The organism is Cyanobacterium sp. (assembly GCF_054166785.1).
In genome coordinates, this window is the sequence record NZ_JBSZCP010000059.1 from 1 (window position 1) to 115343 (window position 115343).

The window sequence follows — 115343 nt, forward strand, 5'->3', positions numbered from 1 at the left end:
AGCAGTTAAACTCTCTTGGCATGGATTCAAGATATGTAGGAGAAGAGGCAGAAAAAATAGGTTTTGACTTTTTATCTTCTGTGGGTAATACCCCCGCTACCCTCAATCAGATAAATAATGTTATTAACAGTTTACCTGTTTGATATGCCTAGGTAACTGCTAATTTGTCACTTTGGGGGTTGAATATTGTTCAATCCCTATTAATTATTAAAAAGACTCTCTTGGTACGAAATAGCTTGATGTAAAAACTTTTCATTAACTAAAACTCGAAAAGTATTTAAATTTTCTTGCCAAGAATTAATTTTTGTTGTGAGCATTTTCAATCTATCTTCTGTACCTTGAATAGCATCAAATTTATAGGTAAAGTTTCCTGCAAAAAGAATGGCTGGGGTTACTATATTATTTGATTGCTGAAGTCTTGCTGGGTTAATATTTACAGCTAAACTACATCCCTGTAAATTATAAAAGAGATTTAATGCTGATTGGGGTTCTACACCTTCAAATTCTGACCAATTACCGGATTTTAAAAATTCTTTATTAATAAGTTTTTTTCCCGCATTCTCCTCTCCAGAAAAAGGTACGATAATTTTGGGACAAATACTTAAGCCTTGGTACTGAGCATTGGACAATTTTTCAATGTATTTAATGGCGACGTTGGCAACATTTAAGTCTTTCATATCCTTATTACCCAAACCCTCAATAAAGTTAATTATTCCAGGTTGAGCAACAATCTTTAAACCATTTTGATATATTATCTGAGTACCACTGGGGCTAATAATGGGCGTTTGGGTTACTTCCCAGTCAGAGGGAATCACACCTCCCATCTGCAAAAATTCAGCACTTACCATCGTGGGATTAAAATTTTTGATGGGGATTCCGAGAGTTAATTCTTCAATGTGTTGAAGCATTGTCACTGATAAGGGATTATTAAATTGACCTTGTATATTCATATAATTTAATGATTATTTTTTCACTTCTTGACTATCTTAAGGTTAGCTATAAAAAATACTTTTTAACGGTCTTGAAGATTTTTTTTAAGATAAGTATATTATAATAGTTTTCACACCTCCCTAGGATGAACTATAATGTCTCAGCGATACTGTTATAAAAAATGTATATAAAATGACAAAAATCGCATGGGTATTTCCCGGGCAAGGCTCACAGGCTCAGGGCATGGGTTTATCTTTACAGGATACAGAAATAGGGAAACAAAAGTTTACGGAAGCTCAAAAAATTCTTGGCTGGTCAGTGTTAGAAGTGTGTGAAGCAGGGGATGAAAGGCTTTCTCAAACTATTTATACTCAGCCTTGTTTATATACGGTGGAGTGTATTTTGGTTGATTTGCAAAAACAAGAGGGTAAACAACCTGACTTAGTGGCCGGCCATAGTTTAGGAGAATATGTGGCTCTCTATGCCGCAGGGGTGTATGATTTTGCGGAAGGATTAAAGTTGGTAAAACGTCGGGCTGAGTTGATGAGTACCGCAGAGGGAGGGAAGATGGTAGCATTGATGAAGTTCGATCGTGATATATTAGAAAGTGCGATCGCCTCTAGCCATGATGTGGTCATTGCCAACGATAATAGTGAAGGACAGGTAGTAATTTCTGGTAAACCCCAAGCCATTGACGAGGTTTTGGACAAAGTACAGGCAAAAAAAGCCGTTGAGTTAAACGTTTCGGGAGCATTTCATTCCCCTTTCATGGCACAAGCCGCCACGGAATTTACCAAAGTATTAGATACCATCACTTTCAAGGATGCCACCACCCCCATTATGTCCAATGTGGATCCAATTCCTAGTACATCTGCATCACAAATAAAACAAAGATTAATTGAGCAAATGACGGGGGGAGTGCGCTGGCGGGAAATAATGTTAAATTTTCCTAACCATGGAATCACCGAAGTAGTAGAAGTAGGACCAGGAAAAGTTCTCTCAGGATTAATTAAACGTACCAACAAGGAACTTCATCTAAGTAATATCTCAGGATAAATTTCTGTTCTCGATATTTTACCCCCCGATAAATTGGGGGGATTACCACCATTAGACTAAATACCACCCCAAAATCAAATTAATCTATTCCCAAATTGATTATTAATCATTAATCAGGCTAGTATATTATAGGTAGGATATTATAACTATCAGTCAGCTTACCCCATAAAACCCCTTGTCCTCTCGACTATATATCTGTATTTTTGCCCCAGATTCTGCCGTTAGTGAGTCCATCGTTGCATGGCTCAAAGATGAAGGTGCCACGGAATCGGGCGATCGCCATTACCTCCACATCATAGAATCAGACACCGAATTTCAACACTTTGTAATCGAAAATAAAGAACAAATAGATTGCTTAGTAATAATTTACAACAACCTTAGTCAAAAAATTATCATCAACCTTTACGAAGAAGGTCTGATTTTACCCGCCGTCATCATCGAATCTCCCGAATATCCCATCATAGAAGAAGGAGAATATCAAACCGACCTAACCCAAGAAATTCCCTCTAAACAGAATCAATCTATCATTTACCATGTCGGGGAAATAAAAATTAAACCCCAACAAATCAAACAGATTACTAACCATGTAGATAAAGCCATTACCCAATTTCTTTATCTTGCCCCTAGTTGCACCATCACAGAAAAAGAAACCACTCCCCCCCCAAAAAGCGAAGAAAGACAAAACTTTTTACTACTACAACAAAGAAGATTAGCCTCAAAACTAAAAGAAAGACTAGGATATTTAGGAGTATATTACAATAGAAATTCAGACTACTTTTATCGTAATTTATCCTCCCAAGAACGCCAAGAATATCTTCAGCAACTCGCAGCACAATATCGGGAAATTATCATCCTCTATTTTGGAGAAGAAAACGAAGTAAATCAACTCATAGACCAGTTTGTTAATCAATGTTTTTTTGCAGATTTATCCGTCTCACAAATCCTAGAAATTCATATGGAATTAATGGATGAATTTGCCCAACAATTGAAGCTAGAAGGACGTAATGAAGAAATACTTTTAGATTATCGTTTAGCCCTAATTGATATAATTGCACACCTTTGCGAAATGTATCGGCGTTCAATTCCTAGGGAAGATATACCCTTTGAAGTATTGTTACCAGTTGAGTAAAATAGTAAAAATCAGTTAAAAGCTAGTCAAATATAATTATATGAGTCCCCTAAGAAAAACCTATGTCCTTAAACTATATGTAGCAGGAAACACTCCTAACTCAGTCAGAGCCTTAAAGACTTTAAAGACCATTTTAGAAGAAGAATTTAAAGGGGTATATGCCCTAAAAGTGATTGATGTACTAAAAAATCCTCAACTAGCAGAAGAAGATAAAATCCTAGCTACTCCCACCCTTTCCAAGGTATTACCACCCCCAGTACGAAAAATTATCGGCGATTTATCAGATAGAGAAAAGGTTTTAATCGGTTTAGATTTACTCTACGAAGAAATCAAAGATCGAGAATAGATAATGATTTTTGATCATCCCATAAATACTAACTTTAAATAACAATTTTTTTTAATTTACCAAATATCAACAATGTCTAAAGATTTTATTACTAAAGAAAGAAAAGAAGAATTAAGGGCAAAGGGTGTTAAAAAAAGGCGCACCATGATTGAAGGTTTTGATGAAATTAGCCATGGTGGCTTACCCATCGCCCGAACAACTTTAGTAAGTGGTACATCCGGCACAGGAAAAACTCTTTTAGCAGTTCAATTTCTTTACAACGGTATCAAACATTTTGACTGCCCCGGTTTATTTGTAACTTTTGAAGAATCCCCCAATGACATTATCCTAAATGCCTATAGTTTTGGTTGGGATTTACAAAGCCTGATTGATCAAGGAAAATTATTTATATTAGACGCTTCCCCAGATCCCGAAGGGCAAGAAGTGGTAGGAAATTTTGATTTATCAGCGCTCATTGAAAGAATCCAATATGCGGTTAATAAGTATAAAGCTAAATTGGTATCCATTGACTCTGTTACCGCTGTTTTTCAACAATATGATGCCGCTTCGGTAGTACGCAGGGAAATTTTTCGCCTCGTAGCCAGACTAAAACACCTTGAGGTTACATCCATTATGACCACGGAAAGGATCGAGGAATATGGTCCTGTGGCACGGTTTGGGGTGGAAGAATTTGTGTCTGACAACGTGGTAATTGTGCGTAATGTTTTGGAAGGAGAAAGAAGAAGGCGCACGGTGGAAATTTTGAAGTTACGGGGTACTACCCACATGAAAGGGGAATATCCTTTTACCATTACAGGGGATGGGATTAATATCTTTCCTCTGGGGGCTATGCAACTTACCCAACGCTCTTCTAATGCCCGTAGTTCTTCTGGTATTAAAACCCTTGATGAGATGTGCGGAGGTGGTTTCTTTAAAGATTCGATCATCCTTGCCACGGGGGCAACAGGTACTGGTAAAACTATGTTGGTGAGTAAGTTTTTGGAAGAGGCTTGTCGTCAAGGGGAAAAAGCGATTTTATTTGCCTATGAGGAGTCGAGGGCGCAGTTATCCCGAAATGCTTCTTCTTGGGGTATTGACTTTGAGGAGATGGAGAGCAAGGGTTTACTAAAGTTAATTTGTTCTTATCCTGAGTCCACTGGTTTGGAAGATCATTTACAGATGATCAAATCAGAGATTGCCGAGTTTAAACCTAGTCGCATTGCCATCGATTCTTTGTCGGCTTTGGCTAGGGGGGTTAGTAATAATGCTTTCCGTCAATTTGTGATTGGGGTGACGGGGTACGCTAAACAGGAGGAAATTACTGGTTTCTTTACCAATACTACGGATCAGTTTATGGGGGCGCACTCTATTACTGAATCTCATATTTCTACCATTACGGATACTATTTTAATGTTGCAGTATGTGGAAATTAGAGGGGAAATGTCGAGGGCGATTAATGTATTTAAGATGCGTGGTTCTTGGCATGATAAGGGTATTAGGGAATATAGCATCAGTAAGGATGGTCCAGAGATTAAGGGTTCTTTCCGTAATTATGAAAGGATTATCAGTGGTTCTCCTAGTCGCATTAGTGTGGATGAAAAAAGTGAGCTATCTCGGATTGTTAAGGGGGTAAGGGATAAGACGCAGGAGTAAATAAAAAGTAAAAAGTAGTTGTTAATTGTCCATGGTTCGTCGCTAATTTCCTAATAATTAAGTTTTGTTACAAAAATTTAAGCTATCATGGGGGGTGATGAGTCTTTACCGTGAAATTTAAGGAATGGAAGAAAAACTGCCCACCCACAGAATGGAGATTACTGACGATCTCGATAAACTTTTACACATTTTACCGTTAAATATCCAAAGTGCGATCGCCTCTCATCCCCAGAAAAAAAATCTCATTGAAATAGTTTTAGACTTAGGCAGAAAACCAGAAGCAAGATTTGTCGATCATACCTGCTACCTAAGCGAAGATGTAGTGACCAGGGAAGACTTAGAGCATTGTATTCCTCGGGTTGGACACTTTAGCGCCGACAACAGGGCAGGTATAGAAGGAACATTGCATCGTATCAGTGCCATTCGTAACCGCCAAGACAAAATTATTGGTTTAACTTGTCGTATTGGTAGGGCCGTATTTGGCACCATCTTAATGATTAAAGAATTGGTGGAAAGTGGGCAATCCATTCTTTTACTAGGTCGTCCGGGGGTGGGTAAAACCACCGCTTTAAGGGAAATCGCTAGGGTATTGGCCGATGAACTAGAAAAAAGGGTAGTCATTATCGACACTTCCAACGAAATTGCAGGGGATGGGGATATACCTCACCCCGCCATCGGTAGGGCTAGAAGAATGCAGGTAGCTCGTCCTGAGTTACAACATCAGGTAATGATTGAAGCGGTGGAAAACCATATGCCAGAGGTCATTATCATTGATGAGATCGGTACAGAATTAGAAGCCCTGGCCGCCCGTACCATCGCCGAGAGGGGGGTTCAACTGGTGGGCACCGCCCACGGTAATTACCTAGAAAATTTAATTAAAAACCCCACCCTTTCTGACCTAATCGGTGGTATTCAATCCGTTACCCTTGGGGATGATGAAGCCCGTCGCCGTGGTTCTCAAAAAACTGTCCTAGAAAGAAAAGCCCCTCCCACCTTCGAGATTGCTGTGGAAATGTGGGAACGTCAAAAGTGGGTAGTCCATGAAGAAGTGGCTCAGACGGTGGATAATATTTTGCGCGGTAGGCAGATTATTCCTCAGTTACGCCAAGTAGATGATGCTGGGCAAGTATCCATTACCAGAGATCCTAATTTAGCCCCCAGTAATAGTGAGATTTCCAAGGTATCTGAACCCCAGTGGGAAACCATGATGAATGCCCCCGCCAAGCCTACGGGGTTGAGGGCATCGGGTAAGATGTATCCTCTGAAAACGGAAACCCCTGCTCAGGTGGAATTTAACCAACTTCTGGACAACTCTTGGTATCAAGCCGATGAGGTGAATAAAGTTCGCACTCCTGGCCCCAATGGGGAGGATTGGCCCGTATATCTCTATCCTTACGGTGTAGGGCGATCGCAGTTAGAACAGGTCATTAACGTATTAAAAATGCCCATTTCCCTCACCAAAGACCTCGATTCTGCCGATGCAGTGTTAGCGTTGCGATCGCAAGTTAAACACCATGGGAAACTACTTCAGTTAGCAAAAAATAGTGAAGTACCCATCTATAGCATCAAATCCAACAGCATCCCCCAAATTACCAGAGCCCTGCGCAAACTGGTGAACATGGACAACCCAGACAACCCAGAATCAGCGGATTTACGCCTATTTACCAAAGCAGGTAGTGACGACGAAATAGAAGCCCTAGAAGAAGCTAGACTCGCCGTAGAGCAAATAGTTATTCCCCAAGGGCAACCCGTGGAATTATTACCCCGCAATGCCAAAGTGCGTAAAATGCAACATGAACTGATCGAACATTACCGTCTGCGCTCCGATAGTTTTGGCAATGAGCCGAATCGTCGCCTGAGAATTTACCCAGCCTAGGTGTAAAAAAGGGGGCTATACCCCCTCACATCTATGTCCGTAAACCCTTTTAATTCTGCCTATAACGTCTAAGAATTGAGCTGACGGCGTAACTCTTCCAAATCATCATCCACAGCACTGCCAGAAGCCACATGGCTATCTTGGGGTGAACCTTCAGGAAGTGCCGCCGTAGGTTCTGAACCGCCAGACATTTGTAACTTGAGAGAAGCTAACTCATCATCCACATCAGAGCCACCCTCCAGGGCTGCCCAGCGGGATTCTTCTCCTACCCCTGCCAACTCCCCTGCAGACTCGGAAACCGCTTCCATTTGTAATACCTTGTCTTCCATGCGCTCAAATGCCGCACTAGCCGAGCTAGTATTAATATTGCTAATGGTGCTTTGCAGTTGCTGATTAGCCTTAGCCGCACTGTAACGAGCCTTGAGCATATCTTTTTTGGTTTTTGCCTCAGAAATTTTACTTTCTAAAGTAACCAAATTTCTTCTTAAACCATCTACCTGAGTGCTTTGAGAATCCAATTGAGTTTTGAGACTCGTTGCCACATCCGCAAAGGATTTTTTCCGCACAAGGGCTTCCCTTGCTAAACCTTCATCCCCTTTACTGAGAGCTAATTGAGCGCGTTGTTGCCATTTATTTGCCTCAGCTTGATTTTTTTGATACTGTTGTTCTGTCCTTTTCTGAGATGCGATCGCCTGTGCCACTGCCTGACGCATTTTGATCAAGTCTTCACTCATCTCCCGAATACTTTGCTCTAAAACTTTTTCAGGATCTTCTGCCTTATCGATGAGATCGTTGACATTGGCTTTTACAACTCTTCCAAGGCGCTCAAATATTCCCATAATCTCTGTGACCTTCTACTATATTGGTGAACTTTTGAATAACTGTAATTTAATCTATCTTATCCTTAATAATATAGTAGCCTTAACTCAGCCGTACCAACAAAGTAAAAGAACATTAATATCATATAATAATTAAATGGGTTCATAACCCTTAACTGAATTTTATGGGAAAAATAAAAACCTCTCCGATTTCCACGGTAAAAGCTCCTGAGAAATCTTAAAATTCGAGAATGCAATAACGGAAAATGCCGAATGATTGTAAGCTATTGTGTAAACCCTTCCTGTTCTGAACCCGAAAATCATCCCAACCTCAGACAGTGTCAGGCTTGTGGGAGTGATTTAATCTTACATAATCGTTATCGAGCCTTAAGGAAAATTGGTAAGGGTGGCTTTGGTTCTACTTTTTTAGGTATGGATTTACGGCTACCGGGTAACCCCTACTGTGTCATTAAACAATTACGACCTAATGCTGAGGACCCCGATACTTTTAGTATGGCATTAGATTTATTTGAAAGGGAAGCAAAAACTCTTGGAAAAATAGATCATCCTCAAATTCCTCGCCTCCTTGACTATTTTGAGGATCAAAAAAAATTTTATCTCGTTCAAACCCTCGCCAAAGGTATTACCCTACAAAAAGAAGTACAAAAATATGGAGTATTGAGCGAAAATGCCACTAAGCGTTTTTTAGTGGAGATGTTGCCCATCTTAAAATACATCCACTCCATAAAAATGATTCACCGAGACATAAAACCTGCTAACATCATCCGTAGGGAACAGGATAAAAAGTTAGTTCTCATTGACTTTGGAGCCGTAAAAGACCAAGTTAACACCCAATTGGCAGCTAGTAACTATGGTCAAACAGCCTTTACTCAATTTGCTGTGGGTACCATGGGTTTTGCCCCCCCCGAACAATTAGCCATGCGTCCTGTCTATTCTAGTGATATTTATGCTTTGGGCTCCACTTGTTTATATTTACTAACGGGTAAAGCCCCCAAAGATTTATTGTGTGACGAGGTGACGGGGGAGTTATTGTGGGAGGAGGAAGTGAAGGTAAGCCCTAATTTTGCGAAGATTTTGGGCAAAATGTTGGAGGTAGATTTACGTCATCGTTATCGAAAAGTGGACGAAGTCATCAATGATTTGGATATGATGCCCTATGATATTGAGTTGCAACAGGGTTTAATTTCTAGCCCTAAAAAAGTTGAGCCTCAGCCCAAAGAAGAGCCAGAATCCCAAGAGTATGGGGATGGAGAAAATCGTTCTACCAGTGCTTCTCGCCTAGCACAGGCTATCAGAGCAAGAAAAGCTCGTCAGGGTAAATCGAAGTCTGTGTTACCCACGAAGATAACCCCCGAAACCCTCTTAAGTTCCTATGCCATGGGGCGTAATGATTTTAGTAATCAGTGTTTTAATGGTTTTAATTTGAGTGGTGCTAGTTTACCAAAGGTAAATTTTAACCATACTAAGTTTATCAAGACAAATTTAGAGGAGGCTAATTTGGAGAGTGCTAATTTTTATCATGCTGATTTTAGTCGGGCAAGGTTAGCTGGGGCGAATTTAAGGAAGGCTCATTTACTTAAAACTGAGTTGCAGTATGCGGATTTACGTAATGCTAATTTGACTAAGGCAAATTTGGAAGGGGCTAATCTTTATAAGGCTAATTTGTGCGGTGCTAATCTAACGGATGCCTCGGTGGATGATATTCAGTTGCAGGAGGCGCAGACTAATTGGGCAACGGTGTTTCCTGATGGCAAGAAACGGTTATGGTAAGTTAAATTATGTTTTTTTTTGATGGTCAGTTAATGGACGGGGATTCTATTTGTTTGCCTGTGAATGACCCCGGATTTTTATATGGAGCAACAATTTTTACTACTTTAAGGGTTTATAATCAGTCTTTGGAGCATCCTTTGACTAATTGGACGGCTCATTGCGATCGCACTTATAACAGTATTAAAACTTTTGATTGGGTGATGCCTGATTGGCAAAGAATTAAACAGGAAGCTCAATATTTAATAAATTATTATCCTGTACTAAGAGTTACTATTTTTCCTGATGGGAAGGAATTAATTTTAGGTCGAGCATTACCTCTTAATTTAGAGGAAAAACAAAAACAAGGAATCAAGGGTAAGGTAATTCTAAATACCAAAAATATCCGCCCTTTACCACTGCATAAAACAGGAAATTATTTAGCTCCTTTCTTATGTTTAAATCAAGCAAAAAAAGATGATTTTCAAGAAGCTATTTTAACAGACAAAAACAGTAATTGGTTAGAAACTAGCACAGGTAATCTGTGGGCATATGTAGATAAATGCTGGTTTACTCCCCTTTTATCCGAGGGATTATTACCCGGAATCGCTAGAAAAGTAATAATAAAAAATGCTAATTTTCCCATAAAAGAAAATATTTGGACTCCCAACTTTGTTGAACAAATAGAGGCGATCGCCCATAGTAATAGCGTCATCGAAATTATTCCTTTCCACACTATTAGTTTAAATGAAAAAACAATAAAATATGATCCTACTCATCCAGCCATTAACCAATTAAAAGATATTTTTACCAAACTAAAAAAATAAGAATTAAGGTGCGCTGAATAACCAAAATCTCCTGCCTATTTGCTATTTTCCTTTTTAACTTGATTCATTTTATAACCAACAAACTCCCGAAACTTGAGTAAATTAAAAGAATGTCCCAACTTCAGAGGCAATAAAGAAACACCCTCTAAGCTAGACTGCACCCAACCATCACCCCAACACCACTCCTGATAACCATCAATGCCCCCACTCAGAATAAAACGAATACAATTATTTTCGATACACTGCACCTCATGATTAACCTCCACCAAGCCGATGTAGGCTTTAAACTTCGCCCCCGTAGTCAATGGAGAAGATAACGTTTTATCTAACCGAAAAGGAAAAAACCACTTACTGATGTTATCAACCTCTAAAATTGACTGACGAAGAATATCTTCCCCCGCCTCAATCTCAATGCGTAATTGACTACTCTGGAAATTACCTAACATAAAACTACTAAATTAGAAAAACAAGGTCACTCCCTATGATTACATATTTTTTAGGTTACGCCTTAGCTCATACCAAATCCAATTTAGGTAATATACCTATGGGTTAACTTAAAATATAGATGATTAGTCTATCAATCTACAACTGTAAACCTTGAAAAACTGTTCCCCCTTCCCCATTCCCTATTCCCCGTCCTAATTAGTATATTATTACCAAAAAATCTGACCTTTAGGCACCCTAAAATAAAAAACCTTAAAAAAAATTAAAATTCACCTTGACAAAATATAGGTTAGATTCGCTATAATTGTTTATGTGACAAACGATGGGATGTCGCCAAGCGGTAAGGCAGCGGGTTTTGGTCTCGCCATTCCTAGGTTCGAATCCTAGCATCCCAGCTTCATAACTAAGCAAGGCTGATTTTCAGGCCTTGTTTTTTTTTGCCCCTATGATAAATAGTTTTCTTGATTCCCTCGAAAATATTATTCCTCCTGAATTATTAGATACAGAGGATAAGGTTACTTATTGGTATGAAGGATATTGTCCAAAAACTAATCAGCTTCTCCGACTACCGCGCACTACCCTAGCCGAAAAACTAGCTTATGAGTTGATGAATTATCTTAAGCAGGATAATAGTTTTAGTGAGGAGGGAAAAATGTATGGGGTATTATTATGTGAGGATAGACAGGGGCAGTTAAAGGTTATCAAGGCTTTTTCTGGGTTATGGAAGGGAAAGGATAATATATCAGGGTGGGTAAATCAAATTCCCGGACGTAAAAAGTTTGCTCTTGCGGAAAAAATGACTCTTGCGGAGTTGGATAGGATAAAGGGAGAAATTATCGAGTTAGAAAGTTTGTCTGTGAGGGAAGAATATAGTCTTCTACTGGATAAACATAATAAAGATTATCAAAAGTTACGAATAATTCATGGGGAAAGGAAAAAGAAAAGGAATGAAAGAAGAATAAGTTATCAGGATAATTTAGAGGGGGATTTATTAAAACAAGAGTTAGATAATTTAGCCCAAGAAAGTAGAAAAGATGACTGGGAGAGAAGAAACTTTAAAAAAAAGTGGCACGATAAATTATCAGCTTTTAAAAGTCAAGTAGATTTAGCCGATAAAAAAATTCAAGAGTTAAAAAAAGAAAGAAAAAATCTCTCTCGTCAATTACAAAGTCAAATGCAGGGTGCTTACTCTCTGACTAATTTTGCAGGGGAAACTTTAAGTTTATCGGAGTTGGTTAATAAATCTTTTATTCCTACGGGTACAGGAGATTGTTGCGCCCCAAAGTTACTACATTATGCAGCGGTTAATAGTCTTAAACCTTTAGCAATGGCTGAGTTTTGGTGGGGAATGTCTTCCCCCAATGGAGAAAGGGTATCAGGAAATTTTTACCCTGCTTGTGTGGAACGTTGTCAGCCTATTATGGGCTTTTTGTTGTCAGGTTTAGAAAGTAATGCGACTAAAAATAGTGAGTATAAAATTGAGATTATCTATGAGGATGATTATTTTTTAGTGGTGAATAAGCCTAGTGGTTTATTGTCTGTACCGGGGAGAGGGGGTGATAAGTTTGATAGTGTAGAATCTCGTTTAAAAATGAGAGAAAGTGGGGACATTTTTTTAAGGGCTGTTCATCGTTTGGATCAAGATACTTCTGGTATATTAGTTATGGCTAAAAGTCTTGATTGTTATAAAGATTTATCTCAACAATTTGCCACTAGAAAGGTTAACAAAGTATATGAGGCGGTGTTATGGGGCGTTATAACGGTGGATGAAGGGGAGATTGATTTGCCTTTGTGGGGAAATCCTGATATTCGTCCTCGACAGGAGGTTAACTATAGTCTGGGTAAGGAGGCTTTGACTCGGTTTCGGGTAATGGGCTGTGATGGTGTTACTACTCGGGTGGAGTTTTTTCCTGTGACGGGGCGCACCCATCAGTTACGGGTACATTCTTTGATGGGGTTAGGTTTTCCTATTAAGGGCGATCGCCTTTATGGCTTTATGGGAGATAATAAACATAGACTCCATCTCCATAACCGTGAAATTAGCTTTTATCATCCCCATGGTGGAGAGAAAGTATATTTTAAAATTCCTTGTCCTTTTTAGCAAAAATAGCCTCAATTCAAGACAAAATAATTAATTTTCCATTGCCTATTCTCCCCCATGAAATTTTTACCCTATAGAATTAGTAAAGAAAAAAAGCCCCTATTTATCTACCTGCCGGGTATGGATGGCAGTGGTAAGTTATTGGAAACCCAAAAGGATTTATACCAAAATTTTGAAGTCCGTTGTCTTGATTTTACCCACGATAGGGCATCGGATTGGCGAGGATTTTTAACGCCTTTAATATCTCTTTTGGAGAGGGAAATTAATAAAAGTAATTATTCTCAGATATATCTTTGTGGGGAATCTTTTGGGGCTTGTATGGCGTTAAAACTTTTGGAGGTGATTCCTCATCTTTTCGATAAGGTAATTTTGATTAATTCTGCTTCTAGTTTTTATCGTCGTAGTTGGTTAAATGTTGGTACTTTTATCACCTCTGTTATTCCTGAAAATATCTACCATGGAACTACATTTATTTTATTTCCTTTTTTGGTTAAAATAAGTGCGATCGCACCTAAACAACGCATAAACCTTATAAATACCCTCCAATCCATACATCCCCTCACCGTATCCAATCGCATTCAACTACTCAACCAATTCCATCTAAATCTCAGAAAAATTCGACAATTTTCCTCCCCAGTATTAATCATCGCTTCAGGGGAAGATAGTCTTTTACCCTCCGTCGAAGAAGCCCCACGATTAAAACAATTTTTCACCCAAAGCTTTATACACATTCTTCCCCATAGTGGTCATTGTTGCCTATTAGAAAAAAAGGTTAATTTACATACAATTATGTATAAATACTCATTTTAGAATTGATAAGAATAGATGTAAAGTTTTGTAAAACCTAATAGCATTGAAGGAAAAAGGTTGTTATATTATATATATGGAAGAAAAAAGTTCTTCCCTCCGTTAGACCAGACAACGATAGAAACCCATTGAAAAAGTGAGGTAACTTAACTGAATAAGATACGTTGTGTTATCAGTCTTTCGAGTTCCGAAACAGCTTTTCGTTTTCTGTTTCATTTTTCCTAAAGTGCTACAACTGAGAGCAAGGGAACTGGGTTAGTTCATTGAGGAACTGATTTTCAGTGCAACTCTATTAAATATCAACGTAGAGAAGGAAAACTATTAAAAATCAAATAGTGAAGATAAGGAGGTTAAACAAGCTGTTTACGGTTAGTTTCATTTTCAAAAGTCAACAAAAAGTAACAGTGGTTATTACTACCGCTCTGATTTCCTAAAATATACCGCCGCAGGAAGCAAGGGAACTATTGAGATATAATTGATTCAGTAGTGCAACTTTAAGCAGTATCAACAAGCATAGGAAGTGATTGAGCGAGTAAAATTCGGACCACTGTTATTTTTTTGAATATTATGATGATTAAAGTCTCAGGAAAAGTTGAATACCGAGCCATTGCGGTTGGTGCTTGGGCTTTGGTAACAAAAGGGGGTAAAACTTACGAATTATATAACCCTCCAGAAGATTTGAAGCAGGATGGTATCACCATCGAAGTAGAAGGAGTTATTCGAGATGATGTGATGAGTATTTCTATGATCGGTAAAATACTAGAGGTAGGGTCATATATCATTAAGTCTTAAACTTTTCTTTCATATACCCAGAGTAACCTTGGGAAGACAGACAGAGTTTCAAAAGTAGTTTTTTGATAACAAAGATTTAAATTCTGTTATAAGCTATAAGGGTGTAATAAAATCATAAACCATTAAACTATGAGCAATATACAAGATAAAATTCAAGAAGAATTACAACAAGCTAGGGAAGTATGTAGCACTGAAGGAGCTACTTCTGGGGATTGTGCAGCGGCTTGGGATGCAGTAGAAGAGCTACAAGCAGAGGCTTCCCACCAACAACAAGGAGAAAAGAAAAAAAATTCTTTAGAGCAATATTGTGAAGATAATCCTGATGCGGCTGAATGTCGTATCTATGACGACTAATTGGTCAATTTGTTGTTTAATAATAGCTAGGGGTGGGGTATCCCACCTCTTTTTGTGGTGAATATTAAAATTTTTTATTATGGAAGATACGTTATTACGGGCTTTAGTCTGGACTAATTACAAGTTATTTTTAGTTTTCTGTTTATTTTTTCCCCTTTGTCTATCTATTTGGGGTTTATTTTCTAATATTGCTTCTATTCAACGGTTATTATTAATTTTTTGGCGGGTGGCTAGTCTATTGGCGATCGCCATTTATTTATTTATTCCCGTGTGGCAAGTGGGTTACATAGCTTGGTTTGTGGGACATATTTTAATTGTAATTAGTCTTTGGTTTTGGGTTGACATTAACGATGAAATTCGGGATTTACCAAGAAGCCCCCTACGTTTACTGCTCACCTCATGGCGTTGGGCTACTTCTATTTATGGTATCCTAGGGGCGATCGCCTTTGCTCCTTTTTTACGATGTACATTTTCTGAAGAAGCAGCGGTGGAAAAGGTTTGTCGGGCATGGTTAGAAGCCCCATGGCATTATAAAAGCTGGTTTCATCCCAACGCTACCACAGGTTTTTTAGGCTTTTTGGGAATGTCGGGTTTAATTATTTATAGCATTTATTTACTTTATTTCCTTGCCTTCCGTTTAATCAAACAAGGTAGAATCGCCATTGAACAATAGAAACAATGAATAATGGATAATTTACTCTTGAAAATTGAAGAATATAGTAAAGAAAACCCCCAGTTTGTGGTCATAGTCAGAGCCGAGGATAATGGAGAAAACGTTGAAATTATGACCTTTAGGGGCTTTTCTAGCTGTTTAACAGGAGCCACGGAATATGACCCAGATTTACCTGTGTTGTCATCTTCTGGGCTGATTTTATCTATTGATATAGTTCAAGCTCCTTACAATCCCACAAACCCTCAATACATTGAACAAAATTTGACCCCTGCACAATTTGAAGCAAACTTTTTGTCCTAAAAATTGACCATGACAGAGACTATTCCATCCATAAATGATTTGATTGAAGCCGTAGAAAAAGCTGATTCCGCCCCCTCCTTATTTTTAGCTGTTAGTAATTTGGCTAAAGTGCGATCGCCCCTAGCCATCCCCACCCTCATCGAAGTATTAGGATTTAATAACCCCGGTGCCGCCGTAGCCGCCACAGAAGGACTAATAGCCCTAGGGGAAACCGCCGTAACCGCCCTGCTCAAAAACGTTGACGACTATAACTATGGGGCAAGGGCATGGGCTATCAGAGTCTTTGCAGGAATAGGGGACCCCCGCGCCCTAGAATTACTATTAAAAGCCGCCCGCAGTGACTTTTCCCTCAGCGTTAGGAGAGCCGCCACCAAAGGTTTAGGTACTATCATCTGGGAAAACATTCCCCCCCAAACATTAGCCCAAGCTCAACAACAAGTATTAGATACCCTCCTGATTACCGCCAAAGATGGAGAATGGGTAGTACGTTATGCCACCGTGGTTTCCCTCGCCAATCTTCATCAAGTCATTGATAATCAAGAAATGAAAAATATCATCAAAAAAACCCTAATTAATCTTCAGCATGAGGATGAAGAAATAGCCATTCAAACTCGCTCAAAATTGGCTTTGAATAAAATTTAAATAATAAATCACCCCTGAATCAATCAAGGGTGAAAAAAATAATTTTTTAGATTGAGTATTGATTAAGCTGCTACAGCAGAAACAGCAGTAAATCTGACTACCGCATCATTAAAGTCAAAATCACTAACCCCTAAATTGCCAGGTAAATCTTCAAACCCAAAGACATTATTACCTAAGTTACGAACATGGGCCGAATTATCAGGGTTGGCACCAAGGAAACTAAAGTAAGCCACAGCATGACTATCAAAGTTTTCGATAGTTGCACCAACATTATCAGGATTAACTCCGAGGAAAGCATCAAAGGCATCTTGAACATTTCCACCGTTAGGAATTAGATTACCACCATTGGCAATAATGAAAGGTGCATAAATTTTTCCACCTTCTAACAAAACATCACCGAAATCATTGGCTGTTGTATTTTTAGTAGGATCTCCGTTTGCCCCTAGTTCAATATTAAAGTTATTAACAGCTCCAGAAATTGCAGTAAACGCATAACCTTGATCTCCGGGGTTTAATAAATCTGTGGTAGAGCCATTATTATTTAGATCGAAAATGTCAACTACTGCCCCACTGAAATTTTGTACTTGATACAAACCAATAATGTTATGGAAAGCTGCATCCGTGAGATTTAAAGTATCATCATCGAGACGAACGGCCACATCTTCAGGGTTTTGGGATAAATCAAGAAGAATACCCGTAACACTGGTGACATCCTCTACGATGAAGGGAGGAGTGGGTACAGGTTGAATTAGCGAATCTTCACGGAAAGTTAAGTTTTGGATGCGAGTATCTCCAGCCACAGGAGTATCAGCAAAATCAAACGGTGTTTCACGGAAATTGTCAAATAGAAATTCTGCTAAAGCATCTTGCTCACTACCATCAGGGGCAAAGGTTGCATTACCAGTGCGAGAAGAATCATCTCCCACTAAATCTACTCGATCAGTTTGAGGGATAGGAAAACCATCACCACCATTAGCAAGGAAATCTAATGTCACCATACGGAAGCTACGAGTTGCATTCCCTTGTAGTTCGCCATTTTGTACTATTACATCAAGAATTCCGCCATTTTGATCATTAATAACGAGGGATTGAATGCGATTGCCTGGTGCTTGTTCTATGTCAAAGCTAAAACTCATACCTCCTACTTGAGGAAAACGACCGGGGGTATTACTACCAGTGCTTTCTTCTAGGGCGTGTTCTAAAATATCTAATAATTCTTGAGCGGTGACAGTTACTAAACTTAAACCGTTATTGAAACTCAAAGCATTTATAATATCGTTTTCAGAGATACCGCCTTGGGGCTTAACTTCGTTTCCATCACCATCGAAAACTGCTTCGGTGGGTAAAAATTGAATTTCTCCAACACTACCTGTAGGTACAATTTCACGACCAATACTATTACGAATACCACCACCATTTTTAATGGAAATAATAACATTAGGATCAAATTGTTGAGCATACAGAAGATTAGCATCAGCAGTTAAGTTACCTAAGTTAGTTTCTTCAGTACGAACACTATTGCGATCGCCATTTAGGAAAACATTACTAATACCGAAAATATTACTTTCTCGACCAACTACCACATCTCGAAGTTGATTAACAATATTCTGGATTTCAGGATTAATTAAATCTTCTGCATTTAAATCTGCAACTCCTTGAGCATCCGTGGCAAAAGCACCGCTAATGTTAGGGTCATAACTTTCAGGAATGATAATACCATTCTCATCAAAATCCACCACCAAACGACCAACATATTTGTAGTTTCCGTCAGTATTAACGATCACCACGGGATTTCCGTCCGCATCAGTGGTAAAAATGGGATATTCTCCCTGTACAGAATCCCCCGCACGGGGACGGTCGTTTTCATCAAAAAGACGGGTATTCGAGCCACCAGCCACAATAATATCAACGTGTCTTAACCGAGTTGCCAACTCTCGTTCGATGGAAAGTTGTTGCATATGAGACAACAAAATAACTTTATTTAAACCGGGATTGGCTTCGATAAGGGCATCCACATCGGCTTGAATCTCGGCGGCCAGAGCATCTAATTGTTCAGGGGTTGGTACACCATCAAAAGGAGTTGGTAAAACAGTAACATCTCCAGGACTAGAAATAGTCACGTTAGTATTACGAATCGTGGGAGTTGTCGCACCTACAACCCCAACCTGTTCGCCATTTACATCAAAAACTACACTGGCAGCAATGCTATTAGGTAAAGGGGCTTGACCATTGGGTACAACTAAATCAGCCAAATTAGCATCCGTACTAAAATCAAGGTTAGAACTGAGGTAAGGGAAATTTGTACCAGAGAAAGTTTCATCCCCAAGAATCAAATCTCTGACTAAAGCTGTACCGAGGTCAAATTCATGGTTTCCAAAGGCGATCGCCTGTATTCCTAACTCATTTTGAATTAAAATATCCCCCCGTCCTGCACCACCAAAAGCCTGTTGAGAAGCACCAAAGAATAGACCAGGGATATAGGCATCACCGGAAGAAAGAGTTAAAGTATTAGCAAAACCAAGAATACCATCATTATCAAGATCTTGATTACGAAGAGCATTTAACACTGCTGAAAATCGAGGAATATCTTCAAAAGCAGCAGTACCAGCCTCCTGATCCGCAACGTGGAACAATTGAAGGGTAAAAGGTTCTGGGGTAGGTAGTTCCACCTCAAATACCGTTGTCGTTCCACTTACTTCATTAGCTACCACTAACAAAGGTTTCCCATTGGGGCTATCTTCTGCACTGATAAAAATTAAACCTTCTGCACCCAAATCTCCCACTTCAGGATTAGTAGAGCCGTCAGGTAGTTGAGTCTCTACGCTAAAGTCTCGATTATTGATATATTGAATAAATTGAGGAGCATTAGGGTTACTGATGTTGTAAACCATTACCCCACCAATTCTTTCTAAACCGATGAAGGCATAGGGAACTCCGTTAATTTCACCGATGGCAATACCTTCTGGTTCAGGTCCTTTATTATCAGAACGGGTATCAAAGCTATCATTACTGGTATGGTTTGCATTAAAGGCTTTAAAAGGCAAAATACCACTTTCTATTTGCTCGGCGATAATTTGCTCGAATTGATCTCCAGAATCAAAAATTAAATTAATATCTTGATCATAAATAGAAAAAGATCGACTTCCGTAAGCATAAATTTCACTGTAAGCGATTTCTCCCATGAGTTGACCACGAATTTCTCCCCCTGCATTGCGTTCAGTATGGATGTTGAAATAGAAAGGTGCGTCTTCTCCTTGGAGAGTTTTGGGGATGGTATTTTCTTGCCAAATACTGGTGATAATAGCGGTACCATCATCAGAAATGACAATCTCGGTATCTGGATCCTCAAAAATATCCCATACTACTCCACCATTAGTACCTCTGATTCCTTCATGAATATGAATTAAGGTTACATCATCCCCAGTATCCTCTGTGAGAGGAGCAAAACCAAATAAAGGACCAAAATCGAGCCCTCCAACCGTTAATCTAATGTTTAAAAAGCTGTCGTCATCAACCCACAAAAGAGCTTCTCCTTCTGCATCGGTGGTCACAGGATCAACCTCTTGCTCACCATTTAATTCAGACACAAAAATAGCTCTATCACTTATCCCAAGGGTATTGGTAACAGTTAAACGTCCTAGTTGATCATTTCTTTGTAACTCAGCCGCATTGGGGAAAACCACAGGATCGAGTAATAAACTATTTACCCTTACTTCTTCACTAAAGCCACGATAATCTCTGGCATCTCCTTCATTGGCAGTGACAATAAAAGTTTGCCCATTAACTTCATAGGAGGTAATAGTATCAGGTTGAGGAATACCAAATACTGGCCAGTTGGCAATGTTAATCACACCATCCCTATCACTGGCATCTATGCCATTACCCGGTAAATTATGGTCTCTGAATCCCAAAGGTCTGATGTCAGTAATGATTCCTTTTTCAATGTCAAGAATGGCGATCGCATTGTTTTCCTGTAAAGAGACATAGGCCGTTTTAGAATCGCTACTGACGGTAATCCATTCTGGCTCTAAGTCTTGGGATACCGATGCCCCCGGACCAAAAATTCTCACTCCAGATGCTCTTAATTCCTCGATGCGATCGTCAAAAGCATTAAAATTAACCTGAGTAACGGTAGCATTAGCAATACCATTAGTAACATCAATAATAGTTACAGAACCTTCTGGATCTATGGTGTAGTCTTCATTTGGTTCGCCCTCATTAGAAACCAAAATTTTATTGCCATCAGGGGTAAAAGTAATGGCATCGGGTAATGCCCCAGCGGGTAAAATTCTTTCAGGTTCTATGAAAGAGCTAAAATCACCATCAGAGCTAAACAAAATTACACTACCCGGATCAGTTTTAATATTAGCTTCAACAGCCACAGCAACGATACCATTTTTCACTGTCACACTGTTAACAATACCGCCGACATTCTCCCCTACAATTTCTCCAATTTTTATTGGGCTTGTGGGATCACTCATATCTAGCACATCAACAGAAGCTGACTGAGCATTAACCACGAATAATCTTTGGGTTATGGGATCATAAGCAGGAATTTCTGCCGCACTCTGTTGAAAAATACCTGTGCGATAAGTGCCAATGAGATTCAGATTGATAGTCATTATACTCTATGTATTAATTGTAGTCTTGAAATAACGGCCAAGTATTACTTACACCGCCTAACAGAGTACCTTTATTGGTTTAAAGACTAATTAACCTTAGAGTAAGAAATGGTTAAGATCAAAACTATTAACCGTTGAATTAAGAGGATTTTGCTTGTTTTGTTCACGTTCACTTTATATCTTCATCCTTTTATCTCCCCAATTAACCATTGTGCGATGACAGATTTTAGTTAATAATTGGTTGAGTCACCATTGCAAAAGTAAATCCATGTTAACGATCGCACTTCCTAAAGGGGCATTATTAAAAGATAGTATCGAATTATGCAAAAAAGCAGGACTAGATTTTAGTTTGTTTCTATCCTCTAGTAACCGTCAACTACAAATAGAAGATCCCACTGGGGTAGCCAAAGCGTTGTTAGTCAGAGCGCAAGATGTACCCGTTTATGTGGAATATGGTCAAGCCCACCTCGGTATTGCAGGTTATGATGTCCTGAAGGAAAAAAAAGCTAACATTGCCCATTTAGCTGACTTAGGATTTGGCTATTGTCGGATGTCGGTGGCAGTACCCAAAGATAGCCCCTATCGTAAATCTGTTGATTTACCTGCCCATGGTATCGTCGCTTCAAAATTTGTTAACTGTGCCAAGGAACATTTTAGAGCTTTAGATTTACCTGTGGAAATTGTACCCCTTTATGGTTCGGTAGAATTGGGTCCCATCACTGGAATGTCTGAAGCCATTGTTGATTTAGTTTCTACGGGTAAAACCTTACGGGAAAATGGATTGATAGAAATCGATGTCCTTTTTGAAAGTAGTGCTTACTTGGTGGCGAATCCCCTTCTTTACCGTCTCAACCGTGACAATATTGCTGAGTTTGTTCAACAAATGACGGAAAGCAATAAACAATTGACAATTAATAGTTGATAATTGAGAATTAAATTTCATTTACCCTAACCCCAACCCAGAAGGCGAGGGGAGACTTCCCATGGTACAGATTTGTCCGAAATTAATATAAGAATATTATCACTATTCCCTATTCCTCGCCGACCCTAGAAATTATCTCCAAAATCAGCAACGCTAATTTTAATGAAAAATTTATCCCTCCAAGAAAAAATAGGACAATTAATAGTCGTGCGCACCACGGGCTATTTATTTGATCATCAAATTCGTTATCCTGCATGGGAAGCCAATAATCAACAATTGCAGACATGGTTATCGGAATATAACATAGGGGGGGTAATTCTTTTAGGGGGTAGTTGTGCCGAAATTGCTGAAAGGACAAAACAGCTAAATCAATGGGCAAAAACTCCGTTATTGATAGCGGCGGATATTGAGGAAGGAGTAGGGCAAAGATTTACGGGGGCTTCTTGGTTTCCTCCTCCCATGGCGTTAGGAGAAATTGCGAAACAGGATTTATGTTTAGCCCAGAAGTATGCAGAAGACATGGGCAAAATTACTGCCCAAGAGGCTTTGAGCATCGGTGTTAATTGGATTTTGGCGCCTGTGGTGGATGTTAATAATAATCCAGATAACCCTGTTATTAATGTTCGGGCTTTTGGCGATAATCCAGAAGTGGTGAGGGAGTTAAGTTCGGCTTTTATTAGGGGTACTCAATGTTATCCTATCCTCAACGGTGCAAAACATTTTCCCGGTCATGGGGATACTTCCATAGATTCCCATTTGGATTTACCTATAATCAATCATTCCTCTGCAAGATTAGAAGAGATAGAGTTAGTACCGTTTCAAGGGGCGATCGCCCTCGGGATTGATGCTATTATGAGCGCACATCTGTTGGTTAGTGCCTATGATAAAGAAAATCCTGCTACCCTTTCCCACACCATTTTGACTCAACAACTAAGGGAAAATATGGGCTTTGATGGTCTCATTGTCACCGATGCCCTCATCATGGGCGGAGTGGCTAAATATGCCCCCCCCGAAAAAATTGCCGTCAAAGCGCTACAGGCAGGGGCAGATATTTTACTCATGCCAGAAAATCCCCTAGTAGCTATTAATTCTATTGTTGAGGCGGTAGAAAAAGGAGAAATAAGCGAAAGTCGTATTGATGAAAGTTTCGCAAGGGTACAAAAAGCCAAAGAAAAATTATTTAATGGTCAAGTTTCACAACCTTCACTGGATGGCATGGGTAGTTTTGCCTCGCAACAGGTAATAAACGAAATTTTAGTCAAAAGTAATCAAATAAACCTGTCAAGAAGCGTTAAACAGGTCAATCAGGGCATAAATATAGTAGTAGTGGATGACCTTTTAAATTGTGATTTTCTGGATCGACAAACTCCCGCCATCTCCATCCCCGCAACCTTCGGTTATCAAGCCCAAGTATTTGATCAACGTAACCTCTATATGTGGGAAAATCAACCAATTACTGAGCCTTTTATTCTCCAAGTCTTCATCAGAGGTAATCCTTTTCGTGGAAGTGCTGGACTAAGTGCGATCGCCCTTAAAACCTACACAAAATTATTACAAAACCCTCATCTACAGGGATTAATGATTTATGGAAGCCCCTATATGATGGATTGGTTTAAAAATCAAATTCCCACAGACTTACCATGGGGTTTCTCCTATGGACAAATGGCGATCGCCCAAAAGAGCCTTTGTAAACAAATATTTCAAATATCAACAAACCCTGACATCATCAAAGGAAATTTTTTGTAACATAAATGACAAAAACCTATACATATATAGAGATCCATAGAGAATCTTAAAAAAGTGTAATAAATTATACAGAAGACCTTTATTTATGATTTTCATGAGTTACACTATAGTGGAAGATAGATAAACTCAATCAACGAGGAAAAAGCAGATGAAAACCCTAGAAAAAACTGCAACCAGATATTCCATCGATATGATCCAAGACGAAGTAAGACAATTGGTAGAAAAAGGCACCGTAAGTCGCCATCAACCTATTTATGTTCTTTGTCAGTACATTCCTGCCAGAGAGTGGGTGTGTGTGGAATGTGAACTCGAAAAATGCGACTATTTATTAAGAGATCAAATTGGTGACTTAATCTCTTCCGAACAGTGGGAAAATGACTAGAGTAAATTAGATTGATTTTAAAAAACTTTAAACTTACCCATTTATAACCCATTTAACAACTCCTCGATCTGAAAGTGTAAGCATTCTTAAGTTAGATAACCCTCTAAAGAAAGACTTAACTATTTCATCCTTTTCATTGACAAAGACTCTAATAAGAACCCTTATAGATACGTTCAGCTTGTTCAGCAGAAAGACGATTAGAGCGAGGATGGTTATCTCCAAAGGCAGGACTAGAGACTTTATTTGTCTCCTGTAACTTTTCCCCTATCTCCGAGGAGTTGAGATTATTTTGGTTGGTACGGGCATCATTAATAGTTTTATTAACTGGACTAGCAGGTACTGTACGATAGTAGTTTGTTGGTTTCAAGTCATAGATAAACTCAGGGGGAGCATTCCTAGTCTCTAAATCTACAAAATCGTGACTTACTGGATCGTAAGCTAGCACATCCCCTGATTCAATGTTATATACCCAAGCATGGAGAGCCAATTTTCCTTGATATAGTTTACTTCTAATAACGGGGTAAGTGGCAAGATTTTCGAGTTGAGTAAGGACATTTTCGGCGATCGCAATGGGTAAAACTTCTTCATCGGAAAGGTGTCCATAATTATCCTTAAGAAGGCGACGGGTAGCTTCCGCCTGTTTCAACCAATCATAAACAAGGGGCATTTGTTCTTCTAACTTAGACATTTTAAATAAACCCTTCATCGCCCCACAATGGGAATGTCCGCAAACAATAATATGTTCAATGCCAAGGGCCGTAATGGCATACTCAATGGAAGCCCCTTCACCTCCATTAGTAGCTCCATAGGGGGGTACAATATTACCAGCATTACGAATCACAAATAAATCACCCACATTGGCTTGAGTGATAAGATTAGGGTCAATGCGAGAATCAGAACAAGTAATAAAGAGAATACGGGGATGTTGCCCTTGGGAAAGTTTTTCAAATAATTCTTTGTGGCTTTCAAAATAACCAGCATGAAAGCGATGTAATCCTTCTATTAGCTTTTTCATGATTTCTCTTTAACTATGCTCTCGTGTCTTTATGTCTAGTTCTCACGACCGAGTCTGATTATACCTTACCAAGGTTCTTTGAACAATTTACTTCTCCTTGAGGGAGTCATCAACATTACTTATCAATCCGATTTATAAACCGTGCTTTTATTTATTGCTTATGGGCAATGGGCCTAAGCCCACTATTCACTCTACTTGTTTACTCTCTTGAACCTCCCCGACCTAAAAGGACAGGGTTTCAAACCCAGTTTTTTGATAACTACAATCACATACTAACCTAAATTAATATATTTCATGTGGTAAAAAGATAGTTCACACATAAAATTTGTAAGTAATATTGCCTTCATCATTAACTGAAAAGTCAGCATTTAATTCTCGAGCTTTACTATCTAAATATTCTTGAGCATTTGCTAAGGGTAATTTACTTTCTAGTGCAAATTTCAAAGCTGTTATTTCTCCATTATTGCTTGCTAATAGTTCTAAAAATATTTGTTCTTTATTAGTTTGCTTTTGGTTAGTATTATTTTTCTGACTAGACTTTAAATCAAATATCAAATAAGTAGCGATACCTGTGGGGGGTAAACCAAAAAGAAATAATGCTGCGATCGCACCGTCTCTGTCTTCTTTGGTGGCGGTAGTATCAAACAGCGAAAAGATCATTAATAGGCTTAGGGGTACGCCAAGAATGAGAAAAAAGCCAATTAGAAATTTTTTAATTGCATTCATCATAAACACCTTTTTAGCATTATTATAAAAATTTAATAAAGGTAAAACACTTTATCAACCCTTACACTTAATTAAACTTAAAAATAGTAAATAAACCATTACTTGTTTCCCATTACCTGCTCTAAGATATTACACTTTACTTTGATAAAATTATTTTTTTTTGTTAATATAGCTCAGAAAACATATAAATAGAGTTTGATTATATGAGCAGTAATTCATCTACTCCCCTTTGGATTCAGGATAGAGAGGCGGTATTGGAGCAAGATAAGGATACTCAGTGGCGAGACGGTAAGCCCGATTACTCTGAAACGAATAAATATCAAATGAAAGAACGTATTACCAATCATGCTGAAGGTTCTTTAAATGCGATCGCCCATAACCTAGTTAAAACCTTTGAAATGGAGGCTACCCATAAGGTTAACCCTTCTCAATGGATGTCTGTGGTAAAAGATAAATTTACCATGTCCACCAATGGAGGAAAAGAATATACAGCCGAGGATATTATCGAAGAAGGCACTTATAATTTATTCCTGAAAGATAGTGAACATTATCAATCCTCCAAAGAAGATTTTGACTCATCCTATCAACTATTTCATAATGCTTTTCCAGAGGGATTTCACTGGGAATTATTAGAAGTTGTTGCCCCCCCTCCTAATGTAGTTTTTAAATGGAGACATTGGGGTAATTTTAAGGGTAATTATAAAGACTTTTCCCCCACGGGTAAAATGATCGAAATTATTGGTTTAAGTGTTGCTACTTTAGATGAGAATCTAAAAATTGAAAAAGTAGAGCATTACTTTGATACGGGGGAATTTTTGCAAGCCCTTACTAGCCACCAATAATCCTAGCTCAAAAAACATAAATAATAACCAGTTAACTTTGTAATTGCTTCTCTAGTTACTGATAGTCAACTTTACCAACTTGACAAAATTTATTTCTCAAAAAAAGGTGCAACCATGTTGCACCCAAATAACCAATTGAAGTTTAAAGAATATTTAACGGATAACACTAAAAGCAATAACAAAACCCAATACCGCACCAAAAACGATCAAAGCGTAAAATTGCGCCCGCCCATTTTCTAGGTATTTTAAGCCCTCGCCCGTAACAATGGTGAATAAACCCGTTAAGTTAACAGCACCATCTACAACTTTGTAGTCAACTTCCATGATGCCCCTAGCGATACGACGACATCCTTTCACAAAGACACTGTCATAAATTTCGTCAAAATACCATTTGTTAAGGGAGAATTGATATAAAGTAGGGATTTTAGAGGCGATCGCACTGGGGTCAATTTTCTTGGTACGATACATCAAAGAAGCCACAGTAATACCAATTAAAGCAATACCCACAGAATTACCCGCCATCACCAAAAATTCAGTCAAATCAAAATGGTGAGCAACTTCCGTGACAACCTCATTGGGAGACGCAATAAATTCCTCAAAACGATTATTCCAAGGCATTCCCAAAAGACCAACAAAAATAGAAGGAATCGCCAACATCATCAAAGGAAAAGTCATGGTTAAAGGAGACTCATGGGGTTTCTCGCCGTGATGTCCTTCATCACTAGGAATAATATTCGCCGCCGCTAACAACTCTTCTTGAATTTTATGATCCTTCCCTCTAAAGTCTCCCTCAAAGGTCATGAAATACATTCGGAACATATAAAAAGCAGTCAAACCAGCCGTCAACCAACCGATTAACCACAAAGCAGGATTCGCCTCAAAAGCTAAACCTAAAATTTCATCCTTCGACCAAAATCCAGCAAAAGGAGGAATACCACAAATCGCCAAAGTACCGATCAAAAAACAACTGGAGGTAATGGGCATATATTTGCGTAAATTACCCATCAAACGCATATCCTGTGCCAACACAGGCTCATGCCCTACCACTTCCTCCATACCATGGATTACCGAACCAGAACAGAGGAACAACATAGCTTTAAAATAAGCGTGGGTCATCAGGTGGAATAAACCAGCACTATAAGCACCGATACCCATAGCCATTACCATATATCCTAACTGGGAAATGGTGGAATATGCCAAACCCTTTTTAATGTCATTTTGAGTCAAAGCAATGGTTGCACCCAAGAGGGCAGTAAAACAACCCACCCAAGAAACTAAATCCATAGCCACAGGAATAGGCTCAAACACAGGATACATTCTAGCGATCAAAAATACCCCAGCGGCGACCATGGTAGCAGCGTGAATAAGAGCAGAGATGGGGGTAGGACCTTCCATCGCATCAGGGAGCCATACATGGAGCGGGAACTGGGCTGATTTTGCCACAGGACCTAAAAAGACCAAAACTGCGAGGAGTGCCGCTAACCAACCAGCTACCTGTCCAGAGAGGACTAATTCATGGAGCCTAGTACCCATTTCCCCAAAGTCGAAACTACCCGTAGCCCAATATAAACCGAGCATTCCGAGTAATAAGCCAAAATCCCCCACACGGTTGGTTACAAAAGCCTTTTGACAAGCATCGGCGGCCGCTTTGCGATCGTACCAAAAGCCGATAAGTAGGTAAGAACACATCCCCACCAATTCCCAAAAGATATATACTTGCACAAGGTTGGGGCTAACTACTAAACCCAACATCGAAGCACTAAAAATGCTGAGGTAGGCATAAAAACGTACATAACCTTCATCATGCGCCATATAGCCATCGGTGTAAATCATCACCAATAGTGCCACGGTGGTAACGATGACAAGCATTAGTGAACTAAGGTGATCAATGGTATAACCCATACTCAGAGAAAAGTCTCCTGCAGAAGCCCACTCAATCATTTTAGTATAAGGCTCTGCCCCTTGCCACTGACTCCAAAATAAAGCCACGGAAAGGGCTAAACACGCCCCTAGGGTGGAAATAATGAAAATGGAGTTAACTTGTCTTAATTTATTGGTAGCTTGGTTAAAAGAGATCAAACCAATACCCACTACCATTGCGGAGATGAGGGGTAAGGTTGGCACTAGCCAAGCGTATTCATATAATTTTAAACTGTCCATGCAGATTATTTATTCTATTTATCCATAACGCTATCATTGTGACATATCATTACTGTCAATGATCAATTAAGATTTTATTTCCCCTTTGACGATGGCTCAATTTTTTCCATGCAATTATCCATTACTAACTGTAATCTTGGCTTGACCTTAAATTCTGTGGGAGCGACGGATTCCATCTTTCCTGCCTCAATGCGCCAACAATAGTCGGCAATGGAGATTAAATCACTGGCATCATGGGTAACTATCAATAATGTCCAATGTTGTTTTAATTTTGCTAAAAGGTTAACCAGTTGATCTCGCATTAACCAATCTAATCCTGCGGTGGGTTCATCCAATAATAAAATATTTGGTTGTCGTATCAGTTGCACGGCAAGGGATAAACGCCTTTGTTGTCCACCACTGAGGACATGGGGGGAAGTCTCATAACTCAGATGTCCTAGTCCTACTTCTGTGAGGGCTTCTTTTACTTTGATGGCACTTAATTCGGGGTGTCCTAATCGTAGCTCTTCTAATACATTGGAGCCACAAAAATGTCTTTCGGGAAATTGAAATACGAGTCCGCTTAGTTGTTGGAGTTCGACGGAGGTGATTTCTTCTTCTTCCCAGAAAATTTTTCCGCTAGTGTTTTGTGCTAGTCCTGCCAAAATTTCGAGGAGGGTTGTTTTGCCTGAGCCACTTTTACCAACGATTAATCCTAGTTTTTGGGGTTCTAGGTTAAGGCTAATATTTTCTATAATGGGAGTAGGAGTAGCGGCGGGGTGATAACCAACGTTTTTTAAGGAAAGCATAGTTTAGGCTACAATCGTAAGCATTGTTTACCTTTTATGATAGTTGCTAAAGGTATTGTTAACATTTTTCCTTCAAGAGGCAGTAATTTGATCATGCAAAATAAGAAGTTTTTTTCTCTTTTTCGAGTTCGTCGTCAGGGGGCTTTTATTTTTTCAACCATTGCCCTTTCGATGTTGTCTTGGGGATTTTCTATGGGGGCTAGTTTGGCAGCAGATCCTTTTAGAACTAATAATCCCCGTGATATTGGAGATAAAACTGAGCAGGCCTTTCGAGCTCTTTTTGAGGAGGGAAATTATCCTCGAGCCAGAAGGTTGTTGGATGAGGCGAAACAGTCGGAGGCTAATGATCCTTTAGTTCCTGCTTTACGGGCTTCTTTGGCTTATACGGAGGAGGATTGGAATGGAATGAAAACCTATGCCGATGAGACTGTACGGGTGGCAAGGGCGATCGCCCTTCAAGATCCTTTGCGCAGTAATCTTTATTTAGCGGTGGGTAATTTTTTACAGGGTGCTTACCGATTCCAAACCAGCGGGCCCATGGCAGCCATTGGTCAACTACAATCGGTTTTTCGCTACTTTGAACAGGCGGAAAGAATTGATCGTAATGATCCTGAGTTGAGTTTAATTAAGGGTTATTTTAATTTGATTTTGGCGGTTAATCTTCCTTTTTCTAGCCCTAATCAAGCCATTAGTCAATTACAGCAGTTTGCTAGTCCCCAATATTTGGTACATCGGGGCATTGCGATCGCCTATAGGGATTTAAAGGATTTTGATCAAGCCCTTACTTTCGCTAATAAAGCCGTGGCAAGTACCCCCAACAACCCTGAAATCCATTACCTCCGTGGTCAGATACTACGGGAAAAGGGGATGCGGGATAATAATGTGGAAGCACTCGAAGAAGCTCTCAAGAGTTTTGATATTGCCATCGCCAAGATTGACCAAACCCCCGTCAGCGCTACCCAAGAACCCCTAAGGCGCGATCGCACTAGCACCATCGAAGCCCTCGCTAGATTTCGAGGATTTACTGAATAATTCATGGGTGGTGTGACAGTTGAGGAAGTGTCACAGGGGAAAGATCTATTGTTTCCAAATATATTTTAATTATAGATAAGTGAGGAGTTAAATATGAAGAACCTTCGGAGTCGAAACATGGAAAGACGCCCGGGGGTTTTTCTTTTGACATTTTTTTTTAAGTTCAACCCTAAACACGCAACAATTTTATTAATTACCTCTCCCTTAATCAGATCATAACCTGAAGAATTATTGATCAAGATATGATGAGTAGATACTATAACAAACTATAGACAAAGTTACTACGCCCGTAACCTATAAAAATATATAGAAACTACTATGACAGAAACCATGAGAGAAGCAAAAATCGATCTTAGAGATAGTAAATACTACTTTAATCGAGAACTAAGTTGGCTAGAATTTAACCGCCGAGTACTACATGAAGCCCTAGACGAAAGAACATTATTACTAGAAAGATTAAAATTCACCGCTATTTTTAGTTCCAACTTAGATGAATTTTTCATGGTTAGGGTTGCCGCTATCAAACGACAAATCGAAGCAGAAGTAACCAAAAAAACCTTTGATGGTTCAACCCCCATACAACAAATGGAGAATATCCAAAAATATTTACGTCCTGTGGTGCAACAACACGTTGAAAACTTTGAATACAATTTAAAAAAAGAATTAGTCCATCATGGCATCCATTTAGTAAACTTTGTCGATTTAAATCAAGAACAAAGAAAATATCTACACGACTACTACGAAAGTAACATTTTTCCAGTCCTTACGCCCCTTGCCGTGGATCCTAGTCACCCCTTTCCCCACATCTCTAACCTGAGTTTAAATTTAGCCGTCCTAGTAAAAAACCCAGACACAGGAGCAGAATTATTTGCTAGGGTCAAAGTGCCTAAATCCCTGCCCCGTTTTGTAGCCTTTCCCGAACATCTTAGGCAAGTAGGGGGCGAAAATTATGATAATTTACTTTGGGTAGGAGTACCCCTAGAACAAGTCATTGCCCATAATTTAGAGTCTCTTTTCCCCGGAATGGACGTGCAGGAATGCCACAATTTCCGTCTTACCCGTGATGCTGATTTGGGAGTCCAGGAAGATGAGGCGGACGATTTACTATTGGCGATTCAACAGGAATTGAGAAAAAGAAGATTTGCTGGTTCTCCCGTAAGATTGGAAGTCCATGCCTCCATGCCCAGTAATATCAAAAAAATGCTTATGCAAGGGTTAAATTTACAGCCCATGGATGTTTATGAAATAGAAGGCTTATTGGGTTTAGGTGATTTATTTGCCCTCACAGGCTTTCCCCTACCTGAATTAAAGGATAATCCTTGGAGTGCCGTTGTTCCCCCACCTTTTGATCATTTCCAAGAGTTACTTTTAGAGCAGGATGATGGAGATGATCACATCAGCCCCGAATTTTTTGCCATGATTCGTAAATCTGATTTGATGGTACATCACCCCTATCATTCTTTTTCGGCGACCGTGCAAGAGTTTATCACCCAGTCTGCCCATGATCCAGATGTAATGGCAATTAAGATGACTCTTTATCGTACTTCGGGGGATTCTCCCATCATTAAAGCACTCATTGAGGCGGCGGAAAATGGTAAGCAAGTGGTGGCTTTGGTGGAATTAAAAGCTCGTTTTGATGAGGAAAATAATATCCTGTGGGCAAGGAAGTTAGAAAAGGCTGGAGTCCATGTAGTTTATGGTTTGGTGGGCTTAAAAACTCATACAAAAGTTGTTCTGGTAGTGCGCAAGGATGAGGATAAGATTCGCCGCTATGTTCACATTGGCACGGGAAATTATAACCCTAAAACCGCAAAACTTTATACTGATATTGGTTTGTTTAGTTGTCGGGAAGATTTGGGGGCAGATTTGACCGATTTATTTAATTATTTGACGGGTTATTCTAAACAAAAGGCTTTTCGTAAGTTGTTGGTTGCCCCTGTTACTATGCGCGATCGCATGATTGCCATGATCGAAAGGGAAGCAGAACATTGCCGTAATGGTGGCACGGGTAGAATCGTAGCTAAAATGAATTCTTTGGTAGATGTACCTGTTATCGAGGCGCTTTATCGTGCCTCCCAGGCAGGGATAAAAATAGACTTAATCCTTCGGGGAATTTGTTGTTTACGCCCGGGAGTTGAAGGGGTGAGCGAAAACATTAAAGTAGTGAGCATTATCGGTAGATTTTTAGAACATTCCCGAATTTTTTATTTTCACAATAATGGTGAGGAAGAAATTTATATTGGTAGTGCCGATTGGATGACCCGAAATTTATCTCGTAGGGTAGAAGCCATCACCCCCGTAGAAGAACCAAAATTAGTGAAGCAACTAGAAGAGTTATTGGGTATTATGCTTTCTGATAATCGGCAATGTTGGGAATTACAACCCGATGGCAGTTATGTTCAACGTCGCCCCAAGGAAGGAGAAATTGAGCATAGCACCCATAATATTTTGATGACCATGGCACAAAATAAATAGACTTTAGGTGTTAGGCATTAGGTGAAAAATTTATAACAAATTATAAATAATTGATTTTAGGAATATTGATTTAATTAGTGAATCAAATTTAATCAACAAAATAACCCAAAAACAAGACCCTAAAGCCTAAAACCTATCTATAACAGAATTTTTTTTGATTACAGCCTTGGTTTAGTAAACCCCAGGATTATAACGCTCGTCACCTTCGTTCAAAATGTATGAAGGAGGAGTAACACTAAATCTATCGATATTCGCTTGTAATCTTTCTTTTTGTCTTTCACTCAAGCCGGGGATGCTTAAAACATCCTCTACTTCTTCGTAGGGGGCATTCTGAATGATCATACTTGCTAGTTTGGGATAAAATCCTCTTAGCTCACGGAAATCACGAATATCACTATTGTTAACGTCAATGGTGTCGCTGGGAATATCACTGGCTACATCAGACATATCACCCTCTACCGCTACAATACGGGGGCTTAATTGACTAATGCCATTGAAATCTAATGCTTGAGCGGGTTGAGCAAATAACAAGGCACAACCAACAACAAGGATACTAAAATATGCAGTGATACGTTGCCATAATAATTTCATGAAAAATGAACCTCCAAATTTAAGATAGTTTTTTAATATTTACTTGAGATTTTTTTATTTTATTCAGTCTAGGGTCATGGCCTTGACAACTTAATTGATGAACAATTTTGCCATCCTATGGTGGTTTTTATTGCCCATTGGTTTGTTAATCTCTAATCCCTAGCATTGATGATAATGCTTTAGTTTGGGGAAGATTGCTATGAGTTAGTTTTGATTTTATCAGTGAAACAGCCCTGATACTTAAAGGTTTCGTAAAGATTTGTAAAGAAGAATAAAATAATCTTTCGGTAGTCTCAAGAATAATTGTAAAATATGAGACAGTTTCAATTTTACCCTTTGCGTGGGAAATCTTAAATCTATAGTTCGTTTTAGTTTATAGGAAAAATTTTATATGGCATTACAATTAGGGGATACTGTTCCTAACTTTACTCAAGCCTCTAGTGAGGGGGAGATTAATTTTTATGATTGGGCTGGAGATAGTTGGGTAGTTCTTTTTTCTCACCCTGCAGATTATACTCCCGTATGTACCACTGAATTGGGTACTGTGGCTAGTTTACAGTCCGAGTTCAAAAAACGCAATGTTAAAACTATCGCTTTGAGTGTAGATGATGTCGAATCCCATAAGGGTTGGATTTGTGATATTAACGAAACTCAAAATACTACCGTTAATTATCCTATTTTGGCTGATGGCGATCGCACCGTAGCTGATTTATACGGTATGGTTCATCCTAAGTCTTTAAATAACCTTACCGTTAGAAGTGTATTCATCATCGACCCTAACAAAAAGTTAAGATTAACCATCACCTACCCTGCTAGTACAGGACGTAATTTTGATGAAATCTTAAGGGTTATCGACTCTTTACAACTAACTGATTATCACCAAGTTGCAACCCCTGCTAACTGGCAAGATGGAGATGATTGCGTAGTGGTGCCTTCCATTCCCACCGAAGAAGCGAAACAGAAGTTTCCTAAAGGTGTGACTGAAATCAAGCCTTATTTGCGCATGACTCCCCAACCCAATAAGTAAATAGTTGGTATTTTCACGACTAAGGAAGGGATGTAATTATGTATTACGTCCCTTTTCTGTGATTGGCAGATGATTATACTTTTTCTCAAAATAAAATAGCAAAACCCCTCTCCCGTAAGGTAAGAGAAGGGCTAATTTATTAAAGGAAATAATCCTGAAGAGCTTTAACCTGTAAAGGTTCGGACTGTAGAGAACGTATGGCTTCTACCGTGGCTCTTGCTCCCGCAATGGTAGTAATGATAGGTAGTCGATAATCTAGGGCGCTACGACGAATTTTACGACCATCATAGAGGGATTCTTCCTCTGCACTGGGGGTATTGATAATAAATTGAATCTGATTGTTTTTGATGCAATCAATGACGTGGGGACGACCTTCATGGAGTTTTAAAACCAATTCCACATCTTCCACCCCATTCTCCAAGAGAGCTTTACGAGTACCTGAAGTGGCTACCAGTTTAAAGCCCAGGGCAACTAAATCCTTAGCCACGGGAACGATCGCCCCTTTATCCCGATCACTCATGGAAATGAACACAGTCCCAGAAGTATGGATAGTAACCCCTGCACCGATTTCCGCTTTTGCAAACGCTTTCCCAAAGTCGCTATCGATACCCATTACTTCCCCTGTACTACGCATTTCAGGTCCTAGGAGAGTATCAGCACCAACGAACTTATTAAAAGGTAATACCGCCTCTTTCACCGCTACATGACGGGGAATAATTTCCTCGGTGGCGTTTAATTCTTTTAGGGTTTTACCAGACATCACCAAAGATGCAACCTTTGCCAATGGTCTTCCTGTGGCTTTAGAAACATAAGGCACGGTGCGCGAAGCCCGGGGATTCGCTTCGAGAATGTAAGCGGTTTCCCCCTGTACAGCATATTGAATGTTCATTAAGCCCACCACTTTTAAAGATTGAGCTAATTTTACCGTCCAATCTCGGAGGACATCAACAACTTCATCGCTGAGGGTAGTATAAGGAATAGAACAAGCTGAGTCTCCAGAGTGTACCCCCGCTTCTTCGATATGCTCCATAATACCGCCAATAACCACTTGCCCCGTATGGTCACAAATGGCATCCACATCCACCTCAATGGCATTTTGGAGGAATTTATCAATTAAGATAGGATGTTCAGGTTCAATGTGTACCGCATATTTCATATACTGTTCTAGCTCAGTCACATTATAAACCACGCGCATACCACGACCCCCAAGGACGTAGGAAGGACGTACCACCACAGGATAGGTGATTTTCTCGGCAATGATCAAGGCTTCTTCAAAACTTCTGGCGATACCATTGGGGGGTTGTTTGATACCTAAATCATCAAGAATGGCTTCAAATTTTTCCCTGTCTTCAGCGGTATCGATGGAGTCGGGGGATGTACCCCAAATTTTGGTTTTGACGGGGCAATGGGCATCCCCAAGGTAGTTTTTCAGAGGTACGGCTAGTTTGAGGGGAGTTTGTCCACCAAATTGAATAATTACCCCATCAGGATTTTCCGATTCGATGATATTTAAAACATCTTCTTTGGTGAGGGGTTCAAAGTAAAGGCGATCGCTCGTATCGTAGTCGGTGGAGACGGTTTCGGGGTTAGAGTTAACCATGATAGTCTCAAAACCTGCATCCTGGAGAGAAAAAGAAGCATGACAACAACAGTAGTCAAATTCGATACCTTGTCCGATGCGGTTCGGCCCTCCTCCCAAAATCATCACTTTTTTATTATCGGTGACGTTATTTTCACTGGCTCCCGATTCATAGGTAGAGTAATAGTAGGGGGTAAAGGCTTCAAATTCGGCGGCGCAGGTATCTACTAATTTATAAACTGGTAATACCCCTAATGATTTACGATAAGCCCTGACTTCATCTTCTTTGGTTTTAGTGGCAAAGCCAATTTGATGATCGCTAAAACCTTGTTTTTTAATCTCTAACATCTCCTCCTTACTAATTTGCTTAAGGGGAGTACGCTTCATGAATTTTTCGATCTCTACAATCTCTTGCATTTTATCTAAAAACCAAGGATCGATCGCACTCAGGCCGTAAATTTCCTCCACACTCATTCCCAATTTCAGGGCATGGTAAACACTAAAAATGCGCTCAGGTTTAGGAGTACGCAATTGAGAACTAATTTGAGATAGGGTAGGTAAGGTTTCATTGCGATCGCACCCAAAGCCAAAACGACCAATTTCGAGGGATCTCAAAGCCTTTTGGAAAGATTCATTAAAAGTACGTCCAATGGCCATGGCTTCTCCCACCGACTTCATCTGAGTAGTGAGGGTAGAAGAAGAACCGGGGAACTTCTCAAAAGCAAAACGGGGAATTTTTGTCACCACATAATCAATGGTAGGCTCAAAAGAAGCAGGGGTTTTCTTGGTAATATCATTAGAAATCTCATCCAAGGAATAACCCACCGCCAATTTCGCCGCAAATTTTGCAATGGGGAAACCCGTCGCCTTAGAAGCCAAAGCCGAAGAGCGAGAAACCCGAGGATTCATCTCAATTACAATCACCTCCCCATTGACAGGATTAGTGGAAAATTGAATATTAGAACCCCCCGTTTCTACCCCAATCTCTCGGATAATAGCCTTGGAATAGTCCCTTAAACGCTGATATTCCTTATCCGTCAAAGTTTGAGCAGGGGCAACGGTAATAGAATCCCCCGTATGTACCCCCATGGGATCAATATTTTCGATAGAACAGATAATAACCACATTATCCGCCATATCCCTCATCACTTCCAACTCATATTCCTTCCAACCAATCAAAGACTTTTCAATCAAAATCTGGGACATAGGAGAAGCATCAATCCCAAACTTCGCCATCTCCTCAAATTCCTCTTGGTTGTAGGCAATACCGCCCCCAGTACCTCCCATGGTAAAAGCAGGACGAATAATTAGAGGGTAAGAACCAATTTCATCGGCCACAGCCTTAGCCTCTTCCCAGTTACTAGCGATGCCCGAAGGACATACCGGCACCCCAATCCTTGCCATGGCTTCCTTAAATAATTCCCTATCCTCCGCCATTTTTATAGCAGGTAGTTTCGCCCCAATCAATTCCACACCGTATTTATTTAAAACCCCAGACTCTGCCAAAGAAACCGCAGTATTCAGAGCCGTTTGCCCCCCCATGGTGGGCAGTAAAGCATCGGGGCGCTCCTTAGCGATTACCTTTTCAACAATTTCTGGGGTAATAGGTTCAATATAAGTCCGTTCCGCCGTATCAGGATCCGTCATAATCGTAGCTGGGTTAGAATTGACCAAAACTACCTCATAACCCTCTTCTCTTAGGGCTTTACAGGCTTGGGTTCCTGAATAGTCGAACTCACAGGCTTGTCCAATTATGATAGGACCAGAACCTAAAATAAGAATTTTGTTTATATCTTCACGACGTGGCATATGTCTTTACCGCCTTAACTCTCTAATTTATATTAGTCTCACATATTTTAATGCCTATCGCTGTTTATTGTTCTTTTAGTTTGTTTCTATTTAATGACAATATGTTAAATTCTGACTAACGAGGGAGGGTGGTATAGACGTAGGGTGCTACGTCTTTTAGAAACTCAGGCTTTTACTCTATTTTCAGGTTTACAAAACTTGAGCCCTTAACCATGCCACGGGTAAATAAAGCATTTTGTTGGGAGCGGGTACAAAGGCACGGCGGTTAAAAACATCATAATCATTTTTCTCAATCACATCGAGAATTCCTTGATACAACATTAAGGCAGTCCACACCGGCCAATGACCATCAGGATTTAGAGAGCGGATACCCCTTTCGGCATCTACATAGTATTTTCTAGCCCGTTGGATTTCAAACTTCATTAAACTGCACCAACGGTCATCTATTACTTTGTTAAATAAATCTTTTTCGGTGTAGTCAAACATTGCCAAATCTTCGAGGGGTAGGTAAATACGATTACGCTCAATATCTTCTCCCACATCCCGAAGAATGTTCGTTAATTGATTGGCAATACCAAGGGCGATCGCCTCCTGTTCTGGTACAATGATCGATTGACGATTCCAAGGAGTGCTTAAATTGCGATCGTCAACCCCCAGCACCGCCGAAGACATCAAGCCCACCGTACCAGCCACACGGTAACAATATAAATCTAATTCCTCAAAAGTATCATAGCGGTTGCGATACAAATCCATTCTTTGACCAGCTATCATATCCCGAAAGGGTTGAATATCCATGGGGAAATGGGCAAGGGTATCCACCAGAGCCACATCAGGATCATCAATGGGTTGTCCATCAAATACCGACTCCAATTGAGTCTCCCACAAGTCAAGGGTTTCAGGGGTGGTAAATTTAGCTTGAGGGCCATCTACTAATTCATCAGTACGACGACACCAGACATAGATAGCCCAGATTGCCTTTCTTTTTTGTTTCGGCATCAACAAAGTACCAAGATAAAAGGTCTTGGAATACTTCGCCGTTACCTGACGACAATATTCATAGGACTCCTCAACGGAAGCTAGGGGGTGTTTTGGTTTTAATTTTTTAGGCAGTTGCAGCATTCATCCCTGCTGAAATAATTACTAGATTAAGTTTAAAAATGAAAATAATGACAATTTTCTAGTATTGTCTCACCTTCTGACAAATTTTAACTATTTATTTCCCATAGAGTCTAACAAAATTATTGGAGGTCAACAAGAATTAAACCCTTGTGAGAAATAAATAATATGGTGTGATTAACCTACAAATGTAGGCTCACCTTTTGCCATACTTGGTTTTCTAACGGGTACTTTTTTATTGGCGATCGCCTGGGCGGTCAATTTTCCAGATAATACAGCCCCTTCCATACTTCCCAGATATTCCTGCATAGTATAACTACCCGAGAGGAAGAAATTAGAAATGGGGGTAGCCTGACTAGGGCGGTAAGCCTGACGACCGGGAATCGCTTTATAAACTGAACGGGGGGTTTTTAATACCTTCGCCTTGCGCACCTTAGCAACGTTAGGAATTTGGTCGGGAAATAGTTTTGCCAATTCTTCCATGGTCGCCTCAATAATCGCCTCATCAGATTTACCAATCCAATCCTCGGCGGGGGCAAGAACTAACTCCAACATGGAGCGTTCGGGATCATAATATTCCTTAGTAGTAACACTCATGTCCGCATAGACACTGAGTAAAGGAGAGCGGGAGAATAAAAGTTGATCCACATCGGTTAATTTGCGATCAAACCATATTTGAACGTTAATAACAGGTACCCCCTCAAGCCCGTCCAACTGTTGGAAAAAAGGCTCTTCCTTCCAAGGCTCAGGCATCAATAATTTCATGGCATCTACCGACATCGCCGACACATAGGCATCCGCTTCGATTACCTCATCTTCCGCTCCATTCAAACCCCTAATCAAGAGATGTTTAACCGAGCCATCTTCATTTAAAACAATTTTCTTTAAAGGAGAGCTAGTGCGTACTTCCCCGCCTCTTTCGGTGACATAATCCACAATGGGTGCGCATAAACGCTCTGGGGGCGCTCCATCCAAGAAAGCAATCTTTGAGCCGTAACGCTCCTGCAAGAACTTATTTAACGCTGTGAGAATAATGGTAGCGGATACCTCATCAGGATTAATAAAAGTAAGGGCTTTGGAGGCGGCAATAAAAATATCAGTATTTACCTTTTCATCGATACCCTGGATTCTCAACCATTCGATGAGGCTATATTTATCCATGTCCTCTACATATTTTTGACCACGGATAATGGCAGGAAATAGACCAATGGCAAAGCGAATCTTCTGGCTCCATGTCAACATATCATTGTTGCGCAGAATAGAAGTAATGACATTGAAAGGAGAGGGAATATCCGGTACATCGAAACGGGAAAGAGTACCGGGTTTTTCGGGTTGGTTAAAAATGAGGGTGTGTTGTTTCCACTGTAAACGGTCTAAAATTCCTAACTCGCCCATGAGTTGTAACATATTGGGATAAGCTCCAAAAAAGGCGTGTAAACCTGTTTCTAACCAGTCTCCATCCTCGTCTTTCCAAGCGGCTACTAAACCCCCTAATACATCTCTACTTTCTAATAAAATAGGTTGATGTCCTAAATCGGTTAAATATTTGGCGCAGGATAATCCTGCTAACCCTCCTCCTGCAATTGCTACTCGCATCTCTTTTTTTTGTTACTACTACTATTTCTCTATCCTATTTTAGTAGTATTTCTTGACATTTCGTAATATTTTTTTAACATTATCCTCATATCTGGTCAAAAAAAAGGTCATAAATTTTCCAATTGTGGATAATATTTAAGTTGTAATGGCTGTTGCTCAAGGATTTTCCTCGGGTAAGGATTTTTTCTATTTTTAATTCAATGCTCCATTTATTTTTTTCATAATTGTTAAATAAGTTTATGGTTAGTCGCTTTTTACTGGGATTTTTGTGGATTTTTTATTTGGTCGGCTGTAATGATACCCATAAAGCTATGGTTGAGGTGGTTTCTGACACGGCCATCACTGATACTAATATGGGTCACAATGACACTATGGAGGGGATGTTTGCTCCCCTTCCTGAGCCTACAACCCCTGTGGTAGCTGTAAATATTCAGAGTAAGCCTAATCAAACTAATTTTTATGACACCCTAGGGGCGATCGCCCTTGACTATGAACAGGCAGAGGATTTTATCGATATTCGGGGGGTAGGAGATGCAGGAATGGCTCACACCCATCGGCAACCCATGACGTTAACCGATGCCGTCTTTCCTGGGGTACAAGCAAACTTTGGAAAGTTATTAGATGCTTTTGATGGTACGGGAAAATCCTATCGGGCAGATTTATCTTTTATGAATTGGGAAAGCACCTTGGGCTTATCATGTCAACAGTTTTGGGCGCCCTTGGGCCCTCGCTCTTTTGCGTTTGTATCCCATCCTGACAACATGAAGGGCATCTATGAAAGGGGTTTTAATTTAATTGGTTTGGCGAATAACCATACCCGTGATTGCGATCGCGCGGAGGAGGGGGTTGACGGAGTATTTGCCACCGCTAGGCACATGGAAAGGTTAACCTCAAAATTAAATGCTAGTTGGCTATGGCATGGGGTAGGGGAAAACAAGGAAGCGGTGGTTAAAACCATAATCATTAAAGATAAACCCGTTAAAGTGGCTTTTGCTAGTCTTTACCTTGCCTACGGAGATTGTACCTATACCGCCTGTTTGAAAGATGAACTAACTATATTGCGATCGCTCCGTGACTCCCAAGCCGATATTCGCATCCTTTCTATTCATAGTTGGACGGCGGAAACCCAAAAACAGTTGGTGGATGTGGGAGTGAATTTTATTCGTCATTTCGAGGGGGATATTGTATTTGGTCACGGGCCCCATCGCCTTGAGCCAGTGAGGGTTGTAGAGTCTCCTAGGGGCAAGAGAGGGGTTATTTTTGAGAGCTTGGGAAATTTTATTCATCCTGTTCTTTTACCTATTCCTGAGAACATTATTGGTCGAGTTTTGTTTGACAAGGAAACCTTGGAATTACGACAAATTCAGGTGATTCCCATTTCCACAGACAGGGTTTATGCTTCTTTTAATAACAATTTTGACCCCACAAAGGTAATTGGTAATGTTTCATGGCAACCTATCAACGATGATAACTGGCGTAGTGGTGTAAATTCTAATGCCCGTGGTGCTTATACTAATATTTTACAATCTCAAAAATGATTCTTCGGTACAAAAAACTTTTAAGGTAATGGTTTGGGCTTCTTGACTATCTCCTTTATTCAGGGCATAGGCAGGAAAAGCACTACCACTAATACTAAGACGGAGGGCTGTATTTTTTTTAAGGGCGATCGCACTGGGTTGGAGATTAAATATAATGGGCTTATTCCCTTGATGCTCTTGTACTGTGATATGACCTTGACTAAAATTATAGACCCTCCCATCAGGATAAACCTGAGAAAGTACCGCACTTATATCAAAAGTAGAATGATTACAAGCAACTTTTAACTGTAAAAAAATATCGCCAATTATAGTTAACTTTTCTGTCAAAAAATCTGAAGTATAAGTAATAATATCTGCCCTTTGATCCAACTCTCCCCTCTCAAAACTTCCAGCCCTAACGCTATTGTGTCCGCCCAAACTAGGGGTGGGTCGCCAAAAGTCAGTTACTAATATATCCTCTGATATTTTTTTGTTTTTGCTTAATAAATTACCATTATCGTCTCTAACATTAGCTAATCCTGTACTGTTTAGATAGAATTTAGTGTATTTTTCTTTGTCTAAAGTTTTCTTTTTTATCCACTTATTTTCTCCCATAAGAAATAAATTTATATTTCTTTTAGGAATTTTATTATTTTTAACACCTTTTAAATAATAATCAAACCAACTGATTTGAGCCTCATTAATATTATTATTTGCCGTAACAGAGTAAGTGCGGTTGCCCTTCGTATTACCCCAAGGAATATGACACCAAGGCCCCATAATTAACGACTGTCGCCACTCACTTTTAGCCCTCATTTGCTGATAAAAATTCCAAGTCCCCCGTAAATAACCATCAAACCAGCCCCCAATATGAAGCATAGGTAAATCAATCCTATCAAGATAACTTTGAGGAGATAATTTTCGCCAATAATCATCATCAGGAGGGGTATTCAACCAGCGATAATAAAAAGGAGCATACTTTCTCAAAGCCTCCTCCACAGCAGAAGGAATGCCCCACACAGGTAAATTACGAGAAGCCGAAAAAAGTAAATTATAAGCAGAAAAATCCCCTTTCAATCTTGCCGTTTGCGCCCCCAACTGTATCGCCCAAGCCAAATTTAACTCATAACAAAAAGCCCCATTTTCATAGGCCCAATCACCATATAAATCCGAAGCAATCATCGCCGGGCAAATGGTTTTCAAGGCAGGATGTTGACTAATAGCACCATATATCTGAGTCATACCCTGATAGGAAAAACCATACATTCCCACCTCCCCTGTACTACCTTCTAGGGTACTAAGCCAGTTTAAAGTATCCTCCCCATCATCAATTTCTGACTCAAATAAATGAAACTCCCCCCCCGAATTACCCCTACCCCTCACATCTTGGATAACCACCATATATCCATGGGAAGCATACCAGCGAGGATGGGCATATACCACCGTAGAAGCAATTTCCCTGCCATAGGGTTGACGCATCAACAGAATAGGTAACTTTTCCTCGGTTTTAGGACGATAAATATCAGCCACCAACATCACCCCATCACGGGTTTTCATGGTAACAACTTCTTTACTAACTTGATACATCAATAATTAAATAACTTGACGAAATGCTTTTAGTTGGTTATTGTAACGAAACACAATAGATTTTCCTAAATGTAATTGCTCCACTGCATCAATCAGAATATCAGCTTGTTCTTTTACTATTTCTAGTTGATAAGGACAAAGGGTAAAATCGAGACAAACTATAGTAGATGAGTCCCAAGGTTCACGAAATATCTTACACTCAGAAGGCAAAAGTTGAACAATACTACGAAATCTAGTTAAAATTTCTTCTTCTAAATCTCTGGCACAAAAGCTGACTGTCGAACCATATTCATACATGGATTCAACTCCATTAACTGATTTTATCTATAACTCTACGTTAACACTGTTTTTTTATTCCCAAAGATCATTTGTAGCAAAAGTTTGCATTCTTGAGAATTAAAAAGAAATATACGTACAATTTACTTTGATAATATTAATTGTTCATTGTTTACCCATTACCCACTTTTAAATGAATCCAACATACTCACCCCGTCAACTAGCTTTTTTTGCCCTGCAGGATATATACGGAAATAAAGCCTACACAGACATTGCTTTAGAAAGGGTTTTAAATAAAAATCAAGGATTAAAATCCATGGATAAGGGGCTAGTGTCGGAGTTAGTATATGGAATCGTGAGAAGAAAAAGAACCCTTGATAGTTTAGTAAATCAATTAGGTACCAAAAAAGCCAGTCAACAACCCCTACCATTAAGAATCATTTTACACTTAGGTTTATATCAGCTTAGGTATCTCGATAAAATTCCCCCATCAGCAGCGGTAAACACAAGCGTAGAGTTAGCCAAACAAAATGGGTTAAGTAAATTGTCAGGGGTGGTTAATGGTATCTTAAGATCTTATCTTAGGAAAGCTGAAATAGAAGATCCCTTAATTTTGCCATCAGAGTTAGTACCTAAATTAGGGGTGAAGTATAGTTTTCCTGATTGGATTGTGGAGGTTTTTCTAAAGCAGTTAAACCTTAAGGAAACTAAAAAATTATTGGAGTGGTACAACCAATCTCCTTCTTTAGATATAAGAATAAATAGTTTAAAAACTACAACCCAAGAAATACAAAACTCCTTGGAAGCTGATGGCATTGAGTCTGAATTGATTCCCCATTTACCCCAAGGATTAAGACTATCATCCGTGGGTAATGTACGCCATTTAAAAGGATTTTCTGAGGGTTTATTTTCCGTACAAGATAGTAGCGCTCAATTAGTAGGTCATTTTTTAGAGCCTAGGGCTGGAGAAACTGTATTTGATGCCTGTGCAGCCCCGGGAGGTAAAACTACCCACATCGCTGAGTTAATGGGAGACAAGGGGGTTATAATTGCCTGTGATAATATTGCTTCTCGGTTAGATAAAATTCGGGAAAATGTGGAGCGTTTGGGTTTAAAATCTGTTGAAATTATAGAGGGAGATAGTAGTAGTTTTGATGTTTTCGCCCGATTAAAGATTGATAGTGAGATGGTATCATCTAAGATGCGCATTTTAATTGATGCCCCTTGCTCTGGATTAGGTACATTACATAAACGTCCTGATATTCGTTGGCAACAAAAACCCGAGAAAATAAAGGAATTAGCAAAAAAACAACTAGCAATCCTTACTAATATGGCAAAGGGAGTAAAAGATAACGGTTGTCTAGTTTATGCCACTTGCACCCTCAACCCCACAGAAAATGAAGAAGTCATCGACGCTTTTTTAACTTCCCATCCCCATTGGCATATTGTTACAGAAAGAAATAATATAACCACAAATTTTCCGATAACATCGAAGGGGGCAATAAAAATTTTCCCTCACCGTCATAATATGGATGGTTTTTTTATGATCAAGTTAGTTAAGGGAGAAAGCCAGTGAATCAAGCCAATAAAACAAAGTTATTGATGAAAATTGTTATCGGTGCTGCTTGGATAGATGGCATCATTCATCAAGAAGAAAGAGACTATTTGAAAAAAATGGTTAAAGAAACCGAGTTGACGGATGATCCAGAAATTAAAAGTTTATTGTCGGAAATTAAGTCTATTTCCATTAATCAATGTTATGAATGGTTAGAGCTTTATTTAGGAAAAAATCCTAGTAAGGAAGATTATCAAAAATTATTAGAGTCTATTAGTGGTTTGGTTTATAGTGATGGGGATATTGACGTGGAAGAAGCAAAACTATTAAACTATCTACAAGATTTAGATCCTGAAAAGCAGACTTCTCAATCTATTTTTAAAAGTCTTTTAGTTTCAGTTAAAAAAATGTATAGTCAAGCGATTAATAATTAGGATGGCACTCTTACCTAGAGTTATGAAAATAACCTTGTTTTGGTAGAATAGGGGCTTATGGCCCTTGCCATGATTTTATTGTTAATTCTTATGGTGATTTTTGACTAAATAATGCGAACTACTAAAAATCAAACACTTATTCTAGGTTTACTAAAAAAGATAAAAGGAGAAATTAGCGCCCAACAAATACATTTTAAATTGCGGGAGGAAGGCTCTAGTACAGGACTAGCAACGGTTTACCGTAGTCTTAAAGCACTGCACCAAGAAGGATTAGTTCAAGAGCGAGTATCCCCCAGCGGTGAGTCTCTCTATAGCGTTATTAAGCATGAGCATCATCCCCACCATCTCAACTGTGTATGTTGCGGTGATTCTATTCCTTTAAATGATTGCCCTATTGACGATCAATTACATCAATGGTGTAAGTCAAAAAGGTTTACTGTTTATTACCATACCCTCGAATTTTTTGGTCTTTGCGATCATTGTCAACAACAATATGATGAAAAATAAAATTATTGTTAATTTTTTTGTAAATAATCCATGAATACTTGTTCAGGTGTTAGTATATTAATATAAATCAATTTCTAAGTTTACGAGGAAAAAAATATGACTACTGTTACTCAAATGAAGTGTGCTTGTCCTTCTTGTTTATGTATTGTTAATCTTAGTGATGCAATTCAAAAGAGTGATCAATATTACTGTTGTCAGGCTTGTGCTGATGGACATCCTAATGGTAGCGGTTGCGGCCATACTGGGTGTGGATGTAATAAATAATTAAGAATGGATAATTGAGAATTAAAAATTGTTTGTAATCTTCTCAATATCCTTAACTTTTATCCAAAAACGACTGTTTTGTTGCCATATACGAGTACCCTTTGTTGGAGATGTAGTCGGACGGCACGGGAAAGGACTATTTTTTCAAGGTCTTTTCCTTTTCTAATTAAGTCGGCTACGGTATCACGGTGACTAATTCTCACGACATCTTGCTCAATAATTGGTCCTGCGTCTAAGTCTTGGGTGACGTAATGCCCCGTTGCTCCGATAATTTTTACGCCCCTAGAGTAGGCTTGATGGTAGGGTTTGGCTCCTACAAATGCAGGTAGAAAAGAATGATGGATGTTAATGATGTTGGGAATTTGCTGGATAAATTGGGGGCTTAACACTTGCATATATTTAGCTAATATCACTAGGTCGATATGGGCTTTTTTTAATAATTCTATTTCTTTGGCTTCTTGTTCTACTTTATTTTCTTTGGTGATGGGGATATAATGATATTCGATGTCGAATTGTTGCGCTACGGAGGCTAAGTCTTGGTGATTACTTATAATTAAGCTGACTTCGGCTTTTAGTTCTTTGGCACGAATGCGCCATAATAGATCGTACAGACAGTGATCTTGTTTACTTACCCAGATGGCAAGGCGAGGAATACTGTTGGAAAAGTGGAGTTGCCATGTGGCTTTGAGGGGAAGGGCGATCGCACCGAAAGCCTTATCAATCAAATCTTTAGGTAAATTAAAACCGTCTAACTGCCACTCAATGCGAGAGAGAAATAAACCTGCTTCGGAGTCGGTGTGATGGTCAGCGTGAATGATGTTGCCACCATTAGAATAGATAAAGTTAGCTATTTTTGCTACTAAACCCTGTTGATCTGGGCATGATACCAGTAAGGTTGCGGTTTCTTGGCTCTGAGACTTCCCCATAGTAAATAGTTTCTTATCAATTTATTAAGTATTGAGATGGTAATTGTTAAACAAGTTTATAAGTCTTTACATTAAAAACGTGATTATGTCAAGATATTTAATCTTATTTTAAGATTCTTGTCAAATTAGTGAAATTTACGGTTGAAGGACGTAACCTAAAAATAGTAATTTAAATAGCAACAATTTTACTATTGTAAATTATCCATTAACCATTCACCGACTCCATCAGGAGTAATAAAATATGAATATGTGGTTATCTTTCTTTTTCTCTTTACTTCTAACAAGTTTAGTCAGTTTTGCCACCCCCATCATCATCAGCGTTTTAATTTTAGTTTCTTTTTATCTAATGGCTTATATTCCTGCCCTTGGATTTTTAGCAGAAAAAGGTTATGAGCATACTTGGAACTTTTTCACCGTTTTTGGTGATGGCTCTGGTAGTATGGGCATTCTTACCATTGGGGCAACCTGTGCCGTGGTAGGATTTTTATTTGAAGCCCTCAATTTTTATCGTTATCAAACCTTAGTACATCAACCTCTCCCTTCATGGTTATTACCCCAAAATATTCCCGATTTTCTTTCCCATAAAGGTATCAAGGGAAAACGTTAAGATTTTTTGAGCAATTTTTAGTTTAAAGACCCTTTTTTGTCAAAATTGCAGGTTAGCAAAGTTGAGAGTCAAGAGAATAGTTATAACAGTGAGGGGAAAGCCGAAGCGCAAATGCTCTGTAAATGAGAGGTGATACCCCTCGGATTTAGCAGATTCTACCATAATTAAGTTTGCCACGGAGCCGAATAGACTGAGATTTCCTGCGAGGGTGGAGCTTGAAGCAAGTAAAATCCAATTTTGAGGATTATCTGCCATAAAGTCTTTGATCAGTAAAACCGCTGGCACATTGGAGATGAGATTAGAAAGAATGGCGGTGACGGTAACGAGTCCCCAAGGATGGTCAATATAGGGAACAAATATATCTAGTAAGTTTAAATTTTGGACACTACGGGTAAGGATAAATAGCCCAGAAAACATCAGTAATAGTGACCAGTTGATTTGTTGTAATACTTTTTGAGCTTTGAGGCGACGGGTAATTAATAGTAAGGCAGCGGCGATAAATGCAGTTTCAGCCAGAGGCATTCCTACCACAAAACCGATGAGCATGATGGCGGTAATCACTAAGGTTTTAATTAGTAGGGGTAAATGGGTTTTTACTGGGGGTAGGGGGGTAATGGTAAGGGGCTGGTGCGATGGTATAACGGCACTTCGTGATCGCACATTAGGATATAAAAGATATAGTAAAGCAATTTGAATAAATAAACTAACCACCGCTATGGGGCTAAGGGTTTGTAAAAAATCGAGATAACCTATACCAGAAAAAGAAGCTACTAAGATATTTTGGGGATTACCGTTGAGGGTAGGTAACGAGCCTAAATTAGTGGCAGAAGCGATGGCAAGAAGATAAGGAATAGGGTTTAAACCCAAATTAATGGTTAGTTTTAACACCAAAGGAGTCATAACTAACACGAGGGTATCATTTAAAAATAAAGCCGATAAAAATGCAGTGGAAAAGGTAAGAATGACCATCAACCCAAAAGCACTAAGGGAAAACTGCAACAGGCGTTGAATAACAAGATTAAAAAATCCCCCATAGGAAAGATAACTGTTAATGATCATCATACTCAGCAAAAAAACGATGGTATTGACATCAATCGCCCCCCAACCTTCCTCCAGAGTTACTACCCCCAAACCAACCATAAAAGCTGAACCAACAAAGGCAATGGTAGCTCGATTCATCCTCAAGTAAGGAAAAAATCCCATGCCTAAGCCTAAATAACTGAGAGCTAAACAAATAATTCTAACTATAACCACAAAATAAAGTTCCTCAACCCTTTATTAACCACAAAAAAGGGTGAGCTTTTAACCCACCCAAAAATTAAACTTTTTGACACAAGATGAAAAAATGATTCAACCTAACTACCAGCTTTGGCAAGTAATGGAGTTGTATTTTCTTCAGCTTTAATAATTACCTTACCTTCTTCATTCACATCCACAAGGGCTGTATCTCCTTCCTTGAGACGTTTGGATAAGATTTCTTCCGCCAAAACATCTTCTAATAGACGCATGATGGCACGACGTAATGGACGAGCACCATAGGCAGGATTATATCCTTCTTCAATTAAACGCTCTTTGAATTTGTCAGTTACCTGTAGAGTAATTTCTTTCTCGGTAAGACGGGCAAATACTTCCTTGAGTAAGAGTTCGGAAATTTCCTTGACTTCCTCTTTGTTGAGTTGACGGAATACGATGATTTCATCAAGACGGTTGAGGAATTCGGGACGGAAGTAGTTTTTCAACTCTTCGTTAACAAGGGAGCGGATACGGTTGTACTGAGACTCGGTTTGATCGCTTTCTAGCTCAAAGCCTAATCCACCGCCACCTTTTTCAATGACTTTTGAACCAATGTTGGAAGTCATGATGAGGAGGGTATTTTTGAAGTCCACGGTGCGCCCTTTGGCATCGGTTAAACGTCCATCTTCCAAAATTTGTAGGAGGAGGTTAAATACATCGGGGTGTGCTTTTTCGATTTCGTCAAATAATACTACGGTGTAAGGACGACGACGGACGGCTTCGGTGAGTTGTCCTCCTTCGCTATAACCCACATATCCTGGAGGTGAACCAATTAATTTGGATACGGTGTGACGTTCCATATACTCAGACATATCCAAGCGAATCATGGAATCTTCTGAGCCAAAGAAGTAGGTAGCCAATGCTTTGGTAAGTTCGGTTTTTCCTACCCCCGTAGGTCCTGAGAATATAAAGGACGCAATGGGACGATTAGGATTTTTCAAACCAACTCTGGCACGACGGATGGCGCGCGAAATTGCTTTAACGGCATCTTCTTGACCGATAATTCTCTGGTGGAGGGTATCTTCCATTTGCAGAAGTTTTTCGGACTCAGATTCGGTGAGTTTTTGTACGGGTACACCAGTCCAAGATGCTACGATTTGAGCGATTTCTTCTTCCCCAACAACGGGGCTGTCGCTCACATTGGGGTTTGCTTTTTTCTGATCTGCTAAACCACGGATTTCGGTTTTAATTTCCATTTCCCGATCGCGCAGTTCCCCAGCTTTATCAAAGTCTTGGGATCTTACCGCTTCATCTTTTTCTTTTAAGACTTCCCGTAATTCTTTGTCCAATTCCTTGGCTTCGGCGGGTAGTTGGGAGTTGAGTAAACGAACTCTCGATCCTGCTTCGTCAACGAGGTCAATGGCTTTATCGGGTAAGAAGCGATCGCTGATATAACGATCTGATAGTTGGGCAGCGGCTTCAAGCGCCTCGTCACTAATTTTTAATTTGTGGTGTTGTTCATAACGTTCCCGTAAACCAAAGAGAATTTCGATGGTTTCATCTACGCTAGGCTCACCCACCATCACAGGTTGGAAACGACGGGCAAGGGCTGCATCCCTTTCGATGTGTTTGCGGTATTCATCTAGGGTGGTAGCACCAATACACTGGAGTTCACCACGGGCAAGGGCTGGTTTGAGGATGTTGGCCGCATCGATCGCACCTTCAGCCGCCCCTGCACCAATGAGGGTATGAACTTCATCAATCACAAGGATTACATTCCCTGCCTGACGAATTTCTTCCATAATTTTTTTGAGTCGTTCTTCAAATTCCCCACGATATTTGGTACCAGCTACCAATAAACCTACATCGAGGGTGACAACTCTTTTATCTTCTAATAAATCTGGGATGTCTTTGTTACCAATTCTTTGGGCTAAACCCTCGGCGATCGCAGTTTTACCAACCCCGGGCTCACCAATTAATACAGGGTTATTTTTGGTACGACGACCCAAAATTTGGATAACTCTTTCAATTTCCTTTTGTCTGCCCACCACAGGATCTAATTTTCCTTCAGCAGCAAGATTAGTTAAATTAGAGCCAAATTCATCAAGGGTAGGTGTTTTATTAGAACGGTTGCCCCCACCAGCACCCACAGGAGCCGATTCGGTTTCCCCTAACATCCTGATAACTTGGGTTCTTACCTTACCCAAATCAACCCCAAGATTTTCTAAAACCCTAGCGGCGACTCCTTCCCCTTCTCTAATCAACCCTAAAAGTAAATGTTCTGTGCCAATGTAGTTATGACCTAATTGACGAGCTTCTTCTAAGGATAATTCCAGCACTCTTTTTGCTCTGGGAGTAAAAGGAATTTCGACAGCGACGAATCCTGAGCCACGACCGATGATTTTTTCTACCTCAATACGGGCATCTTTTAAATTTACACCCATGGGTTTGAGGACTTTTGCGGCGACACCAGTGCCTTCTCCGATTAGACCAAGCAAAATTTGCTCAGTACCTACGAAGTTATGACCCAAGCGACGAGCTTCTTCTTGAGCCAACATGATCACCTTGATCGCCTTTTCTGTGAAGCGTTCAAACATAATATACCTTAATTCACCTTATGCCTTGTTTATTGTTGATTTTAGCATAGGAATATGGTCAGTCTGTGCTAACTGACACACTATGGGGTACGGAAATCAGCATCTTCTCTTATTTTACATTTTTTATTAAGTTCCCAAAATAGCCCTATATATACTATTTCGGGGTTTTTAAATTATTTTTTGCAAGGTAAAGAAAAGATTAATTTTTTTTCTGGGGTAACGGCGGTACTAAGCTCTAAAAATATTCATTAACTATCCATTCTTTTTTATACCTTCAATCAAGGCTGAATAGTCCCCATCTTGATAGCCTTTTTCCATGGCACTTTCCACCACCCCTTGAATCCCTTTGAGGGCGATATTATTAATATTTTTTCCTTCCGTGGCATCTAAAAATAAGTTAATGTCCTTGAGTAAATGCTTAGTGGGAAAATTCGGATTATCAAAATTATTTTCCACCATTCTGGTTAGTTTTTTGTCAAAGGTGGGAGCATACAATGCACTATCGCGCAAAATATCCATGAAAATATCCAAGGATACCCCTTGTTGTTGTAGAAAGCTCAAACTGAGGGCAAAAGTGCTAGTCAATCCTGCAATCATCTGATTTAAAGCCAATTTTAAAGCCGCTGCCTGTCCTACTTCCCCGATTAGATTAGGCTCAGGGCTATAAATTTTAAATAAATATTGCCATTGCTCAAACTGTTGGGGTGTAGCACCTACCATGAGTAATAATTGCCCCTGCTTAACCTGAGGAATGCTACCCAATACGGGGGCTTCTAAATATTCTCCTCCCTTTGCATTGATTTCTTTTAATAATTGTTTACTTTCATCGGGGGCAATGGTACCCATTTGAATAATGGTTTTTTGGGTAAAGGAACTGTTAGAGGATAAAATAACTTTTTGAATGGCGGAAAAGTCCGAGAGCATTAAAATTAAACAGTCCGCAAAGGCGATCGCCTCTTGGGCATTAGTTGTTACAGGAACATTTTGCTCTTTTAAGGGTTCTAATTTTTGAGCAGAGCGATTGTAACCCATCACACTCAGATGTGCCTCTGCTAATTTTTGGGTCATGGGTAATCCCATTAAGCCCGTACCAAAAACAGCTATCTTAGTCATAATTTGAAATATAAAAAAATGGTTTTAAATAATATAAATAAACAATTAAAAAATCAAAACAAAGTATTTTTTCGTTTAAATTTAACAAAATCTATAGCTAATTTATCAAAAGTAAGTTTACTAAATCTTAGTTTAGGACTATTTTTTACCCCGTCTTCATTTGCTCAAAATGTACCCTTGAAACCTGTGGATAGTTTACCGATGCAGGTGTTGGATCAACAAATTTTAAGTCGGGATAGACAATCATTAATTCGAGCCGTTGACCATAGCTTACGATACCTTAACACCGAAAGTGCCAGAAGAGCCTATGAAAATTATTCTGTACCGGGTTTTACCCGTGAGCGAGTAATTGCTTCTTTACGCCGTTTCCGTGAATTGGTGGCAACTTCCCATTCTTCTGCTCAACTGCAACAGGCCATTGAGAGGGAATTTCGTTTTTATCGTTCGGTGGGTCATGATGGGGAAGGTACGGTACATTTTACGGGTTATTTTCAACCAATATATCGTGCTAGTCGTCAAAGAACCGAGGAATTTCGTTATCCCCTTTATCGCAGACCGAGTAATTTTGATTCGTGGACAAAACCCCATCCCACTAGGGCGCAACTAGAAGGAGTGGATGGACAGGGTACTGATAGTGTTATTAAGGATAATGAATTGGTGTGGCTGGGCGATCGCCTTGAAGCCTATTTAGTACAGGTACAAGGTTCCGCAGAACTAAGATTAACCGATGGGCAAACCATGACTATCGGCTTTAATGGAGCAACGGATTTTCCTTACGTCAGCTTGGGGAGGGAATTAATTAACGATGGAAAAGTACCCGCCGAGGAAATGAGTTTACCCCGATTGATGGAATTTTTAGAAAATAACCCCGATCAATTAAGCGTATATTTACCCCGCAACAACCGCTTCATCTTTTTTAAAGAAACAGGAGGACAACCCCCCATGGGTAGTTTGAATGTACCCGTCACCGATGAACGCTCTATTGCCACCGATAAATCTATTATGCCCCCCGGAGCATTAGCATTGATTCATACCCGCATTCCTCAGCTTAATAGGGATGGGCAGATGATTACCCCCGTTGCCAGTCGTTATGTCCTAGACCAAGATACAGGTAGTGCTATAAGGGGCGCTGGGAGGGTAGATATTTTCTTTGGTACAGGAGATATTCCCAAAGCCCAAGCAGGTTTAGTAGATTGGGATGGAGATTTATTTTATTTATTGCTTAAGTAGTGAGTGGATAGTGGGAAGTGGGCAGTAAATTCCTATTACTCATTACTCATTACTCATTACTCATTACTCATTACTCATTACTCCTCATTAGTCAGGCTAGAAAAATTAAAGAATTGTTAAGTTAGGTAAAGGAAAAAATGGTAAAGTAAAGAAAGAATCAGAAACCCAAAATAATAACTATTGCAATGAAATGTATTGTCAATCGCCGAGCTAAATTCAGCGCTAGTCATCGTTACTGGTTGCCCGAATTGTCAGAGCAAGAAAATCAAGAGCGTTTTGGCCTTAATAGTCGTTTTCCTGGTCATGGACATAATTATGTATTATTTGTGTCTTTGATTGGGGAATTAGATCAATATGGCATGGTACAAAATCTCTCCAATGTAAAAAAGGTTATTAAAAATGAAGTGACCAGTCAGTTAGACTATGGTTATCTTAATGATGTATGGGAGGAATTCCAAGAAACTTTACCGACCACCGAAAACATTGCAAGGGTAATTTGGCAAAGGTTAAATCCCCATTTACCATTAACTGACATTTTGTTATACGAACATCCTCAACTTTGGGTTAATTATCAAGGAAAAGACATGGAAGCAACTTTAACTATTCAAACTCACTTTAGCGCCGCCCACCGTTTAGCCTCTAATAAATTAAGCTATGAAGAAAATTTAGAAATATATGGTAAGTGCGCTCGTCCTAATGGTCATGGGCATAATTATCATTTAGAAGTCTCTGTCACAGGGCAGATGGATACTCGTACGGGAATGATTGTGGATTTAGGGGCGTTGCAAAATGTCATTGATGAGTATGTGGTAGAGCCTTTTGACCATACTTTTCTAAACAAAGACATACCCCATTTTGTTAATACTGTGCCCACTGCGGAAAATATTGCCTTTTACATTGCCACTTTATTAAAAGAGCCTGTAAGTAAGTTAGGAGTAGAATTAGAAAAAATTAAACTAATTGAAAGTCCTAATAATTCTTGTGAAATTTTCTGTCGTAATCAGAGTTTTGATGGTGTAGGAGCGGAAGATTCTCAGAAAGTTCCTGCTTTGGCTTAATTTTTGTTGGGGTTGGGGAACACGCCTTGCCCCGTTAAATAACTTTTCAGAAAAGCAAATAAGAGATTTTCTCAGGGTGAGAAACGGCAAAAAGTTTTATACTATTTATCATAGAAAGAATTTTTCTTTTCGATAAAATCAAAACCTACTGACGATTGCCATGTCTTCTAACCAAGAATCATCCACCCGTTACAAAAGTAGATTACTTAACTTTTTTAATCGTCAGTATCTAAAAATTAATTCATCCCTAGGAATATCCGTAAGACAATTTACTCAAACGGTTAATACAGGCATTGCCACCATACTTTATCCTTTTTATGTGCTTTTTAATAAAACTAAAAAATTAGGTAATGTTTTCAGCGGTACATCGGACAATTCAGCTACACAATCATTAAATTCAACTCCCGCAAAACTATCTTCAGACTATATTTTAGAAGAAGTATCTGAGCAAATAATTAATATTCCTGAAATACCTAAGCTAAAAAGAAAGTCAGTCAAAGGTTTAGCAAGTTTAATTGATAATAAAAAGATAATTATAGCTAAGCCAAAAAATCAAGTAAAAATAGTTTTTCCTCCCCGTCACCAAGAAGATATTAAAACTATTATTAATTCAGTGGTTACTGAATATAAAAAGAATCAAGAACTACTGTTAACACCAACACTAAAAGATAAAAAGCAACTTAAACCATCTTTTGGTATTTTTAATCCTTTCAAATTTTTTTCCCGTAAATCCAAAATTATTCAAGATTTAGAACAGCTAAAAGATTCTGATTTAGTTTTAACTAAAACTCCGCAAAAACCTTTAGAAAAAGAAAGCATAGAACCTGACCAAAATAAAATAGTTCTTTTTATAGATAAACTGTTTTTAAAAATTGAAAAAGGAACTTTAGCTTTATTCAATAAAGAAAAAAATATTATCACACCTCAACAAGATAAAGATGAATTATTAAATAATATTGATACCCAAGAAACAACTTATTTTTTAGGTTTAATAGAGGCAGCGGTTAATTACTTTTTTGGTTCAAAAGATAGTCAATCTAAAAGTATTGATAATGTCGCTAATACTCGGCAATCTATTAACCATACCCTCAAGGAAAAATATAATTCTATTACTCAATCAAGTACGGGTAAAGAGATTAACCAAGCTATTCAGGGAATAGTAAATCAAAGTCAAGAACTTTTACCAGTTATTCAAGCTAAAACAGAAAAGCTGATGGTTAAAGGTTTAAATCAGGCTTCTGTGGTAAAGAGTAAATTTGATAATGTGATTACCCAGGATGATAACCCCCTTAATATTCAAGCATTGATTTTAGCTGCGATCGATTATTTTTTTAACGTTAAATTAGATCAAAATAAACCTCTCACATTTTCCCAAAACAGTCATGATTTATTATTAATCGATGGACAAGTAAGTGATCCTTGGTTATCTTGGGAGGACTTATATGGAGAGGAAAAGCCCCCGGCACTTCATCACAATTTAACTCAAAAAGTCGATCATCAAGTTATCATTAATTCCCCTGTAAAAGAAAATTTATCATCACACTTAGAAAAAAAATTAGAGGATCAAGAAGATTCTATAAAACCGATACCATCGGAAAAGAAAACCATTACCTTAGTCAAGGAGACACAATTTACGGATGTGGAAAAGCACCCATCGGAAGGGGATATAGAAGCCAAGGTTGTTACTATGGGTTATGAAAAACACTTCTTGGAAATTATCCTCGAAAAGTTAGATTTACTGATATTAATAATAGAAGAATGGATTTTAAAAATAGTTACTTTTTGTCGTTCATTAATTAAAAAATTATCTTAAAAAAATTCTGCTCAATTTTTTAGCCATAAAAATAAGCCATCGGGTAGGGAAAACCTACCCATCAAAAACATTAATCTGGAGACTTATCACGATTTAACTTAAGCATTAATACACCGAGGGGAGGTAAACATAAATCGAGGGAGCAAGGATAGTCATGGAAAAGCCATTCATCAGTCCATTTTCCGCCCAAATTACCCATATTACTACCGCCATAATCTTTGGAGTCACTGTTAAATATTTCACTATAGAATCCAGACTCTGGTACACCGACACGATAATGGCTATGGGGTTGGGGAGTAAAGTTGCAAACTACAAGAATAAAATCGTCAGAGTCTTTGGCACGGCGAATAAAGGAAACTACGCTATGACGACTATCGCTACAGTCAATCCATTGGAAACCTTCTTCTTCAAAATCTCTTTCATAGAGGGCTGGTTCAGATTTGTAGATGGCGTTTAGGTTGGCAAAAAAGCCTTTTAGTTGACTATGGGATTGATAATTAAGTAGATGCCATTCTAAGTCTTTCCATACATTCCATTCTGTCCATTGCCCAAATTCCATGCTCATAAACATGGTTTTTTTACCGGGGTGGGCAAACATATAGGAAAACAGACTACGGAGGTTGGCAAATTTTTGCCATTCGTCTCCTGGCACTTTACCTATCATGTTACTTTTACCATGGACGATTTCATCATGGGATAGGGCTAACATATAGTTTTCGGTGTGGTGATACCACATACTAAAGGTGACGCTATTTTGGTGGAATTGACGAAACCAAGGATCCATGGCGAAGTAGTCGAGCATGTCGTGCATCCAACCCATATTCCATTTCATGTTGAAGCCTAAACCGCCCATGTAGGGGGGGCGGGATACCATGGCCCAGGAGGTGGATTCTTCGGCAATGGAGAGAATCCCGGGGAAGTAGTTGAAGATGGTACCGTTTACTTGTCGTAAAAATTCTACGGCTTCGATGTTTTCTCTACCGCCATAGTCGTTGGCTACCCATTCTCCGTTTTCCCGGTCATAGTCAAGGTATAACATGGAGGCTACCGCATCTACTCGGATTCCGTCAATGTGGTATTTGTCGAACCAAAAGAGGGCGTTGGCTACGAGAAAGTTACGCACTTCATTACGTCCGTAGTTGAATACTAATGTACCCCAACCTTTATGTTCTCCTTTTCTGGGATCTCCGTGTTCAAATAGATGAGTACCATCGAAGAAGGCGAGTCCGTGACCGTCTTTGGGAAAATGCCCAGGTACCCAGTCAACAATTACGCCGATGCCGTGGAGGTGACATTGATCGATAAAGTACATTAAGTCTTCGGGGGAGCCATAGCGGGAGGTGGGGGCGTAGTACCCTGTTACTTGATAACCCCATGAGCCATCGAAGGGGTGTTCGGCGATGGGTAATAGTTCGATGTGGGTGTAGCCTAGCTCTTTGATGTAGGGAATTAGGCTTTCGGCGAGTTCGCAGTAGGTGAGGAAACGGGCATCGGGTTTGGCATCGGAGGCGGTGACGACTTCGGTTTGTTTACCGTAGTTTTTGGGTAGTTGTTCTTTGGAGGTGTGTAGCCATGATCCGATGTGGAGTTCATAGACGGAGATGGGTTGGGAAAGGGGGTCGGTATTACGACGTTTTTCGAGCCATTCTTGGTCGTTCCACTGGTAGGAGTCTAAGTCGGCAACGATGGAGGCGGTTTTTGGTCTTACTTCTTGGTAAAAGCCGAAGGGATCTGATTTTTCATATATATGTCCTTCCCAGTTTTTGATTTCGTATTTGTAGTGGGTGCCAAAGTCGAGTTCGGGGATGAATAGTTCCCAGACGATATTGTTTATTTTACGCATTTGGTGTTCTCTACCGTCCCAACTGTTGAAGTCTCCTAGGATGGATACGTTACGAGCGTTGGGAGCCCATACGGCAAAGTAAACTCCTTTTACGCCGTTTTGTTCCATGACGTGGGCGCCTAGTTTTTCGTAGATGCGGTGGTGGTTGCCTTCTTTGAATAGGTAGAGGTCATAGTCGGTGATGGTGCTGGATTTGAATTGGTAGGGATCATAGATTACTTTTTCTTGATCTCCTTGTTTTATTTTTAGTTGGTAGTTGTTTAGTTCTTGGGCTTCTATTTCACATTCAAAAAAGTTGGGGTGATGGTGCGATCGCATCTTATATTCTTGCCTAATTTCTGGGGCTATTACGTAGGCTTCGGAGGCTTTGGGTAAATATGCTCTAATTACATAGGTTTTTTTCTCTTCTTCTTCGGAGAGAAGGTGAATCCCCAATATTTCAAAGGGATCATGGTGTAGATTATTAACGATTTGTTCTACTTGTTGACTGGTAATATTACTAGGCATTTAATCTTACGGAGTTAAAAGGTTTTTTAATATGTTGTCATCATGATACCTAGTTTTTCTCCATTGATTCGATAAAATAAGGAAAATACCCCACAATTTACTTCCTTAAATCCATCTAAAATTACGATTTAAGCCCTAAGCTAAATGTCACGAAGGCTTCACTGGATGATAAAATATAGGGTGTACTCTCATGCTGGTTCCATGGCGATCGCAAATTCAGTTCCTCCAGAAGTCTTAGAACAAGTTGCCGAATATTTCAATATACTAAGTAATCCCATGCGTTTGCAGATACTGAACCTATTGGGAGATGGGGAAAAATGTGTGCAAGAGTTGGTGGAAATCACTAAAACCAGTCAGGCAAATGTCTCTAAACATTTAAAAATTATGCTTCAAGGGGGAATCATCAACCGTCGCCCTGAAGGTACTTCCGCTTATTATTACATCGAAGATTCTCTTATTTTTGAATTATCCCACCTTGTTTGTAATCACCTTGCGGAGAAAATGGAAAAACAAGCCCTCAAGTTTCGGAATATTACCCTCGCTCAACAAAAAAAGATTTAACTAATGGAGTATCAAATTAACTATTAAAAATCTCCCCATGGGGCATAATGGCATCGGTAAAGATGGCACCATCTAAGATAGCTCCCGTAAGGTCAGCACCCCGAAGGTTTGCCCCGATAAAAATAGCTCCCGTAAGGTCAGCATAGCTTAAATCTGCCCCCTGTAAACTAGCATTGGTGAGATCTGTAACGAGATTACTTTGATTATAATTTCTTTTGCCAAGGTGAGATCGGCACAACTTCGCTCCATCTAAATTCGCTCCGTACAAAAGGGCTTGGGATAACAAACCATAACTCAAGTCTGCATTGCTCAAATTAGCATTACTCAAATTGGTACGATAATCGGAGGATATGCGAAAATCTGCGTAGATAGCCGTCACATTACTCAAATTTGCCCGTTGAAAATTAACACCGCTAACAATAGCTTTTAGAAAGTTAGCCCCCTCTAGGTTACTTTCCATTAACTGAGCATTGCTTAAGTCTGCATCACGAAAACGAGCCTTTGTTAAATTTCCTTGATTAAAATTTGTCCCCCACAAAATAGCCTCGCTCAAATCTGCATCGCTAAAGTTGCTATGGCTAAAATCCGTTTGTCCTAGTCTCGATTGTCGTAAATCGCCACGGGAAAAGTCGCTTCCAGAAAGATTAGCTTTGATAATTTCTGCATCGATAAGATTAATGCGGGAAAAGTCTTTTTTTCCTTGACTGTATTGATCAAAAATTTTCTGTATGGTGAAGTTCATTTTCCCTTCGCTAAAAAATATTTATAAAAAAGACCTTATAATTATTTTAACGTGAATGGCAAAACAAGTTGAAGTTGTAACACTCAATTAATACTTTTCTCAAAAAAATACAAAAGTGTTCATGATGAACTATTTAATAATTACATAATCATTATCCTGAGAGATTATCCTTAAAATAAAAGACTATGAGTGGAAATCAATCAAGGGTTCAAGCCATTTATCAAATCACCAACAGAGAGATAAAACCGTTCAATAGCCCCAAAAGATTGGAAGAAATGTGGGCAAAGGATGTTTTTACCCTCAGCAAAATGCAAGAGTGCCTGCCCAAAGACGTATTTAAATCCCTACAAAAAACTATCCAAACAGGACAAACCCTCGATCTCTCCATTGCCGATGTAGTTGCCACTGCCATGAGAGATTGGGCAATTTCTAAAAAAGCTTTGTATTACGCCCACGTATTTTACCCCCTCACCAACTCCACCGCCGAAAAGCATGACGGTTTCGTATCAGTACAGGGTGATGGCTCGGTAATTTCTGAATTTGCAGGAAAAGTATTGGTAAAAGGAGAACCTGATGGCTCATCTTTCCCTAACGGTGGTATTCGTAGCACCTTTGAGGCGAGGGGATATACCGCTTGGGATGTTACCAGCCCTGCCTATGTCATGGAAACTGATAATGGTGTTACTCTTTGTATTCCTACCGTGTTTGTTTCTTGGACTGGGGAAGCCCTTGACAAAAAAACTCCTCTCCTTCGTTCCAATGCGGCTCTCAATAAATCTGCTCGTCGGGTGTTGGAATTGTTAGGACATACGGATATTTCCCCCATCAACTCCAGTTGTGGAGCGGAGCAAGAATACTTTTTAGTGGACTCTAATTTTGCTCACAGTCGCCCCGATTTACTTTTGGCTGGAAGAACTTTATTCGGTAAGCCATCGGCTAAAGGACAGGAATTTGATGACCATTATTTTGGTGCGATTCCTGAGCGGGTACAAGTATTTATGCAAGATGTAGAGGAGTCCATGTATCGTCTAGGTATTCCTGCGAAAACTCGCCATAATGAGGTAGCCCCCGGACAATTTGAATTAGCCCCCTTCTTTGAAAGTGCTAACGTGGCTACGGACCATCAACAATTGACCATGACCATTTTAAGGAAAATGGCTAAAAAGCATGGTTTTGTTTGTCTTCTCCATGAAAAACCTTTTGCGGGAATTAATGGTTCTGGAAAGCACGTAAACTGGTCTGTGGGTAATGCTACTCAAGGTAATTTATTAGATCCGGGTGATACTCCCCATAGTAATGCTCAATTCCTTCTTTTCTGTGCGGCGATTATTCGAGGTGTCCACAAGTTTGGTCCTTTGATGCGGGCGGTGGTGGCTTCGGCTAGTAATGATCATCGTTTGGGTGCTAATGAGGCTCCCCCTGCGATTATGTCTGTTTATCTTGGTTCTCAATTGGAGGATGTATTTGAGCAAATTCGTAAAGGGGAACTTAAGGGCTGTAAATTGGCTCAAACTATGAATATTGGTATTGATACTTTACCTATAATTCCTAAGGATCCGGGCGATCGCAATAGAACTTCTCCTTTTGCCTTTACGGGGAATCGTTTCGAGTTTCGTGCGGTGGGTTCTGGTCAATCGGTAGCAGGTCCTTTGGTAGCCATGAATACTATTTTGGCGGACTCTTTACAGTGGGTTGCAGAAAAGTTAGAGGCTGAGTTGAACGCAGGTACGGAGCTTAATGATGCTATCCAAAAAGTCCTCAAAGAAATCATGGAAAAACATGGAGCTGTGGTTTTTGGCGGTAATGGTTATTCTGAGGAATGGCATAAAATGGCCGTGGAGGAAAGAGGTTTGGCTAATTTACCTACTACCGCTGATGCTTTACCTAGTCTTAAATATAAGGAAGTTGAGGAGTTATTTGACCGCATGGGAGTCCTTTCCCCTGTGGAGTTGGAAAGTCGTTTTGAGGTATATGCCGAGCAGTATATTCTTTCCCTTGAGGTGGAAGCAAAATTGGTAGTCAGCATGGCGAAAACTATTATCTATCCTGCGGCTATTAATTATCTTTCTAAACTTACCAGCACTATGGCTAATCTACATAATATTGGTATAAAGTTAGATACCTGTGCGATCGAAAAAATTGCCACTTTAGTTAATCAATTAATAGCAGAGGTGGAAAAACTCAGCGAAGCCCTACATAAAGAAGACTTTGCCGATACTGAAGACCATATGAAGTATTTTGCCCAAACTATTCTTCCCATTATGAATGAGGTGCGCAAATACGCCGATGCCCTTGAGGGTGAAGTGGATGATGAATTATGGCCTTTACCTACTTATCAAGAAATGTTGTTTATTAAATAACAGCTAACAAAAAAAGGGGTGTAAATATACACCCCCAAAAAACTAAATTATTTTAGGTTATTAACCAACAAATTCTTTTACAGGGTCACAAACTCCCGCAGGAGCAGTACCTTTGAGGTAAGCTAACATGGTATCAGCATCGGACACTTCAAAAGGATCCGCAGGGCAGTTATCTTCATAACCAGGCTCTACAAAGATTTTTTCGATGGTGCAGTCATTAACAAGCATGGAATAACGCCAAGATCTTAGACCAAATCCCAAGTTAGACTTATCTACTAACATACCCATTTTGCGGGTAAATTCAGCGTTTCCATCGGGTAATAAGAATACATTTTTAGCTCCGATTTCTCTGCCCCATTTGAACATTACAAAGGCATCGTTTACGGATACACAAATTACTTCATCAACACCTTGAGCTTTAAATTCTTCGTACAACTCTTCGTAGCGAGGAAGGTGATTAGAAGAACAAGTAGGGGTGAATGCTCCGGGTAGAGAGAAAACTACTACTTTTTTGCCACCAAAAATATCTTCGGTGGTTTTGTCTTCCCAACGGTAAGGGTTAGAACCTTCTACGGATTCGTCACGGACACGGGTTTTGAATACTACACTAGGTACTTTTTCGATAACGGCCATATTTTACCTCTTCTATAAATGGTTAATAAAACTTTACGTTTTTTAAAATGACGTTTGAAGTCATTTCTGATTGCTTCTATCTCAGAATAACTCTTATTTAAGAATTTGTCAACAACAATAATTATTCATTTTTGTTAAGGTATAGTTAAGGTTAGTTGATTAATAGTTGAAAATTAATTATTAATTAGACTATAAATTTGTAGTGTAGGACTGAGATTTTTTTTTACTTTGTCATGGCAAAAAAAGCAGATGAAATCATCAATGTATTAAAAGCAAAAGGGTTGAGGGTGACACCACAACGCTATGCTGTGTATGCAAATCTGTTGAGTAGAAATGATCACCCCACGGCAGAAAATATCTTAACGGATTTGAATAAAGATGCTCCGACTTTGTCTCAGGCGACAATCTATCTTTCTTTACAAACCCTTCGAGATGTGGGACTAATTCGTGAGGTGTTGTTGCAAGAAGGGGTGTGTCGATATGATGCAAATGTATCTCCCCATCACCATTTTTATTGTAAGCATTGTGGAAAGATTGAGGATATTCCTTGGGAGACTTTTTCTAATCTAGGGATGGATAAGTTGCGCCCGGGGCTTAAGGTTGATCATTATGAGGTAATTGTGCAGGGAGAGTGTAATTCTGGCTGTGAGGGCTAAGGAAGGATAACTTGCTTTGGGGTTTGTTTTTGAGCTACGGTGGAAATGATTTTATTTTGTGGATGTGGTTAAATGAATTCTGAGGTAAGTTCCGCTTTACAAGTTTTGAAGGGTTACAGTGGTCTTAAAACCAAAATTCCGGCTTCTGAGGAGGAGAAAATTGAGTTACAAAAGTCTCTTTTGCTGGTGGTGGCTGAGGCGGACTATTTTAATTTGGGTATTTGCTCATCTAGTTATGATGAGGGTTTTTCTGGGTTAAATAGTTATTTAAGGGCTTTTGGTTATGAGTTGGATATTAGTCGAGATGAAACGGATGGTAATGCGCCAACTTATATCAAGTTTAACGGGGAAAGGTTGTCGAAGATAGTTTCCGAATACACGGGGGATTATCGTGGGGTGTTGGTGACTATTTTTTCTGATGTTAATGAGTCTATTTTAGGGACTTATGGACATTTACCTTTGTTTTTATTTGACTGATATTTGTGGAATTTTTGAAGATATTTTGTTGGGTTTTAACCCAACTTAGGTTCTATTTTTCGAGGGGAATGGCTTCTACCTCTACGGTTTCCCCTTGATTATTTTCATTTTGGATGTTATCTCTATCTAATTTTCTGTTTTTCATTGCCCCGAGGAGTAGTTGAGAGATTTCTGATAACATAATGGAAACAATTACAAAGTCGTCTATTTGCCCTGCGATGGGTATGATGTCGGGGGAGATGTCGATGGGGCTGATGAGATATACTAACGTACCGAGGATTACCCAGAGGCGGTATTGGGGGTTACGAATACCGTTGGTGTACCAAGTATAGAGGGAGCGAAGGTTAAATTTCATATTATTTTGAGAAGTATTGCCATATTTTTATTTTATTCCCATTAGGAAATTTACCTATGTAGGTTTTCCGTACTTTGGGAGGTAGTAATAAGCATTACCCATCAAAGGTTATTTTTTGTCGGCTACAAAGAAGTCCTAAAAAATAGTTGATAGACATTATCTGTTGTTTCTAAATCTCGTCCAAAAACGTCTTCCCCGTAGGAAAAAATACGACGATTCCAACTCATCCCAAAACGGGAATTATTTTGAGAGAGGGAAAGTGCTAGACCATAATTATCAATGTTTCTTTGGGGGGTGATGAAAGCTCCTAGGGTGATATTATCGGCGAGGGGGAAGTTTACACTGGCTTGAAGTTTGTTGCCCACAGAGTCGGGGAATACATCAAATAGTTGACTAATATTGAGGTTTACTTTATTCCAATTTATATTTGTCCCGATGGAGAAAAAGTTGTCGGTGGGTTGCTCTAATATATTCTCTACATCTCTATCAAAGGCATAACGAAAGGCGGTGGAAAAGCCAATCCTGAGATTAGGATTAATTTGAAATCCTTTATTTAAACTACTTTCTACTTTACTAAAATAGTCTTGGTCTGGGTTTATATAGTAAATGGAAGAAAGGTCGAAGCGCCAACCATTCATCACCCTTACATAGTCTGCCCCTAGGTAAAATTTGGGGTTGTCAGAGGCGATCGCCCCTGTATAATAACGAACAACCTGATTATTTTTAGTAATATTACCCGTGAGACTAAGATGGGGAAAATAATCTATTTGCTCAGATAATACCTGCCTCGTTACAAAGTTAATATCCCGTTCAAACAACGATAAATAAGCCTGAATATAAAAACTGGTTAAACCAGCAGAATTGATGACATTTTCATTGGCCGCCGTCACAAAACTAATATTGGTATTTGCACCCCCTTCTCCCCCAGCAATGCCTCCTCTGATTTGGTCATTAATAAAATTAATAGATGTGGTGGTATCTAAACTTCTGGTGCGGACGGGGGATAAACCTAGCCAGACTCCATTAAATGTTCCTACTGGTTTATATTCTGAGATATTTTGGATATTTTCTAAAGAAGGATGGTCAATTTTACCCACTCCCCCATGATACATAACTAGACTATCACGGGGAATACGAGCATTATTGGCAGCAAGAAATAAATTTTGGTGAACAGCTGTATTTGTACTCTGTTCTGTGCCTTGGAGAGCTGGATCTATCTCAGGTAGAAACTGAGCCAATGCCCCTACAACAGTATTTAATATAAAATTATTATCCTCAAGAATTACATTACCACCATAAATAGTACGTCCTAAAACCGCTTCATCAGCATTGGTCCTCACCACCTGCCTAGTGCGGTAAATTCCCCCCGCTAAAGTATTATTAAACTCCTCTCTCCTTTCGACAAAAGTCTCATCCCCAAGACTATTGCCCGGAAATCTGCCCACATTGGGGAACACTAAATCTAAACCAAAAGTTTCTCCATTAATACCCCTGTTTTGAAAGCCGGGTAAACTAAGAATAGCTAAATTTTCAGGAGTAATTTCTTGACCAATATTGCCCCTTTGTTCAATTCTTCTGGGCTGAAGGTCTTCATCAAAACTACTTCTATCGGTCACCAATGCGGGTAAAAAGCTACACTGGGAATTCGGATTTTGGGGTACTACTCCCACAATGGAACAGTCTCCAGAGAAAGTCTGCTGAATGCCAAAACCCACCATGGTTTGAGGTTCTGTAAAAGTAATACTTATATCTCTACCCTGATTAAGAGTTCTTACTCTTCCATAGGTAGCTCGATAATCCGATGTAAACACATTATCCCGAGTCAAACTTTGGACGGTACTACCATCTATTTTATAAACCGCATCCAAAAATAAATTACTGCTTGAGTTTTCCCCCGTTTGATAGGACGTTTCAAGATTAAAATCTAACTTATGGTTAAGGGAAAAACCATTTAAAGGAAAGGTAGTAAAAATCAATGGTACTCTGTCTTCATCCACTACCCTTGGAGTAATAATGTAGTTTATATCTCCCTGTTCTTCTTCTGGGGATATGGTTTCCTCTTCATCCCCTTCTGATGGGGCAGGATCTGGATTTTCTACGGGGTTGTCAGCAACAAAAAATGGTAGAGGTGATGTATCTTGAGCAAAAACAGACCTTTGACCACTGCAAAAGAATAGAAATCCAGTTAATATAGCTAATTTTGAAGAATGGATACTCACGGTGAAGAAGTTTAAATTGGTTTGATGGTTTTGGCGCTCGTTAATTTCTCGTGGAGGATTGAGAGAACAAGAAAAAAATGTTTATGGAGACTGGAATAGGACAAGGAGTTAAACCCCCTGCCCTGCGGTTTAGTTAGGAAATCCGTCAATAAGTTGTTAATGCGGGTTTACTATTCCTCAGACGATCACTGCCTCATTAAGTAAAGGCGGTGATGTAGATAAATACTGGTCTAAGTTCTATTACTAGAAGGGAAAGAGGAAATCTAAATCGAAATCGTTAAAACCACCAGAGAAATCTCCTTCAATTGCATTTAAATCAATAAATCCAAGACCTACGTTATTTCCTTGAGCAGTACCTAATGTGTTAGCATCTTCTTGAGTGATTGTAATAAGAGGACCGTCAATCTCTCCTCCAGTACCGATGGCAATAGCAATGGTTCCACTTTCGCCAAATAAACCAGCCGCTGCACCTGCAACTGCGGAGGATTTACCAATGGCGATCGCCGTTGATACGGAGGTTACACTAGGTGTGTCTATGTCTTGACTAACACCACCCAGTGTAAAACTTGCACTAGCAGCGATCCCACCAGAACCCACATCCAGAAATTGGGCCATGGCGGAAGGAGCATTAACTAAAACACCACCCGCGGCGAAAGCAGACAAACCCAAAGCAAGACTTAGTTTTTTCATGAATTTAACAAATAATTTAATATTTGATTTTGTGTATGGACATACTTTACCCAGTCACTTTACAAAAAGGATCACATTGTTACAAAAAAAAAACATAAAATTAATCGATTTATTTAATTATAATAACTAATGACTTTACAACACTTACTAAGCAATGATTTGGAGTTTTTTTTATGTTTATATATCTGCTCTTTTTTAATCAAAATAAGTATATACATATAATGTGATTATTAAGAACAAAATAAAGTACATTTTTATGATAGGGGTTTCTTATACTCATGGGGTCTGTCTGATATTTTCAATGAGGGAAATTGAGGGGGATCATTTTGTATTTCATAAGCATAGTAATTGCTATATTTATCCCCCCAGATAAGCCTCCAAAACCTGCTCATTGGATTGAATAAATTCGGGAGTACCATCCGCTAAGTTAGAACCCTCAGCCAATACCCACACATGATTACACAAAGACATAATCACATCCATATTATGCTCAATGATTAAAAAAGAGATTCCCTGTTTATTCCATGTGACAATGTGTTCACAAATTTGATTAATCAGGGTAGGATTTACCCCCGCCGCAGGTTCATCAAGTAAAATCAGTTTAGGATTAGTCATTAAAGTTCGAGCCATTTCTAATAACTTTCGTTGCCCCCCAGACAATGCCCCAGCATAATCATGGGCTTTTTCCAGTAACCCCACGGATTCGAGAATGGCGATCGCCCTTTCTTTATTTTCCCTTTCCTGTTGCCTAATTTTATGGGGTTGCACAAAAACCCGTAGTAAATTTTCCCCCTTTTGAGTTTGATTCGCCAATAACATATTTTCCAACACCGTCAACCGAGATAACACCCTCGCTACCTGAAAAGTACGAATAAATCCCTTCCTCGCAATGCGATGGGGAGTCATTTTATTAATAACCTGTCCATCAAAAATAATTTCTCCTTCATCCGCCACCAAAAAATTAGAGAGGAGATTAAATAAAGTGCTTTTTCCCGCACCATTAGGGCCAATCAACCCCGTAATCGCCCCCCTATCTACCCGAATACTGGCATTGTCAACAGCCTTAAGTCCACCAAAACTCTTTGATAAATTTTTTGCATCTAAAATATAATCAGATTGGCTCACCATCTGCCCTTGACTCATCAAAACATCCCCTTTGCAAATCAGTAGGTAATTATTATATAGCAAAGCATCCACCGCTAATGATGTCCTGAGAACTTTATTGACTCATTTTCAAAATCTACGGCTATCATAAAATTGACCAAAAATAGGATAGTAACAAAATTAAAAAACCATGAAAATTTTTGTTTATGGTACCCTAAAACCTAAAGGGGTGAACTATTATTTGCACTGTGCAGGAAAGACTATTGATGAACAAAAATGCTGGACATACGGAGATATATATTCCCTGTCCTTGGGTTATCCTGCCATGATTAAAAGTGACAACAAGGTACAAGGATATTTACTCACCTTTGCTGACTCATCTGTCCTCGAAGGCATTGATAAATTAGAAGGTTATCAAGAAAATAGAGAACCCCATTTCAATGATTATCAAAGAGAAAAGATAACGGTTTATGATGAAAACGATTACCCTATAGATGAAGCATGGACTTATTTCATGACCAAAGAAAAAATTGAATTTTTCCGAGGTGTTTTGATTCCATCGGGAGAATGGAAAAGCCATGCCATCAATACTCATTCATAAACTATAAAATAATGTTTTTTATCAAGCCTATTCAAACCCTTTTACCCCTGGGCATCTCAACTATGATGCTTGCATCACCAGTTATAGCACAAGAACAAATTATGAAAACTATTACTGTCACAGGGCAAGGCACGGAATCCATCGCTACCACCATCGCCACGGTGCAAATGGGGGTGGAAATAGAAGGACAAAATCCTGCCGAAATTCAACGGGAAGTAGCCCAGCGTACCACTGCTTTACTGGAAATATTACGCTCTAATAATGTTGATAAATTAAAAACCAGAGGTATCCAATTACGTCCTAATTATTCCTATGATGATAATCAACGTAGGTTGGTAAACTATACAGCTACGAACATGGTTAGTTTTGAGACAGCCATTGATAGGGTCGGTGGTATTTTAGATGATACTGTTAATGTAGGTGCTACCCGTATCGATAATGTGAGTTTTACTGCCACAGAAACCGCCATCAATCAAGCCCAAGGCAGAGCCTTGGAAAAGGCTACCAATGACGCTCAAAGACAAGCTCAAGCGGTATTGAGGGCTTTAAATTTAACTCCCCAAGAGGTAATTACTATTAATATTAATGGAGCAAATAGCCCTCGTCCTTTGATGATGGAAAGTATGAACGATCGCACTTTATACTCTAGTATGGATTCTACTCCTGTGGTGGGAGGAGAGCAAGAGGTGAGCGCCTCTGTAACTCTACAGATAAGGTATTAAGGAGATGGGGAATGTCTTAATTGTCCATTTTTCTACTTACTCTTCATCGCTTGTTTTTTCTCGGCTTTCAAATCCCGTTTGGTTACAGCTTCCATTTCTGCATCCAAAAGGGTGCGCCCCGTCGCTGCTAGGTAAACATCATCAAGGCTAGGGCGTGATTGGCTGATACTAAAGAGAGGTAAACCCATTTCTTTGAGGGTATTTTCTATCTGACTTATGGGGTTACTGTTGGGGGCAACCACCAAATTAAGGGAATTCCCTTGGGCTTGGTTAATAATGATTTCTTTGACAAAGGGCAGTTGAGTTAATTTTTCTCTACTGTCTTGGGCTTCATTGGTAGGTAAAAACTCCTTAATACGCAGGGTAATGCGATCGCCCCCTATCCTATCCTTTAAACTAGAAGGGGTACCCTCAGCTATTACCACCCCCCTATCAATAATAGCAAGGCGATCTGCCAAAGCATCAACCTCCTCCAGATAATGACTGGTGATTAATACCGTAGTACCAGCCTTTTTCAACTCTTTTAAAAATTCCCAAACAATCATCCGACTCTCAATATCCAAACCCACCGAAGGCTCATCCAAAATTAATACTTGGGGTTGGTGTAATAATCCCGAAGCCAAATCTAATCTTTTACGGATACCCCCGGAATAAGTACCGCTTTTGCGATCGCCATATTCTTGTAAATCTAACAAATCCAATAACTGCTCAATTCTTTGGGAAGCTATTTTAGAAGGAAGATGATACAGAGCCGATTGTAACTGTAACAACTCACGCCCCGTCAACATCTTATCAATAGCCACCTCCTGCGCCACATAACCCAGCTTTTGTCGTACCTGCTTAGGTTGCTTCATAGCACAAACCCCATCCACCCGAATTTCTCCCCCATCAGGTTGAGCAAGGGTAGTCAAACAACGGATAGTGGTAGTTTTTCCAGCCCCATTAGGCCCTAATAAGCCGAAAATTTCCCCACTTTGTACCGAAAAAGAAATATCCTTTACTGCTTCTATGGCACCGTAGCTTTTTTGTAATTTTTTAATTTCGACTATATTTTTCATGACACTTAATGATGGATGAAGACTTCTGCTCAAAAATCATAGATAAGGGGCTTTTTCCAAACCATGTAAGCTCACCAAAAGCCCCATCCCATGCCTATCTGTTTTTAGTTTACGACATGGGACAAATAACTAACTTTGATAATTATCATCAATTAGATCATCATCCATAATAGCCGCATCCTCAGGAGATAAAGCCCGGGCAGTTTTATCATCGATAATGACATCCTCAGAGTCAGGAATAATATAATTTTGTTCCTCATACTCCGCACTAACATCATCAATGCCAAGATAATTAGAATTACCAGCGCCTACCTCGGTATCTTCCCAGTCCATATTCTCATCATAGGCATTAAACCCTGTACCCGCAGGAATCAAACGCCCGATAATTACGTTTTCTTTCAAACCTCTTAACCAGTCAGACTTACCTTCGATAGCAGCCTCCGTTAATACCCTAGTGGTTTCTTGGAAACTAGCCGCCGAGATGAAACTATCGGTATTCAAACTAGATTTAGTAATACCCATTAATTTAGGAGTATATTCGATGGGAGCGCCCCCTGTGAGAGATAAAGTTTCATTATCTTTCTCAATATCACGCAACTCTACCAACTCACCTGGTAAACGAATACTATCACCACCATCATCAATGTGAACCTTAGAAGTCATCTGACGTACAATCACTTCGATGTGTTTATCAGAAATATCAATACCCTGAGATTGATAAACCCCTTGAATTTGATTCACCAAGAATAACTGAGCCTTCTGCATGGCACCCAAGGCCGCATCATAAGCACCCATCTGCTCTTTATAATAGTCATAAAAGACTTCTAGCAATTCATGGGGGCTAACTAAACCATCGGATAAAGAATCCCCCGTACTAACCCTTTGATCATCACCCACAATAATATTTTGGTTAGGTCCTAGGGAGTATTCCGAAATAGTACCATCATCCTCAATGACTTTAACATCAATGGCCTCATCATCCTTGTATTCCACCTGACACACCCCAGGGCGACGGGCAAGAATAGCTGGTTCTTTGGGTTTACGGGCTTCCAATAGTTCTTCAATTCTCGGTAAACCTTGGACGATGTCCCCAGTTTTTGCCCTTTCAAATACCAATAGTACGAGGTTGTCACCTCTTTGTACCAAATCACCCTGTTCAATGTGTAAAATAGCTCCCGTGGACACACGGTAAGGACGGGCATGGCGTAAACTAATTTTATTACCTTCGGTTTCCATGACATATCCCGAGTCAGGGGCTTTTACTCCCTCAGCGATTAACTCTCCTTGGGTGACGAAGTCTCCTTCTTTTTTGAGTAAGTTACCTTCCGTTTCAATCTCGACGATGTCATTTTCTCTGACTACGAGGATACGACGAATGGCTTCTACCCCTTCACGGATACCACGGATAATACCGTTTTCTTGACATAGAATCTGAGTGGTGGCAACCACATCCCCCGGCATAATTTCCTGTCCATCGGTGATGGTTACGGTGGTGACGATGTTGGGCTCGGTTTCAAGCTCACGGCGTAGCATGACGGATTCGAGAACTACGATTTGTAAGCGGAAACAATCAGCTTCGTTTTCATCTTCGATTAACTCAATGTCAGCACTCATGCCTTCGGTGGTTTCGAGGACGAGTTGGGTAGTAACTAATTGTACCCCTTCAACACTTTTAACCCTTTCACCATCTTTGAAGAAGGTACGTAGTACGGGACGAAGGTTAATTTTGCCCCCGGCACTATTTAAGGATTCTTGGGAAGGAGATTGGGTGGTGTTAATTACTTCATACTGTTTCATGGGACGTAGTAATAAACCTACCCCTTCATTGGTATCTACAAATTCAGTAATGCACTCATCTTCGGTGGTGACTCCAGGGAGAATTTCTGTACCGGGGGAAAGGATAGTACCATCTTCCATGGTTGCCATATGTTCTGGATCTAAGTCCATGTATAGCTTACCTGGTTTAATGATGATTTCCCTTAAGATGTCATTTTTTTGAATTACTTCCACAATACCACTGGATTGACAGAATACGTCTTTGACTACTTCGGTACCTGCTTCCACATACTGCCCATCTTCCACCATCAATAGGGAGATGTCTTTGTTGATTTCGTGGCTTTCTTCAGGAATCCAGATAAGGGTTCCTTCGGTGGTTACTTCATAGCCTTGTTTTTTGTTCCCACGGCCAGTTTCTAGCCCTGCATAACGCATGATCCCCCCAGTTTCGGTGGTGAAGGTGTCATCGATTAATTCGGCTACGATTTGATTGTTTTGAACTTTGGTCCCGGGGCTAACTTTCAGGGCAAAACGATCGCCCCTAGGGGTATGGATTACGTATTGTTGTTGACTGCCATGGTGTTCGAGGAATATATCGGCTTGATCGAGGGAAACCGAAGCGGTAATAATTTCGATTTCTCGACTACCTTCTTCTAGGCGACATACCCCGCCACTCTTGGTTTTTAGTTTACTCTCGGCTAACACGGAACCTTTTTTAATTTTTTCGCCGTTTTTGACCACAGGTTCAGCATTGGGAGGAAGGTTGTAAACTTCCCCAGAAAGTACCCAAATTAAGCCGTTACGGGAGGCGGTGATGGTGTTGTTACCCTGCCTGTCGGTGGTGGTGAGGGGATCTACTTCTTGGAAAATTACTTCCCCTGCCAAGTCAGAGGATACATCCTTGGTAACCCTTTCGGTGGATCGGGTTTTTTGGGGCATTACTTCGGCGAGGAGTTGTTCTTTTTCTACTTCATCTCCTTCCCTTACTGCGAGTAAACTGTTGATGGGTACAAGAACTTTTTGATCTCCAATGATTAAGTTACCGTTTACCTCGACCAATAGTTTTTGATCACCGTGGCGAGTACGATTTTCCCTAACCTTTAATTTTTTATCAAATTTAACTTTTCCTGCTACGGGGCTAGTAATCCGTTGGGCAACTTCCCCAGTAAATACCCCCCCAGTGTGGAAAGTACGCATGGTAAGCTGGGTACCGGGCTCCCCGATGGACTGAGCGGCGATAATGCCGATGGCTTCTCCCATATTTACCCATTCTCCATGGGCGAGGGACCAACCGTAACATTTTTGACACACGGAACGGGCGGTTTCACAAGTTAGAGGAGACCTTACTTTTACTTTTTCTACGGTGTTACCGATAATTTTTGCTAAGTCTTGGTCGATGGCTTGATTACGTAGGGCAATTACTTCCCCAGTAATAGGATGTACCACATCATCGGCTAATACACGACCTAATAAACGATCCCCTAAAGGAATTAAGGTGCGATCGCCATCTTTCATAGGCTCGATCCAGACCCCTTTATGGGTACCACAATCGGTTTCACGGATAATTACATCCTGAGATACATCCACCAAACGACGGGTAAGATAACCCGAGTCAGCGGTACGTAATGCCGTATCTACTAGACCTTTTCTTGCACCGTAGGAAGAAATAATGTATTCAGTAACCGTTAAACCTTCACGGAAATTAGTTTTAATGGGTAAGTCAATAATTTCCCCCTGAGGATCAGCCATCAAGCCCCGCATACCAACCAACTGACGTACTTGGCTAATGTTACCCCTTGCCCCAGAAAACGCCATCATATATACAGAGTTGAGGGGATCTGATTGACGGAAGTTACGAACCACTTCATCTTTAAGGGATTCAGAAGTATCATTCCAAGTGTCAATTACCTTCTGGAAACGTTCTACCTCAGTAATCTCCCCATTGGCATAACGATTCATAGTGGTTTTAATGGTGGTTTCTGCCTCCGCCAACATCTCTTTTTTGGCATCAGGTACCTTCAAATCTTCCACACTGATAGATACCGCTGCTTGGGTAGCATAATGGAAACCCATGGTTTTTAACTGATCACATACCGCCGCACAACGGGCAGAGCCGAATTCAGTAAAAGTTTTAGCAATTAATTTTTTTAAAGCCCCTTTATCAATAATTCTGTTGTAGAAAACTTGGGGTTTTTTGTTTTGTTCTTTATGTTGAGACATCATCTTTACTGGTTGGTAATGGGTACTGGGTCTGATTTACCTTTGACAAAGGAAAGTTTTGAAAGAGGAAGAGTCAGGGTTTAATTCTTGATGACCACTAACTTTCCCCTAAAAGTTTATACTTACTCCCGAAAGAAATTAACGGTTAGGATGGATTCTAATATTCATCATCCTCTTGACCAAGACTAGCAAGGTTTTCGTAGGTAGGACGTTTTGGTGCTCTTTGGGTAGTATCCATCAAATCAATTTCAACGTGTTCACTACCATCAATCACTTTATGAACAGAAACATCTAAACCAAGAGATTGTAACTCACGGAGTAATACCTTGAAGGATTCAGGGGTTCCGGGGTGAGGAATGGATTTACCTTTCACGATCGCATTTAGCGCCTCATTACGTCCCTGCATATCATCGGATTTAACCGTTAACAACTCCTGTAGGGTATAAGCCGCCCCATAGGCTTCCAATGCCCATACTTCCATTTCCCCAAATCTTTGCCCACCGTGTTGAGCTTTTCCGCCCAAGGGTTGTTGGGTAACAAGGGAGTAGGGACCAGTGGAACGGGCATGGATTTTGTGCTGTACTAGGTGAACCAGTTTCAACATATAGGCTTTACCGATGGTCACAGGGTTATCAAAAGGCTCTCCCGTACGTCCATCATAAACTTGGATTTTCCCGGGGTGCTTCTCATTAAAGACCCAATCTTTGTTATGTTTCTTCGCCGCATCACGGAGCAAACCATTAACGGTATTACGGGATGCCTCTTCCCCATACATTTCATCGAAGGGAGTCATCTTGAAACGGTAGCCGAGGTGTTCCCCAGCCCAACCTAAAAGACACTCAAACACCTGACCCACGTTCATCCGAGAAGGTACTCCAAGGGGGTTAAGAACGATGTCCACGGGGCTTCCGTCGGGTAGGTAGGGCATATCTTCCCGGGGGAGGATGCGGGAGACGATCCCTTTGTTACCGTGGCGCCCTGCCATTTTATCTCCCACTTGGATTTTACGTTTTTCAGCGATATACACCCTGACAATCATATTGGTGTTGGGGGGTAACTCGTCCCCTTGCTCTCGGGTAAAGACACGAACATATACTACCCTGCCCCTTTCACCGTTGGGTAAACGAAGGGAATTATCTCTTACATCTCTGGCTTTTTCACCGAAAATGGCTCGTAATAGTTTTTCTTCGGGGGGTTGGTCCGATTCTCCTTTGGGGGTAACTTTACCTACCAAAATATCCCCTGCTTCTACCCATGCACCCACACGGATGATCCCATTTTCATCGAGATTGGAGAGGGCATCTTCTCCGACGTTAGGGATTTCTCTGGTAATTTCTTCAGGCCCTAGCTTGGTTTGGCGGGATTCGATGTCGTGTTTTTCCACGTGAATGGTGGTATAAACATCTTCTTGTACCAGTCTTTCACTGATTAAAATAGCATCCTCGTAGTTGTAACCTTCCCAGGGCATATAAGCTACGGTGATATTTTGACCAAGGGCTAGTTCTCCTCCTTCGGTGGCGGAGCCATCGGCTAATACCTGACCGGGTACTACTTCTTCTCCTTCATCTACCAGGGGGCGTTGGTTTAAGCAAGTATCTTGGTTGGAGCGTTCGTACTTTTGAAGGTTATAAACAATTTCTAGTCCTTCTTTGGTAACTAATTTAATGGTTTTCGAGTCCACATAGCTGATGGTACCATGATCCCTTGAGACGATTACCATCCCAGAATCTCGGGCTGCTTGTCCTTCTAGTCCTGTACCGACTAAGGGGCGCTCGGGACGTAAAAGGGGTACGGCTTGACGTTGCATGTTAGATCCCATTAGGGCGCGGTTAGCGTCATCATGCTCGAGGAAGGGAATCATGGAGGTAGCCACGGATACGATTTGCACGGGGGATACGGCTACATAATCCACCTGATCTGGGCTGGTGGTGGAAAATTCTTGACGGTAACGAATGGGTACGCTTTCCCCTAAGATGTATCCTTCCTCGTCGGTGGAAAGATCTCCGGGGGCTACTCTTTTATCGTCTTCTTCGTCGGCGGTGAGGTATTCGGGGGTTAAGTCCCAGCGCACTTTACCGTTTTCTACTTTATAGTACGGGGTGGCAATAAAGCCATATTCGTTCACACGGGCATAGGTTGCCAAGGAACCAATTAACCCTGCGTTGGGTCCTTCAGGAGTTTCCACAGGACAAATACGCCCATAGTGACTAGGATGGATGTCACGGACGGCAAACCCTGCTCTATCACGGCTCAAGCCCCCAGGACCTAGGGCGGAGATACGACGTTTGTGGGTCAATTCCGCTAGGGGGTTGGTTTGATCCATAAATTGGGATAGCTGGGAGGAGCCAAAAAATTCTTTGATGGCCGCAGCGAGGGGTTTGGGATTCACTAGGGCGGTGGGGCTAAGGGTGTTAGGATCTCCCACGGTCATTCTTTCTTTGATGATGCGCTCTAGGCGAGATAAACCGACTCGGATTTGGTTTTGTAGTAGTTCTCCTACGCTTCTTACTCTGCGGTTGCCAAGGTGGTCGATGTCGTCGGTACTACCGATGTCAAATTCTAGGTTGATGAGATAATCGACGGTGGAAAGAATATCATCGATGGTTAATACTCTCATGTTTTCGGAAACGCTCAACCGCAGTTTCTTGTTCATTTTGTAGCGGCCAACTTTACCCAGGTCATAGCGTTTGGGGTCGAAAAAGCGGGTTTCTAAGAGGGCTTGACCACCGCTGACGGTGGGGGGTTCGCCCGGTCTTAGTTTACGGTACAATTCCATTAAGGCTTCGTCGGTGCTGGGGTTGCCTTCTTTTTCCATGGTTTTTTGGTAGAAGTCGGCATGACGGAAACGATCTAAAATTTCACGATCGCTCAGTCCCATGGCTTTGAGTAGCACTTGGGCGGTAATTTTGCGGGTTTTGTCGATTCTTACCCATACCACACCATTTTTATCGGTTTCAAATTTTAACCATGCTCCTCGGTTGGGTATTACGGAGGCGGAGTAGGTTCTTTTACCGTTTTTGTCTAGTTCTGATTTAAAATATACCCCGGGCGATCGCACGATTTGGTTAACAATAACCCTTTCTGCACCGTTAATTAAGAATGTACCTCTATCGGTCATGAGGGGCAATTGACCAATAAATACTTCTTGTTCTTTGATGTCCCCGGTTTCTTTGTTCATTAAACGGGTGGGGACGTAAATTTGGACTTCGTAACTAGCTTCTCTTTTTTTTGCTTCTTCGATGTCGTATTTTGGTTCTTTGAGGCGATATTTCTCACCGATAAACTGTAGTTCTAATTTTCCTGCATAGTCGGTAATCGGGCTAAAACTGTTGAGTTCTTCAATAATGCCATGCTCTAAAAACCATTTGTAGCTAGAGCGTTGAATTTCGATTAAATCGGGTAACAGTTCTTGGGTTCTCATAAGTCGGTTTCAGGTTTTTGATTCTGGTGTTTCGATGGGGCAATAAAACAGCGTTTACTCATCATAACGCTTCTTTTGCCGTTTGTTTAGCTGGTTTTGGCTTTTCCTTTGGCCTTATATTTTTTATTTTGCAGGAAAAGGTTTTACAGTTTGAACAGTTTATGGGCGTTAGCGGTGGTGTAAGAGGCGATCGCCTCTAGGGGTTCATTTCTTAGCTCGGCTAGTTTTTGGGCTACATAGAGGACGTAGGAAGGCTCGTTCCGTTTACCTCGGTAGGGGGTAGGGGCTAAAAAGGGGCAGTCGGTTTCAATTAAAAGACGCTCGGAGGGTACTATTTTGGCACTCTCATGGACGCTGTGGGCATTTTTAAAGGTAATTACACCACTAAAACTCACATACATCCCTAGGTCTAAAAACCACTGGGTTTCCTCTGGATTTCCCGTCCAGCAGTGCATCACTCCGTTTACTTTCCCTTTGCTCTCAAAAAACTCCCTCAGTATTTGAGCCATTGCCACGGCGGCATCTCGACAGTGAATGATAATCGGTTTATCGAGTTGATGGGCAATTTCTAGTTGTCGCCAACATACTTCCTTTTGTAGTTCGTTTTCCTCATCTTTATAAAAGTCTAGTCCCATTTCACCAATGGCTACTACCTTAGAAAAAGATTGGGCAAAACCGAGAATTTTTTGAGCGGTGGTTTCCCCTTCCCAGCGTTTGATGTCTAGGGGATGTAAACCTACGGAGCAGTATATTTCTGGAAACTGTAAAGATAGTTGTTTGATGATTTCAAATTCATCGGGATGGACGCAGGAATGAACTAATTTACTTACTCCTTTTTCTCGCCAACGATGGCAAACCTCTTCTAAATCCCCTTTGAATTTGTCAAAGTTGACATGAACATGGGTATCTATTAATTGCATAACCTTGTTTTTTTTACTTCAGGGATTAACTTCTTATCTTTATAATTTTACACCATAATATAAGGGCGATCGGGCGTAACCTGCTCCATAATCCCATGGGCAGACAAAACAACACCATTAGACCACCCCATTAGCACTGGAAAATGGTTGTAACAAATTTTAAGCTGACTGAGATGCAGCACTTTTTAGAGCTTTAGCTAGTCTAGCTTTTTTTCTGGCTCCATTATTTTTGTGGAATACTCCTCTTTTTACAGCTTTGTCAATTTTGCTGTAGGCAGCAGACATGGAAGCATCTACCACTTTCTTTTGATCTTCGTTAGGATTAGAGGAATAAACTTCTACTGCTTGGAAATATTTTTTCATTAGGGTTCTAACCGCAGACTTGTAAGTCTTATTACGCATACGGTTACGTTCGTTGATTTGTATTCTCTTGATTGCTGATTTAGAGTTAGCCACTATCTTATACTTATGATTATTTACTTTATATAGTTTAACTTAGGATTTCTTCCTAGATATTCAGACTATCTATTCTAACTGTATAAGTTATCCCTTGACAAGGGGGATAGTAATTGATAGTTGATAATTGATAATGGATAATGATTCTAAATTAAATTGTCTCGGCGGCTATCCACAGCTAAAAAGACAACCAATATGTTAAAAATTGATACTAAAGAATAAAAAATTGTTGACTGAATAATAAGATTATTATTAAAAATAAGTCTTCAATAATATAAAATCATTCATCACAATGGTTTATCATCTAAGGATAGCGGATTTACCCCTGAGCGAGCGCCCCCGGGAAAGGTTAATGGAAAGTGGGGCAAAAAACCTATCAACAGCGGAGTTGATAGCAATACTATTAGGCACAGGGCAAGGTAAAGGGAAGTTATCAGCGGTGGGTTTGGGGCAATATATCCTCAATCAACTTAGTTTAAACCAAAGAGATCCATTAGATGTTTTAAGGGATATTTCTCCCATCGAGTTAATGACTATTCCGGGAGTAGGTCCTGCTAAGGCTACCACAATTTTAGCGGGGGTAGAGCTAGGAAAAAGAACTTTTCAGTTTCGCCCCCATGCACGGGCAATTATCGATAGCCCCCAAGCGGCGGCTTCTGCTTTTAGCCATGATTTGATGTGGCAATCTCAAGAACGTTTTGCGGTGCTATTGTTAGATAGTAAAAATAGTTTAATTGGTAACCATGTAATTACTGTGGGCATTGCCAATGAAACCCTTGCCCATCCTCGGGAAGTTTTTCGGGAGGCTATTCGTCAATCTGCTACTAATATTATTATTGCTCACAATCACCCGTCGGGTAATTTAGAGCCTTCTTCGGAGGATATGCTACTAACGGAAAAGTTGTTAGAGTCTTCTAATATTATAGGTATTCCCATTTTAGACCATCTTATTATCGGTAATGGCAACCATTTTAGTTTACGGGAAAATTGTGACCTTTGGTAATTTATGATGCCCGTTGTTAGAATCTGATATGTAAACTACTTGCCCATCAATAATGATTGCTTTTACTGGTTTTTTAAGTTCATTAATCGTACTTTTTTTTATATATGGTCCTTTTGCATCTATTTTTCACTTTGAGGGGGCTGTACCTCAAAATTTAGGGGTATCCCAAGGACATTTGACTTCTTGCCCCCAAACTCCTAATTGTGTGGTGAGTAATGAGTCGGCGGATGAAACCCACTATATTGAACCCATTAGCTATGATTCTGATATGGAAACGGCTAGGGATACTTTGTTAAAGGTTTTGTCTGTGGTACCCAATACTGTGGTGGTGACAGAAACCGAGGACTATATTCGCACGGAATCTCGTAGTAAGATTATGGGTTTTGTGGATGATGCTGAGTTTTATTTTCCTGAAAATGAATCAGTGATTGAGGTGCGCTCGGCTTCTCGGTTGGGGGAGTCTGATTTGGGGGTTAATCGTCGTCGCCTTGAACAAATTCGCCTTGCCATTGCTGATTATAATGCTCGTGGTTAAGTTGCTCATTAACACCCGCTATACTACCTAAAATTATCCAGCTAATGAGGTTTAATCTTAGGTCAAAAATATTGCTATCTGATAAGTTAAAAAGGATATAATTCCCAAAACTTATTAGATAGGTGAACATAATTAATGCTTGTTTTTTACTTAGTTTAAATAATATTAATTTTTTAATTCCTTGATATAAAATATTGCCAACAAAATAGCACATTAATATTAGTCCAATTAATCCAGTTTCTGCTCCTAACATAAAAAATAAATTGTGGGGATGCCCCATAAATATATCGTAGGTTTTATGGTACATATAATCGAAATTTCTCAACCCCCAACCGAATAAAGGGCGATCGCCTATCATCCCCCATGTAAATTGCCATTGCGTTATTCTGAGGGTTTCTAAGGGGCGATCGGGAAACATTTGATCTGATAATCTTAACCATAGATAAGGAGGGACAATTTGACGCATAATTGATTGTCCGGGAAGATTTCCAAATGAAGCCCAGCTGATTCCTATTCCCCCGATTGTTATTATTTGTAATATTTTGTACCAATGACAATAAATAGAAAAACTAATAAAAATGAAAATTGTAATTATCCAACCCATCCGAGAGTTAGTAAAATAAATTCCTACGAGGTCAAATATAATCGTTAAAAAAAGAAAATAACGAATATTATTATGATTATTAAGTATATTTAAACATCTTTGTTTAATATTGTAAAAATTTTGTTTAGCTGATATTTTGAATTTAAACTTTGGCTGAGAAATTAATAATAGACCAAGACAAAACGTTAAACTCGTACAAAGAAAAAGACCCAATAAATTAGCATGAATAAAAATTGCAGACATCCTATCGGGAGGATTTCCATGGAGAATAACTCTCCATCCTATAATAGACCTAAATATTCCCGCAATTTCCCAATTCAAAAATAGCTGTCCAAGTCCAATCGTAACAATTAAGATAGAGGAGCAACTTAGTAAAAAAGATGAGAGGATTAAATCTTCTGTTGTTCTAATTAACGTTTTAACCGCTAAAAAAAGAGCAAAAAAAGGTAAAAAGTTGGGTAGTCCTAACCATGAATCGAAGGAATTTTCAGCAAAGATACTAGAAATAATGAACGATATTGTAATGGTCAATAATATTTTACTGTCAAATTGTTTAATGATCTTTTGATATTGATTTTTCCATTGTTGAACTAAAAATAATAATGTAAAGATAATACCTAGATGATACACAAATGGTAAGTTTACTATAGCAAAAATAAATTTTTTATAGGAGTTGTTTAAATACTGCCAGGGGAAAAATATTTTTTTTAGCATTGCTCATTATAGGATTAATTTAGTTGTTTTGTTGCTCTTCAATATTGTTGGGTATAGACTCAGTATCAAAAGGTATGTTATCAAGGATAATATAGCCTACTAATATAAGTGTTGAAAGGAAAATGAGGGATGATAAAAAATAGTGTTGTTTTGATTGTCTTGATTTCTTTTGTAATAAAATTTTATTAGTCTTTTCTAAATCTGAGGAGATAGTTTTCTGAAAAAATTGATGAGCTTTATACTTATTACTATTAGGATAAATTATAAAATCTAAAGTATTTCCTTGAGCATCTAAAGCTCTATATAGATATTTCCGACGATAATTGATTTTAAAAGGTATTTCTACTAATCTCCATCCTCTTTTTCGTCTTCTTTGACTTTTTTCCCATCTTTTTTGTGCGATGACAGAATATTCTTCTACCAATTTATTGATGATGTCATTATCAATGGCAAATCCCCGTTGTGCTATCACTTCTTGAAGCTCTTCATAGGTTAGTGAGTAAAATATATACCATTGAATACACAGGAGAATTATTTCTTCCCTAATTTGCTCCCATTGATAGTAACTGATTCTCCTCATGGTGCTAATTTATTGGTAGTTTTTATAGAGTGCTAATAATTATGGTTATCATAGTATAGTTGATTGTATGGTAATTTTATATGGTTTATAAAAGTATTATTGCTCTTCACCTTACCCATTTAGAAATCTTTTAATTTAAAGTTTTTGTCGAATAAGTAAAAACATTGTTGTTATTTTTTAGATCAATATTTTATTGATAATTAATTGTAATTTTATTTTATATATGACGATTTTATCTATATCAGAGTTATATTTTCAGTACCATGAAAAAAATATTTTTGAAAATTTGTGTCTAAAAATTAATGAAGGGGAAAAAATAGGATTATTAGGTGCGAATGGTTCGGGGAAAACTACCTTGTTTTCATTAATTAGTGGTTTATTATCTAGTAATGGGGGAGATATTTTACTCTTTGAGCAAAAGATAGAAAAAGGGGTATTTTATCCTGACATTGGCTTTATTTTTCAAAATCCTGATGATCAGTTATTCTGTTTGAAGGTAAGGGATGATATTGTTTTTGGGGCAGAAAATTTGGGTTTATCGTCTCAGGAAATAGAAAAGCGTTTACAGGATGTATTAACGGCAACGGGGGTTGAACATTTACTAAATCGTTTTTCCCATGAGTTATCTGGGGGTGAGAAGTGTATGGTGGCGATCGCCTCTGTACTTATTATGGAACCTAAGTTAATATTGTATGACGAACCTAGCGCTAATTTGGATTTACGGGCAAGGCGTAGGTTAATCAATTTTTTACAGTCTTCTCCTCAAACTAAGGTTATTTCTTCCCATGATTTGGAGTTGATTAGGGAAGTATGCGATCGCATTTTAGTTCTAAACCAAGGAAAAATAGTGGCTGATGGTGATCCTATCACAATTATGGGCGATCGCACTTTGATGGAAGAAAATTGTTTAGAAGTGCCTCCATCCCTCAAAAAAATAGAGAGTTAGGTAGTTTGGAAAATATTTTGGATCATTTTTCGATCTAAATTTAAAGCGATGTCCTCTAATTCCTTCACCTCATCATCCCTTAAACGCCATCCCAATGCCCCAATATTTTCTTGGGCTTGTCTCAAGTTTTTTGCCCCCGGAATAGGGATTGTACCTTGACAAATGCACCAGTTTATAGCTACCTGTGCCATGGTTTTACCATTTTTAAGGGCGATCGCATTTAATCGCTCCAAAAGAGGTTGAATACTAGGCAATAAACGCTTAAATAAGAACCTTCGAGAGCCTTTAGGTAACGGGGTATCTAAACTATATTTCCCAGTCAATAAACCCAACGTAAGGGGGCTATAGGCGATGATTTGAATGTCTAACTCCTTACATAAATCCTTTAACCCCAACTCAGAAATAGCATAGGTGGAAAGCAACGAATACTGTACTTGTAATGTACTAATCTTAACCCCCTGCCCTTGGAAAAATTGATGGGCTTTGAGCAAATTATCAGGCCCATAATTAGACAAACCGATGGCTTTTACCTTACCTTGATGATATAACTTCGCCAAACCCTCTAAAAGGGGCTTTTCTTGCCACGGAAAATACTTCGTCGGAGGCCAGTGTAACTGTACTAAATCCACAGGTTTTTGGAGTCTTTGAGCCGATTTTTCACAGGCATTAACCATGGATTGAGGGGTTAAACGCCAAGGATATACCGCTAGTTTAGTGGCGATCGCAATATCTTCCCTATGCTCACCCCGATAATCAGACGAAAAACGCCCCAAAAGAGACTCACTACGCCCATTAAACTTCCCCGTGCCATAGGAATCCCCCGTATCAAACCAAGTAACCCCCTGAGACACCATCAAATTAAAAACCTTCTGCAACTCCCCATCCATCTCAGGAGTATAACCCCACAAAAATTGATTTCCCCATGCCCAAGTGCCACAACCCATGGCAGACAATGATAAACCCTCCGCCACCCGAATCCTTGACTCTACAAAACTCACCATAAAACCTCCCTCACAACAAATCAAAAATCGATACACTAGATGGAATCATAGCGAAAAAGCCCGTAAATACCAAAAAACTCCATGACATCATCCCCCCAACCCACCGACAAAGAAATTCAAACCATCTTTAACAATATAGCTCCCATTTACGATCAAATGAATAACTGGCTCAGTTTTGGGGCTCACCATATCTGGAAAAAAATGGCAGTAAAATGGAGCGAAGCTAAATCTCATCATCAAGGCTTAGACCTTTGTTGTGGTACAGGTGATCTTACCTTTCTTTTAGCCAAACAGATTACCCAAGGGCAAGTTTATGGCGTTGACTTCTCCCCCCAACTTCTAGCCGTTGCCCAAGAAAAACAACAAAAAAAACCCCTTATAAACAACATAAATTGGGTAGAAAGTGACGTATTAACCCTTCCCTTTGAAGATAACAGTTTTGACTGTGCCACCATGGGTTATGGACTCAGAAATGTAGTGGATATACCCCTCGCCCTCCAAGAAATCCACCGAGTTTTAAAACCTAACGCAAAAGTTGCCATCCTCGACTTCCATCGCCCTTCCAATTCCCAAATCGCCCAAGCCCAAAAATGGTATTTAGATCATATAGTAGTCAACATGGCGCAATATTTTGGCTCTACCGCTGAATATGCCTATATCAACCCCAGTTTAGAAAGATTTCCCACAGGAAAAGAACAAATAAAATTAGGACAACAAGCCCGATTCAATTCCGCTATCCATTACCCCCTAGCAGGTGGTATAATGGGTGTCTTAGTTTTAACAAAATAATAAATAAAACTTCTTTTTTTTTGACGACAATAGTTACAGTATTTTAATACTTATTGATACTAGAAAGTAAGAAATAAAATTTACTAAAAAGAATTAATGTTTTTAGGATTTAATAACTGGTGGCAATATGTGCTTCCTCCCGCAGCAGGGGCAATAATTGGCTACTTCACCAACGACTTAGCTATTAATATGCTATTTCGTCCCTATCGTCCTGTATATTTTTTTAAAAAAAGAGTTCCTTTTACCCCCGGTTTAATTCCTCGAAATCAAGAGAGATTAGCTAAAAGGGTTTCGGATACTATTATGGGTTCATTATTAACCCCTTCTGAGTTGCAAAAATTGGCTAAAAGATTATTGCAAACGGAACGGGTTGAGGGGGCTATTACTTGGTTATTACAGTTAGCACTAAAACAAATTAAAGAGGATAAAGAGAATAAAACGGCTCGTATTTTAGCAGAGGTTTTAAAAGATTTATTCGGAGAATCTTTCCCGAAGTTATTAAGAGCTTTGGCAAGGAAAGAAGATTTTTTTCAAGCTCAAATAGACCAAATTTTTGATCGTATTTTATTAGAATTTACTTTAACAGAAAGTCAAGCTAGGCAGTTATCTGATTGGTTATTGAAGGCTGTTTTTTCTCCTGATTTTTTGAGGGAAAATTTAATCAATTTTTTGACCGATAGAAATATAACGGTTATCGATGAAGGATTTAGGGAAAAAACCAGTGGTACTTATTGGGTAGTAGCTAATTTATTTGGAATAAAAAATACTTTACAGCGTCTCAGAACTTTTTGTATTGAGGAGAAAGAAACAGCTAATTTAAGAATAAAGGAAATATTATTATCATTGGAAGTAAGAACTCGTTTAAAAGAGTTTTTCTTAAGTTTATCTTTACAAAATTTACCTGTATCAACGGTTAGGCAATTAAGAGAAACTACGGGGAAAATAGTCAGACAATATATTCAAGAGAAAGGGGTTGATTTTTTACAAGATTTTAGCTCATCCATTGACTGGGATAAGGTATCGATTTTAATTATCAGTCGTCTCCAATCTTCCACGGTGGTTGCTTCGTCTTTGGGCGCTGTCAGTAAAGAGTTGGCTTTAATTTTAGAGCGATATTTAGAAGAAGATTTAGAAAAAATTGTAACTCAAGTTATTCCCATTTTAGCCATAGATCAGGTTATTATTGAACGTATCAAGGATACTTCCCCTGAACAATTAGAGGATGCGACCCAATCTATTGTTAAAAATGAGCTACAGGCGATCGTTAATTTGGGAGGTATTCTAGGCTTTTTAATAGGTAGTTTACAGGCAATTATTTTATTTTTAAATTAGATATTTTTTGGTCTATTTGCATTGATATAATACTTTTAATTTTGCTAAACAATACTTTAAAATAATCAGTAATATCTCCCTACCTTTACAATAATAATCATGGTGAATTGAGGTATAGTAATTATCATGGTTACGGGGTACAAAATGATCCCCCTAAATCCTCCACAAATTCGGGGGACTTGAGAATACTAAATGTATCTCATAATTATGAAAAACGCTATAAAAACTACTATAAAATAGATTATAAATAAAAATGGATAATACACTAAGAGTTGGAGACAAAGTGAGGGTAACGAAATTACCCCCATATCTAAAAACAGCGGAACCCATGCCCATGTTAAAATCAGCATCGGAAATTACTATCGGTGAAGAAGGTATTATTTTATCTCCAAAACCGAGCGGGTATTGGGCAATTAGGTTTACCCAAAAAGCCTTTTTATTAGAAAGTCAATACTTTGAGAAAGTAGAGTGAAATTTTGATAGTTAAAGTAACTTTTTCATGTAACTACCCCACAAAGAAGCCGCCTGCGCACTACCTCCCCTAGTGGGTGAATTGTTATCATTACCCAACCATACCCCCGTAGTTAAATCATCTTGGGTACTATAGCCAATAAACCATAAATCGATACCTCTGGAATTAGTACCTGTTTTTCCCCCTTCCCCTCTGCCAATACTGGCGTTTCTACCTGTGCCAGAAGTTACTACCCTTCTGAACATTTCGTGCATGGTTTGGGCTACGGGGGGAGTAATAGCTTGTTTGGTTTCATATCCCCCCTGATTAAAGCGATATACTTCTCTACAGGTATGGTATTCATCAATATTTTCGCAGTCTCTACCATCTCGAATTACTTTGATGGCGTGGGGGCGATTCCAGACTCCTTGGTTGGGAATGGTGGCATAAGCCCCTGTCATTTCTAAAACGTTAACTTCACTTTGCCCTAGGGCTAAACCGGGTACGGGATTTAAGGGAGAATTGATACCCATTTTTTTGGCAGTGGCCACTACCTTATCTAAACCCACATCTTGGGCAACTCTTAGGGCTACCGCATTTTCAGAGGTTGCCATGCCTACAAACATATCGATGGGGGCAGAAAAGTTATTACAGGGGCGAAACTGTACTCCTTGCCATTGTAAAGCAGCGCAGGAATAGGTTTTATTGGCGGATATACCCGCTTCGAGGGCGGCGGTGTAGGGAAATATTTTGAAGGTGGAGGCGGCTTGTCGTTGGGCTTGGGTAGCTCGATTAAATTGGCTTTCTTTGAAGTCTTTTCCCCCCACCAGGGCCACAATTTCCCCTGTTTTGCTGTGGATAGTGGCGATCGCCCCTTGGTCAAAACCAAAACGAGATCCATTAGTATTGATATAATCCTTAAGGGAGTTTTCCGCCTCCGTTTGATACTTAAAATTTAACCCCGTTTCAATGATAAAATCCCCCTCCTGTAACAAATCCGCCCCCAACAACATCCGCACCTCATCAAAAACATAACTGTAAAAATAAGGAGCAATAATATTAGATAACGTCTCCCTAGCTTCAGGGGTAATCTCAATGCGAGATCTTCTAGCACTACTTGCCTCATCCTCTGTTATCATACGCAAAGACACCATGCGATTAATAATCCGATTCCGTAACCCCAAGGCCGTATCATAATCCTGTACAGGGTTGTAAGCATTAGGTGCAGGTAAAATAGCCACCAAAGCCGCCGCCTCCGCCACAGAAACATCCCGTGCCGACTTACCAAAATAAAATCTGGCCGCATCCTCAAAACCATAAAGATTTATACCCAAATAAACCCGATTGAGATAAGCCCTCATGATTTCATCTTTACTATATACCGCTTCCAACTTAGTGGCGACAATCATTTCTCTTACCTTTCTAGCCAAGTTGTTTTCCCTACCCACTTCAGGATATAAACTACGCGCCAACTGCTGAGTAAGGGTACTTGCCCCCTGTCTAATGCCACTATCCCCTTTATTGATAAGAATAGCCCGTAATACCCCCAGAGGATCAACCCCAAAATGCCAATAGTAGCGAGTATCTTCCGAGGCGATGAGGGCTTGTCGAAGGGAAAGGGAAAAATCCCTTAGATTATCCAACTCTCGATGGGGGGAAGAAATACGAGGGGCAAGGGGGGTGACACCATCCTCTCCATAAACTACCGTCGCTCCTGTGTTACCTTGGGGCATGGGATAAACGGTATATTGTGACCAAGCCACGACAACAATGGCACACAAAATCATCAAAAAACCCGTGATAATAAATAGTCCGTAACGAAGAATTAACGCTAACTTAGACGGAGGTTTATCAAAATATAACTCTATAACATCTTCTAACTCAGGAGGCCCTAGGGTGACAACATCATTATGGCGTAGGGTGACAGATTGGTAGCGTTTATTGCCCGAGTAAATTCCATTGGTAGATTGTAAATCTTTTATCTTAAATCGATTAGTTTGTTTATCTTTTTCAACAGCACAGTGAATTTGACTGATAATGGGATTGCGAAGAATAATGTCACAACTATTTTTATTTCTACCGATGATATAACGCTCTCCTAGGAGGGGATATTCATGGGTTTTGCCATTACTTCCATTCTTAAGTTTTATTTTTGGTACGATCGCACCTTGTTTAATATTTGGTAGATTAAATTGGGCTTGGATAGTTTGTAAAACTCCCGTTACCATTTTGTCTATTCCTGCTGGGGACGGTGATTTTTTACCCATTTTGGCAAACAATAATCAATGATTCAAAGATTTGTAGATACCATTTTAATCTGCTCTGCACATTTTTTTGTAGATATGAATGTAGTTAAAAAGTAATTAAATAACCATAAAAATCCCCTCTCCCAAAGGAAAGGGGTAAAGTGGAGGATAAAAATTAACTAACGACGACGGCCGCCCCCAAAACCTCTACTACGGGTAGGCGCACGGCGTACGGGCGCTCTCCTTGTGTTATTACGGTTAGTACCAAAACTACTATTATTTCTCTGTCTGGTGGTGCTGTTGGAAGTACCATTATTACGGAGGTTACTAGAGCCAACCCCAGAGCCTGTCGCCCTTGTACCGCTTAGGGTACTACCCCTTACTGCCCCCGTTTGACTATTTCTAATAGTGCCGGTGGTGCGTACGGACTGACGATTTCTTTCCACGGGAGGCACGGTATTATGGTTACTGCGATAACTATCTACCGCTTGGGTATAACTACTACCATAACCCCCAAATCCTCGTAAGGGTACTCCGGGTTGAAAGACGGGGGGAACATAATATTGAGGACGAAATAACATACTACCAATGGCTTGTCCTGCCAATGCGCCCGCAAAAGGACTCCAGAAGCTAGATTGTTGTCTAACAATTACGGTTTCTTGTCTGCCAGTGTTAGGATTGGTAACGGTTTCGGTTTCGTTGTGGATGTATTCAATGCGAAAATCTTCGGTAAGGTGCATTACTGCTTCATCACCGTTAATTTCTACGTAGGTTTGTTTCCCCGCTTCGATTTCTTCATCGGTTAACCTCGCCATTTGCAAGTCTGTAGTCATATAGCTAGGACGACTACCAGAGGGGGTGTTTAATAGCATTAGGTTATATTCTCCATCCACATCATTAAAGGTGGCTTGTTGGACGGGATATTGTCCATTGGGAATATTATTAATGGGTTGGGTGGTGTTATTGGTAAAGTTTGTATTGCTGGTGCGCACAACATTATTTGAGCCACAAGCGACGGTGGTAAAACCGAGGGTTATGACTAAACAGATGGCTAGTAATTTCTTAAACATTGTAATTTTGGTGATTGTGTTTTAATTTCTTTATAAGTAAGGTTTTGTTTGGGATAGGGGAAAAATTTTAAGGGATGAAAGAATAAAGATTTTTATCTAACAACTTGGCATTGCTTAATTATGAGGATAACTGGGTATTTAAGATATTGTCACCATTCCCTATTCCCTCATTTATAAAGGTATTAATTCAGGAAAGTTGAGAATAGTTTGTTCTTCGGTGAGGATTTCTCCTAGTCGGGCAGGGGAAAAATGAAGTGCGATCGCACGGTATCCTCCCTTATAATTAAGACTGATAAGGGCTTTTAACCCTTCACTAAGGAAATCATATTCCGCCAAATCCGTTTCAATATCAGGGGATTCCCCTTCAAAAGCTACTGTGATCATAACAAGTAAATTATCGGTTATGGGTAGGGATAAAGGTTGGTTTTCATCACCTTGGGGCATTACATCAGGCTGAGAAAGATAACGATTGGCTGAATCGGTAAACAATTCTTCTACATAATCTCCCGCTTCTCCCTCATCCCAAAATACATCCCCTTCATTGGAAGCACTACGCCAAAAATTTTGATACTGAAGCAGACTCTGGCACACATTTACTAAACATTCTCCCATCACCGCCAAATCTCCATCCGCATCCACCGCATTACGGGCATTTTCATTTAATACCCCCAATAAAGGGGCGATTTCTTCCCCCTGTAAATGGATAAAAATTCGGGAGACAACAAATCTAGTTTTGCCTCTAATTCGATTAAAACGATCGCCTATAGACATGATAATAATTGATAATGGAGAATTGAGAATGAAGAATTAATGACCTATTTCCCTAACACCTGAAACCTAAAATTTATTTTCTAACTAATAAAACAGGGCAGTTGGCATTTACTCTTATATAATCAGAAAGAGAAGAACCCAGTAAACGATCTAAATCTACCAAACTTTTGGCGATGGAAGGACGACGATCTGGAGAGCCTAGTAATAATAAATCAATGTCTTTATCTTCGGCTAACTGACAGATTTTTTTACCCGGTTTACCCCCCGTAACGATACAACGGGCATTGATACCCATTCTTTTGGCTTGGGCAAGGGCAGGGGCGAGGATGGGATTTTCTTCCATTTCTGTTCTCGATAAATCCACATTTGCATCTAAATCTGGGTTAACTCTGACTAGATACAATTCCGCTTCCCGATAGTCTTTGAGCATATTAATGGTTAACTCTAGGGCATATTGGGCTGCCTCGGATTTATCTAGGGCTAACATTACCCTTTTTATCCTTCTTATATATATATCATCTTTGACCAAGAGCATGGGGCGATCGCTCAGTTGAAATACATATTGACTTACAGAGTTTTCCAAAAATGATTCTAACCTTTTTAAACCCCGAGAACCCATCAAAATTAAATCCGCATCAATTTCTTGGGCCACCTGACAAACAACGTCTTTAGGTTCACCCTGTTTAAGGATAGTTGACACCTTGCTAGGGTCAATATTAGCATTTTGAACTATATCTGCAAGAATTTTACCCCCTTCTTCCCATTTGGTTTCCAAGGCATCGGCGGTGGTTTGGGGGGAAACAACGTGTAAAATAGTTAGGTCACAGTTTTGAAAAGCAGGAATATCCTGTAGAATTTTTAACATTTCTTGGGTGTGACCATTTCCTGAGTCGGCGTATAAAATTTTCTTTAACATGGCGTTTTGTATCTTATGAGTATTTATATTCATTTTTTAAAATACAGTGATTAAGTGCCAAAAAATCTAAAATTTTGTAACAGCCATTTTTTTATTTACCCTAACTATCAATTATCCATTCTCCATTATCAATTAGACTAAATGAATCCATCTCAATTAATTTCCACCGCCACCGAAAAATTAGCTCCTACCTTTGCTCAAATTGATCAACAGATTAAGCATAATCTGCATAAAGTGTTGAGTGCTTTTCAGGAATATAAAGTGGGAGTCCATCATTTTAGTAGTGTAAGTGGTTATGGTCATGATGACCTTGGGAGAGAGGTATTAGATCAGGTTTTTGCGAGGGTTGTGGGGGCGAATAGTAGTGCCGTAAGAGTGCAAATAGTGTCGGGTACCCATGCGATCGCCTCTTGCTTATATGGGGTGTTACGTCCCGCTGATGAAATGTTGGCGGTGGCAGGACATCCCTACGACACCCTAGAAGAAGTTATCGGCATTCGGGGAGAGGGGCAAGGAAGCCTCCAGGAATTGGGGATAAAATACCGTGAATTGGATTTAACTCCCTCTGGGGAAATTGACTGGGAAGGTTTACAAACGGCGGTAAAACCAGAAACAAAATTAGTTTTAATTCAGCGCTCCTGTGGTTATTCTTGGCGTAAAAGTCTTTCGGTAGCAGACATTGAAAGGATTGTGAAGATGGTTAAAGCTCAAAATCCTGATACGATTTGTTTTGTGGATAACTGTTATGGGGAATTTATCGAAACCCTTGAGCCGACTGGAGTAGGGGCAGATTTGATGGCAGGTTCGCTCATAAAAAATCCAGGGGGGACTATCGTAACGGCGGGGGGGTACATCGCAGGGCGTGAGGATTTGGTAGAAAAAGCCTGTTGTCGTCTCACGGCGCCGGGTATTGGCAGTAGTGGAGGAGCTACTTTTGACCAAAATCGTCTCCTTTTCCAAGGGTTATTTTTAGCACCGCAAATGGTGGGGGAAGCCATCAAAAGTACCCATCTCATTGCCATGGTGTTTGCTGAGTTGGGTTATGAGGTGAATCCGTTACCTTTGGCCCCCCGTCGGGATATTATTCAGGCGGTTAAGTTTGGTAATCCTGAAGCCCTCATTGCCTTTTGTCGTGCTATTCAGAGGTATTCCCCCGTGGGTTCGTATCTTGATCCTATCCCTGCCCCTATGCCAGGATATGAGAGTAATTTAATTATGGCTGGGGGTACTTTTATTGATGGTAGTACGTCCGAATTATCTGCCGATGGTCCTTTACGAGAACCCTATATCGCTTTTTGTCAGGGGGGTACCCATTGGACTCACAGTGCGATCGCCCTTGAATATGCACTACAAGAAATAATGGGGTAATCGATGAATAATCCCCTTATAAATCAACTCAAAAAATCCTTAGAAAAACACCATGCACCCTTTTATGCTCCCGGACATAAACAGGGAAAAGGGGCAAATATCGAACTGAAAAAAATTTTAGGAGAATCGGTATTTAAAGCCGACTTACCAGAATTACCAGAATTAGATAATCTTTTCGCCCCAGAAGGTGTTATCAAAGAAGCCCAAGAATTTGCATCCCAGACTTTTGGTGCAAAAAAAACATGGTTTTTAATTAATGGTTCAACCTGTGGAATTATTGCCTCAATTTTGGCAACTTGCCGAGAAGGGGATAAGATTATTTTACCGAGAAATGTTCATCAATCAGTGATTTATGGCTTAGTTTTATCAGGGGCAATTCCTATTTTTATTAATCCTGAATATGATCTAAATTTTGATATTTGTTATGGATTATCTTCCCAACAAATCGAACTAGCTTTACAACAAAATACAGATGTCAAAGCCGTAATGATTGTTTCCCCTACCTACCATGGTATCTGTAGCAACATAACAGAAATCGCTAAGGTTGCCCATAGTTATAATATTCCCTTGCTAGTAGATGAAGCCCACGGCGCCCATTTTACTTTTCATCCTCAACTACCAACTTGCGCCCTAGATGGCGGTGCTGATGTTGTTATTCAATCTACCCATAAAGTTTTGGGGGCTTTAACTCAGGCTTCCATGGTTCATTTACAGGGGGATTTAGTTAACCCCGATGGCATTAGTAACGCATTACAATTATTACAGTCTTCTAGTCCTAGTTATCTTTTATTAGCTTCTTTGGAGTCTGCCACTACCCAGATGGCAAGGGAAGGAGAGGAGTTATTAAATAAAACCATTTTTTTGGCGACAATGGCAAGAAAAAAGATAAAAAAATTAGATTATTTTCGAGTGCTTGAATTTCAAAAACCGACTCCTAGTTTTCATAATTTGGATATTACTAGATTGACGGTTAATGTTAGTGGCTTAGGGATAACTGGTTATCTAGCAGATGAAATTTTACACGAAGAATTGAGTGTTACTTGTGAATTGCCATCTTTAACTAATTTGACTTTCATTATTTCCATGGGGAATGATATTTCTGATATAAAGTTATTAATTGACGGACTAAAAAAGTTAGCAAAACATCACAAAAAAGAATTAAACAAACAGCCTAATTTTTATGGTCTTAATTTTGAATCTGAGTTGGTAATTTCTCCTCGCCAAGCCCAGTGGGCAGAGAAAAAGGTTGTTAATTTAGAAGATAGTTTAAATCAAATTAGTGGAGAAACGATTTCCGCTTATCCCCCCGGTATTCCTATCCTAGTGACGGGGGAAAAAATTACTAAAAAAGCGTTAGATTATCTTCAAAAAGTTATTATTTCTGGAGCAACAATTACGGGCATAAATGATGGTAGTTTGCAGACAATAAAAGTTATTGCCTAGAATATATAGTTATATGGTGGGCATTGCCCACCCCAAGGTCAAAATTAATTTTCTTGAGCCAATTCTTGGGCTAATCTTTCCTTATCTTGACGACGTTTTTTAGCGTATAACTGAATACTTGCCGCCATTAAAATTACCAATCCTGCTACTAGCCATGTAGTTAAATCAAGGGGTAAATTATTCTTAAATGTAGCCAATAAAACAATAACTAATAACAAAATTGTGGGGGCTTCGTTGAATGCCCGAAATTGTTGCCCTGTCCAAGAATTTTCATTCTTAGCTAGTTTTCTCATAATACGACCACACCAAAAATGGTAAATGAGGAGTAAACCTACAAACAAAAATTTGGCGTGTAACCATCCCGATTTTAGCACCTCTGGCTCGGTGGAAATTAAACCTACCGCCATGGCTACCGTCAAAATCATCCCGGGGGTGGTGATGATGTTATAAAGACGCTTCTCCATTATCTCATATTGTTTCGTCAAAATGGTTTGAGCTGGTTCGCTTTCTTGCCTTGCTTCAGCGTGATAAACAAACAAACGCACCATATAAAACAATCCTGCAAACCAAACTACAATCCCAATAATATGAAACGCTTTGTACCAATAATATGCCATAGTTTTTTTTAAATATCTTTGAAATCAAGGAAAAGAGAATAAGCAATTAAAAACAAATTTTCACCATTCCCCATTCCCCTAGTCTTTCATTATCCATTATCAATTATCCATTATCAATTATTTAAAACCATTCATCATCATCCCAATCATTTTGGTAGGGAATATCACGTTTACGATTAGTACGATAATTTTTATCTTCAGGATAATCATCATAACCTCGACGGGTAGGAGGTTGGGAAGGGCGTGAAGGGGGGCGACGACTGGGAGGGGAAGAAAGCCCTGCCCCATAATCATAGTCATTAACGCTATTACCACCATAACCACGGTCATAACCAGAGGACATTCTACCACCATAAAGGGTTGAGTCTGTTTGACGGTAGATATTTCTTGAATCCCGAGGATTGTATTCTTCATCATCATCACCGATAAAGGTTTTCTTGATGGACTCAAAGAAGCCTTCCTCTTCGTCGTTATATTGCAGTCTGACTTCTCGATTTAGTTCGTATAATACATCTTGTAAGTCTGCTTGGGTACGGTCTAATTTGCGATCGTCATTTTGATCTAAGCTGTCTAAAATTTCCCGACATAAGGATTCTACATCCCGACGATAGGGGCTAGTAAATTGACTACCAAAATCGAGGGTAACTTCCCGTAACCTTCTCTGGGCTTGATCTGTCAAAGCCTTGGCTCGATTACGTTTTTCGACTCTTTCCCGTCTTTCTCTATCTTCTCTGGCAAATGCCTCTGCTTCTTGCATCATGGTGGTAACTTCCATCTGAGAAAGGGTGGAAGCCCCTTGAATTACTACGCTTTGCTCTCTACCTGTGGTTTTATCCCTTGCCATAACTTGCAGGATACCGTTAGCGTCAATGTCAAAGGCGACTTGTATTTGAGGTACTCCCCGAGGGGCTGGGGGAATCCCCGTCAGTTTAAAACGTCCAAGGGATTTGTTATCTTCTGCCATTTCCCTTTCCCCTTGCACCACATGAATTTCCACAGAGGTTTGGTTATTTTCTGAGGTGGAAAAAACATCGGAACGTCTTACGGGGATGGTGGTGTTACGGGGTAATAGTTTTTTGGTTACTCCTCCAATGGTTTCCACACCGATGGATAGGGGGGTTACATCAAGGAGAAGGATGTCTTTGACTTCTCCGCCTAAAATTCCGGCTTGAACTGCTGCCCCGACGGCTACAACCTCATCAGGGTTAACGTTTTGGTTGGGTTCGATGTCGATGAAACTACGTACCAATTCCTGTACCATGGGAATGCGGGTTGAGCCTCCTACTAATACTACTTCATCGATTTGAATGGGACTTAATCCTGCGTCTTTTAAGGCTCGTTGGATGGGGCGCCGTAAACGGGATACTAATTCTCCGCAAATCTCTTCAAATTTGGCTCTGCTGAGGTTAGTTTCTATGTGTTTGGGGCCATCTTCGGTGGCGGTGATAAAGGGTAAATTAATCTCGGTGTTACTTACCCCAGATAGTTCTATTTTTGCTTTTTCAGCGGCTTCGGTTAATCTTTGGAGTGAAGTGCGATCGCGCCTTAAATCAACTCCTTCTTCTTCTAAAAACTGTTCTGCCAGATAGTTTACAATTTTATTATCAAAATCATTACCCCCTAACTGGGTATCTCCACTGGTAGCCCGTACTTCTAAGACTCCATCCCCTACTTCTAGGATAGAAACATCAAAGGTACCCCCCCCCAAGTCAAAAACTAATATCTTTTCACTGCCTTTTTTCTCCAAACCATAGGCTAAAGAAGCGGCGGTAGGTTCATTAACAATTCTTAATACATCTAGCCCTGCAATTTTTCCCGCATCTTTTGTGGCTTGACGTTGGGCATCATTAAAATAGGCTGGTACGGTAATTACCGCCCCTGTTACTTCCTCTCCTAAATATCTTTCTGCCTCCTGTGCTAATTTACGCAAAATCATGGCGGAGACTTCCTCGGGGGCAAATTCTTTTTTGATGCGAGGGCAACGAATTTTAATATTATCCACCTCATCACGGCGGATGGTGTAGGGTACCCGTTTTGATTGTTCCGTTAATTCTCCATATTGGCGCCCCATAAAGCGCTTAATACCATAGTATGTGTTTTGAGGGTTTAAAACTGCCTGGCGCCTAGCCATTTGCCCCACAACTAATTCCCCATCCTTGTTAAATCCCACCACAGAAGGAGTAGTACGGCTACCTTCAGAATTAGGAATTACTAACGGTTTGCCACCTTCCATCACAGCTACTACCGAGTTTGTTGTACCTAAGTCTATACCAACGACTCTTCCCATTGTTGATTTTTTCTCCAGTTGTGATTCTCGCTATTGGCCCTGGGGGCGCTGACTAATTAATGTGATTTAAACTATATCAGTTTAATTCTTGTTTTTAACGATTTATTATACTTTAGCATTTACAAGGAAGCTGACAAGAACAGGAAATTTTGTTTTTGGAGGGAAAAATTAACCCTTAAAAATGCGATGTTTAACAACTTCGAGGCAATGATTAAAAGTCGGCATTCTAAAAATATAAGCCCATTTGCGAATGACACTAGCGATAAATCCAGTTATGGTAATACCGACTACACTTATGATGTCATCATTAATTCCCACCGTCATCATGTCTCCTAAGTGCTGGTAACGAAAAGATTTGAGTTTTTTTTGCTCAGATAATGCCATTATATTTTTTGCTAGGGTATGGCTTCCTTGAAAAGCTGCTTGTGCTTTAGCTGGAATTTTTTTCCCGCTTCTATCTATTAGAGTAACTAAATCACCAATGGCAAATACATCATCAAAATCAAACAGCTGAAATGTGGCCTTCGTTAGTATTTTTCCCTGTTCATCTTGAGATAAATTTAGTTTTTTCACCCATTTTGGAGTCATATTTCCTCCTGTCCAAACAGTTAAATTAAAATCTATTTCATAGTTTTGATTGAGTTTATTTTTAAAATATATTTTATGTTCTTCTATTTTATTTATGTTAGTTTCTAGGTATATTTGAACATTTCTTTTTTTTAGGGATTTCCAAGCATATTTTTGCATTCCTTTTGGAAAGTTTTTGAGAATTTCTTTTCCTCGATCAATTAAAATAACGTTAGCTTTATTTTTAAGTTTATCCGTTATTTTCCCTGCTATTTCAACTCCATTTGCCCCTGCTCCTACTACTGTGACGTTAAATTTTTCTTGAGGACTATTTGCTAAAAACTCTATTTTATCTTCTAGTGTTAATACGTCTTTTAGGGTCTTAAAGGTGTGGGCGTATTTTTCGGCTCCTTCTACTGCAAAATAAGATTGTTGACCTACGGCTAAAACAGTATAGTCATAATTCATTGTATCTTTATCTTGAAATAGAATTTGGCGTTGTTTAAAACTTATGTTAATTACTTTTTTATTGATAAAAGTGATATTAGTTTTTCTAAGTAAAAAATTAAATTTTGGAGCAATTTCCCAATGGGTAATTTCTTCAGTAATTGCTTCATAGAGGAGAGGAGTAAACAAAAAATGTTGATTCTGGTCAATTAAAATAATTTCAAATTCTCTTTTTCGATCTAATTTATCTAGTTCAATGGCTGTATATAATCCACCAAAACCACCCCCTATGATACAGATTCTGTGACGATATTTACTATTCATAATAAAGTAGTATTAAATGCTTATTCTTAATTATTAATTGTTTTTCTGAACTAGGGTTAAAATATAGCTAATTTAGTTATCTTAAGTTTATCTATGAATCAAACCGTTGAAATAAATACTTTAGTTGAATTATTAGAGGTTCGGGCTAAAAATCAACCTGAGCAAGTAGGATATACTTTTTTGATTGATGGAAAGAGAGAATCCGAGCCTTTAACTTATGGTATGTTATATTGTCAGGCAAGGGCGATCGCATCTACCATTCAAAAAAATAATTGGCAGGGGGAAAGAGCCTTATTACTATATCCCCAAGGATTAGAAGTAGTTAGCGCTTTTTGTGGCTGTTTATTAGGGGATGTGATTGCTATTCCTGTACCTCCCCCAGAATCAGGGAGATTAAAACGAACTTTGCCCCGTCTCAGGGCGATTGTCAAAGACGCTAAAGCCTCCCTCATTTTTACTAATCAAAAAATATTAGAACTCATGGAAGGAGTAGCCGATGAATTTCCTGAGTTTAAGCAAATGAATATTATCGATATTGAAAATGTTGACCTAGATTTGGCTGATAAATGGCAAAAACCAGATATTTCTCCCGATACCATTGCCTATCTACAATATACATCAGGTTCAACGGCAACTCCCAAAGGGGTAATGCTCACTCACCATAACCTAATCCATCATTGTCGTTATCTTCAGAGGGCTTGTGGTTACGATGAAAACAGTGTCAGTTTGACTTGGATGCCCTATTTCCACGATTACGGTTTGGTAGAAGGGTTGATGACTCCTTTATATAATGGTCATCGGTGTTATATCATGTCTCCTTTTTCCTTTATCAAACGCCCCCTACAGTGGTTGAAAAATATCAGCAAATATGGTGTAACCCATTCCCAAGCCCCCAACTTTGCTTACGATTTATGTTGTAAGAAAGTCAAAGATTCTCAGGTATTGGAGTTGGATTTAAGCAAATGGGAAGCGGCAGGAAATGCCGCCGAGCCGATTAATCCAGAAGTTATGTTAAAGTTTGCTGATAAATTCGCTTCTGGGGGTTTTCGTTGGGAAACCTTTGCTCCTGCCTACGGTTTGGCGGAATATACCCTACTGGTTTCCACTAAGCCCAAGGGGACTAAACCTGTTTTTTGTGCGGTAGATACTGCTAGTTTGGAACAAAATAAGGTGGTGGTTGCCAAGGATGATAGTGAAGGGGTAAGAATTTTGCCTAGTTGTGGTCGATTGGTGTGTGAGACGGAAGTGGCGATCGCCCATCCAGACAATTTAACCCGTTGTGCAGAGAATGAAGTGGGAGAAATCTGGGTAAAAGATCCTAGTGTGGCTCAAGGATATTGGCAGAGAGAGGAAGAAAGTAATCAAACTTTCCGAGCCTATTTGCAAGATAGCCAAGAAGGGCCTTTTTTGCGCACAGGGGATTTGGGGTTTATGTATAATGGCGAGTTATATATTAATGGTCGTATGAAAGATTTGATCATTATCCGTGGTACTAACCATTATCCCCAAGATATAGAGTGGACGGTACAGAGCTTAAACCCCGCCTTACGTTCCGATTATGGGGCTGCTTTTTCAGTGGAAGCAGGGGGAGAAGAAAGGTTAGTGATTGTCCAAGAAATGGAGCGCAAGGCTGATATAGAGGATCCTAAACAGTTAATAGATGATGTTCGTCAAATTATCGCCGAAGATCATCAATTACAGGTTTATGGGGTGGTTTTAGCCAAATCTGGTACTATCACTAAAACCGCTAGTGGCAAAATTCAACGCTCGGTATGTAAAAATAAATTTTTGCATGGAGAAATAAGTGCGATCGCATCTTGGGTCGAAGAATAATAGCAGAATTTGCTTAAATTATAATCAAATCTTCATAGACACTTAATATAAAAAGATGAAACTATGCTTTTTAATTCTTATGAATTTATTTTCATTTTTACTCCTATTTTCTTAATTGTTTTTTTTGTTCTCTGTAAATATAAGTTAATTAAAATAGCACTGTATTGGTTGATAATAAGTTCAATTTTATTTTATTCTTTTTGGAACTTATTTACACCAAATGGCAGTCCATTTTATATATTGTTAATAATAATTAGTATTATTTTTAACTATTATATTGCCAAATTAATTAATTCCATTGATCCACCTAACACACAAAGTAAAATTACTTTAATAGTAGGAATAACGGGTAACATATTAATTATTATTTATTATAAGTATGCTTCCTTCTTCCTTTCAATTTTTTCCTTTAATAATTCTAATAATTTTGATTTAATATTGCCCCTTGGAATTTCTTTTTATACATTTACTCAAATCGCTTATTTAGTAGATTGTTATCGAGGAGAATTAAAACATAAAAACTACAAACTTTCTACATATACTTTATTTGTTATTTTCTTTCCTCAATTAATTGCTGGACCTATTCTTCGGCATGATGAACTAATACCTCAATTTTCTCAACTAAAAAAAATTCGTTTCCATGCCCCAAATTTTGCTACTGGAATTAATTTATTTTGCTTGGGGTTAACTAAAAAAGTATTAATAGCAGACAATCTTTCTCCTTGGGTAGGGGATATTTTTTCTCATGCTGAAAATGTGACATTTGTTGAAAGCTGGATTGGTGCCTTAGCTTATACTTTTCAACTTTATTTTGATTTCTCAGGCTATTCGGATATGGCAATTGGTTTAGGTTTAATGATAAATATTACTTTACCTTTAAACTTTAATTCTCCTTATAAAGCGATTTCAATTAGTGATTTTTGGCGACGTTGGCATATCACATTATCTAATTTTTTACGAGATTATCTTTATATTTCTATGGGAGGAAGTAGGCGAGGAGAATTACGACGTTACTTTAATTTATTAATGACGATGCTATTAGGTGGTTTATGGCATGGTGCAGGGTGGACTTTTGTTTTATGGGGCTTTTTACACGGTGTTTACTTATCTATTAATCATTGGTGGCGTAAATTAAATATTCCCTTATCTAGTTTTATGGCATGGATAATAACTTTTTTGAGTGTTATTTTTTCTTGGGTTTTATTTCGTGCCTCAAGTCTTAGTGATGCTTTGAACTTAATCAAAACTATGACAGGATTAAATGGTTTAATCTTACCGGGAGAGGCTACTGGAAAATTAGGCTTCATACAAAACTTTGGCATACAACTACAAAGTTGGAGTCATTTTAATTATTTTCCTGAATTATTCGGAAGTAAAATTTTGACTATCTTTTATTTAGTAGTTTTAATATTTTCTGTAAAATATTTGCCTAACACATCAGAAATAGTCAAAAATGTCAAGATTGGGTGGTTTTATACTCTATTTTTAGCGGTAGTTACCACTATTTCTTTACTATCTTTAAATCGTATTTCTGAGTTTTTATATTTTCAATTTTAATATTATCTAAAATGTTTAAATCAATTAGTAATATATTTATAAAATATCAAGATATGCAACATAAAAAAGTTACAAATGATTCTTCAATTAGATTTATTTGGCTCTTTTTTACATTTCTTTCTTTTTCTATGATTTCTGTCGGTAGTTTCAACTATTTAATCAATCCTTATGGAATATTTAACCATGACTTATTATCTAATTTTAATCATGAAAAGCCTAGGAAAGATAATAATGATCGTTTATTCAAAGCGATAGAAATTATTAATATTAAACCTGATGTTGTGATGATTGGTTCTTCAAGAATTAAGCAGGGAATTAATCCGAGTAATGTTAAGTTAGAGCAAAATAATTCTGTTTATAATCTAGGAATTAATGGTCCTAATATGTATGAGGTTAAAAGATATTTAGAACATGCGATCGCAAATCAACCCAACATGAAAACAGTTATATTTGGTGTCGATTTTTTTATGTTTAATAAATTTTTAGATAATCAACCGAGTTTTGAGGAAAAAAGACTAGAAACAAGATACTTAATTCCCCAAGATATGATTAACACTCTTTTCTCTTTAGATGCTTTAGAAGGGAGTTGGGAAACAATCCGAGCTAGTCTAAAAACAACCAAAACGGTCAACGATGAAGCAAATAATGGATTTATGCCTAATCGCAACGCTGGGGATGGTAATAATAGATGGCGATTTGAAAACTCCATTAGAGTATATTATCAAAATCATAATCAATATCAATTGTCAGAGGATCATCTCAAATCCTTTCAAGAAGTAGTTAAATTATGCAAAGATAATAATATTGAACTGAAAATTTTTATTTCTCCTTCCCATGCCACTCAATGGGAATCAATAGCCCAGACAGAACATTGGCATACTTTTGAGCAGTGGAAACGGGAATTGGTTAATATTACTCCAGTATGGGATTTCTCTGGATATAACACTATTACGACTGAACCTCTTGAAGATACAATGACCTATTACACCGATAGTTCTCATTACAACGAATCAGTAGGAAATTTGATTATTGGTAAAATGTACTATGACGAGTCTAACGAAATTCCTGAAGATTTCGGTGTTCTAATTAACTTGAATAATATTGAACAACACCTAGTTAAGATTAGCCGAGATCGACAATTGTGGAAAAAAAATAACGAAGAAGAAGTGAAATTAGTAAATGAAGTTTATTTAAAATGGCAAAATAACTAATTGATAACCATTTTATAGACTAAAAAATTAAAATTATAATCAAATCTTCATAGAAACTTAATATAAAAAGCACTGTTTTCTGTTGAGATCGGACTTAAAATTTGAAATATAGGTGTTGCTTATTTTGGGTATGCAATATTATTAAACTACAGCAAATAATGATACTAAAACTATTATTACTATTGCCCATTGCCTATTGCCGAACTAGACTAAAAATCATACCTTAATTCAGCAACGCCAAAATATATTTTGGAAGGTCTATTAAAGTAGAAGGTAACCATTGCCAACCATCTTAAAATAGTTTATCTCAATGGAAAATCGTTATAGTTCAAAGTCTTTCACAAATTATTGAAATTGTCATAACTATTTATTTATTCAGCTAAAGATGCTTAAAACTACAAATTAGTTTTTTTCTGTTGTTAATATAGTAATTATTTCAATCCAAACTAAAGCCTAGTCTTAGACTAAGAGAACATAAAGGGCAAATTTGGGAATATTAATCAATAACTAGCAATTATACTTAAGTGATGAATTCATTGGCACAGTATCATATTCCAGAAAAACTAGAGCAAGATTTGGGAAATCCTAGTCATAGAGATAGTTTGATGTCCTATGAAAAAGTAATCCAAATCGATGAAAGTGAGCAATTTCCCCACCAAGAAATCGATTGGCTCTATCAATGGAATTTACAAGATTACTACATTCCCGAAAACTGTGGCGGTAAATTTACCTCCTTTGAGGAGTTTATTGCCATCGTCAAAGTTTTATCAAGAAGAGATCAAACCATCGGCATCGCTTTTACTACCCTCTTTTGGTCATTCATAACTTGGATGGCAGGTACTCAAGAGCAAAAAGATCAACTCTCGGAGTATATCAGAAATGAACATGGGGCGATGTGTTTAGGTTACTCCGAAAAAGAACACGGAGCGGATTTAGTCGGCGGTGAATTAACTGCCACTAAAGTAGATGGGGGTTATATCCTCAACGGTGAAAAATGGCCTATTAATCGGGCAACCATTTCGGGAATTTCCTACATTTTGGCAAAAACCGCCGATGATAATGGGGGTCGATGTTTGTCCCTGTTTATGGTGGAAAAAAGCAAGATTAACTCTGATAATTACTACAATCTACCGAAGATTTTAACCCACGGCATCCGTGCTTCGGATATGAGTGGTATTGGTTTTAAGGATTGTTTTGTACCTGATTCCATGCTTATTGGGAAAGAAGGACAAGGGTTGGAAATTGCCCTCAAGGGTTTTCAAATTACCCGTACCCTTTGCTCTGGTTTCTCCCATGGGGCAGGGGATACAGCCCTAAGAACTACCTTGAAATTTGCCCTTAACCGTCAAGTATATGAGAAAAAGGTCTTTGATTTACCCCAACCTCGTAAAGTGTTAACGGATGCTTTTTTAGATATTTTAATCTGTGATTGTGAAACGATCGCATCTTGTCGTGGTTTTCATGTAGTACCCGAGCAATTCAGCGTTTGGTCTGCGGTGGTTAAATATTTTGTCACCACTCAATTAGAGACGATGATTAATAATATTTCCGCTGTGTTAGGTTCTCGTTTTTATATGCGGGAGGAACATGATTTTGGCATCTTCCAAAAAGCTTTGCGGGATAATGCCATTATTAGTGTTTTTGACGGTAGTACGGTGGTTAATTTACACGCCCTAATTTTACAATTTAGACAAATTACTAAAGCTCGTAAAAGACTCAATGAAAAAAGGTTAAAGGTGATGGAAGAAAATTTAAAAACCATTTTTTCCTTAGACCAAAAACTACCCACTTTTGATCCTAACAAATTAGAATTGTTCGGAAAAGGTGCTGATGATGTCTTACAAGGGTTGGAAATTGCCTTGCAAAAATTAGAGGATTTACAAAGTAACTATGAAATAGAACCTACTATTTTAAAGGAACTAATTGAATTAAGTAATTTACTTCTTATGGAGTTAGATAACCATGATCAAACCATCAACGAGTCTAACTTTGAATATGGACATAATCAGTCCCCAGAAACCTTTGAAGTCGCCAAAAAATATTGTACATTGCACACAGCAACAAGTTGTTTATTTATGTGGCTATACAACCGAGAAAATTTGGGAGATTTCTTTGCCAAAGGGGAATGGTTAGTGTTAGCCTTAAATCGTCTTTTGTATTCTATCCGCTCAGTACCTTACAAAATCTATTCAGACTATGAAAACAATTTAAACCAAGAAATGGTTAAACTGTACCAAACAGAAAAGATGTTTTCCATCGTACCCTTTCAACTAGCAAAAAATTAAGCAATTATTTTATATAAGAGGATAAAAAAATGACAGTTACTAGCTCTAAATTAGAAACCTTACAGAATTGGTTAATTGATCAACTATCAGAACAACTTTCTTTAGATCCTAACACTATCAATGTTAATGAGTCTCTAACTCGTTATGGTTTAGATTCCATCGATGCTGTTACTATGGTAGGAGATTTAGAAGATTGGTTAGATTTAGAATTACCATCAACCCTGTTTTGGGATTATCCAACCATTGCCCAATCATGTGCTTATTTGGTGGAAAACTTCGATTTAGAGAGCATTTCCTCCGAAGAAAAAGAAGTTTCTCCTGTTCCTGAAAAATCTCCCGAACCTGCCCTTGCTGGTCAACAGAAGTCGGGGTTATTTGGTCGTTTAATGGGTAGGTAAAATAGTTTAATCTGGTTTAGCTTGGTCAAACTTGATCATAAGTTAAACCAATAATAACAAGTTGTAATAACGTATAAAAGATAAGGCTTTGAACTACTCTGAATTTTCTTTTTGGTGGATTTTTATACTATTTAGTATTCCTTTTTTTGGGGTTCGTTATTTTGCTCAAAAAATGAACCTGTGGAGGGGCTTTTTTGATAGTTTGGGAATTGTTTCTCTATCATTAATTTTATTTTATAATGCTAGTCGCTCTAGTTTTATTGTCTTTGTTTTTGAGATAATTGTTAACTATATATTAGTGCAATTTATGCTCAAAAAAGAGGGGAATCAAGCTAAGTTGATTGCTGGTTTTATCATTGTTTTTGACGTTGCTATCCTAGCCTATTTTAAATACTTAACCTTCTTTGTGGAAGATGTTATTGGCTTACTGGTAAACGTTCCTCAAAATTGGCAAAATAGCGTCCCCATTCCCGTTACAAATCAAATTCCCCCGGGGGTTTCTTTTTATACTTTCCAGATGATCGCTTTTGTGGTCGATTCTCTCAAAGCTAGAAAGAAAAGTGCGATCGCGCAAGCGCGCCACTCCGTGATCGCATTTCTCGACTATATTAATTTTATCGCCTTTTTCCCGCAAATTGTAGCAGGCCCCATTGAAAGACGGGTTGACTTACTACCCCAAATTACTAACTTCCGTTTCAAATTTACCGCCGAAAACTTTGAAGAAGGATTTCGCTGGATTTCCCTCGGTGCATTTATGAAATTTGTCCTCGCTGACAATATCGCTCCCTACATAGATTTAAGTAATAGTGCCAATCCTTGGGTAATTTGGTTCTTTGCCTTTTTATTTACTCTGCGTATTTATTTCGATTTTGCGGGTTATAGCTTTGTTGCCCTCGGGATTGCCAAAATATTAGGAATTAGATTAACCGTTAATTTTTTAGCCCCCTACACCTCCCAAAGTATCAACGAATTTTGGCGACGATGGCACATTACGCTCAGTACATGGTTTAGAGATTACGTATTTATCCCCCTCATGGGTTCTCAGAAAAAACTAGCTCCCTTTTTCCTCTTTATTACCTTTACCCTCTCAGGATTTTGGCATGGGGCAGCATGGAATTTTATTATTTGGGGCGCTTATCATGGCGGTCTATTATTAATATTACGCTATCTGGGCAGACCATTCCAGAGATTTAGCAATAAATACTTTAAGAGGTCAGAATTTATCAGTTGGGCTTTAACTTTTTCTTCCGTTGTGTTTGGATGCCTATTCTTCATGGAGACTAATAGCAGAAGATTATTAACAAAGCTCAACACAATTATCATTCCTTGGAACTACTCTTGGGATAATTTAACTGATTTTTTCTTGTCTTACAGCTTAAATCAAATAGTAGCTTTATTTCTAATTTTAGGACTGTCTTTTGGCACAATCTTATTAGAGTTTATGGCAATATGGCGCGGGAGATTTGAGTATGAATTTTTACTTAATCCTGGTATTTCATATATCTTTTTGGGTATGGCAATTTTATTGGCTTCCAATCAAACGGCTCAATTTATTTATTTTGAATTTTAATCATGAAAAAAATTAAGTTATTATTTCCTTGGTTAATAAGTGCGATCGTTTTTTGGTCTGCTGGATTTGCCTATAATGTTTATTTTGGTGGATTAATTGGTTGGCATAGAAGAGCCTATAATAATAAAGTAGCTTTAGCTGGTGATATAGAAGCACAAAGACGTTTAATTTTAGTCGGTGGTTCAGGAGTGCATTACACCTTCAATGCAGAATATATGGAAGAAAAATTAGGTTTCCCTGTATTCAATTTTGGCTTAGATGGGCAAATAGGTTTAGATTTAATTCTACCTATTACTTTAGAAGAAATTAGAGAGGGAGATATTGTTTTATTAATTCCTGAGTATCTAATGCTTTTAGATGATGTTGGTATAGGACCAATTGCTTTTCCTTTTGCTGTAGCTACCAATAATTTAGACTTAATTGAAGTCCCCCAAAAAGAATTTTTTGAAAATACTTTAACTCTGGGTATTCCTGGTTTAAACTCTTTAGTAAAATCAGGAGTGGATTTAATAACAAAGGGTCACTTTGATGATTATTATTCAGATCCTCTTACTCCTAGAGGTGAACCAACAAGAACTTTTCTTAGACAAAGTCCTTGGTGGCAAATGACTGTTAGAAGTACTGTTACAGATCATTCTCTGAAAGTTATTGAAGAGTTTAAAGAAGGTGTAGAAAATAAGGGGGCAACCTTGATTTTATCTTTACCAATTATTTACGGTGATGATGATGAACAAACATTGACAAATGTCAAAGCAACTTCGGAAAAACTTGCAAAAATTGCGCCTATCATTTACGATGAAACAACTTTAAATATTTGGACAGATTCTGATTTATTTGCTGATACACATTATCATTTAAAACCTGAGGCAAGAATTATTAGATCAGATCAAGTCATTGAAGAATTAAAACCTATTTTAAACGATAAACAATTATTAGAGTACTAATACTAAATAATAATTAAATAACTCTAAATTATATACAAAACAAATGTTAGTTAAAAATCTTGATCGTCTTCAAACTTATCTTAAGGAACGTCAAATACATTTACGTATTCCTAATCGTTTTTGGGCTGAAAAAATTTATGCCAATCAAGTTAGTTTTCATAAATTAACATACGATAAAACTAATAATTCTATTTTAATTAAACCTTTTAATTTTTTGGTTTACGAACAAAAGCCAGAGTATCATTTTCTACTCAAAGAAGAAAATGTGAGATTGGCACAAACTTTGAAAAAAAGCTATGACTGTAGTTTTGAAACCAATGAAAATCAAGAATTAGTGGTCAACATTGAGGGTATTAAAGCTCTTATAAAATCCGAGCAGGATTTAGAAATTATTAATGAGATTTTTCTTCAGGGTGTTTATAATTTTATTTGCGATCAAACTTTAGTGGTCATTGATATTGGTATGAATGTGGGCTGGGCGAGTTTATATTTTGCTCTTAATGATAATGTTCAGCAGATCTATAGTTTTGAACCTTTTAGGAAAACTTATGAAGAGGCATTAAATAATTTTGCTTTAAATCCAAATTTGAAGCAAAAAATCAATCCTTTTGATTACGGCATTGGTGGAAAAGATGAAGTGGTTACGGTGGAGTATGATTACGATTTAAAGGCTAGTGTAGGAGTACAAGGTGTACCTGAAAATATGGCAAAAAAAAGTCAGGGTAACAAAATAAAAGAGGATATTACGATTAAATCAGCCACTGACGTTTTAAGCCCAATCTTTGAAAAGTTTTCGGATCATGATTTTATGGCAAAAATTGATTGTGAAGGTTCAGAGTATGACATTCTTAAATCTTTAGAACAGGCTAATATGCTTAATCGTTTTAAAGTAATTATTATGGAGTGGCACGAAAAAGGCCCTGATGAGTTGGTGGGTTATCTACGTAGGGCTAATTTTACAGTTTTTTCTCGTCGTCCGAAAAGTAAAAATATCGGCATGATTTATGCCGTGAGAAATTAATTTTTTTGATGTGATTATCTTATGGAAAAAAAATCTGGTTTCGGTAGGCAAGATAAGTTATCAAAATTATTTGGTTTTGATTTACGTTCCATGGCGCTATTTCGTATCGGATTGGCGTTAATTATTATTGGTGATTTAATCATCCGTTCACAGGATTTAAGGTCACATTATACTGATGATGGTGTTATGCCAAGAACCCTTGCAAATCAAGTCCTTGATTCTTGGTATTGGTCGATTCATCTTCTGAGTGGTGATGCTCTTTTTCAAGGTTTAATTTTTTTGTTGTCAGGACTAATTGCGATCGCACTTTTGGTTGGTTATCGTACAAGATTAGCTGCGATCGCATCTTGGGCTTTAATAATATCTTTACACAATCGCAATCCCCAACTAAATTTTGCGGTAGATGATGTACTAAGAGCCTTGAGTTTTTGGGCAATGTTTTTACCCCTAGGGGCTAGTTATTCCATTGATAAAGCCTTAAATAACTCATCAAAACCTTTACCTAAAAGATTTGTTTCCATTGCTACCTTTGCCTTTATGGTGCAACAAATTTTAATTTATACTGGTTCGGCACTATATAAAGCAAAAAGTGAAACATGGCATGATGGCACCGCAGTTTATTATGCCCTCAGCTTTGATCAATATGCTACTGCTTTGGGTCAATTTTTTCTCCATAACCTTCCGTGGATATTACCAATATTTAGTGTCGGTGCATTGTGGTTTGAATTGATTGCCCCTTTTATTATTTTTATTCCCTTTAGGATTACCTTTTTTCGTTGTTTAGCTGTTGTACTTTTTATAGGACTACACATTAGTTTCGGTCTATTTTTCACCCTAGAACTTTTCCCTTATTTAAGTATTGCTAGTTGGTTAATCTTTATTCCTTCTGAAGCATGGGATTACTTGGACGAAAAATTGACCAATGAAGAAAGAACCAATTTGACCATTTATTATGATGCCGATTGTGGTTTTTGCAAAAAAGTAGTTCACTTGTTACGCACATTTTTAATCCTGTCTCATACTCCCCTTCTTAAAGCCCAAGAAGAAGATAATATTTTTAGAGCCATGGAAGAACATAACTCATGGGTGGTGGTCGATTGGCAGGGAAATTATCATTATAAATGGGAAGCCTTAACCTATGTTATTAGTTTATCTCCTGTCTTTGCTTTTTTGGCTTATCCCTTAAAGTTAACATGGGTGATGAATTGGGGCAACAAATTGTATGAAACCATTGCCAATAATCGTCAAGTAGCAGGTAAATTTACAGCACCTCTAAAGTTTCGTCCCCTTAATGTTAAACCTTCTTTAACCATGAATATAATTGCTCTTATTTTGTTACTTTTGACTCTAATTTGGAATGCAACAATGTTTTTTGAGCAGACTATTTTTCGCCGCCCCGAAGGTGCCAATAAAGAAGATTTTTATAGTGCAGGATATAATCTACTAACTCGTCGAACTTTTAACAGAATTAGACCATTAGGAAAAATTACAAGATTAGATCAATATTGGACTATTTTCGCTCCTTCTCCTCCCTTAGATGATGGTTGGCATGTCATAGAAGGTACATTAGAAAATGGTGAGCAAGTCGATTTACTGTGGGGTAAGGATGAAATTTCATGGGATAAACCGACTCGACAACAAAGAGATCAACTTTATGGTAATTCTCGTTGGCGAACTTATTTTATCAATCTTAATCGCAGTATAGGAAATCGTTTATATCCCTATTATGCTTCTTATCTTTGTCGTCAGTGGAATAATCAACACCAAGAAGATAATAGATTATCAGAAATCAACTTTTATTTTATGGATGAGAGGACTATACCACCAGGGGAAGTTCAAACGGTAGAAAAAACTTTACCCCATCAAGATTCCTGTAATTAACTAACAAAAATATCCTGATTTTACCGTAGTTTGATTTTTCTCTGAACTGTAATCTAATAAGTATTCTTTGGCAATAACATTTTGTTGATGGAGTTGCTCTAATTCTGCTTCGCCGATTTCGGTATCCGTGGATAGTAAAATTACTTGATGGGAAGCGGTGGGAAAATAACGCTCTAGCAAATTATGGCGGTGAGAAGAATCTAATCTGCCGAGGGGGGTATCGATGACGATGGGCAGTTGCCTACCTGATACCCTTGCTAATCCCCATAAAAGGGCGATCGCCAATAGTTGTTTTTCTCCAGCGGATAGTCTATTTTTAGTAATTAAATTACCTAAATTATCATACAAATTAAGCATAAAATTATCAGTATTAATAATGATTTTACCGACAAAATTAGACTTATGTAAAAGATAACGAAAACAGCTTGTTACTTCATTTTCTAACCTGTTTAACTTTCTGAGGGTAAGTTTTTCCTTAAAAAGCCTTAAGGTACTTTCCACTTTTGGCATAGTATTTAATAAATGATCTGCCTGTAAATCTTCTATGGTGCGATCGCTATATGTCCCTAACTTTTTCAACTTAGACTGTATATCTCGCTCCATGGATTCCAAGGTTTTATGTAACCTCGTTACCTCAGCCTTACACTCCACTACCCTTTGCTCTTTTTGTTGATACTCTTGCTCTAATCTTTGATAATTTTTGGACACCTCAACATTAATAGCCATTGCCTCAACATTTATTAACTCCTCCTCTAACATTTTTAATTTACTAACATACTCCGTTGCCTTTTCCTCTTCCCTAGGTAAAGAATAACTAAGAATATTATCTAAGTGATTTAACTCCTTTTCTTGCCCATTCAAATAAATATCAATATTACTAATTTCCTGCCCTAAACTATCATTTTCTAACTCTAAAAAACCATTTATTTTCTGATAGTTAACATCATCAATGGATAAAGTAGTTAAAAACTCCAATAACTTTTGATCTTTTTTTCTGAGAATATCATAGGAATTTTTAATATTATCAGCCCTTACCTCTTGTGCTAATTGAATTTTTATGGAATCTAAATGAGGTTTAATTAATCCCAAAGGTAAATATTGAGTGAAAATATTACTTAATTGTTCTCTAATTATTTCTATTTCTTGAGATAAAGAATCAATTTTCTGCTTAAGTTCATATTTTTTCTCAGCTATTTTCCCTCCCTCAGTCCGAAGACTCTCAGAAGCTAATCGATAATTTTTTGAAGCCGTTTTTAACTCCTTTTCAGCTATTTTTAATTCTTGTAAAACACTTTTTTTATCCTTTTCTAAAAATTTTAACTCCTCTTCAATATTTAATAACTCTTTTTGTTCTTTCGTACTTTCTAAACTCTTTTTTTTACGACTAACTAAAATTTGTAAGTCATTGGCTAATTTATCTGCTAATTCTAAGCCCAATAAAGCTCTCATGGCATCTACTACCGAAGGATTAGGAATATCTTGCTCTGCTAATTCCTTCACTTGTTCGCCATCAAAAAGAAATAAATTAGAAATTCCCAAAGGTAAAATATCTTCTACATATTCATCCCAACTTTCCGTTAAGTTAAGGTCAGGAAATTCTCCCTCAATGATAACCAAATTATCTTTCCCATCCTTTACATTAGCTTGCCAATGACGAATTATTTTTAACTCA

93 protein-coding genes, 1 tRNA gene and 1 pseudogene (1 of these 95 running past the window's edge) are annotated in these 115343 nt (G+C 38.9%); 54 read left to right on the forward strand and 41 right to left on the reverse strand.

Translation table 11 applies throughout. The features are described from left to right. Nucleotides 1-200: 200 nt before the first annotated feature. On the reverse strand, nt 201-950 hold the full coding sequence (locus tag ACXITR_RS12030) for a hypothetical protein (RefSeq protein WP_457997462.1): 750 nt from the start codon (nt 948-950) through the stop codon (nt 201-203). 172 nt (nt 951-1122) lie between these two features. Between ACXITR_RS12030 and fabD the strand changes: the two genes are divergently transcribed. The 5 genes from fabD (at nt 1123) to ACXITR_RS12055 (ending at nt 6969) form a co-directional block, all read left to right on the forward strand. After that, nucleotides 1123-1986 (forward strand): ACP S-malonyltransferase, encoded by an 864-nt coding sequence (gene fabD / locus ACXITR_RS12035; RefSeq protein WP_457997463.1) that lies wholly within the window; start codon nt 1123-1125, stop codon nt 1984-1986. Between the two features lie 175 nt (nt 1987-2161). Then, complete coding sequence (locus ACXITR_RS12040; protein ID WP_457997464.1) at nt 2162-3115, forward strand: circadian clock protein KaiA; 954 nt, start codon at nt 2162-2164, stop codon at nt 3113-3115. 40 nt (nt 3116-3155) lie between these two features. Beyond that, a complete protein-coding gene (kaiB, locus tag ACXITR_RS12045; RefSeq protein WP_069790679.1) occupies nt 3156-3461 on the forward strand; it encodes a circadian clock protein KaiB in 306 nt (101 codons plus the stop codon). 72 nt (nt 3462-3533) lie between these two features. Then, nucleotides 3534-5093 carry a circadian clock protein KaiC gene (gene kaiC, locus ACXITR_RS12050; protein ID WP_457997465.1) on the forward strand — a complete coding sequence of 520 codons (1560 nt, stop codon included), beginning with the start codon at nt 3534-3536 and terminating at the stop codon, nt 5091-5093. 124 nt (nt 5094-5217) lie between these two features. Further along, nucleotides 5218-6969, forward strand: a complete 1752-nt coding sequence (locus ACXITR_RS12055) for a R3H domain-containing nucleic acid-binding protein (RefSeq protein ID WP_457997466.1) — start codon at nt 5218-5220, stop codon at nt 6967-6969. 68 nt (nt 6970-7037) lie between these two features. On the opposite strand, the gene ACXITR_RS12060 is transcribed toward ACXITR_RS12055, so the two are convergent. After that, the gene (locus tag ACXITR_RS12060) at nt 7038-7808 is read right to left on the reverse strand and encodes a PspA/IM30 family protein (protein ID WP_457997467.1); all 771 of its coding nucleotides are present in this window, start codon (nt 7806-7808) and stop codon (nt 7038-7040) included. A 252-nt stretch (nt 7809-8060) separates the two neighbouring features. Between ACXITR_RS12060 and ACXITR_RS12065 the strand changes: the two genes are divergently transcribed. Both ACXITR_RS12065 and ACXITR_RS12070 read left to right on the forward strand, forming a co-directional pair. After that, complete coding sequence (locus ACXITR_RS12065) at nt 8061-9578, forward strand: protein kinase domain-containing protein (RefSeq protein ID WP_457997468.1); 1518 nt, start codon at nt 8061-8063, stop codon at nt 9576-9578. An 8-nt stretch (nt 9579-9586) separates the two neighbouring features. After that, nucleotides 9587-10381, forward strand: coding sequence for an aminotransferase class IV (locus tag ACXITR_RS12070; RefSeq protein WP_457997469.1), 795 nt, complete (start codon nt 9587-9589; stop codon nt 10379-10381). A 35-nt stretch (nt 10382-10416) separates the two neighbouring features. Here ACXITR_RS12070 and ACXITR_RS12075 read toward each other — a convergent pair whose 3' ends face one another. Next, on the reverse strand, nt 10417-10827 hold the full coding sequence (locus tag ACXITR_RS12075) for a hypothetical protein (protein ID WP_457997470.1): 411 nt from the start codon (nt 10825-10827) through the stop codon (nt 10417-10419). A gap of 321 nt (nt 10828-11148) precedes the next feature. Here ACXITR_RS12075 and ACXITR_RS12080 point away from each other — a divergent pair. The 8 genes from ACXITR_RS12080 (at nt 11149) to ACXITR_RS12115 (ending at nt 16494) form a co-directional block, all read left to right on the forward strand. After that, nucleotides 11149-11220, forward strand: a tRNA-Gln gene (locus ACXITR_RS12080). Nucleotides 11221-11270: 50 nt separating this feature from the next. Then, nucleotides 11271-12926: a pseudouridine synthase gene (locus ACXITR_RS12085; RefSeq protein ID WP_457997471.1), complete on the forward strand. Its 1656-nt coding sequence runs from the start codon at nt 11271-11273 to the stop codon at nt 12924-12926. A gap of 57 nt (nt 12927-12983) precedes the next feature. After that, nucleotides 12984-13736, forward strand: a complete 753-nt coding sequence (locus ACXITR_RS12090; protein ID WP_457997472.1) for an alpha/beta fold hydrolase — start codon at nt 12984-12986, stop codon at nt 13734-13736. 564 nt (nt 13737-14300) lie between these two features. After that, nucleotides 14301-14525 (forward strand): hypothetical protein, encoded by a 225-nt coding sequence (locus ACXITR_RS12095; RefSeq protein ID WP_457997473.1) that lies wholly within the window; start codon nt 14301-14303, stop codon nt 14523-14525. A gap of 129 nt (nt 14526-14654) precedes the next feature. After that, nucleotides 14655-14879 carry a CP12 domain-containing protein gene (locus ACXITR_RS12100; RefSeq protein ID WP_457997474.1) on the forward strand — a complete coding sequence of 75 codons (225 nt, stop codon included), beginning with the start codon at nt 14655-14657 and terminating at the stop codon, nt 14877-14879. A 79-nt stretch (nt 14880-14958) separates the two neighbouring features. Beyond that, nucleotides 14959-15552, forward strand: coding sequence for a DUF3177 family protein (locus ACXITR_RS12105; protein WP_457997475.1), 594 nt, complete (start codon nt 14959-14961; stop codon nt 15550-15552). Nucleotides 15553-15564: 12 nt separating this feature from the next. Beyond that, on the forward strand, nt 15565-15852 hold the full coding sequence (locus ACXITR_RS12110; RefSeq protein ID WP_457997476.1) for a DUF7734 family protein: 288 nt from the start codon (nt 15565-15567) through the stop codon (nt 15850-15852). Between the two features lie 9 nt (nt 15853-15861). Beyond that, nucleotides 15862-16494 (forward strand): HEAT repeat domain-containing protein, encoded by a 633-nt coding sequence (locus ACXITR_RS12115; protein WP_457997477.1) that lies wholly within the window; start codon nt 15862-15864, stop codon nt 16492-16494. A 62-nt stretch (nt 16495-16556) separates the two neighbouring features. Here ACXITR_RS12115 and ACXITR_RS12120 read toward each other — a convergent pair. After that, nucleotides 16557-21116, reverse strand: a pseudogene (locus tag ACXITR_RS12120) (choice-of-anchor I family protein); the annotation flags it as partial. A gap of 268 nt (nt 21117-21384) precedes the next feature. Here ACXITR_RS12120 and hisG point away from each other — a divergent pair. The 3 genes from hisG to ACXITR_RS12135 all read left to right on the forward strand — a co-directional run bounded on the left by hisG (nt 21385) and on the right by ACXITR_RS12135 (nt 24166). Beyond that, nucleotides 21385-22038, forward strand: a complete 654-nt coding sequence (hisG, locus tag ACXITR_RS12125) for an ATP phosphoribosyltransferase (RefSeq protein ID WP_457997478.1) — start codon at nt 21385-21387, stop codon at nt 22036-22038. A 162-nt stretch (nt 22039-22200) separates the two neighbouring features. Continuing rightward, the gene (locus tag ACXITR_RS12130; protein WP_457997479.1) at nt 22201-23784 is read left to right on the forward strand and encodes a glycoside hydrolase family 3 protein; all 1584 of its coding nucleotides are present in this window, start codon (nt 22201-22203) and stop codon (nt 23782-23784) included. 148 nt (nt 23785-23932) lie between these two features. Next, nucleotides 23933-24166 (forward strand): DUF4327 family protein, encoded by a 234-nt coding sequence (locus ACXITR_RS12135; protein ID WP_457997480.1) that lies wholly within the window; start codon nt 23933-23935, stop codon nt 24164-24166. A gap of 148 nt (nt 24167-24314) precedes the next feature. Here the strand turns inward: ACXITR_RS12135 and ACXITR_RS12140 are convergent, their stop codons facing one another. Both ACXITR_RS12140 and ACXITR_RS12145 read right to left on the reverse strand, forming a co-directional pair. Then, entirely contained in the window at nt 24315-25181 is an 867-nt protein-coding gene (locus ACXITR_RS12140; protein WP_457997481.1) for a carbonic anhydrase, read from the reverse strand. Nucleotides 25182-25493: 312 nt separating this feature from the next. Further along, entirely contained in the window at nt 25494-25910 is a 417-nt protein-coding gene (locus ACXITR_RS12145) for a hypothetical protein (protein ID WP_457997482.1), read from the reverse strand. 200 nt (nt 25911-26110) lie between these two features. Between ACXITR_RS12145 and ACXITR_RS12150 the strand changes: the two genes are divergently transcribed. Then, a complete protein-coding gene (locus tag ACXITR_RS12150) occupies nt 26111-26749 on the forward strand; it encodes an ester cyclase (protein ID WP_457997483.1) in 639 nt (212 codons plus the stop codon). A gap of 153 nt (nt 26750-26902) precedes the next feature. On the opposite strand, the gene ACXITR_RS12155 is transcribed toward ACXITR_RS12150, so the two are convergent. Together ACXITR_RS12155 and ACXITR_RS12160 are read right to left on the reverse strand one after the other, a co-directional pair. Further along, nucleotides 26903-28909 carry an NAD(P)H-quinone oxidoreductase subunit 5 gene (locus tag ACXITR_RS12155; protein WP_457997484.1) on the reverse strand — a complete coding sequence of 669 codons (2007 nt, stop codon included), beginning with the start codon at nt 28907-28909 and terminating at the stop codon, nt 26903-26905. A 74-nt stretch (nt 28910-28983) separates the two neighbouring features. Continuing rightward, complete coding sequence (locus tag ACXITR_RS12160) at nt 28984-29697, reverse strand: ABC transporter ATP-binding protein (RefSeq protein WP_457997485.1); 714 nt, start codon at nt 29695-29697, stop codon at nt 28984-28986. Nucleotides 29698-29790: 93 nt separating this feature from the next. Between ACXITR_RS12160 and ACXITR_RS12165 the strand changes: the two genes are divergently transcribed. Both ACXITR_RS12165 and ppk1 read left to right on the forward strand, forming a co-directional pair. Further along, nucleotides 29791-30729 (forward strand): Sll0314/Alr1548 family TPR repeat-containing protein, encoded by a 939-nt coding sequence (locus ACXITR_RS12165; RefSeq protein WP_457997566.1) that lies wholly within the window; start codon nt 29791-29793, stop codon nt 30727-30729. A 318-nt stretch (nt 30730-31047) separates the two neighbouring features. Beyond that, nucleotides 31048-33204, forward strand: a complete 2157-nt coding sequence (gene ppk1 / locus ACXITR_RS12170) for a polyphosphate kinase 1 (RefSeq protein WP_457997486.1) — start codon at nt 31048-31050, stop codon at nt 33202-33204. Nucleotides 33205-33375: 171 nt separating this feature from the next. Here the strand turns inward: ppk1 and psbU are convergent, their stop codons facing one another. After that, on the reverse strand, nt 33376-33795 hold the full coding sequence (gene psbU, locus ACXITR_RS12175; RefSeq protein ID WP_457997487.1) for a photosystem II complex extrinsic protein PsbU: 420 nt from the start codon (nt 33793-33795) through the stop codon (nt 33376-33378). A 391-nt stretch (nt 33796-34186) separates the two neighbouring features. On the opposite strand from psbU, the gene ACXITR_RS12180 reads away from it, so the two are divergent. Continuing rightward, nucleotides 34187-34822 (forward strand): peroxiredoxin, encoded by a 636-nt coding sequence (locus tag ACXITR_RS12180; RefSeq protein WP_457997488.1) that lies wholly within the window; start codon nt 34187-34189, stop codon nt 34820-34822. A gap of 139 nt (nt 34823-34961) precedes the next feature. On the opposite strand, the gene carB is transcribed toward ACXITR_RS12180, so the two are convergent. The 3 genes from carB to pds all read right to left on the reverse strand — a co-directional run bounded on the left by carB (nt 34962) and on the right by pds (nt 40922). Then, a complete protein-coding gene (gene carB, locus ACXITR_RS12185; RefSeq protein WP_457997489.1) occupies nt 34962-38210 on the reverse strand; it encodes a carbamoyl-phosphate synthase large subunit in 3249 nt (1082 codons plus the stop codon). 189 nt (nt 38211-38399) lie between these two features. After that, nucleotides 38400-39329 carry a 15-cis-phytoene synthase CrtB gene (gene crtB / locus ACXITR_RS12190; RefSeq protein ID WP_457997490.1) on the reverse strand — a complete coding sequence of 310 codons (930 nt, stop codon included), beginning with the start codon at nt 39327-39329 and terminating at the stop codon, nt 38400-38402. 174 nt (nt 39330-39503) lie between these two features. Continuing rightward, complete coding sequence (gene pds, locus ACXITR_RS12195) at nt 39504-40922, reverse strand: 15-cis-phytoene desaturase (protein WP_457997491.1); 1419 nt, start codon at nt 40920-40922, stop codon at nt 39504-39506. A gap of 239 nt (nt 40923-41161) precedes the next feature. Between pds and ACXITR_RS12200 the strand changes: the two genes are divergently transcribed. Further along, complete coding sequence (locus tag ACXITR_RS12200; RefSeq protein ID WP_457997492.1) at nt 41162-42460, forward strand: CapA family protein; 1299 nt, start codon at nt 41162-41164, stop codon at nt 42458-42460. Here the strand turns inward: ACXITR_RS12200 and ACXITR_RS12205 are convergent. Further along, nucleotides 42443-44026: a CocE/NonD family hydrolase gene (locus ACXITR_RS12205; RefSeq protein ID WP_457997493.1), complete on the reverse strand. Its 1584-nt coding sequence runs from the start codon at nt 44024-44026 to the stop codon at nt 42443-42445. The two genes, ACXITR_RS12200 and ACXITR_RS12205, sit on opposite strands and share 18 nt — an antisense overlap. A 6-nt stretch (nt 44027-44032) precedes the next feature. After that, nucleotides 44033-44323: a hypothetical protein gene (locus tag ACXITR_RS12210; protein WP_457997494.1), complete on the reverse strand. Its 291-nt coding sequence runs from the start codon at nt 44321-44323 to the stop codon at nt 44033-44035. A gap of 172 nt (nt 44324-44495) precedes the next feature. Between ACXITR_RS12210 and ACXITR_RS12215 the strand changes: the two genes are divergently transcribed. The 4 genes from ACXITR_RS12215 (at nt 44496) to ACXITR_RS12230 (ending at nt 47062) form a co-directional block, all read left to right on the forward strand. Then, nucleotides 44496-45878, forward strand: coding sequence for a 16S rRNA (cytosine(967)-C(5))-methyltransferase (locus tag ACXITR_RS12215; RefSeq protein WP_457997495.1), 1383 nt, complete (start codon nt 44496-44498; stop codon nt 45876-45878). Next, nucleotides 45875-46291, forward strand: coding sequence for a tellurite resistance TerB family protein (locus ACXITR_RS12220; protein WP_457997496.1), 417 nt, complete (start codon nt 45875-45877; stop codon nt 46289-46291). Before ACXITR_RS12215 ends, ACXITR_RS12220 begins: the two co-directional genes overlap by 4 nt. Nucleotides 46292-46402: 111 nt before the next feature. Continuing rightward, nucleotides 46403-46798: a Fur family transcriptional regulator gene (locus ACXITR_RS12225; protein ID WP_457997497.1), complete on the forward strand. Its 396-nt coding sequence runs from the start codon at nt 46403-46405 to the stop codon at nt 46796-46798. A gap of 96 nt (nt 46799-46894) precedes the next feature. Further along, nucleotides 46895-47062, forward strand: coding sequence for a metallothionein (locus tag ACXITR_RS12230; protein WP_457997498.1), 168 nt, complete (start codon nt 46895-46897; stop codon nt 47060-47062). Nucleotides 47063-47121: 59 nt separating this feature from the next. Here the strand turns inward: ACXITR_RS12230 and purU are convergent, their stop codons facing one another. Next, nucleotides 47122-47988 carry a formyltetrahydrofolate deformylase gene (gene purU / locus ACXITR_RS12235; protein WP_457997499.1) on the reverse strand — a complete coding sequence of 289 codons (867 nt, stop codon included), beginning with the start codon at nt 47986-47988 and terminating at the stop codon, nt 47122-47124. A gap of 241 nt (nt 47989-48229) precedes the next feature. Between purU and ACXITR_RS12240 the strand changes: the two genes are divergently transcribed. Continuing rightward, entirely contained in the window at nt 48230-48595 is a 366-nt protein-coding gene (locus ACXITR_RS12240; protein WP_457997500.1) for a hypothetical protein, read from the forward strand. 39 nt (nt 48596-48634) lie between these two features. On the opposite strand, the gene ACXITR_RS12245 is transcribed toward ACXITR_RS12240, so the two are convergent. From ACXITR_RS12245 to ACXITR_RS12255, 3 genes are all read right to left on the reverse strand, one after another. Then, a complete protein-coding gene (locus ACXITR_RS12245; protein WP_457997501.1) occupies nt 48635-49849 on the reverse strand; it encodes an anion transporter in 1215 nt (404 codons plus the stop codon). 101 nt (nt 49850-49950) lie between these two features. After that, entirely contained in the window at nt 49951-52425 is a 2475-nt protein-coding gene (locus ACXITR_RS12250; RefSeq protein WP_457997502.1) for an ATP-dependent Clp protease ATP-binding subunit, read from the reverse strand. A 252-nt stretch (nt 52426-52677) separates the two neighbouring features. Further along, a complete protein-coding gene (locus ACXITR_RS12255; RefSeq protein ID WP_457997503.1) occupies nt 52678-53538 on the reverse strand; it encodes an NAD(P)-dependent oxidoreductase in 861 nt (286 codons plus the stop codon). An 18-nt stretch (nt 53539-53556) separates the two neighbouring features. On the opposite strand from ACXITR_RS12255, the gene mltA reads away from it, so the two are divergent. The 3 genes from mltA to ACXITR_RS12270 all read left to right on the forward strand — a co-directional run bounded on the left by mltA (nt 53557) and on the right by ACXITR_RS12270 (nt 57639). Further along, nucleotides 53557-54768: a murein transglycosylase A gene (gene mltA / locus ACXITR_RS12260; protein WP_457997504.1), complete on the forward strand. Its 1212-nt coding sequence runs from the start codon at nt 53557-53559 to the stop codon at nt 54766-54768. A gap of 185 nt (nt 54769-54953) precedes the next feature. After that, complete coding sequence (locus ACXITR_RS12265) at nt 54954-55826, forward strand: 6-carboxytetrahydropterin synthase (protein WP_457997505.1); 873 nt, start codon at nt 54954-54956, stop codon at nt 55824-55826. 160 nt (nt 55827-55986) lie between these two features. Beyond that, nucleotides 55987-57639 (forward strand): hypothetical protein, encoded by a 1653-nt coding sequence (locus ACXITR_RS12270; RefSeq protein ID WP_457997506.1) that lies wholly within the window; start codon nt 55987-55989, stop codon nt 57637-57639. A gap of 70 nt (nt 57640-57709) precedes the next feature. Here the strand turns inward: ACXITR_RS12270 and glgB are convergent, their stop codons facing one another. Then, nucleotides 57710-59989 carry a 1,4-alpha-glucan branching enzyme gene (gene glgB / locus ACXITR_RS12275; RefSeq protein WP_457997507.1) on the reverse strand — a complete coding sequence of 760 codons (2280 nt, stop codon included), beginning with the start codon at nt 59987-59989 and terminating at the stop codon, nt 57710-57712. Nucleotides 59990-60169: 180 nt separating this feature from the next. Between glgB and ACXITR_RS12280 the strand changes: the two genes are divergently transcribed. Next, nucleotides 60170-60550, forward strand: a complete 381-nt coding sequence (locus ACXITR_RS12280; RefSeq protein WP_457997508.1) for an ArsR/SmtB family transcription factor — start codon at nt 60170-60172, stop codon at nt 60548-60550. Nucleotides 60551-60566: 16 nt separating this feature from the next. On the opposite strand, the gene hetL is transcribed toward ACXITR_RS12280, so the two are convergent. Next, entirely contained in the window at nt 60567-61292 is a 726-nt protein-coding gene (hetL, locus tag ACXITR_RS12285) for a heterocyst differentiation pentapeptide repeat protein HetL (protein WP_457997509.1), read from the reverse strand. 185 nt (nt 61293-61477) lie between these two features. Here hetL and ACXITR_RS12290 point away from each other — a divergent pair, with 185 nt between their 5' ends. After that, a complete protein-coding gene (locus tag ACXITR_RS12290) occupies nt 61478-63652 on the forward strand; it encodes a glutamine synthetase III family protein (RefSeq protein ID WP_457997510.1) in 2175 nt (724 codons plus the stop codon). Between the two features lie 60 nt (nt 63653-63712). Here the strand turns inward: ACXITR_RS12290 and ACXITR_RS12295 are convergent, their stop codons facing one another. Then, a complete protein-coding gene (locus tag ACXITR_RS12295) occupies nt 63713-64285 on the reverse strand; it encodes a redoxin family protein (RefSeq protein ID WP_457997511.1) in 573 nt (190 codons plus the stop codon). A gap of 233 nt (nt 64286-64518) precedes the next feature. Here ACXITR_RS12295 and ACXITR_RS12300 point away from each other — a divergent pair, with 233 nt between their 5' ends. Next, complete coding sequence (locus tag ACXITR_RS12300; RefSeq protein ID WP_457997512.1) at nt 64519-64941, forward strand: Fur family transcriptional regulator; 423 nt, start codon at nt 64519-64521, stop codon at nt 64939-64941. Nucleotides 64942-65013: 72 nt separating this feature from the next. Next, nucleotides 65014-65418, forward strand: coding sequence for a DUF1824 family protein (locus tag ACXITR_RS12305; RefSeq protein WP_457997513.1), 405 nt, complete (start codon nt 65014-65016; stop codon nt 65416-65418). A gap of 52 nt (nt 65419-65470) precedes the next feature. Here ACXITR_RS12305 and ACXITR_RS12310 read toward each other — a convergent pair whose 3' ends face one another. The 4 genes from ACXITR_RS12310 to ACXITR_RS12325 all read right to left on the reverse strand — a co-directional run bounded on the left by ACXITR_RS12310 (nt 65471) and on the right by ACXITR_RS12325 (nt 69825). After that, entirely contained in the window at nt 65471-65773 is a 303-nt protein-coding gene (locus ACXITR_RS12310; RefSeq protein ID WP_457997514.1) for a DUF1232 domain-containing protein, read from the reverse strand. Nucleotides 65774-65895: 122 nt separating this feature from the next. Next, a complete protein-coding gene (locus ACXITR_RS12315) occupies nt 65896-67992 on the reverse strand; it encodes a hypothetical protein (protein ID WP_457997515.1) in 2097 nt (698 codons plus the stop codon). A 243-nt stretch (nt 67993-68235) separates the two neighbouring features. Further along, nucleotides 68236-68682 (reverse strand): hypothetical protein, encoded by a 447-nt coding sequence (locus tag ACXITR_RS12320; protein WP_457997516.1) that lies wholly within the window; start codon nt 68680-68682, stop codon nt 68236-68238. 357 nt (nt 68683-69039) lie between these two features. Then, nucleotides 69040-69825 carry an ABC transporter ATP-binding protein gene (locus ACXITR_RS12325; protein ID WP_457997517.1) on the reverse strand — a complete coding sequence of 262 codons (786 nt, stop codon included), beginning with the start codon at nt 69823-69825 and terminating at the stop codon, nt 69040-69042. A 151-nt stretch (nt 69826-69976) separates the two neighbouring features. Here ACXITR_RS12325 and ACXITR_RS12330 point away from each other — a divergent pair, with 151 nt between their 5' ends. After that, complete coding sequence (locus ACXITR_RS12330) at nt 69977-70387, forward strand: gamma-glutamylcyclotransferase family protein (protein WP_457997518.1); 411 nt, start codon at nt 69977-69979, stop codon at nt 70385-70387. A gap of 101 nt (nt 70388-70488) precedes the next feature. Beyond that, the gene (locus ACXITR_RS12335; RefSeq protein ID WP_457997519.1) at nt 70489-71109 is read left to right on the forward strand and encodes an SIMPL domain-containing protein; all 621 of its coding nucleotides are present in this window, start codon (nt 70489-70491) and stop codon (nt 71107-71109) included. Between the two features lie 32 nt (nt 71110-71141). Here ACXITR_RS12335 and ACXITR_RS12340 read toward each other — a convergent pair whose 3' ends face one another. The 5 genes from ACXITR_RS12340 to rpsT form a co-directional block, all read right to left on the reverse strand. Next, nucleotides 71142-72167, reverse strand: a complete 1026-nt coding sequence (locus ACXITR_RS12340) for an ATP-binding cassette domain-containing protein (protein WP_457997520.1) — start codon at nt 72165-72167, stop codon at nt 71142-71144. Between the two features lie 129 nt (nt 72168-72296). After that, nucleotides 72297-76163, reverse strand: a complete 3867-nt coding sequence (locus ACXITR_RS12345; protein WP_457997521.1) for a DNA-directed RNA polymerase subunit beta' — start codon at nt 76161-76163, stop codon at nt 72297-72299. A 157-nt stretch (nt 76164-76320) separates the two neighbouring features. Next, a complete protein-coding gene (gene rpoB / locus ACXITR_RS12350) occupies nt 76321-79584 on the reverse strand; it encodes a DNA-directed RNA polymerase subunit beta (RefSeq protein WP_457997522.1) in 3264 nt (1087 codons plus the stop codon). Between the two features lie 143 nt (nt 79585-79727). Next, nucleotides 79728-80504: a TatD family hydrolase gene (locus ACXITR_RS12355; protein ID WP_457997523.1), complete on the reverse strand. Its 777-nt coding sequence runs from the start codon at nt 80502-80504 to the stop codon at nt 79728-79730. Nucleotides 80505-80663: 159 nt separating this feature from the next. Then, nucleotides 80664-80960, reverse strand: coding sequence for a 30S ribosomal protein S20 (rpsT, locus tag ACXITR_RS12360; RefSeq protein WP_457997524.1), 297 nt, complete (start codon nt 80958-80960; stop codon nt 80664-80666). 292 nt (nt 80961-81252) lie between these two features. Here rpsT and radC point away from each other — a divergent pair, with 292 nt between their 5' ends. Both radC and ACXITR_RS12370 read left to right on the forward strand, forming a co-directional pair. Beyond that, complete coding sequence (gene radC / locus ACXITR_RS12365) at nt 81253-81963, forward strand: RadC family protein (protein ID WP_457997525.1); 711 nt, start codon at nt 81253-81255, stop codon at nt 81961-81963. 52 nt (nt 81964-82015) lie between these two features. After that, complete coding sequence (locus tag ACXITR_RS12370) at nt 82016-82498, forward strand: DUF1499 domain-containing protein (protein WP_457997526.1); 483 nt, start codon at nt 82016-82018, stop codon at nt 82496-82498. Here ACXITR_RS12370 and ACXITR_RS12375 read toward each other — a convergent pair. Then, nucleotides 82437-83816 (reverse strand): O-antigen ligase family protein, encoded by a 1380-nt coding sequence (locus ACXITR_RS12375; protein ID WP_457997527.1) that lies wholly within the window; start codon nt 83814-83816, stop codon nt 82437-82439. The genes ACXITR_RS12370 and ACXITR_RS12375 overlap by 62 nt on opposite strands. A gap of 19 nt (nt 83817-83835) precedes the next feature. Further along, nucleotides 83836-84396: a DDE-type integrase/transposase/recombinase gene (locus tag ACXITR_RS12380; protein ID WP_457997528.1), complete on the reverse strand. Its 561-nt coding sequence runs from the start codon at nt 84394-84396 to the stop codon at nt 83836-83838. 223 nt (nt 84397-84619) lie between these two features. Here ACXITR_RS12380 and ACXITR_RS12385 point away from each other — a divergent pair, with 223 nt between their 5' ends. Continuing rightward, nucleotides 84620-85342: an energy-coupling factor ABC transporter ATP-binding protein gene (locus ACXITR_RS12385; protein ID WP_457997529.1), complete on the forward strand. Its 723-nt coding sequence runs from the start codon at nt 84620-84622 to the stop codon at nt 85340-85342. Here the strand turns inward: ACXITR_RS12385 and ACXITR_RS12390 are convergent. Next, on the reverse strand, nt 85339-86343 hold the full coding sequence (locus tag ACXITR_RS12390; RefSeq protein WP_457997530.1) for an aldo/keto reductase: 1005 nt from the start codon (nt 86341-86343) through the stop codon (nt 85339-85341). The two genes, ACXITR_RS12385 and ACXITR_RS12390, sit on opposite strands and share 4 nt — an antisense overlap. Before the next feature lie 81 nt (nt 86344-86424). On the opposite strand from ACXITR_RS12390, the gene ubiE reads away from it, so the two are divergent. The 3 genes from ubiE to sipA all read left to right on the forward strand — a co-directional run bounded on the left by ubiE (nt 86425) and on the right by sipA (nt 88936). Continuing rightward, entirely contained in the window at nt 86425-87132 is a 708-nt protein-coding gene (ubiE, locus tag ACXITR_RS12395) for a bifunctional demethylmenaquinone methyltransferase/2-methoxy-6-polyprenyl-1,4-benzoquinol methylase UbiE (protein WP_457997531.1), read from the forward strand. A gap of 96 nt (nt 87133-87228) precedes the next feature. Further along, nucleotides 87229-88464, forward strand: a complete 1236-nt coding sequence (locus ACXITR_RS12400) for a DUF445 domain-containing protein (protein ID WP_457997532.1) — start codon at nt 87229-87231, stop codon at nt 88462-88464. Between the two features lie 253 nt (nt 88465-88717). After that, a complete protein-coding gene (gene sipA / locus ACXITR_RS12405; RefSeq protein ID WP_457997533.1) occupies nt 88718-88936 on the forward strand; it encodes a regulatory protein SipA in 219 nt (72 codons plus the stop codon). An 11-nt stretch (nt 88937-88947) separates the two neighbouring features. Here the strand turns inward: sipA and ACXITR_RS12410 are convergent, their stop codons facing one another. From ACXITR_RS12410 to ACXITR_RS12425, 4 genes are all read right to left on the reverse strand, one after another. Beyond that, nucleotides 88948-91182, reverse strand: a complete 2235-nt coding sequence (locus ACXITR_RS12410) for a transglycosylase domain-containing protein (protein WP_457997534.1) — start codon at nt 91180-91182, stop codon at nt 88948-88950. A 158-nt stretch (nt 91183-91340) separates the two neighbouring features. Beyond that, nucleotides 91341-92231 carry a hypothetical protein gene (locus ACXITR_RS12415; RefSeq protein ID WP_457997535.1) on the reverse strand — a complete coding sequence of 297 codons (891 nt, stop codon included), beginning with the start codon at nt 92229-92231 and terminating at the stop codon, nt 91341-91343. 171 nt (nt 92232-92402) lie between these two features. Next, on the reverse strand, nt 92403-93005 hold the full coding sequence (locus tag ACXITR_RS12420; RefSeq protein ID WP_457997567.1) for a DUF1517 domain-containing protein: 603 nt from the start codon (nt 93003-93005) through the stop codon (nt 92403-92405). A gap of 70 nt (nt 93006-93075) precedes the next feature. Then, nucleotides 93076-93918, reverse strand: a complete 843-nt coding sequence (locus ACXITR_RS12425; protein ID WP_457997568.1) for a universal stress protein — start codon at nt 93916-93918, stop codon at nt 93076-93078. Between the two features lie 141 nt (nt 93919-94059). Here ACXITR_RS12425 and ACXITR_RS12430 point away from each other — a divergent pair, with 141 nt between their 5' ends. Beyond that, nucleotides 94060-95286 carry a methionine gamma-lyase family protein gene (locus ACXITR_RS12430; RefSeq protein ID WP_457997536.1) on the forward strand — a complete coding sequence of 409 codons (1227 nt, stop codon included), beginning with the start codon at nt 94060-94062 and terminating at the stop codon, nt 95284-95286. A 3-nt stretch (nt 95287-95289) separates the two neighbouring features. After that, the gene (locus ACXITR_RS12435; protein ID WP_457997537.1) at nt 95290-96729 is read left to right on the forward strand and encodes an aminotransferase class I/II-fold pyridoxal phosphate-dependent enzyme; all 1440 of its coding nucleotides are present in this window, start codon (nt 95290-95292) and stop codon (nt 96727-96729) included. A 44-nt stretch (nt 96730-96773) separates the two neighbouring features. Here the strand turns inward: ACXITR_RS12435 and hemJ are convergent, their stop codons facing one another. The 3 genes from hemJ to ACXITR_RS12450 all read right to left on the reverse strand — a co-directional run bounded on the left by hemJ (nt 96774) and on the right by ACXITR_RS12450 (nt 100971). Continuing rightward, nucleotides 96774-97346, reverse strand: coding sequence for a protoporphyrinogen oxidase HemJ (hemJ, locus tag ACXITR_RS12440; protein WP_457997538.1), 573 nt, complete (start codon nt 97344-97346; stop codon nt 96774-96776). Nucleotides 97347-97467: 121 nt separating this feature from the next. Next, nucleotides 97468-99633, reverse strand: a complete 2166-nt coding sequence (gene dnaK, locus ACXITR_RS12445; protein ID WP_457997539.1) for a molecular chaperone DnaK — start codon at nt 99631-99633, stop codon at nt 97468-97470. 168 nt (nt 99634-99801) lie between these two features. Further along, on the reverse strand, nt 99802-100971 hold the full coding sequence (locus tag ACXITR_RS12450) for an NAD(P)/FAD-dependent oxidoreductase (RefSeq protein WP_457997540.1): 1170 nt from the start codon (nt 100969-100971) through the stop codon (nt 99802-99804). Nucleotides 100972-101064: 93 nt separating this feature from the next. Between ACXITR_RS12450 and ACXITR_RS12455 the strand changes: the two genes are divergently transcribed. From ACXITR_RS12455 to ACXITR_RS12495, 9 genes are all read left to right on the forward strand, one after another. Further along, nucleotides 101065-102804, forward strand: coding sequence for a fatty acyl-AMP ligase (locus tag ACXITR_RS12455; RefSeq protein ID WP_457997541.1), 1740 nt, complete (start codon nt 101065-101067; stop codon nt 102802-102804). Nucleotides 102805-102867: 63 nt separating this feature from the next. Continuing rightward, nucleotides 102868-104361 carry an MBOAT family O-acyltransferase gene (locus ACXITR_RS12460; RefSeq protein ID WP_457997542.1) on the forward strand — a complete coding sequence of 498 codons (1494 nt, stop codon included), beginning with the start codon at nt 102868-102870 and terminating at the stop codon, nt 104359-104361. A 53-nt stretch (nt 104362-104414) separates the two neighbouring features. Beyond that, complete coding sequence (locus tag ACXITR_RS12465; RefSeq protein WP_457997543.1) at nt 104415-105572, forward strand: hypothetical protein; 1158 nt, start codon at nt 104415-104417, stop codon at nt 105570-105572. Nucleotides 105573-106099: 527 nt separating this feature from the next. Continuing rightward, nucleotides 106100-107857, forward strand: a complete 1758-nt coding sequence (locus ACXITR_RS12470; protein WP_457997544.1) for an acyl-CoA dehydrogenase — start codon at nt 106100-106102, stop codon at nt 107855-107857. Between the two features lie 29 nt (nt 107858-107886). Further along, nucleotides 107887-108255, forward strand: coding sequence for an acyl carrier protein (locus ACXITR_RS12475; RefSeq protein ID WP_457997545.1), 369 nt, complete (start codon nt 107887-107889; stop codon nt 108253-108255). An 88-nt stretch (nt 108256-108343) separates the two neighbouring features. Continuing rightward, nucleotides 108344-109825, forward strand: coding sequence for an MBOAT family O-acyltransferase (locus ACXITR_RS12480; protein WP_457997546.1), 1482 nt, complete (start codon nt 108344-108346; stop codon nt 109823-109825). 2 nt (nt 109826-109827) lie between these two features. Then, a complete protein-coding gene (locus ACXITR_RS12485; protein ID WP_457997547.1) occupies nt 109828-110769 on the forward strand; it encodes a hypothetical protein in 942 nt (313 codons plus the stop codon). Nucleotides 110770-110812: 43 nt separating this feature from the next. Continuing rightward, entirely contained in the window at nt 110813-111790 is a 978-nt protein-coding gene (locus tag ACXITR_RS12490; protein ID WP_457997548.1) for an FkbM family methyltransferase, read from the forward strand. A gap of 21 nt (nt 111791-111811) precedes the next feature. Beyond that, a complete protein-coding gene (locus ACXITR_RS12495) occupies nt 111812-113671 on the forward strand; it encodes an HTTM domain-containing protein (RefSeq protein ID WP_457997549.1) in 1860 nt (619 codons plus the stop codon). Here ACXITR_RS12495 and dndD read toward each other — a convergent pair whose 3' ends face one another. Next, nucleotides 113672-115343: the 3' portion of a DNA sulfur modification protein DndD gene (dndD, locus tag ACXITR_RS12500; protein ID WP_457997550.1), read on the reverse strand. It continues 308 nt past the right edge of the window; only the last 1672 of its 1980 coding nucleotides appear in the window; the start codon falls outside the window, past its right edge; the stop codon is at nt 113672-113674.

Coding starts and splice junctions, on each gene's coding strand:
- ACXITR_RS12030 (WP_457997462.1), bottom strand. CDS start 950: ATGAATATACAAGGTCAATTTAATAATCCCTTATCAGTGACAATGCTT.
- fabD (WP_457997463.1), top strand. CDS start 1,123: ATGACAAAAATCGCATGGGTATTTCCCGGGCAAGGCTCACAGGCTCAG.
- kaiB (WP_069790679.1), top strand. CDS start 3,156: ATGAGTCCCCTAAGAAAAACCTATGTCCTTAAACTATATGTAGCAGGA.
- kaiC (WP_457997465.1), top strand. CDS start 3,534: ATGTCTAAAGATTTTATTACTAAAGAAAGAAAAGAAGAATTAAGGGCA.
- ACXITR_RS12055 (WP_457997466.1), top strand. CDS start 5,218: ATGGAAGAAAAACTGCCCACCCACAGAATGGAGATTACTGACGATCTC.
- ACXITR_RS12060 (WP_457997467.1), bottom strand. CDS start 7,808: ATGGGAATATTTGAGCGCCTTGGAAGAGTTGTAAAAGCCAATGTCAAC.
- ACXITR_RS12065 (WP_457997468.1), top strand. CDS start 8,061: ATGATTGTAAGCTATTGTGTAAACCCTTCCTGTTCTGAACCCGAAAAT.
- ACXITR_RS12070 (WP_457997469.1), top strand. CDS start 9,587: ATGTTTTTTTTTGATGGTCAGTTAATGGACGGGGATTCTATTTGTTTG.
- ACXITR_RS12075 (WP_457997470.1), bottom strand. CDS start 10,827: ATGTTAGGTAATTTCCAGAGTAGTCAATTACGCATTGAGATTGAGGCG.
- ACXITR_RS12085 (WP_457997471.1), top strand. CDS start 11,271: ATGATAAATAGTTTTCTTGATTCCCTCGAAAATATTATTCCTCCTGAA.
- ACXITR_RS12090 (WP_457997472.1), top strand. CDS start 12,984: ATGAAATTTTTACCCTATAGAATTAGTAAAGAAAAAAAGCCCCTATTT.
- ACXITR_RS12095 (WP_457997473.1), top strand. CDS start 14,301: ATGATGATTAAAGTCTCAGGAAAAGTTGAATACCGAGCCATTGCGGTT.
- ACXITR_RS12100 (WP_457997474.1), top strand. CDS start 14,655: ATGAGCAATATACAAGATAAAATTCAAGAAGAATTACAACAAGCTAGG.
- ACXITR_RS12105 (WP_457997475.1), top strand. CDS start 14,959: ATGGAAGATACGTTATTACGGGCTTTAGTCTGGACTAATTACAAGTTA.
- ACXITR_RS12110 (WP_457997476.1), top strand. CDS start 15,565: ATGGATAATTTACTCTTGAAAATTGAAGAATATAGTAAAGAAAACCCC.
- ACXITR_RS12115 (WP_457997477.1), top strand. CDS start 15,862: ATGACAGAGACTATTCCATCCATAAATGATTTGATTGAAGCCGTAGAA.
- hisG (WP_457997478.1), top strand. CDS start 21,385: ATGTTAACGATCGCACTTCCTAAAGGGGCATTATTAAAAGATAGTATC.
- ACXITR_RS12130 (WP_457997479.1), top strand. CDS start 22,201: ATGAAAAATTTATCCCTCCAAGAAAAAATAGGACAATTAATAGTCGTG.
- ACXITR_RS12135 (WP_457997480.1), top strand. CDS start 23,933: ATGAAAACCCTAGAAAAAACTGCAACCAGATATTCCATCGATATGATC.
- ACXITR_RS12140 (WP_457997481.1), bottom strand. CDS start 25,181: ATGAAAAAGCTAATAGAAGGATTACATCGCTTTCATGCTGGTTATTTT.
- ACXITR_RS12145 (WP_457997482.1), bottom strand. CDS start 25,910: ATGATGAATGCAATTAAAAAATTTCTAATTGGCTTTTTTCTCATTCTT.
- ACXITR_RS12150 (WP_457997483.1), top strand. CDS start 26,111: ATGAGCAGTAATTCATCTACTCCCCTTTGGATTCAGGATAGAGAGGCG.
- ACXITR_RS12155 (WP_457997484.1), bottom strand. CDS start 28,909: ATGGACAGTTTAAAATTATATGAATACGCTTGGCTAGTGCCAACCTTA.
- ACXITR_RS12160 (WP_457997485.1), bottom strand. CDS start 29,697: ATGCTTTCCTTAAAAAACGTTGGTTATCACCCCGCCGCTACTCCTACT.
- ACXITR_RS12165 (WP_457997566.1), top strand. CDS start 29,791: ATGCAAAATAAGAAGTTTTTTTCTCTTTTTCGAGTTCGTCGTCAGGGG.
- ppk1 (WP_457997486.1), top strand. CDS start 31,048: ATGACAGAAACCATGAGAGAAGCAAAAATCGATCTTAGAGATAGTAAA.
- psbU (WP_457997487.1), bottom strand. CDS start 33,795: ATGAAATTATTATGGCAACGTATCACTGCATATTTTAGTATCCTTGTT.
- ACXITR_RS12180 (WP_457997488.1), top strand. CDS start 34,187: ATGGCATTACAATTAGGGGATACTGTTCCTAACTTTACTCAAGCCTCT.
- carB (WP_457997489.1), bottom strand. CDS start 38,210: ATGCCACGTCGTGAAGATATAAACAAAATTCTTATTTTAGGTTCTGGT.
- crtB (WP_457997490.1), bottom strand. CDS start 39,329: ATGCTGCAACTGCCTAAAAAATTAAAACCAAAACACCCCCTAGCTTCC.
- pds (WP_457997491.1), bottom strand. CDS start 40,922: ATGCGAGTAGCAATTGCAGGAGGAGGGTTAGCAGGATTATCCTGCGCC.
- ACXITR_RS12200 (WP_457997492.1), top strand. CDS start 41,162: ATGGTTAGTCGCTTTTTACTGGGATTTTTGTGGATTTTTTATTTGGTC.
- ACXITR_RS12205 (WP_457997493.1), bottom strand. CDS start 44,026: ATGTATCAAGTTAGTAAAGAAGTTGTTACCATGAAAACCCGTGATGGG.
- ACXITR_RS12210 (WP_457997494.1), bottom strand. CDS start 44,323: ATGTATGAATATGGTTCGACAGTCAGCTTTTGTGCCAGAGATTTAGAA.
- ACXITR_RS12215 (WP_457997495.1), top strand. CDS start 44,496: ATGAATCCAACATACTCACCCCGTCAACTAGCTTTTTTTGCCCTGCAG.
- ACXITR_RS12225 (WP_457997497.1), top strand. CDS start 46,403: ATGCGAACTACTAAAAATCAAACACTTATTCTAGGTTTACTAAAAAAG.
- ACXITR_RS12230 (WP_457997498.1), top strand. CDS start 46,895: ATGACTACTGTTACTCAAATGAAGTGTGCTTGTCCTTCTTGTTTATGT.
- purU (WP_457997499.1), bottom strand. CDS start 47,988: ATGGGGAAGTCTCAGAGCCAAGAAACCGCAACCTTACTGGTATCATGC.
- ACXITR_RS12240 (WP_457997500.1), top strand. CDS start 48,230: ATGAATATGTGGTTATCTTTCTTTTTCTCTTTACTTCTAACAAGTTTA.
- ACXITR_RS12250 (WP_457997502.1), bottom strand. CDS start 52,425: ATGTTTGAACGCTTCACAGAAAAGGCGATCAAGGTGATCATGTTGGCT.
- ACXITR_RS12255 (WP_457997503.1), bottom strand. CDS start 53,538: ATGACTAAGATAGCTGTTTTTGGTACGGGCTTAATGGGATTACCCATG.
- mltA (WP_457997504.1), top strand. CDS start 53,557: ATGGTTTTAAATAATATAAATAAACAATTAAAAAATCAAAACAAAGTA.
- ACXITR_RS12265 (WP_457997505.1), top strand. CDS start 54,954: ATGAAATGTATTGTCAATCGCCGAGCTAAATTCAGCGCTAGTCATCGT.
- ACXITR_RS12270 (WP_457997506.1), top strand. CDS start 55,987: ATGTCTTCTAACCAAGAATCATCCACCCGTTACAAAAGTAGATTACTT.
- glgB (WP_457997507.1), bottom strand. CDS start 59,989: ATGCCTAGTAATATTACCAGTCAACAAGTAGAACAAATCGTTAATAAT.
- hetL (WP_457997509.1), bottom strand. CDS start 61,292: ATGAACTTCACCATACAGAAAATTTTTGATCAATACAGTCAAGGAAAA.
- ACXITR_RS12290 (WP_457997510.1), top strand. CDS start 61,478: ATGAGTGGAAATCAATCAAGGGTTCAAGCCATTTATCAAATCACCAAC.
- ACXITR_RS12295 (WP_457997511.1), bottom strand. CDS start 64,285: ATGGCCGTTATCGAAAAAGTACCTAGTGTAGTATTCAAAACCCGTGTC.
- ACXITR_RS12300 (WP_457997512.1), top strand. CDS start 64,519: ATGGCAAAAAAAGCAGATGAAATCATCAATGTATTAAAAGCAAAAGGG.
- ACXITR_RS12305 (WP_457997513.1), top strand. CDS start 65,014: ATGAATTCTGAGGTAAGTTCCGCTTTACAAGTTTTGAAGGGTTACAGT.
- ACXITR_RS12310 (WP_457997514.1), bottom strand. CDS start 65,773: ATGAAATTTAACCTTCGCTCCCTCTATACTTGGTACACCAACGGTATT.
- ACXITR_RS12320 (WP_457997516.1), bottom strand. CDS start 68,682: ATGAAAAAACTAAGTCTTGCTTTGGGTTTGTCTGCTTTCGCCGCGGGT.
- ACXITR_RS12325 (WP_457997517.1), bottom strand. CDS start 69,825: ATGAGTCAAGGGCAGATGGTGAGCCAATCTGATTATATTTTAGATGCA.
- ACXITR_RS12330 (WP_457997518.1), top strand. CDS start 69,977: ATGAAAATTTTTGTTTATGGTACCCTAAAACCTAAAGGGGTGAACTAT.
- ACXITR_RS12335 (WP_457997519.1), top strand. CDS start 70,489: ATGAAAACTATTACTGTCACAGGGCAAGGCACGGAATCCATCGCTACC.
- ACXITR_RS12340 (WP_457997520.1), bottom strand. CDS start 72,167: ATGAAAAATATAGTCGAAATTAAAAAATTACAAAAAAGCTACGGTGCC.
- ACXITR_RS12345 (WP_457997521.1), bottom strand. CDS start 76,163: ATGTCTCAACATAAAGAACAAAACAAAAAACCCCAAGTTTTCTACAAC.
- rpoB (WP_457997522.1), bottom strand. CDS start 79,584: ATGAGAACCCAAGAACTGTTACCCGATTTAATCGAAATTCAACGCTCT.
- ACXITR_RS12355 (WP_457997523.1), bottom strand. CDS start 80,504: ATGCAATTAATAGATACCCATGTTCATGTCAACTTTGACAAATTCAAA.
- radC (WP_457997525.1), top strand. CDS start 81,253: ATGGTTTATCATCTAAGGATAGCGGATTTACCCCTGAGCGAGCGCCCC.
- ACXITR_RS12370 (WP_457997526.1), top strand. CDS start 82,016: ATGATTGCTTTTACTGGTTTTTTAAGTTCATTAATCGTACTTTTTTTT.
- ACXITR_RS12375 (WP_457997527.1), bottom strand. CDS start 83,816: ATGCTAAAAAAAATATTTTTCCCCTGGCAGTATTTAAACAACTCCTAT.
- ACXITR_RS12380 (WP_457997528.1), bottom strand. CDS start 84,396: ATGAGGAGAATCAGTTACTATCAATGGGAGCAAATTAGGGAAGAAATA.
- ACXITR_RS12385 (WP_457997529.1), top strand. CDS start 84,620: ATGACGATTTTATCTATATCAGAGTTATATTTTCAGTACCATGAAAAA.
- ACXITR_RS12390 (WP_457997530.1), bottom strand. CDS start 86,343: ATGGTGAGTTTTGTAGAGTCAAGGATTCGGGTGGCGGAGGGTTTATCA.
- ubiE (WP_457997531.1), top strand. CDS start 86,425: ATGACATCATCCCCCCAACCCACCGACAAAGAAATTCAAACCATCTTT.
- ACXITR_RS12400 (WP_457997532.1), top strand. CDS start 87,229: ATGTTTTTAGGATTTAATAACTGGTGGCAATATGTGCTTCCTCCCGCA.
- sipA (WP_457997533.1), top strand. CDS start 88,718: ATGGATAATACACTAAGAGTTGGAGACAAAGTGAGGGTAACGAAATTA.
- ACXITR_RS12410 (WP_457997534.1), bottom strand. CDS start 91,182: ATGGGTAAAAAATCACCGTCCCCAGCAGGAATAGACAAAATGGTAACG.
- ACXITR_RS12415 (WP_457997535.1), bottom strand. CDS start 92,231: ATGTTTAAGAAATTACTAGCCATCTGTTTAGTCATAACCCTCGGTTTT.
- ACXITR_RS12425 (WP_457997568.1), bottom strand. CDS start 93,918: ATGTTAAAGAAAATTTTATACGCCGACTCAGGAAATGGTCACACCCAA.
- ACXITR_RS12430 (WP_457997536.1), top strand. CDS start 94,060: ATGAATCCATCTCAATTAATTTCCACCGCCACCGAAAAATTAGCTCCT.
- ACXITR_RS12435 (WP_457997537.1), top strand. CDS start 95,290: ATGAATAATCCCCTTATAAATCAACTCAAAAAATCCTTAGAAAAACAC.
- hemJ (WP_457997538.1), bottom strand. CDS start 97,346: ATGGCATATTATTGGTACAAAGCGTTTCATATTATTGGGATTGTAGTT.
- dnaK (WP_457997539.1), bottom strand. CDS start 99,633: ATGGGAAGAGTCGTTGGTATAGACTTAGGTACAACAAACTCGGTAGTA.
- ACXITR_RS12450 (WP_457997540.1), bottom strand. CDS start 100,971: ATGAATAGTAAATATCGTCACAGAATCTGTATCATAGGGGGTGGTTTT.
- ACXITR_RS12455 (WP_457997541.1), top strand. CDS start 101,065: ATGAATCAAACCGTTGAAATAAATACTTTAGTTGAATTATTAGAGGTT.
- ACXITR_RS12460 (WP_457997542.1), top strand. CDS start 102,868: ATGCTTTTTAATTCTTATGAATTTATTTTCATTTTTACTCCTATTTTC.
- ACXITR_RS12465 (WP_457997543.1), top strand. CDS start 104,415: ATGCAACATAAAAAAGTTACAAATGATTCTTCAATTAGATTTATTTGG.
- ACXITR_RS12470 (WP_457997544.1), top strand. CDS start 106,100: ATGAATTCATTGGCACAGTATCATATTCCAGAAAAACTAGAGCAAGAT.
- ACXITR_RS12475 (WP_457997545.1), top strand. CDS start 107,887: ATGACAGTTACTAGCTCTAAATTAGAAACCTTACAGAATTGGTTAATT.
- ACXITR_RS12485 (WP_457997547.1), top strand. CDS start 109,828: ATGAAAAAAATTAAGTTATTATTTCCTTGGTTAATAAGTGCGATCGTT.
- ACXITR_RS12490 (WP_457997548.1), top strand. CDS start 110,813: ATGTTAGTTAAAAATCTTGATCGTCTTCAAACTTATCTTAAGGAACGT.
- ACXITR_RS12495 (WP_457997549.1), top strand. CDS start 111,812: ATGGAAAAAAAATCTGGTTTCGGTAGGCAAGATAAGTTATCAAAATTA.